The organism is Gordonia alkaliphila (genome assembly GCF_039542465.1).
Lineage (GTDB): Bacteria > Actinomycetota > Actinomycetes > Mycobacteriales > Mycobacteriaceae > Gordonia > Gordonia alkaliphila.
Genome location: NZ_BAABIE010000006.1, coordinates 113655 through 208683, shown reverse-complemented (window position 1 = coordinate 208683; position 95029 = coordinate 113655). Strand labels below are relative to the sequence as shown.

General features: G+C 69.8%; 88 protein-coding genes, 1 tRNA gene and 1 pseudogene (1 of these 90 running past the window's edge). 22 read left to right on the top strand and 68 right to left on the bottom strand.

The window, feature by feature from the left end; all coding sequences use genetic code 11:
- Positions 1-267: 267 nt before the first annotated feature.
- The 10 genes from tyrS to argC all read right to left on the bottom strand — a co-directional run bounded on the left by tyrS (position 268) and on the right by argC (position 12304).
- The gene (gene tyrS / locus ABD989_RS08745; RefSeq protein ID WP_345313188.1) at positions 268-1554 is read right to left on the bottom strand and encodes a tyrosine--tRNA ligase; all 1287 of its coding nucleotides are present in this window, start codon (positions 1552-1554) and stop codon (positions 268-270) included.
- On the bottom strand, positions 1551-1775 hold the full coding sequence (locus tag ABD989_RS08740; RefSeq protein WP_345313187.1) for a Trm112 family protein: 225 nt from the start codon (positions 1773-1775) through the stop codon (positions 1551-1553). Before ABD989_RS08740 ends, tyrS begins: the two co-directional genes overlap by 4 nt.
- Positions 1776-1802: 27 nt before the next feature.
- Entirely contained in the window at positions 1803-4877 is a 3075-nt protein-coding gene (locus tag ABD989_RS08735; protein WP_345313186.1) for an AMP-binding protein, read from the bottom strand.
- A 100-nt stretch (positions 4878-4977) separates the two neighbouring features.
- Positions 4978-6420, bottom strand: a complete 1443-nt coding sequence (argH, locus tag ABD989_RS08730; RefSeq protein WP_345313185.1) for an argininosuccinate lyase — start codon at positions 6418-6420, stop codon at positions 4978-4980.
- A gap of 69 nt (positions 6421-6489) precedes the next feature.
- Positions 6490-6993 (bottom strand): arginine repressor, encoded by a 504-nt coding sequence (locus tag ABD989_RS08725; RefSeq protein WP_345313184.1) that lies wholly within the window; start codon positions 6991-6993, stop codon positions 6490-6492.
- Entirely contained in the window at positions 6990-7913 is a 924-nt protein-coding gene (gene argF, locus ABD989_RS08720) for an ornithine carbamoyltransferase (protein WP_345313183.1), read from the bottom strand. The genes ABD989_RS08725 and argF overlap by 4 nt, the downstream gene beginning before the upstream one ends.
- Complete coding sequence (locus ABD989_RS08715) at positions 7910-9106, bottom strand: acetylornithine transaminase (protein ID WP_345313182.1); 1197 nt, start codon at positions 9104-9106, stop codon at positions 7910-7912. Before ABD989_RS08715 ends, argF begins: the two co-directional genes overlap by 4 nt.
- The gene (gene argB / locus ABD989_RS08710) at positions 9103-10041 is read right to left on the bottom strand and encodes an acetylglutamate kinase (RefSeq protein WP_345313181.1); all 939 of its coding nucleotides are present in this window, start codon (positions 10039-10041) and stop codon (positions 9103-9105) included. The genes ABD989_RS08715 and argB overlap by 4 nt, the downstream gene beginning before the upstream one ends.
- Positions 10038-11225, bottom strand: a complete 1188-nt coding sequence (gene argJ / locus ABD989_RS08705; RefSeq protein ID WP_345313199.1) for a bifunctional glutamate N-acetyltransferase/amino-acid acetyltransferase ArgJ — start codon at positions 11223-11225, stop codon at positions 10038-10040. Before argJ ends, argB begins: the two co-directional genes overlap by 4 nt.
- Before the next feature lie 41 nt (positions 11226-11266).
- Positions 11267-12304, bottom strand: coding sequence for an N-acetyl-gamma-glutamyl-phosphate reductase (gene argC, locus ABD989_RS08700; protein ID WP_345313180.1), 1038 nt, complete (start codon positions 12302-12304; stop codon positions 11267-11269).
- Between the two features lie 204 nt (positions 12305-12508).
- Between argC and ABD989_RS08695 the strand changes: the two genes are divergently transcribed.
- Positions 12509-14128, top strand: a complete 1620-nt coding sequence (locus tag ABD989_RS08695; protein WP_345313179.1) for a DUF222 domain-containing protein — start codon at positions 12509-12511, stop codon at positions 14126-14128.
- A gap of 21 nt (positions 14129-14149) precedes the next feature.
- Here the strand turns inward: ABD989_RS08695 and ABD989_RS08690 are convergent, their stop codons facing one another.
- The 3 genes from ABD989_RS08690 to pheS are packed head-to-tail and all read right to left on the bottom strand — an operon-like array spanning position 14150 to position 18935.
- The gene (locus ABD989_RS08690) at positions 14150-15298 is read right to left on the bottom strand and encodes a metallophosphoesterase (protein ID WP_345313178.1); all 1149 of its coding nucleotides are present in this window, start codon (positions 15296-15298) and stop codon (positions 14150-14152) included.
- 25 nt (positions 15299-15323) lie between these two features.
- Complete coding sequence (pheT, locus tag ABD989_RS08685; RefSeq protein ID WP_345313177.1) at positions 15324-17822, bottom strand: phenylalanine--tRNA ligase subunit beta; 2499 nt, start codon at positions 17820-17822, stop codon at positions 15324-15326.
- A 60-nt stretch (positions 17823-17882) separates the two neighbouring features.
- Positions 17883-18935 (bottom strand): phenylalanine--tRNA ligase subunit alpha, encoded by a 1053-nt coding sequence (gene pheS, locus ABD989_RS08680; RefSeq protein WP_345313176.1) that lies wholly within the window; start codon positions 18933-18935, stop codon positions 17883-17885.
- A gap of 379 nt (positions 18936-19314) precedes the next feature.
- On the opposite strand from pheS, the gene ABD989_RS08675 reads away from it, so the two are divergent.
- On the top strand, positions 19315-21672 hold the full coding sequence (locus tag ABD989_RS08675) for a protein kinase domain-containing protein (RefSeq protein ID WP_345313175.1): 2358 nt from the start codon (positions 19315-19317) through the stop codon (positions 21670-21672).
- Positions 21673-21816: 144 nt separating this feature from the next.
- Positions 21817-23049 (top strand): metal-dependent hydrolase family protein, encoded by a 1233-nt coding sequence (locus ABD989_RS08670; protein ID WP_345313174.1) that lies wholly within the window; start codon positions 21817-21819, stop codon positions 23047-23049.
- Positions 23050-23112: 63 nt separating this feature from the next.
- Here ABD989_RS08670 and ABD989_RS08665 read toward each other — a convergent pair whose 3' ends face one another.
- From ABD989_RS08665 to infC, 4 genes are all read right to left on the bottom strand, one after another.
- Positions 23113-23904 (bottom strand): TrmH family RNA methyltransferase, encoded by a 792-nt coding sequence (locus tag ABD989_RS08665; protein ID WP_345313173.1) that lies wholly within the window; start codon positions 23902-23904, stop codon positions 23113-23115.
- A 40-nt stretch (positions 23905-23944) separates the two neighbouring features.
- Positions 23945-24325, bottom strand: coding sequence for a 50S ribosomal protein L20 (gene rplT / locus ABD989_RS08660; RefSeq protein ID WP_345313172.1), 381 nt, complete (start codon positions 24323-24325; stop codon positions 23945-23947).
- Between the two features lie 33 nt (positions 24326-24358).
- The gene (gene rpmI / locus ABD989_RS08655) at positions 24359-24553 is read right to left on the bottom strand and encodes a 50S ribosomal protein L35 (protein ID WP_246996383.1); all 195 of its coding nucleotides are present in this window, start codon (positions 24551-24553) and stop codon (positions 24359-24361) included.
- Positions 24554-24644: 91 nt separating this feature from the next.
- Complete coding sequence (gene infC, locus ABD989_RS08650; protein WP_345313198.1) at positions 24645-25199, bottom strand: translation initiation factor IF-3; 555 nt, start codon at positions 25197-25199, stop codon at positions 24645-24647.
- 256 nt (positions 25200-25455) lie between these two features.
- Here infC and ABD989_RS08645 point away from each other — a divergent pair, with 256 nt between their 5' ends.
- Positions 25456-25833 (top strand): DUF1844 domain-containing protein, encoded by a 378-nt coding sequence (locus ABD989_RS08645; RefSeq protein WP_246996385.1) that lies wholly within the window; start codon positions 25456-25458, stop codon positions 25831-25833.
- Here ABD989_RS08645 and ABD989_RS08640 read toward each other — a convergent pair.
- The 3 genes from ABD989_RS08640 to uvrA all read right to left on the bottom strand — a co-directional run bounded on the left by ABD989_RS08640 (position 25830) and on the right by uvrA (position 29687).
- Positions 25830-26369, bottom strand: coding sequence for a hypothetical protein (locus ABD989_RS08640; RefSeq protein ID WP_345313171.1), 540 nt, complete (start codon positions 26367-26369; stop codon positions 25830-25832). The genes ABD989_RS08645 and ABD989_RS08640 overlap by 4 nt on opposite strands.
- Before the next feature lie 169 nt (positions 26370-26538).
- The gene (locus ABD989_RS08635; RefSeq protein ID WP_308221376.1) at positions 26539-26799 is read right to left on the bottom strand and encodes a hypothetical protein; all 261 of its coding nucleotides are present in this window, start codon (positions 26797-26799) and stop codon (positions 26539-26541) included.
- Positions 26800-26813: 14 nt separating this feature from the next.
- Complete coding sequence (gene uvrA, locus ABD989_RS08630) at positions 26814-29687, bottom strand: excinuclease ABC subunit UvrA (protein WP_246996391.1); 2874 nt, start codon at positions 29685-29687, stop codon at positions 26814-26816.
- A gap of 156 nt (positions 29688-29843) precedes the next feature.
- Here uvrA and ABD989_RS08625 point away from each other — a divergent pair, with 156 nt between their 5' ends.
- The 3 genes from ABD989_RS08625 (at position 29844) to ABD989_RS08615 (ending at position 33828) form a co-directional block, all read left to right on the top strand.
- On the top strand, positions 29844-30542 hold the full coding sequence (locus ABD989_RS08625) for an MBL fold metallo-hydrolase (protein WP_345313170.1): 699 nt from the start codon (positions 29844-29846) through the stop codon (positions 30540-30542).
- Positions 30543-30648: 106 nt separating this feature from the next.
- Positions 30649-31473 carry a DoxX family protein gene (locus tag ABD989_RS08620; RefSeq protein WP_345313169.1) on the top strand — a complete coding sequence of 275 codons (825 nt, stop codon included), beginning with the start codon at positions 30649-30651 and terminating at the stop codon, positions 31471-31473.
- A gap of 57 nt (positions 31474-31530) precedes the next feature.
- Positions 31531-33828, top strand: a complete 2298-nt coding sequence (locus tag ABD989_RS08615; protein WP_345313168.1) for a HelD family protein — start codon at positions 31531-31533, stop codon at positions 33826-33828.
- A 45-nt stretch (positions 33829-33873) separates the two neighbouring features.
- On the opposite strand, the gene ABD989_RS08610 is transcribed toward ABD989_RS08615, so the two are convergent.
- The 3 genes from ABD989_RS08610 to ABD989_RS08600 all read right to left on the bottom strand — a co-directional run bounded on the left by ABD989_RS08610 (position 33874) and on the right by ABD989_RS08600 (position 37819).
- On the bottom strand, positions 33874-34320 hold the full coding sequence (locus ABD989_RS08610; RefSeq protein ID WP_345313167.1) for a universal stress protein: 447 nt from the start codon (positions 34318-34320) through the stop codon (positions 33874-33876).
- Positions 34321-34409: 89 nt separating this feature from the next.
- Entirely contained in the window at positions 34410-36563 is a 2154-nt protein-coding gene (gene uvrB, locus ABD989_RS08605) for an excinuclease ABC subunit UvrB (RefSeq protein WP_246996401.1), read from the bottom strand.
- 38 nt (positions 36564-36601) lie between these two features.
- Positions 36602-37819, bottom strand: coding sequence for a hypothetical protein (locus ABD989_RS08600; RefSeq protein WP_345313166.1), 1218 nt, complete (start codon positions 37817-37819; stop codon positions 36602-36604).
- A gap of 133 nt (positions 37820-37952) precedes the next feature.
- On the opposite strand from ABD989_RS08600, the gene ABD989_RS08595 reads away from it, so the two are divergent.
- From ABD989_RS08595 to ABD989_RS08585, 3 genes are read left to right on the top strand one after another with little or no spacing between them, the layout of a single operon-like run.
- Entirely contained in the window at positions 37953-38426 is a 474-nt protein-coding gene (locus tag ABD989_RS08595; RefSeq protein WP_246996405.1) for a QcrA and Rieske domain-containing protein, read from the top strand.
- A 24-nt stretch (positions 38427-38450) separates the two neighbouring features.
- Complete coding sequence (locus ABD989_RS08590) at positions 38451-38891, top strand: VOC family protein (protein ID WP_345313165.1); 441 nt, start codon at positions 38451-38453, stop codon at positions 38889-38891.
- 40 nt (positions 38892-38931) lie between these two features.
- The gene (locus tag ABD989_RS08585; protein ID WP_246996409.1) at positions 38932-39405 is read left to right on the top strand and encodes a ribonuclease FAU-1 family protein; all 474 of its coding nucleotides are present in this window, start codon (positions 38932-38934) and stop codon (positions 39403-39405) included.
- A gap of 6 nt (positions 39406-39411) precedes the next feature.
- Here ABD989_RS08585 and ABD989_RS08580 read toward each other — a convergent pair whose 3' ends face one another.
- From ABD989_RS08580 to ABD989_RS08560, 5 genes are all read right to left on the bottom strand, one after another.
- On the bottom strand, positions 39412-40782 hold the full coding sequence (locus ABD989_RS08580; protein WP_345313164.1) for an MFS transporter: 1371 nt from the start codon (positions 40780-40782) through the stop codon (positions 39412-39414).
- A 167-nt stretch (positions 40783-40949) separates the two neighbouring features.
- The gene (locus tag ABD989_RS08575; RefSeq protein ID WP_246996413.1) at positions 40950-41783 is read right to left on the bottom strand and encodes a LuxR C-terminal-related transcriptional regulator; all 834 of its coding nucleotides are present in this window, start codon (positions 41781-41783) and stop codon (positions 40950-40952) included.
- Positions 41784-41918: 135 nt separating this feature from the next.
- A complete protein-coding gene (gene dmpG / locus ABD989_RS08570; RefSeq protein WP_345313163.1) occupies positions 41919-42998 on the bottom strand; it encodes a 4-hydroxy-2-oxovalerate aldolase in 1080 nt (359 codons plus the stop codon).
- Positions 42995-43957: an acetaldehyde dehydrogenase (acetylating) gene (locus ABD989_RS08565; RefSeq protein WP_246996417.1), complete on the bottom strand. Its 963-nt coding sequence runs from the start codon at positions 43955-43957 to the stop codon at positions 42995-42997. The genes dmpG and ABD989_RS08565 overlap by 4 nt, the downstream gene beginning before the upstream one ends.
- Positions 43950-44765 (bottom strand): 2-keto-4-pentenoate hydratase, encoded by an 816-nt coding sequence (locus ABD989_RS08560; RefSeq protein ID WP_345313162.1) that lies wholly within the window; start codon positions 44763-44765, stop codon positions 43950-43952. Before ABD989_RS08560 ends, ABD989_RS08565 begins: the two co-directional genes overlap by 8 nt.
- Before the next feature lie 68 nt (positions 44766-44833).
- On the opposite strand from ABD989_RS08560, the gene ABD989_RS08555 reads away from it, so the two are divergent.
- A complete protein-coding gene (locus ABD989_RS08555; protein ID WP_345313161.1) occupies positions 44834-45607 on the top strand; it encodes an IclR family transcriptional regulator in 774 nt (257 codons plus the stop codon).
- A gap of 42 nt (positions 45608-45649) precedes the next feature.
- Positions 45650-46588 carry a dephospho-CoA kinase gene (gene coaE, locus ABD989_RS08550; protein WP_345313160.1) on the top strand — a complete coding sequence of 313 codons (939 nt, stop codon included), beginning with the start codon at positions 45650-45652 and terminating at the stop codon, positions 46586-46588.
- A gap of 244 nt (positions 46589-46832) precedes the next feature.
- Here the strand turns inward: coaE and rpsA are convergent, their stop codons facing one another.
- Entirely contained in the window at positions 46833-48311 is a 1479-nt protein-coding gene (rpsA, locus tag ABD989_RS08545; protein WP_246996425.1) for a 30S ribosomal protein S1, read from the bottom strand.
- Between the two features lie 242 nt (positions 48312-48553).
- On the opposite strand from rpsA, the gene ABD989_RS08540 reads away from it, so the two are divergent.
- Together ABD989_RS08540 and ABD989_RS08535 are read left to right on the top strand one after the other, a co-directional pair.
- Positions 48554-49081, top strand: coding sequence for a 2'-5' RNA ligase family protein (locus ABD989_RS08540; RefSeq protein WP_345313159.1), 528 nt, complete (start codon positions 48554-48556; stop codon positions 49079-49081).
- Between the two features lie 39 nt (positions 49082-49120).
- Positions 49121-49945: a class I SAM-dependent methyltransferase gene (locus ABD989_RS08535; RefSeq protein ID WP_345313158.1), complete on the top strand. Its 825-nt coding sequence runs from the start codon at positions 49121-49123 to the stop codon at positions 49943-49945.
- 19 nt (positions 49946-49964) lie between these two features.
- On the opposite strand, the gene ABD989_RS08530 is transcribed toward ABD989_RS08535, so the two are convergent.
- The 9 genes from ABD989_RS08530 to ABD989_RS08490 all read right to left on the bottom strand — a co-directional run bounded on the left by ABD989_RS08530 (position 49965) and on the right by ABD989_RS08490 (position 59367).
- Positions 49965-50462, bottom strand: a complete 498-nt coding sequence (locus ABD989_RS08530) for a GNAT family N-acetyltransferase (protein ID WP_345313157.1) — start codon at positions 50460-50462, stop codon at positions 49965-49967.
- Positions 50459-51598, bottom strand: coding sequence for a helix-turn-helix domain-containing protein (locus tag ABD989_RS08525; RefSeq protein WP_345313156.1), 1140 nt, complete (start codon positions 51596-51598; stop codon positions 50459-50461). The genes ABD989_RS08530 and ABD989_RS08525 overlap by 4 nt, the downstream gene beginning before the upstream one ends.
- Positions 51599-51661: 63 nt before the next feature.
- Positions 51662-52414, bottom strand: coding sequence for an amino acid ABC transporter ATP-binding protein (locus ABD989_RS08520; protein ID WP_345313197.1), 753 nt, complete (start codon positions 52412-52414; stop codon positions 51662-51664).
- Positions 52415-52425: 11 nt separating this feature from the next.
- A complete protein-coding gene (locus ABD989_RS08515; RefSeq protein WP_345313155.1) occupies positions 52426-53379 on the bottom strand; it encodes an amino acid ABC transporter permease in 954 nt (317 codons plus the stop codon).
- Entirely contained in the window at positions 53376-54227 is an 852-nt protein-coding gene (locus tag ABD989_RS08510) for an ABC transporter substrate-binding protein (RefSeq protein ID WP_345313196.1), read from the bottom strand. Before ABD989_RS08510 ends, ABD989_RS08515 begins: the two co-directional genes overlap by 4 nt.
- Before the next feature lie 124 nt (positions 54228-54351).
- Complete coding sequence (locus ABD989_RS08505; protein WP_246996433.1) at positions 54352-55767, bottom strand: serine/threonine-protein kinase; 1416 nt, start codon at positions 55765-55767, stop codon at positions 54352-54354.
- 51 nt (positions 55768-55818) lie between these two features.
- The gene (gene polA / locus ABD989_RS08500; protein ID WP_246996435.1) at positions 55819-58545 is read right to left on the bottom strand and encodes a DNA polymerase I; all 2727 of its coding nucleotides are present in this window, start codon (positions 58543-58545) and stop codon (positions 55819-55821) included.
- 58 nt (positions 58546-58603) lie between these two features.
- The gene (locus ABD989_RS08495) at positions 58604-59224 is read right to left on the bottom strand and encodes an ANTAR domain-containing response regulator (RefSeq protein WP_246996437.1); all 621 of its coding nucleotides are present in this window, start codon (positions 59222-59224) and stop codon (positions 58604-58606) included.
- 61 nt (positions 59225-59285) lie between these two features.
- Positions 59286-59367: transfer RNA gene (locus tag ABD989_RS08490), tRNA-Leu, on the bottom strand.
- Between the two features lie 189 nt (positions 59368-59556).
- Here ABD989_RS08490 and ABD989_RS08485 point away from each other — a divergent pair.
- Positions 59557-61617 carry a CocE/NonD family hydrolase gene (locus ABD989_RS08485; RefSeq protein WP_246996439.1) on the top strand — a complete coding sequence of 687 codons (2061 nt, stop codon included), beginning with the start codon at positions 59557-59559 and terminating at the stop codon, positions 61615-61617.
- Here ABD989_RS08485 and ABD989_RS08480 read toward each other — a convergent pair.
- The 19 genes from ABD989_RS08480 to hisD all read right to left on the bottom strand — a co-directional run bounded on the left by ABD989_RS08480 (position 61586) and on the right by hisD (position 78094).
- Entirely contained in the window at positions 61586-61846 is a 261-nt protein-coding gene (locus ABD989_RS08480; RefSeq protein ID WP_345313154.1) for a hypothetical protein, read from the bottom strand. The genes ABD989_RS08485 and ABD989_RS08480 overlap by 32 nt on opposite strands.
- A complete protein-coding gene (locus tag ABD989_RS08475) occupies positions 61846-62760 on the bottom strand; it encodes an acyl-CoA thioesterase (protein ID WP_246996443.1) in 915 nt (304 codons plus the stop codon). The genes ABD989_RS08480 and ABD989_RS08475 overlap by 1 nt, the downstream gene beginning before the upstream one ends.
- 18 nt (positions 62761-62778) lie before the next feature.
- The gene (gene pyk, locus ABD989_RS08470) at positions 62779-64212 is read right to left on the bottom strand and encodes a pyruvate kinase (RefSeq protein ID WP_246996445.1); all 1434 of its coding nucleotides are present in this window, start codon (positions 64210-64212) and stop codon (positions 62779-62781) included.
- A 10-nt stretch (positions 64213-64222) separates the two neighbouring features.
- Positions 64223-65533, bottom strand: coding sequence for a prolipoprotein diacylglyceryl transferase (gene lgt / locus ABD989_RS08465; RefSeq protein ID WP_345313153.1), 1311 nt, complete (start codon positions 65531-65533; stop codon positions 64223-64225).
- A gap of 24 nt (positions 65534-65557) precedes the next feature.
- The gene (trpA, locus tag ABD989_RS08460) at positions 65558-66367 is read right to left on the bottom strand and encodes a tryptophan synthase subunit alpha (RefSeq protein ID WP_246996450.1); all 810 of its coding nucleotides are present in this window, start codon (positions 66365-66367) and stop codon (positions 65558-65560) included.
- Positions 66364-67710 carry a tryptophan synthase subunit beta gene (trpB, locus tag ABD989_RS08455; protein ID WP_345313152.1) on the bottom strand — a complete coding sequence of 449 codons (1347 nt, stop codon included), beginning with the start codon at positions 67708-67710 and terminating at the stop codon, positions 66364-66366. The genes trpA and trpB overlap by 4 nt, the downstream gene beginning before the upstream one ends.
- Before the next feature lie 78 nt (positions 67711-67788).
- Positions 67789-68607, bottom strand: coding sequence for an indole-3-glycerol phosphate synthase TrpC (trpC, locus tag ABD989_RS08450; RefSeq protein WP_345313151.1), 819 nt, complete (start codon positions 68605-68607; stop codon positions 67789-67791).
- Between the two features lie 84 nt (positions 68608-68691).
- Positions 68692-69456 carry a TIGR02234 family membrane protein gene (locus ABD989_RS08445; protein WP_345313150.1) on the bottom strand — a complete coding sequence of 255 codons (765 nt, stop codon included), beginning with the start codon at positions 69454-69456 and terminating at the stop codon, positions 68692-68694.
- Positions 69453-71009 (bottom strand): anthranilate synthase component I, encoded by a 1557-nt coding sequence (locus ABD989_RS08440; protein ID WP_345313149.1) that lies wholly within the window; start codon positions 71007-71009, stop codon positions 69453-69455. Before ABD989_RS08440 ends, ABD989_RS08445 begins: the two co-directional genes overlap by 4 nt.
- Entirely contained in the window at positions 71006-71185 is a 180-nt protein-coding gene (locus ABD989_RS08435; RefSeq protein WP_005935191.1) for a tautomerase family protein, read from the bottom strand. Before ABD989_RS08435 ends, ABD989_RS08440 begins: the two co-directional genes overlap by 4 nt.
- Before the next feature lie 10 nt (positions 71186-71195).
- Positions 71196-71579 carry a phosphoribosyl-AMP cyclohydrolase gene (gene hisI / locus ABD989_RS08430; RefSeq protein ID WP_246997125.1) on the bottom strand — a complete coding sequence of 128 codons (384 nt, stop codon included), beginning with the start codon at positions 71577-71579 and terminating at the stop codon, positions 71196-71198.
- Complete coding sequence (gene hisF / locus ABD989_RS08425) at positions 71579-72376, bottom strand: imidazole glycerol phosphate synthase subunit HisF (protein WP_246997127.1); 798 nt, start codon at positions 72374-72376, stop codon at positions 71579-71581. Before hisF ends, hisI begins: the two co-directional genes overlap by 1 nt.
- Before the next feature lie 22 nt (positions 72377-72398).
- Complete coding sequence (locus ABD989_RS08420) at positions 72399-73259, bottom strand: inositol monophosphatase family protein (protein WP_246996458.1); 861 nt, start codon at positions 73257-73259, stop codon at positions 72399-72401.
- Entirely contained in the window at positions 73256-74008 is a 753-nt protein-coding gene (gene priA / locus ABD989_RS08415; protein ID WP_345313148.1) for a bifunctional 1-(5-phosphoribosyl)-5-((5-phosphoribosylamino)methylideneamino)imidazole-4-carboxamide isomerase/phosphoribosylanthranilate isomerase PriA, read from the bottom strand. The genes ABD989_RS08420 and priA overlap by 4 nt, the downstream gene beginning before the upstream one ends.
- 103 nt (positions 74009-74111) lie before the next feature.
- Positions 74112-74375, bottom strand: a complete 264-nt coding sequence (locus ABD989_RS08410; protein ID WP_246996462.1) for a hypothetical protein — start codon at positions 74373-74375, stop codon at positions 74112-74114.
- Positions 74372-75016 carry an imidazole glycerol phosphate synthase subunit HisH gene (hisH, locus tag ABD989_RS08405; RefSeq protein WP_345313147.1) on the bottom strand — a complete coding sequence of 215 codons (645 nt, stop codon included), beginning with the start codon at positions 75014-75016 and terminating at the stop codon, positions 74372-74374. Before hisH ends, ABD989_RS08410 begins: the two co-directional genes overlap by 4 nt.
- Positions 75013-75642: an imidazoleglycerol-phosphate dehydratase HisB gene (gene hisB / locus ABD989_RS08400; protein ID WP_246996466.1), complete on the bottom strand. Its 630-nt coding sequence runs from the start codon at positions 75640-75642 to the stop codon at positions 75013-75015. The genes hisH and hisB overlap by 4 nt, the downstream gene beginning before the upstream one ends.
- Positions 75639-76775: a histidinol-phosphate transaminase gene (locus ABD989_RS08395; protein ID WP_345313146.1), complete on the bottom strand. Its 1137-nt coding sequence runs from the start codon at positions 76773-76775 to the stop codon at positions 75639-75641. Before ABD989_RS08395 ends, hisB begins: the two co-directional genes overlap by 4 nt.
- The gene (gene hisD, locus ABD989_RS08390; protein ID WP_345313145.1) at positions 76772-78094 is read right to left on the bottom strand and encodes a histidinol dehydrogenase; all 1323 of its coding nucleotides are present in this window, start codon (positions 78092-78094) and stop codon (positions 76772-76774) included. The genes ABD989_RS08395 and hisD overlap by 4 nt, the downstream gene beginning before the upstream one ends.
- Positions 78095-78203: 109 nt before the next feature.
- On the opposite strand from hisD, the gene ABD989_RS08385 reads away from it, so the two are divergent.
- Positions 78204-79649 carry a plasmid pRiA4b ORF-3 family protein gene (locus ABD989_RS08385; protein WP_345313144.1) on the top strand — a complete coding sequence of 482 codons (1446 nt, stop codon included), beginning with the start codon at positions 78204-78206 and terminating at the stop codon, positions 79647-79649.
- Between the two features lie 13 nt (positions 79650-79662).
- Here ABD989_RS08385 and ABD989_RS08380 read toward each other — a convergent pair.
- Positions 79663-79872 (bottom strand): annotated as a pseudogene (locus tag ABD989_RS08380) (GNAT family N-acetyltransferase); the annotation flags it as partial.
- 65 nt (positions 79873-79937) lie between these two features.
- Between ABD989_RS08380 and ABD989_RS08375 the strand changes: the two are divergent.
- Positions 79938-80339: a DUF1801 domain-containing protein gene (locus tag ABD989_RS08375; RefSeq protein WP_345313143.1), complete on the top strand. Its 402-nt coding sequence runs from the start codon at positions 79938-79940 to the stop codon at positions 80337-80339.
- A gap of 199 nt (positions 80340-80538) precedes the next feature.
- Positions 80539-81495, top strand: coding sequence for an alcohol dehydrogenase AdhP (gene adhP / locus ABD989_RS08370; protein ID WP_345313195.1), 957 nt, complete (start codon positions 80539-80541; stop codon positions 81493-81495).
- Positions 81496-81571: 76 nt separating this feature from the next.
- On the opposite strand, the gene ABD989_RS08365 is transcribed toward adhP, so the two are convergent.
- The 3 genes from ABD989_RS08365 to nadA are packed head-to-tail and all read right to left on the bottom strand — an operon-like array spanning position 81572 to position 84148.
- Complete coding sequence (locus ABD989_RS08365) at positions 81572-82186, bottom strand: type IV toxin-antitoxin system AbiEi family antitoxin domain-containing protein (RefSeq protein ID WP_345313142.1); 615 nt, start codon at positions 82184-82186, stop codon at positions 81572-81574.
- A 53-nt stretch (positions 82187-82239) separates the two neighbouring features.
- Positions 82240-83133 (bottom strand): carboxylating nicotinate-nucleotide diphosphorylase, encoded by an 894-nt coding sequence (gene nadC, locus ABD989_RS08360; RefSeq protein ID WP_345313194.1) that lies wholly within the window; start codon positions 83131-83133, stop codon positions 82240-82242.
- Between the two features lie 4 nt (positions 83134-83137).
- Positions 83138-84148 (bottom strand): quinolinate synthase NadA, encoded by a 1011-nt coding sequence (nadA, locus tag ABD989_RS08355; RefSeq protein WP_345313193.1) that lies wholly within the window; start codon positions 84146-84148, stop codon positions 83138-83140.
- 199 nt (positions 84149-84347) lie between these two features.
- On the opposite strand from nadA, the gene ABD989_RS08350 reads away from it, so the two are divergent.
- Positions 84348-85049, top strand: coding sequence for an NUDIX hydrolase (locus ABD989_RS08350; RefSeq protein ID WP_345313141.1), 702 nt, complete (start codon positions 84348-84350; stop codon positions 85047-85049).
- Between the two features lie 99 nt (positions 85050-85148).
- On the top strand, positions 85149-86669 hold the full coding sequence (locus ABD989_RS08345; RefSeq protein ID WP_345313140.1) for an HNH endonuclease signature motif containing protein: 1521 nt from the start codon (positions 85149-85151) through the stop codon (positions 86667-86669).
- A gap of 29 nt (positions 86670-86698) precedes the next feature.
- Here ABD989_RS08345 and ABD989_RS08340 read toward each other — a convergent pair whose 3' ends face one another.
- Genes ABD989_RS08340 through ABD989_RS08315 form a run of 6 tightly spaced genes read right to left on the bottom strand, consistent with a single transcriptional unit; the run spans position 86699 to position 91809 of the window.
- Positions 86699-87331, bottom strand: coding sequence for a DUF2567 domain-containing protein (locus ABD989_RS08340; RefSeq protein WP_345313139.1), 633 nt, complete (start codon positions 87329-87331; stop codon positions 86699-86701).
- Complete coding sequence (bsaP, locus tag ABD989_RS08335; RefSeq protein ID WP_345313138.1) at positions 87328-87564, bottom strand: biotin synthase auxiliary protein BsaP; 237 nt, start codon at positions 87562-87564, stop codon at positions 87328-87330. The genes ABD989_RS08340 and bsaP overlap by 4 nt, the downstream gene beginning before the upstream one ends.
- Positions 87565-87609: 45 nt before the next feature.
- Positions 87610-88650, bottom strand: coding sequence for a biotin synthase BioB (bioB, locus tag ABD989_RS08330; protein WP_345313137.1), 1041 nt, complete (start codon positions 88648-88650; stop codon positions 87610-87612).
- Entirely contained in the window at positions 88647-89363 is a 717-nt protein-coding gene (gene bioD, locus ABD989_RS08325) for a dethiobiotin synthase (RefSeq protein WP_345313136.1), read from the bottom strand. The genes bioB and bioD overlap by 4 nt, the downstream gene beginning before the upstream one ends.
- A complete protein-coding gene (locus ABD989_RS08320; protein WP_345313135.1) occupies positions 89360-90508 on the bottom strand; it encodes an 8-amino-7-oxononanoate synthase in 1149 nt (382 codons plus the stop codon). Before ABD989_RS08320 ends, bioD begins: the two co-directional genes overlap by 4 nt.
- Complete coding sequence (locus ABD989_RS08315; protein WP_345313134.1) at positions 90505-91809, bottom strand: adenosylmethionine--8-amino-7-oxononanoate transaminase; 1305 nt, start codon at positions 91807-91809, stop codon at positions 90505-90507. Before ABD989_RS08315 ends, ABD989_RS08320 begins: the two co-directional genes overlap by 4 nt.
- 113 nt (positions 91810-91922) lie before the next feature.
- On the opposite strand from ABD989_RS08315, the gene ABD989_RS08310 reads away from it, so the two are divergent.
- A complete protein-coding gene (locus tag ABD989_RS08310; RefSeq protein WP_345313133.1) occupies positions 91923-92498 on the top strand; it encodes a helix-turn-helix domain-containing protein in 576 nt (191 codons plus the stop codon).
- Positions 92495-94834, top strand: coding sequence for a malto-oligosyltrehalose synthase (treY, locus tag ABD989_RS08305; RefSeq protein WP_345313132.1), 2340 nt, complete (start codon positions 92495-92497; stop codon positions 94832-94834). Before ABD989_RS08310 ends, treY begins: the two co-directional genes overlap by 4 nt.
- A gap of 15 nt (positions 94835-94849) precedes the next feature.
- On the opposite strand, the gene ABD989_RS08300 is transcribed toward treY, so the two are convergent.
- Positions 94850-95029: the end of a hypothetical protein gene (locus ABD989_RS08300; RefSeq protein ID WP_345313131.1), read on the bottom strand. 549 nt of this gene lie beyond the right edge of the window; 180 of the gene's 729 nt are visible here — the last part of the coding sequence; the start codon falls outside the window, past its right edge; it ends in the stop codon at positions 94850-94852.

Below are 95029 nucleotides of genomic sequence, written 5' to 3'. Positions count from 1 at the left end.
GCATCAAAAAACAATCAAAAACAAAAACAAAATTCTTGTCCAAAAAATCCTCGACACCAGCCAAAACATAACTGGCACAAGAATATTTCTCTTACACACTATCGAGTTCTCAAAAAACACACACCCAACAACACCACACGACTAAATACATCGTGCGAACTTCATTGAGCAGAGTCTGTCACCCTGGCCGGCTCCCTCTCGGGCGCCCTGCTCGCTGGCAACTCCGATAAAGTTACACACCGTCGAACAGGAACACAACTCCGCTGGTCAGCGGCCGATCCGCGCGCCGGCGAAAGTCTTCTTGCCGCGGCGGAGCACCAACCAGTGCCCGTGCAGCAGATCGTCGGCCGACGGAATCCAATCGGCGTCGCTGATCTTGACGTTGTTGACGTACGCGCCACCCTCGTCGATCGCCCGACGAGCAGCCTTGCTGCCGGCGACGAGACCGGAGTCGACGAGCAGTTCCACGATGGTGGGCGCGGCACCCGCGTCGTACTCGGCGATCTGGGTCTCCCCCAGTGCCGCGGCCAGTGTTCCCTCGTCCAGTCCGGTCAGTTCACCGCGTCCGAACAGCGCCGAGCTGGCGAGTTCGACGGCCGCGGTCTGGTCGGCACCGTGGATGAGGGTGGTGAGCTCTGCGGCGAGGCGCTTCTGCGCGGCACGCAGGAACGGCTTCTCCGCGACCGCGGTCTCGAGCTCGGCGATCTCCTCGCGCGACAGGAAGGTGAACCACTTCAGGTACTTGATGACGTCAGCGTCGGCCGTGTTCACGAAGTACTGGTACCAGACGTACGGCGAGGTCAGCTCGGGGTCGAGCCACAGGCTGCCACCACCGGTCGACTTACCGAACTTGGTGCCGTCGGCCGCGGTGACCAGCGGGACCGTCAGTGCATGCGCGCTGCCGGCTTCCACCTTGCGGATCAGGTCGACGCCGCCGAGGATGTTGCCCCACTGATCGGAGCCGCCGATCTGGAGCACGCACCCGTACCGGCGGTACAGCTCGAGGTAGTCGTTGGACTGCAGGAGCAGGTAACTGAACTCGGTGTAGCTGATGCCATCCGATTCCAGACGACGCTTGACCGTCTCGCGCGCGAGCATCACGTTGACCGAGAAGTGCTTGCCGATGTCCCGCAGGAAGTCGATGGCGGAGAGCTTGCTGATCCAGTCGAGGTTGTTGACCAGCACCGCGGAGGTGACGGACTCGTCGATCGCGACGAAACGCTGCAGCTGGCCGACGATCTTGTCGGCCCAGCCGGCGACGGTGTCGGCGGAGTTCATGGTGCGTTCGCCGACGTCACGGGGATCGCCGATGAGGCCGGTCGCACCGCCGGAGAGTACGACGGGACGGTGCCCGGCCAGCTGGAAGCGGCGCAGCGTCAACAGCGGCACGAGGTGACCGGCGTGCAGGCTGGAGGCGGTGGGGTCGAAACCCGCGTACAGCGAGATCGGCCCTTCGGTGAGGACGGTGCGCAGTGCGTCGGGGTCGGTCGACTGTCCGATCAGGCCGCGCCAGGCCAGTTCGTCGAAAAAGTCGGGATCCACGGGAGTGCTCATTTGTCGCCCGCCTCACCGGTCAGCAGTCGGTGTTCGTCGTCGCCCACCTTGCGAGCGTCCGCGATCAACATGTTCGGGATGCCCAGGTCGTCGATCGCGTACGCCACGCGCAGCCGCGGGTTGTACAGCTCGTCGCCGGCATCGATCAGTTCGCCGAGGTCCTGCGGACAGACGAGCCGCGCCCGCACCACGGGGTCCAACTGCTCTGCACGTGAGGTCATGTGTGCTCCCTTTCGCCGCGCACCAGGCTACTCGGCGGACCGATCCCCGACCGCCGCGGGCTCGACGGCTGTCGTCTCGACCACAGGGGCCGCGACGGCCGACGGCCCGGCGGCGGACTGATCGCCGGACGGGCGCTGCGACACCGGCTGCGGCGTGGGACGCGACCAGTCGATGGTGTCGGCCGCCGACCGGGTGTAGCGCCGGTACCGGCCGTCCACGTCGCGGAACCAGATCCGCGAGCCCGGACGCGGCATGCTGCGATCGACGACGAGCGGACGGTACGACTCACTGACCGGAATGTCGCTGATCACGGTGATCAGGTGCGGACGCTGCGTCGCGGCGATCTCGCCGAGGGCGATCCGCAGCAGGGTGGGCGTGGTGGAGGCGACGCCGTCGCGCAGGGTGATGGCCGCGACCACCACCTCGGCACCGGGTTCACCGACGCTGTAGACCACCACCTGATCCACCGACGGCACCTTGGACAGCGCCTGGCGGATCGGTTCGGGGTAGACGACGCCGTCCGCGGTCCGCATGCTCGCCGCGGCCGAACCCATGTACCAGAGGTCGCCGTCGTAGTCGCGACGGAACAGCAGCCCGGAGACCTCCCACCGGTCCTGGCGGCGGAACACGTCCCGCAGCACCTGGCCGCTGACCTCGAAACGCTGCCCGGCGTGCGACATCAGCATGCCGACCTCGTTGGGTTCGGTCTGGCGGACGAAGCCGGTGTTCGCGTCGACTTCCAACTGTCCGTGCTCGGTGTCGTAGGCCGCCACCGCCACGTCGTTGGTCTCCGGGAGGGGTCGGCCCATCGCGCCGATCTTGCTGCCGTCGATGTTCGACAGAATGGCCGAACCGTCGGCGGTGGCGAAGAACTCGAGCACCTTGGCCCGCGGCAGGCGTTCGTCGATCTCCGTCCACAGCCCGGTCGGGAGACCCGAGCCCATGAACAGCCGCACGCTCGAGAGCTGCGCGGGATCGAAGTCGGACGCGTGCAACACCTCGCGCAGCATGGTCCAGGTGTAGGAGACGACGGTGACCCCGTACCGACGGACTTCCTGGCCGAAACGCCCGGGATCGACGCCGTTCGACAACGCGATCCGCGAGCGACCGGCGACGGTCGCACCCAGCGTGGTCAGCAGGCCGGAGGCGTGGTGCAGCGGCGGGAGGCAGTACACGGTGTCGTAGGTCGAGAGACCCGCGGCCGCGGCCGCACCGAACGCGGACATCGCGAACCGGTGGTTGGTCACCGACCACCGCGTCAGTCGCCCTTCGACGCGGGTGAACAGCACGAAGGCCAGGTCACCGGCATGCCCCGGATCGGGGCGGTACCAGGCCGGGATCCGGACCTGGTCCGGGTCGATCTGCTCCATGTCGACGATCTCGACGCCGTCGGCGCGATCGATGACGCGCTGGTCGCCGCCGCCGAGCACCAGCACGCGGTCACTGACGGCGGCCGCGGCCTCCAGGTGCACCGGATCGGTGACGATGGCCCGCGTCTGCGCGATGGTGAGCATCTCGTCGAGGTCGTCGGCGGTCGACAGCAGCACGGCGACGGCGCCGAGTCGCGACAACGCCGCGATGGCGACCAGTGCGCTCGGACGCGGATCCATCATCACGCCGAGGTGCTCGCCGGGCCGTACGCCGCACTCGATCAGACCCGCGACGACGTTGTCGATACGCGTGTTGACCTGTTCGTGCGTCAGGACGCGGTCCTCGAAGAGGAACAGTTCCGCGTCCGGGGTCCGACGATTGTTCTCGCTCATCAGCTTGCCGAGCGAGATCCGCGTGGACGACTGGATCTGCCCCAGGCGGAACAGGCGCGGCACGGTGCGGACCGATTCGGCGGCCACCGCGCGGGAGGTCCGCTGCACCGACTCCACCGCCTCGACGATCTCCTTGGTGAGCGCGGTGCCGGCGCCGGCCACCTGGCCCACCCCGTAGGTGAGGCGGTTGGACCAGCTGATGCCGGAGCCGCGTCCCTTGCGGTCGGGGTCCATCGGACCGATCTCGGCGGGCTCGTCGCCCTCACCGTCGTGCCACCGGATCCACTCGGCCGTCGTCGGCCACGACAGGCGGCCCGCGGTGGAGCCCACCACCAGGCCGAAGTGACCAGCGGGCACCAACGCCTCGTAGACGTCCGCGTCGGGCGAGGCGTCGACGATGCCGCGCACCGCGAGCGGCTGCCCGATGTCGTCGGTCTCGCCGACGAAAGCCAGGACGGGGCAACGGATCTCGGTCAACGAGACGATGTCGCCGTCGATCACGAAACCGCCGGACACCATCCGGTTGTGCGAGACGAACTGGCGCAGCAACTCGGCGACGGCCGGCCCGGACCAGGCGACCCAACCCTCCTGCTCGATGAAGCGGCGCTGGTCCTCACGCGGGAGGAGCGCGTCGCGATCGTGCAGTTTCCGCAGGAAGTCGATGCGGCTGCGGGCAGTCTTGACCGGGTCGGCGAGCTGAAAACCGGTGCGCGCCAACCAACTCGGGATCCAGAGCTTGTGGAACACGCGGTCGGCGAGGATCTCGGCGCCCGGAACGGCCAGGGCCGCAGGCAGACCCAGCGGTAGTGCGGCCAGCACGTCCACCGGGCTGCCGTAGGTCACGACGCTGGCGATGCCCTCCGAGCGTCGGTACGCGGCCGCCTGATAGGCGAACATGCCACCCTGCGAGTAACCGCCGAGGTGAATGTCCCGACCCACCACGCCCCGCACCAGGTCCACCACGCGACTGATCGCCAGCACGTGATCGGTGAGGGTGCGCTCCATGCCGCCCTCTTCGTGGTCGGGCGACCCGAAGTCGATCACCCAGGGGATGATCCCCTGCTTGTGCAGGATGGAGACGGCGCCGTTCTCTTCGGTCACGTCATAGACGTTGGCCGACACCATCATCGGCGGAATCAGGATCACATGCGAGTAGCCGTCGCCCGGATCGTCCGGGAAATACCGCCGCAGCCGGTACATCTGCTCGGTCTCGACGACGCGGTACGGCGCCGGCTCGGTCCCGGTGTCGAAGCCGCCCATGCGGATGACTTCGAGCCCGTTCTGCGCGGTCGCGACGATCCGACCGATCGTCCCCCCGACATTCGGCAGTCCTGCCACGGCATTACCTCTTTCACGAACGCGATCCCGCTCACTCTAGCGAACGGCGGTGGCCTGCCGAACACTTCCCTACTTGCGGGTCAGCTCGCGGGCGCCCCCGTCAGGCGAGTGCGTCGCGCAACTCGGCGATCTTCGCCGTGGCGACGTCGATCTGCCGCAGTACTTGCACCGACGCCGTGCCGCCGAGCGCGTTGCGGGACTCGATCGATCCGATCACGGTGAGGACCTCACGCACTCCCGGGGTCAGTTCGGGGTGGATCGCCCGGAAGTCGTCGTCGCTCAGATCGGCCAGACCGACGCCGCGGCTCTCCGCTTCGCGCACGCACGCGCCGGCGACCTCGTGCGCCACGCGGAAGGGAACCCCCTGGCGGACAAGCCATTCGGCGATGTCAGTGGCCAGCGTGAAGCCGGCCGGAGCCAGCTCGGCCATCCGCTCGGCGTGGAACTCGAGGGTAGCGATCAGGCCGGTCATCGCCGGAAGCAGTAGTTCGAGCTGTTCCACCGAGTCGAAGACCGGCTCCTTGTCTTCCTGCAGGTCCCGGTTGTAGGCCAGCGGCTGTGCCTTGAGGGTGGCCAGCAGTCCGGAGAGGTTGCCGATGAGTCGACCGGCCTTGCCGCGGGCCAGTTCGGCGACGTCCGGGTTCTTCTTCTGCGGCATGATCGAGCTGCCGGTGGACCAGGCGTCGGCCAGGGTCACGTAGCCGAATTCCGGTGTGCTCCACAGGATCACGTCCTCGCCCAGGCGGGACATGTCGACACCGATCATCGCCAGCACGAAGGCCGCCTCGGCGGCGAAGTCGCGCGAGCTGGTCGCGTCGATGGAGTTGTCGGCGGCGCTGTCGAAGCCCAGATCGGCGGCGATCGCGGCCGGATCCAGGCCGAGCGACGAGCCGGCGAGCGCGCCGGAACCGTACGGCGACACCGCGAGTCGACGATCGGCGTCGACGATGCGCGCCACGTCGCGCAGCAGCGGCTGCGCGTGCGCCATCAGGGTGTGGCCCAACAGCACCGGCTGCGCGGCCTGCAGGTGCGTCTTGCCCGGCATCACCACGCCGGGGTGCGCCTGCGCCTGGCCGACGAGGGCCTGCGCCAGGTCGAGCACATCGGCGCCGACGCGGCGGAGCGCCGCGCGCAGCCACATCCGGAACAGGGTCGCGACCTGGTCGTTGCGCGACCGGCCTGCGCGCAGGCGTCCGCCCAGTTCGGCGCCGACCCGCTCGATCAGGCCGCGCTCGAGTGCGCCGTGCACGTCTTCGTCGGACTCGGCGGCGACGAACTCGCCCGAAGCGATGTCGGCCGCCAGGTCGGCCAGGCCGTCGTGCATCGCCTCGAGGTCTTCATCGGTGAGCAGCCCGGCCCGATTCAGCACCCGTGCGTGCGCCTGCGACGCGGCGATGTCGAAGGGCGCCAGGGCCCAGTCGAAGTGCGTGGACTTGCTCAGCGCGGCCATCGCCGCGGCGGGCCCATCCGCGAAGCGGCCGCCCCACAGGGCACCCGTGTTGGTGGCGCCAGCCTCTGGCGTTGCGTTCGCGTCGTCGACCATGTGGTGCTCACTCCTGTGTGTTGGTGTTTCAAGTCTGGTGGTTCAAGTCTGGTGCAGTGCGGCGGTGGATCAGACGAGCCGTTCGAGGCTCTGTGCCACCTGCGCGCCGGTGCGCGGCTCCCGGGCGAGGACGAAGACGGTGTCGTCGCCGGCGATGGTGCCGACGATCTCCGGCAGGCTCGCGCGATCCAGCGCACTGGCCAGATACTGCGCGGCGCCCGGCGGGGTGCGCAGCACCGCCATGTCGCCGGACGAGTCCACCGATACCAGCAGCTCGCCGAGCAGGCGGGACAGGCGGGCGGTGCCGCCCGCGACGCCGCGGACCGGGCTCCCGTCCTCGGGCACCAGGTACACGCCGGTGCCGCCGTCGGCGCCGCGCAGCTTCACCGCGCCGAGCTCGTCCAGGTCCCGGGACAGCGTCGCCTGGGTGACGTCGATGCCTTCGTCGGCCAACAGCTGCCGCAGCTCCGCCTGGCTGCGCACCTGCATCCGCGTGAGCAGCTCGACGATCCGAGCCAGCCGCCCGGCCCGCGTCGCCGCCAGCCGGGGTGGGGTGGCCTCGGGCTCGGTCATGCCTGCTCCAGCAACCAGGCCAGCAGGGCCTTCTGCGCGTGCAGGCGGTTCTCGGCTTCGTCGAAGACGACGCTCGCCGGGCCGTCGATCACCTCGTCGGTGATCTCCTCGCCGCGGTGGGCGGGCAGGCAGTGCAGCACGATCGCGTCGTCCGCCGCGTGGCCGAGGAGTGCGGAGTTGATCTGGTACGGACGGAACGGTCCGACCCGATCGAGGCCGTCGCCCTCCTGCCCCATCGACACCCAGGTGTCGGTGACCAGCACGTCGGCACCGGTGGCGGCCGCGACCGGGTCGTCGATCACCGCGAGGCTGCCGCCGGTCGCCGCGGCCTGGCGCTGCACGTCGGCGAGGACCTGCGGGTCCGGGTCGAAGCCGTCCGGTCCGGACAGTCGCACGTGCATGCCGGCCATCACGCCGCCCAGTGCCAGCGAGTGCGCCATGTTGTTGGCGGTGTCGCCGAGGTAGGTCATGGTGAGCCCGGCCGGGGCGCCCTTGTGCTCGGTGATCGTCAGCAGGTCGGCGAGCACCTGGCACGGGTGGAAGCTGTCCGAGAGCGCGTTCACCACCGGGACGGTCGCGAACTCGGCGAGGTCGTCGAGCCGGTCCTGACCGAAGGTGCGCCACACGACGGCGTCGACGAACCGGGACAGCACGCGCCCGGTGTCGGCCAGCGTCTCGTCGCGGCCCATCTGCGTGGTGGCACCGTCGACGGCGACGGCGTGGCCGCCGAGCTGCGCGATGCCGACCTCGAACGAGAAGCGGGTGCGCGTGGAGTTCTTGTCGAAGATGAGGCCGATCGCCCGCGGACCGGCGAGCGGTTTGTGCCCGGTCGGGTCCTTCTTCAGCTCGGCCGCCAGGGCCAGCACCTGCGCCTGCTCGGCGGGGGTCACGTCGTCGTCCCGAAGGAAATGCCTGGTCATGCGTTCTCCTGCGCGGCCGCTGCGGCGGTCGCGGTGTCGAGGATGGCGGGCAGCGCGGCGACGAAACCGTCGGCCTGCGCCCGAGTGAGGATCAACGGCGGGGCCAAACGCAGCACGTCGGCCGCCGGAGCGTTGATCAGGAAGCCCTGCTCGCGAGCCGCGGCCTCCGCGCCGGCGGCGATCGGCGCGCGCAACACCACGCCCAGCAGCAGGCCGTCGCCCCGCACCCCGGCGATCTGCGGGTGCTCGAGCGCCTCGATGTCGGTGGCCAGCGCCTTACCGAGGGTGTCGACGTGGGTGAGCAGATCATGCTGCTCGATGTAGCCGAGGACGGCGAGCGCGGCCGCGGCCGCCGCGGGATTGCCGCCGAAGGTGGTGCCGTGCTGACCGGGCCCGAACAGGTCGGCCGCGGATCCGGTCGCGAGCACCGCGCCGATGGGCAGACCGCCACCGAGGCCCTTGGCCAGGGTCATCACGTCGGGCACGATGCCCGCGCGCTGGTGGGCGAACATGACGCCGGTGCGGCCGATGCCGGTCTGCACCTCGTCCAGGATCAGCAGCGCGCCGTGCTCGGCGGTGATCCGCCGAGCCGCGGCCAGGTAGTCCGGTCCGGGCACCACCACGCCGCGCTCCCCCTGGATCGGTTCCAGGATCACCGCGGCCGTCTGGTCGGAGACGGCGGCGGCGAGCGCGTCGATGTCGCCGTACGGCACGAAGTCGACGCCGGCCGGCATCGGCTCGAACGGCTCGCGCTTGCCGGGCTGGCCGGTCATCGCCAGCGCGCCCATGGTCCGGCCGTGGAAGCCGCCGTCGGCCGCGATGATCTGCGGGCGGCCGGTGAGCCGCGCGAGCTTGAACGCGGCCTCGTTGGCCTCGGTGCCGGAGTTGCAGAAGAACACCCGGCCGGGCTGGCCGAAGGCGTCGAGCAGCTTCTCGGCGAGTTCGACGACGGTCGGCGAGATGTACAGGTTGGAGACGTGGCCCAGCGTCTGCAGCTGCTCGGCCACCGCGCGCACCAGCTCGGGGTTGGCGTGCCCCAGCGCGTTGACGGCTATGCCGCCGAGCAGGTCGAGGTACTCCTTGCCGTCGGCGTCGACCACCACGGCGCCCTCGCCGCGCACCAACGCCACCGGCGGGGTGCCGTAGTTGTTCATGAACGAGGCGGACCAGCGTTCCTGCAGCGGGGCGGTCATGACGCGGGCCTTTCGACGGGAGTGGAGGGACGGGCGACGACGGTGGTGCCCGCGGTGGAGGCGGTGAGCAGGGCGGCCAGCACGGCGTGCGGGCGACGGCCGTCGATCACGTGGGCGGCGCGGACGCCGCCGCGCACGGCGCGCAGGCACGCCTCCATCTTCGGGATCATGCCCGCGTCCAGGCGCGGCAGGAGTTCGGCGACCGCATCGGCGTCGATCTCGTTGACCAGCGACGACCGGTCCGGCCAGTCGGTGTACAGGCCTTCGACGTCGGTCAGCATCACGAGATGCTCGGCGCCCAGCGCGTCGGCGACCGCGCCGGCGGCGGTGTCGGCGTTGATGTTGTGCACCACGCCGTCGACGTCGGGTGCGAGGGTGGAGATCACCGGGATCCGGCCGGCGGCGATCAGATCGTCGACGGCCGAGGTGTTGACCGCCGCGATGTCGCCGACGAGGCCGATGTCGAGCTGCTCGCCGTCGACCAGCACCGTGCGCCGGGCCGCGGTGAGCAGCTTGGCGTCCTCACCGGTCAGACCGACGGCGTACGGGCCGTAGCTGTTGATCAGGCCGACCAGTTCACGCCCGACCTGACCGAACAGCACCATGCGCGCCACTTCCATCACCTCGGGGGTGGTGACGCGGAAGCCGCCGCGGAACTCGCCGTCGAGGCCGAGGCGGGTCAGCATGGCGGAGATCTGCGGGCCACCGCCGTGCACCACGACGGGATGAATCCCGCAGGCGCGCAGCAGCACCATGTCGGCGGCGAAGGCCGCCTTCAGGTCGTCGTCGATCATGGCGTTGCCGCCGTACTTCACCACGACGCGGCGGCCGTGCAGCGCTTGCAGCGCGGGCAGCGACTCGGCGAGGATCGCCGCCTTATCGAGGGGCGGAGTGCCGTCGAGGGGTGGGATGCCGTCAGGGGTTGCAGTGCTCATGTGGTGTAGGCCGAGTTCTCTTCGACGTAGGCGTGGGACAGATCGGTGGTGCGAATGGTGGCCTCAGCGTCACCGAGGCCCAGGTCGGCCACCACGTCGATGCGGTCGCCGGACAGGTCGACCTCGCGGGCGCCGGCCACGCCGGTGCCGTCGACGCATACGGCCGATCCGTTGAACGAGACGGTGATGGTGTTCGGGTCGATCACCACCGGCGCGATGCCGATGGCGGCGAGGACGCGGCCCCAGTTCGGGTCGGAGCCGAACAGCGCGGTCTTGACGAGCGAGTCGCGACCGATGGTGCGGGCCACGGTGAGGGCCTCGTCTTCGGTGCGCGCGCCGGTCACGGTGATCGAGCAGCGCTTGGTGACGCCCTCCGCGTCACCCTGCAGCTGGGTGGCGAGGTCGTCGCAGACCGCGAAGACCGCGGCGTCGAGCGCCTCCTGGGTCACCTCGATCTGGCTGGCGCCGGAGGCCAGCAGCAGCACGGTGTCGTTGGTCGACGTCGATCCGTCGATGTCCAGACGGTCGAAGGTCAGCGCAGTGGCACGACGCAGCGCGGTGTCGAGCATGTCCGGGGCGACCTTGGCGTCGGTGGTCAGCACCACCAGCATGGTGGCCAGCGAGGGCGCCATCATGCCCGCGCCCTTGGCCATGCCGCCGACGTTCCATCCGCCCGGATGGTGCAGCGCGACCTGCTTGGGCACGGTGTCGGTGGTCATGATGGCCCACGCGGCGTCGGTGCCGCCCTCCAGACCGCCGGCCATCTCGTGGACGATCTCGGTGACGCCCGGCAGCAGCTTGTCCATCGGCAGCCGCTCGCCGATGATCCCGGTGGAGCACACCGCCACCTCGATGGCGCCGGTCTCGGTGCCCCAGTTCGACAAGGTCTGCGCGACCGCTTCGGCGGTGGCGTGGGCGTCCTGGAAGCCGCCCGGTCCGGTGCACGCGTTGGCGCCGCCCGAGTTGAGGATCACCGCGCGCACCCGCTGCGACTTGATGATTTCGGCGGTCCACAGCACCGGCGCGGCCTTCACCTGGTTCTTGGTGAAGACGGCCGCGGCACCCAGGTCGGGGCCCTCGTTGAAGACCAGCGCCAGATCGGACTTGCCCGACGGCTTGAGGCCCGCGGTCACGCCGGCGGCGCGGAAACCGAGCGGGGCGGTGACGCCCTGCCGACGCACCATCCGGGCGCCGATCAACTGCTCGAGATGTTCGTCCTGCACGCTCACGGCGCCACTCCCACTGTCGTCAGTCCTTCGGTTTCGCCCCAGCCCAGGGCCAGGTTCATCGACTGCACCGCGGCACCGCCGGTGCCCTTGGTCAGATTGTCGACCGCGCCGACGGCGATCAGTCGGCCGGCGCGCTCGTCGACTCCCAGTCCGATTTGGATCGCATTACTGCCGACCACCGAACCGGTCTCCGGGAACTGGCCCTCGCCGAGCACGTAGATGAACGGCTCGTCGTCGTAGGCCTTCGCGTACGCGGCCCGGATCTCGTCGATCGACGCCGTGGTCGGCGCACTGACGGTGGCCAGGATGCCGCGCGACATCGGCACCAGCACCGGGGTGAACGAGACGTCCACGTCGGTCTCGGCCACCGCGGAGAGCGCCTGGATGATCTCCGGGGTGTGCCGGTGGGTACCGCCGACGCCGTAGGCGCGGGCCGAACCCAGCACCTCGGAAGCGAGGAGGTTGGCCTTGGGCGCCCGTCCGGCACCGGAGGTGCCGGACAGCGCCACCACGTTCACACTCGGCGCCACCAGGCCCGCGGCGAGGGCCGGGGCGATCGACAGGATCGAGACGGTCGGATAGCAGCCGGGCACCGCGATGCGGTTCGCGCCGGTGAGTTCGGCCCGGTTGTCGAGCAGCTCGGGCATGCCGTACGGCCAGGTGCCCGCGTGGTCGCCGCCGTAGTAGCGGGTCCACTCCCCGGCATCGCGCAGCCGGAAGTCGGCGCCGCAGTCGATGATGAGAGTGGTGGGCGGCAGCGCGTTGGCGATCACCGCGGACTGCCCGTGCGGCAGGCCGAGGAACACGACGTCGTGCCCGGCGAGCACTTCCGGCGTAGTCTCAGCGAGGACACGGTCGGCCAACGGCAGCACATGCGGGTGATGTTCCCCCAGACGCGTGCCCGCGTTGCCGCCCGCCGTCAGCGCACCGATCTCGAGCTCACCTGCCGCCAGGCGCGGGTGCCCGCAGAGAAGGCGAAGGATCTCGCCTCCCGCGTAACCGCTGGCGCCGGCCACTGCAATCCGTAGTGTCATGTGAACATTATGCACTACGGTGCAAGTTCATTCATTGGCGGGTCAGCCCCCTTCGCCGAAGAGTGGCTTGCCGTCGCAGAAATCCGCTTTCACCAGCGATTTCATCGTTTCACAATTCTCTTGTTCGAACACTTGCGCACATCGAATTGTGCACGTACCCTGGACTATAGAACATACGATCGAAGATCGAGGGAGGCAGGTTTCATGGTTCACATCGACCGCACCTCCCCCTGGACCAAGGCCGACATGGCCGCCGTCGGCATGATCGAACCGGACGCCGACGACACCCCTCGGACCCAGTGCCGCGACTGGCTGGTGTACGCCTCCAACGCACGCCGCGGGCAGTCGTTCCTGCACTGGGAGCAGCTCCGCGGGATCGGCCAGTTCCTCGACATCGCGCTGGCCAACCTGCACGACGCCGTGATCGACGACGGCGCCGACTACGACCCGGTCGACGCCTACGCGGTGGCCGTCACGGAGATCCAGGTGATCTTCGGGGTGCGGCAGCGGCAGGCGCGGACCCTGGTCGACCAGTCGGTCGCGGTGTCCGAGTCGGTGCCGCGCGTGGGCGAACTGCTGCGCGACGCACTGATCACCCCGGAGATGTTCGCCGTCGCCGTCGCGCGGACCGCGATCGTCCTCGACGCCGGGACGCGGGCCGCGGTCGACGCCGAGCTGGCCGCGGCGCTGCGATCCGCCGGGCAGGTCTCCGAGAAGGTCGCCTCCGGCATCGCCGATCGGATCGTGGCCCGCCACGATCCGGACGCGGTGCGTCGCCGCCGGGAGAAGGCCAAGGCACGCAGGAACGTCACCGCACGCGACTACGAGGACGGCCTGGGCGGCCTCACCATCACCGCCGATGCCGAGGAGGCCCGGCTGTCGTGGGCGGCGGTCAACGCACTGGCCGAGAGCGTGTGCCCCGCCGATCCGCGGCCGCTGGGTGTCCGACGCTCGGCGGCGGCCACCGCGCGGCTTCGTCGTCTCCCGTTCGAATGCGGCTGCCCGGACAAGTCCACCTGCACCGCGCAGCTCGATGAGGACGCGCTCTCCGAGCGCCAGGCGCGCATCGTGATTCACGCCGTCTGCCAGAAGTCGACCCTCGACGGCACCGACGACGAGCCGGGCTACCTGGACGGGCACGGGGTGATCGGCGCCGACCACGTCCGCGAGATGGCTCGACGTTCCGATGCCCGCATCCGCGACCTCGACCTGGATCGGTTCGGCGCGCCCGAGGACCTCGCCGAGTCGCCGATCCTCATCGAGCGCACCGCGCAAGCGGCCGAGCCGTACCGACCGACGGCCACGCTGGACGCTGTGGTCCGCGGCCTCTTTCCCACCTGCACCCTTCCCGGGTGCGCGCGTCCGGCCTGGAGCTGCGAACTCGACCATGTCGAGGAGTACAACCAGGTCTGCCCGGCGTCCGGAGGCCCCACCTGCCTCTGCAATATCGCCCCCAAGTGCAAGCTCCACCATGTGCAGAAGACGAGCGTCGGGGCCGCCGATCCGGCGGCCGGCTTCGTCGACGATCTGTGGATCGACGACGACGGCTCGATCTGGACCGCGATCACCACACCGCACGGCATCACCGTGGAGGCACCCGCGCCCGGTCAGTGGCTGTTCCCGCAACTCGAGGGCGTGAAGTGCCTGCATCAGCCACATGCGCCGCCTGAGTCACAGGCTTCACCGGAGTCCGCTCCCACGCCGCCATCCGGCGGCGGCCTGCGCGCCGCCACCGCGTACAAGCACGCCTGGCGGCGCGCCGAGCGGGCCCGACTCCGTCGTCGTCGCGAACAAGCTGCGGCCGACGACCCGCCGCCGTTCTGACGCAGGGCCAGCGGCGCGAGTTCAGCGACGCAGGGTCAGGACCACGATCTGCGGCGGTGCGCCGACGCGGACCGGCGGCCCCCAGGCCCCGGCGCCGCGCGAGGTGAAGACGTTGACGTCGCCGACCCGCCCGAAACCGGAGACCACCGGCTGCTGCAGTGCCACCGCATAGCCGAGGGGCCAGAGCTGGCCGTCGTGCGTGTGTCCGGACAGCTGCAGATCGATGCCGCGATCGCGCACGTCCTCGGCCTGCAGCGGCTGGTGGGCGACATAGATCAGGACGCGGCTCTCATCGCGTCCGGCGAGCGCGGCGTCCGGGTCCGGCCGATACGGATCGGGTGCGGTGCGGTCATACACGCCGGCCAGGTCGATCACCGCGCCGTCCCGGCGCAGTTCGACGCGCTCGTTGCGGAGCGGGACCACGCCCAGGGTCTCCCAGAAGTCGAGCCAGTTCCCGCCGTCGTCCTCGCCGAGATACTCGTGGTTGCCGCTCACGCCGTATACGCCCATCGGAGCCTTCAGGTCGCGCAGCGGTTCCAGGTCCCGACCGACCTGAGCCACCCGGCCGTCGGCCAGGTCACCGCCGAGAATCACCACGTCGGGGTGTGCCGCGTTGACCTCGTCCACCACCCGGCGGGTGAAGCCCGCACCGCGCGCAGGCCCGACATGCAGGTCGGTGATGAGAGCGACCCGCAGACCGTCGAGCGGCTCCGGGAGTTTGGTGAGGGTGACGGTCTCCTCGGTGACCTGGACACGATCGGCCTCGATCAGTCCGTAGCCCACGGTCGCCAGTGCTGCGACCACCATCACGGCCGTCGCCACCTGCAGCCAGCGCTGCGGCCGGCCGGGGCGTTCCCAGCCCCGCACGCGCACGGTCAGACGCACCGCGAGCGCCACCACGCCGATGACCAGCACCCCGAGCATCAGGTAGAAGACCACAGCCCACCAGGTGTAGCCGGCGAACCCGAACACGCGCGCCCACGACGGATCGATCTGCCCGGCGCCGATCAGGAAGGCCACGACGCCGAGGATCATGCCCGCGATCAGCACGCCGTCGACCACGATGGCCGGGCCGCGACCGAGTCCGGTCGCCACCACCAGGCGACGGTGCAGGCAATAGGTAATCGCCGCCACCAGGAGCAGCGCGATGACAGCAGCGATCCAGACCACGGCTCTGAGCCCCCCCCCTACGTCGTCAGCGCAGTCGCGCGCCGACCACGGCGCCCGCATGCTCGACTGCCGCCAGCTTCGCGACGTTGGCGTCCTCTTCGGTGAGGGTGCGATCGCCTGCGCGGAAGGTCAGCGCGAAGGTCAGCGACTTGTGGCCCTCCCCGACCTGTTCACCGGCGAAGACGTCGAACAGCGCGATCGATTCCAGTAGTTCGCCGGCACCGGCCCGCAACGCATCCTGGACCTGCTGGGCGGGCACGTCGGCGGCCACCACCACGTTCACGTCCTGCAGCACCGCGGGGTAGTGCGAGACCTGCGGCGACGGCAGGACCTCGGTCAGCGGCACGGCGTCGAGGTCGATCTCCAGCGCGCACAAGCGAGCGGGCAGTCCGGCCCGCTCGAGGATCGCCGGGTGCAGTTCGCCGGCGTAGCCGACGGTCTGTCCGTCCACTTCCAGGCGTGCACAGCGGCCCGGATGCCACGGCAGTTCCTGATCGGCCACCAGGGTGAGTTCCACCCCGGAAGCAGCGGCGATGACGCGCGCTGCTTCGAAGGCGTCGTAGGCGTCGGCGACCCGACCCGGACCCCACGGTCCGGCGGGATCGCGCTGACCGGTCAGCACCCCGGCCACGTGGACCGGCTGCTTGGGCAGCGAGGCATCCAGCGCGGCCAGCTCGTCGTCGGACGGGCGACGGGTCACGTCGAGCGCAGGCACCACGGGCCCCTGTTCACCGCCGAGGACCACCTGGCCGACGGCGAACAGCGCCAGGTCGCGATTGCCGCGGGCGAGATTGCGCGCGGTCATCTCCAGCAGCCCCGGGAGCAGCGTGGTGTTCAGTTCCGGACGATCGGTCTCCAGCGGATTGAGCACCTTGACGGTGGCCCGACGGGGATCGTCGTCGGCCAGCCCCCACACGTCGAAGACGCCGGTGGGCAGGAACGGGTACGGCAGCACCTCGACGAAGCCGTGGGTGGCCAGCGCGATGCCGACGGCACGACGACGACGCTGGCGCGGGGTGAGACCGGTGCCGCCGGGCGCGCTCGGCAGAACCGCCGGAATGCCTTCGAGGCCTTCCAGTCGCAGGACTTCTTCCACCAGATCGGCGGGCTGGGTCAGGTCGGGCCGCCACGACGGCGGCACCACGGCGAGCGTCGGCACGACGCCGTCGGCGGCGGCCTCGTCGCCGGTCACCTGGCAGCCGACCTCGCGCAGTCGTGCGGCGGTGGTGCCCGCCGGGTAGGCCAGTCCGGCGACGGTGTCGGGCAGATCCGCGGCGATCACGATCGCGGCGGTGGGCGTCGGGTCGACACGCACGTCGGACAGCGCGCCGACGAGGCGTCCGCCGGCGATCTCGGTGATCAGGGCGGCCGCGCGATCGGAGGCCACCGGGGTGATCTCCGGATCCACGCGCCGCTCGAACCGCTTGGCGGCCTCCGAGCTGAGCTTGTGGCGCTTGCCGGTGCGGAAGACGCGGACCTGATCGAAGTCGGCCGACTCCAGCAGCACCCGGGTGGTGGTGGCGGTGACCTCGGTGGCCGCGCCACCCATCACGCCGGCCAGGGCGATCGGACCGGAATCGTCGGCGATCACCACGTCCTCGGGGTCGAGGGTCCGGACCACGCCGTCGAGCGTCTCCAGCTTCTCCCCCGCGCGCGCCGAGCGCACGCGGATGGTGCCGACCAGCTTGTCGGCGTCGAAGGCGTGCAGCGGCTGACCGAGTTCGGTCATCACGTAGTTGGTCACGTCGACGATGCCGGAGATCGGCCGGATGCCGGCGACCGTCAGGCGCTTGGCCATCCACCACGGCGAAATCGCGGTCGCGTCGACGCCCTCGATCACGCGGGCGGTGTACCGGCGGGCGGCACCGTCGTCGTCGAGGGCCACCGGCCACGACTCCCCGGCCTCGCCGACCAGCGGCGCGCCGGGCAGACCGGGATCGACGTAGGGCACCGCGAAGGCGCTGGCCAGTTCCCGGGCCAGGCCGCGCATGGAGAAGGCGTAACCGCGGTCCGGGGTGACGTTGACGTCGATCGCCACGTCGTCCAAGCCGAGCACCTCGTAGGCGCTGGCGCCGGGCGCAGCGGTGCCGGGCGCCAACACCAGGATGCCGGAGTGATCGGTGCCGATACCGAGCTCGGAGACCGAGCAGATCATGCCCGCGGACATCTTGCCGTAGGTCTTCCGCGCGCCGATCTCGAAGCCGCCGGGCAGCACAGCACCCGGAAGTGCGACCACGACGAGGTCGCCGACGCTGAAATTCCGTGCGCCGCAGACGATTTCCTGGGGTGCATCGTTCCCGACATCCACCAGACAGAAACGGATCGGCTTCTTGAACTCGGTGAGTTCCTCGATGTCGGCCACCCGGCCCACCACCAGCGGACCGGTGATCGTCGGGAAGGGCTCGACGTCCTCGATTTCGAAGCCGACGCGCACGAAGCCTGCGTCGATGTCATCGGTCGACGCCGACCAACCGGGGGCTCCGGCCTGCAGTGCTTCGGTCAGCCAGGACTGGGAGAGGCGCACGGGGAACTTCTTTCGCGTCGGTGCGGATTGCGTGAGGGAGAACGGGGGTGAGGCCGCAAATTACAGTGCGGCGCCGAACGGCAGGGTGAAGCGCACGTCGCCCTCCACCATGTCGCGCATGTCCGGGAGGTCGTTGCGGAACTGCAGCGTGCGTTCCAGGCCCATGCCGAAGGCGAAGCCGGTGTACACGTCGGGGTCGATACCGCTGGCGCGCAACACATTCGGGTTCACCATGCCGCAGCCGCCCCACTCCACCCAGCCCGCGCCGCCCTTGCGGCCCGGGAACCAGACGTCCACCTCGGCGGACGGCTCGGTGAACGGGAAGTAGCTCGCCCGCATGCGCGTGGTGGTCTCCGGACCGAACAGCGCCTTGGCAAAGGTCTCCAGGGTGCCGCGCAGATTGGCGAGCGTCAGGCCCTTGTCGACGGCCAGGCCCTCGATCTGGTGGAAGACCGGGGTGTGGGTGGCGTCGAGCTCGTCGGTCCGGAAGGTCCGGCCCGGGCAGGCGACGTAGATCGGGACTTCGCGGTCGAGCATGGATCGGACCTGCACCGGCGAGGTGTGGGTGCGCAGCACCTGCCGCGAACCCTCGGGCGCGATGTAGAAGGTGTCCTGCATCGAGCGGGCCGGATGATCCGGCAGGAAGTTGAGCGCGTCGAAGTTGTGGTGCTCGGTCTCCACCTCGGGGCCCTCGGCGATCTCCCAGCCCATGGCGACGAAGACGTCGGCCACCTGGTCGGCGATCACCGTGATCGGGTGCCGGGCGCCGGCCCGACGGCGGGGCGCAGCCAGCGTCACGTCGATCGATTCGGCGACGAGCACTGCCGCGTCCCGCTCCGCGGAGAGCACCGCGGTGCGGGCCTCAAGGGCGGCGGCGACGGCGGTGCGCACCTCGTTGACCAGCTTGCCGGCTGCCGAACGCTCCTGCTTGGGCAGCGCGCCCAGGGCACGACGGGCCAGGGCGACGGGCGAGCGGTCACCGGTGTGGGCGGTCTTCGCCGCGGCGAGTTCGGTCAGGTCGGCGGCCGCGGCGAACGCGGCCTCGGCGGCAGCGACCGCGGCACTGAGCGCCTCGGGGGTCGGGAACTCGAGCTGGTTGTTCTCGTCAGCCACGGATCGGACGCTCCTCGTAGGACTAGTCGATAGGAATCGAGAGCGGCCACGCTGGGCGTTCTCGCTGGCACCATCCTAGTGGACCCGTCGGCGCCGCTCATCTCCGAGGCGAGCGATGAGGCGTCATAACGGGAGCCACGACGGCCACCACGCCGGGGTGCCCCGTGGGATCATTATCGGTGAAGACATGGAGCCAAGACAGATGGTCTGGATCGGCGCGAGCTGGTCGGCGTCACGGGATGGCGACGAATCCGGCAACCCGCCGCCCCAACCCTCGAACTGATCCTAAGTGCAAGGTAAGTTGAGGAAATTCAGCTGCAAACCCCGTCACACGGGGCTCGACCGCAGCGCTCCTCGGAGCGCCATATAGGGAGGTATTGTGTCGGTCGCACCAGGACAACAGATTGCGGGATACCGCGTCGTCGCCCAACTCGGCTCGGGGGCCATGGGCGATGTGTACATCGTGGAGAATCCGCACCTCATGCGCCGCGAGGCCATGAAAGTGATTTCGGTCGGCGGGTCATCGAACCCCGACTTCCAGCAGCGCTTCACCAATGAGGCGCGCACGGCCGCTGCGCTGGACCATCCGAGCATCATCACGGTGTACGCCTACGGCGTCGAGAACGACGCCCCGTGGTTCACCATGAGCTACCTCGACGGCCCGGACCTCTCGTCCGAACGCCTCTCCGCCGCCGACGTGATCACCGTGGTGGGTCAGGTGGCCGACGCGCTGGATTACGCGCACGCCCGCCAGGTGGTCCACCGCGACATCAAACCGGCCAACATCGTGATCACTCGCGAGGACGACGGCACGCTCCGCCGCGCCGTGGTGCTCGACTTCGGTATCGCCCGTCTCTCCGACTCCCCGCAACTCACCGCGGCGAACTCGGTGGTCGGCACGATGGCCTACACCGCGCCGGAGATCATCTCCGGCCATGCCGCGGACGCACGGTCGGACCAGTACTCGCTGGCCTGCACCACCTACACCATGCTGGCCGGCACGTCACCGTTCCACGGCGACACCTCGGCGTCGATCATGATGGCGCACCTGCAGCAGCCGGTGCCGTCGATCGCCCAGGTCCGCCCGGACCTCGCGCCCCTCGCACCGGTCCTGCAGCGTGCGATGGACAAGAACCCGGCCAACCGATACCCCGACTGTCGGTCGTTCGCCGCCGACCTGCAGCGCGCGCTCGCCCACACGCAGGCAGGCACGTCGACCACCGTCGCCCCGGTCCCGCTGCCGGGCGGCCACACTTCGCATCCGTCGGTGCCCGGTTCCCAGCCCGGCTTCCGGTCCCAGCCGGGCCACGGGTCCCAGCCCGGCTTCGGAGCGCAGCCGGGCTACGGTTCCCAGCCGTCGGTCCCCGGCTACCCGCAACCCGGCACCCTGCCGGACGGCACCATGCCCATGTACCCGCCGAGCCAGCCCGGTCAGCCCGTCGGCGCGCACGGTTGGGCCCCGATGGCCGGTATGCCCGGCCAGCCCGGCGGCGTGCCGCCGAAGAAGAGCAAGAAGGGTCTGTTCGTCGGGCTCGGCGTGCTCGCGGTCGCGATCATCGCGGTGGCGGCCACGTCACCGCTGTGGTGGCCCAAGTCCGATCCGGCACCGGTGGTAGCGACCGCGTCGTCGCAGGCCACCCTCGCGTCGTATCTGGGTACCCTGTGCGCCATCGAAAAGTCGGCCCTCTACTGCTGGGGCGGCAACAGCGAAGGCCAGCTCGGCGACGGCTCGGAGAACGACCGGATCACCCCGGCCGCGATCGGCACGCTCAAGGACGTCACCGCGGTGGCCCTCGGCGGCTACAACGAGGGCGACGAGCCCGAGGTCACCACCTGCGCGGTGGCCGAGAACGACGCTTACTGCTGGGGCGCGGGACTGTTCGGCGTCCTCGGCAACAACTCGAGTAGCAGTTCCTCGGTCCCGCTCAAGGTCAACGGCCTCGGCAAGGTGACCGCGATCAGCACCGACAAGTACACCACCTGCGCGATCTCCGACGGCGACGTCTGGTGCTGGGGCTGGAACTCCCGCGGTGAGGGCGGCTCCAACTCCGACGCGGAGATCGAGATGCCGACCAAGGTCAACGGGATCGCCGACGTCACGTCCCTGTCGGTCCGCAGCGGCAACACCTGCGCGGTGACCAAGCAGCAGGAACTGTTCTGCTGGGGCGACAACTACAACGGCCAGCTCGGCAACGGCAACACCGACCGCAACCCCGTCCCCGCCAAGGTCGACGGACTCGGCAAGGTCACCTCGGTCTCGGTCGGTTCGGGTACCGCCGACAAGGTGCGCTTCAACCAGGTCTGCGCCGTGTCCGACGGTGATGTCTACTGCTGGGGCGCCACGTTCGCCGGCGACTCCAGCGACGTGACCCCGCAGCTCTCGCCGAAGAAGATCGACGGCCTGCCCGGCGGCGCGACGACGGTCAGCACCGACATCAACACGATGTGCGCCACGGCCGACGACAAGGCCTACTGCTGGGGCAACGACCGCCTCGCGCAGGCAGGCAACAACGCCGCCTCGGACGTGATCAGCACCCCGACCGAGGTCCGAGGCCTCGGCAAGGTGACCGCCGTGGTCACCGGCACCAGCACCTCGTGCGCGATGTCCGACGACCAGACCTACTGCTGGGGCTTCAACGGCGGCGGTCGCATCGGCGACGGCAGCCAGCCCGACCCGGGCCCGAACGACGAGTCGCCGAAGGTCCCGAACCCCGTGCGGGTCGCGATCCCGGAATGACCGACTAGCACGACGGCAACGAGAGGAGGGGCCCGCGGCGCTTTGCGCCGCGGGCCCCTCCTTTTGTGCCGCGTCCGGGACGGGCCGCGCAGCGCCGACGCGCGAATCCGGAACACCCCGCCGGCACCGTGTAGAACAACAAGTATGACGACCACTGTCCTGCACAATGCCCGCCTGATCGACGGCACCGGAGCCGAACCCGTCGCCGACGCCGTCGTCGTGATCGACGACAGCACCATCACCTACGCCGGTCCGGCGGCCGGCGCCCCGCAGGTCGACGACGCCGCGACCCGCGTCGACCTCGCCGGTAACACCGTCTGCCCCGGATTCTTCGACGTCCACGTGCACCTGTCGCTGCCCGGCACCAAGGGCTCGCCGATCATGGCCGCGATGGTCCCGCCGTCGTACCGCTACTTCCAGCTGATCGACCGCCTGAAGGTGACGCTGGAGGCCGGTGTCACCACCGTGCGCGACCTGATGGGCATCGACACCGGTGTGCGCGACGCCGTGGCGCACGGCCTCATCGAGGGCCCGCGCCTGCTGGTCGCCGACAAGATGATCAGCCAGACCGGCGGCCACGCCGACTTCCACATCCCGTCCGGCCTCAGCGGTACCGGGATCGCCGGCGGCGTCCTGGTGGACACCGTCGACGAGGCCCGCCTCGAGGCCCGCGAACTGTGCCGCGAGGGCGTCGACGTGATCAAGGTGGCCTCCAGCGGCGGCGTCACGTCGATCAACGACGAACCCGACTACCTCGGCGCGCGCGAAGAGATCGTCTCGGCGCTGGTCGAGGAGGGCGACGCCTACGGCGGCCGCCCCGTCGCCGCACACGCGATCGGCCTCAAGGGCATCACCGCGGCCATCCGCGGCGGCGCGCGCAGCATCGAGCACGGCTATGCGATCACCGACGAACTCCGCCAGGAAATGGTCGCCAACGGCCAGTTCCTGGTTCCGACGCTGCTCGAGACCATGCACCCGGACACCGCCACCCCGCAGGCCGTCGCCAAGAGCGAGAAGTGGCACGCGATGGCGCAGGAGTCGATCCGCAAGTCGGTCGACGCCGGCATCAAGATCGCGACCGGCACCGACGCCGGGCTGGTCCCCGACCACGGCACCAACCTCGGTGAGGTGGGCCTGCTGGTGAAGTTCGGCGGCATGACGCCGCTGCAGGCGATCAGCGCCGGCACCAAGGTCTCCGCGGAGCTGTGCGGGGTCGACGACAAGCTCGGCACCCTGGAGGCCGGGAAGCTGGCCGACGTGGTCGTCGTGAAGGGCGATCCCAGTGTCGACGCCGACCTGGTGGGCGACAGCGCCAACATCCTGCTGGTCCTCAAGGAGGGCAAGGCAAAGAGCAACCGCGGCGACTTCGCGGTCTAGGCCGCCGCACCGACGAAACGGGCCCGGCACACGTGCGTACGTGTGCCGGGCCCGCTCGTTTGTTCAGTGCTGCGCGGTAGCGCTGGCGTACAGGCAGATGGCCGACGCGGCAGCCAGGTTGAGGCTCTCGGCGCGGCCGTGAATGGGGATCGAGACGCGGTGGTCGGCAGCCGCCACCACCGCGTCGGGCAGGCCGTGCGCCTCGTTGCCGAACAGCCAGGCGTGCGGCGCCGCGAGCAGTTCCTCGGCCGCGGGCAGGTCCACTTCCCCGCTCATGGTGGTCGCCAGCGTCGCCAGGCCGGCGGCGCGCACGCGGTCCAGTGCGCCGTCGACGTCCTTGTCCACGGCGATCGGCACGTGGAAGACGCTGCCCGCGCTGGCGCGGACGCATTTGCCGTTGTGCGGGTCGACGGCGTCGCCGAGCAGCAGCACCGCGGCTGCGCCCATCGCGTCGGCGCAGCGGATCAAGGTGCCGACGTTGCCCGGCTCGCGCGGCTCCACCGCGACCACCACGAAGCCCGCGCCGGACAGATCGAGGTGATGCAGGCTCGTGGTGACGAGCGCGGAGACCGCGAAGATCCCGGGAGCGGTGGTGGTCTCGCTGAGCTTGTCCGCGGCGCGCGCCGTGAGGCGATGCACCGGCAGGCCGGCGGCCTCGGCACGCTCGGTCAGGTCGCGGTGACGGTCGGCGTCGTCGTCGCGCACCAGCAGCTGTCGGGCACGTTCGGTGGACAGCGCGGCGTCGACCGCGTTGGCCCCTTCGGCGAGGAAGATCCCTTCGGTGCGTCGGACCGACGCCCGGTGCAGTTTTGCCAACGAAACGACCCGCGACGAACGTTCGGTGAGAACATCCATCGCGGGTCGGTTCGGGTCTACGGTGTCGACAGCGGGCCGATCAGGCGGCCGGCGCGTTGACGTCTGCCGGCAGCGCCTTGCGGGCCACGTCGACCAGACCGGCGAACGCGGTCGGGTCGGTGACGGCCAGGTCGGCGAGGACCTTGCGGTCCACCTCGACGCCGGCCAGCTTCAGGCCCTGCATGAAGCGGTTGTAGGTCATGTCGTTCTGACGCGCCGCAGCGTTGATGCGCTGGATCCACAGCTTGCGGAACTCGCCCTTGCGCGCCTTGCGGTCGCGGTAGGCGTAGGTCATCGAGTGGAGCTGCTGCTCCTTGGCCTTGCGGTACAGGCGCGACCGCTGACCGCGGTAGCCCTTCGAGGCCTCGAGAATAGTGCGGCGCTTCTTATGAGCGTTGACCGCCCTTTTGACACGTGCCATGAGTTTTCAGTCCTAACTAACGATTCTTACAAGTCACTTGTTCAGCAGGCGCTTGATGCGCGGGGCGTCGGCCTCGCTCACCACGACGGTGCCGTCCAGGCGACGCTTGACCCGCGAGGACTTGTGCTCGAGGAGGTGGCGCTTGCCGGCCTTCTGGCGGACGATCTTGCCACTGCCGGTCACCTTGAATCGCTTCGCGGTGCCCTTGTGAGTCTTGCTCTTAGGCATGGTTTTCCTTCATTCGGGCGAAGACCATCGCCGTGCCGGTTGCCCGGCGCGGTGCTGGCTTCGCGTGAGTGGGGTGCGGGGGTTGGGCTGCTTAGCTGTCCGAGGCGGACTGCTGAGCCTGTGCCCGGGTCTTGGAGCCCTTGTGCGGGGCGAGGACCATGGTCATGTTGCGTCCGTCCTGCTTCGCCGAGGTCTCGACGTAGCCGAACTCGGCGACGTCGTTGCCCAGGCGCTGCAGGAGCCGGTAACCCAGCTCGGGACGGGACTGCTCACGACCGCGGAACATGATGGTGACCTTGACCTTGGAGCCCGCTTCGAGGAACCGGACGACGTGACCCTTCTTGGTCTCGTAGTCGTGGTCGTCGATCTTCGGGCGGAGCTTCTGCTCCTTGATCACGGTCATCTGCTGGTTACGGCGGGACTCGCGCTTCTTCTGCGCCGCCTCGTACTTGAACTTGCCGTAGTCCATGATCTTGCACACCGGCGGGCGCGCGTCGGGCGCAACCTCTACCAGGTCCAAGTCGGCTTCGTAAGCCAGGCGAAGCGCATCTTCAACACGCACGATGCCCACCTGCTCACCGCCGGGTCCGACAAGCCGGACCTCGGGGACGCGGATGCGCTCATTGATGCGGGTCTCAGTGCTGATGTGGCCTCCTCCATCGGGTTTTCACTGCCGACCGTTCGTGCGGAGCGAAGTAGCGAGAGGGGCGTTCGATTCGAAGACACCAACGCAGATGCGGGCGGCGGCATCCTGGACGGGCGCCGCGCCACCATCGTCGTGCGATGATGTGACCTTCGACCGTAAAACAGCAGCTCATCGAGTGCGTCGGACGGTGGGATACGAACATCCTCTTGCTACCCCGGCAACGCCAGGGCGGTCATGCTGTGAAAGTCTAACAGTCGTGAGCGCAGATTCCTATTCCACCGATCCGTCCGACACGCCGGAGGCCAGCGGCCCCGACCAGGTGCGCGAGCTCGCCACCATCCCGTCGATCGAGGTGATCTCCCGCGCGGCCGTCATGCTGATGAGCGCGGCCGCGGAGAAGATCGGCCCGGAAGCCGGCGGCGACGAACAGTACCGCGACCTCCCCGAGGCCCGCACCCTGATCACCGCCCTCGCCGGCCTGGTGGTCGCGGCCAGCCCCGACCTCGGAGTGCACCGCAAGCCGATCCGCGACGGCCTCAAGGCCCTCCAGCTCGCCTTCCGCGAGGCCAGCGCCTTCCCGGACGAGCCCGGCGAAGGCCCCGGCGAGAAGCTGACCGGCCCGCCCCGCGCCTAGTATCTGGGCCTGAATCGCGCGCCACTTCGGATGTGCGCACTCTGCAGGGTGCGCGGATCCGAAGTGACGCGCGATTCTGCGTTCGCGCGGTACTTGAGGCCGTCGAACTCGCCGATGAGCATGCGGTCCCAGTCGTAGTCGGGGAAGTACCGCTCACCGGACAGCCAGTACTCGCGCTGGAGCTGCGGCAGCGGGAGGTCGGCGTCGATCATCTGCGCTCGACTCCACGACTCCCCGACCGTCGCCGACAGTCCACTGCCGTGGGCGACGGCGCGCTGCGCGATCCGGATGCCCGTCGTCGTACGTTCCGCAGCCGCCGCGTGCAGCGACTCCTTACTCACCCCGCGGGCCAGGACGCCGTCGACGACGGTGAGCGCCTGCGCGAAGGTACCGGTCTGCGCCAGGTCCAGCGCCGTGCGCCGCAGGTCGGTGACCCGAATGCCGTCCACCTCGACGATCTCGCTGTCCGGCACGGCGCCCGCGTGGCGGTGACGGCCGGCCCGCACCGATCCGCCGCCGCGACCCCCGCGCACCACGCTGAGATCGGGGTGCAGGAGCGGCAGTCCGTGCAGGGCCGCCGCCGACTCGTGGCTCAGCGGGGCGGCGCTGCAGGGTCATGGACCCAGTGGATCGCAGGGACCACGATGCGACGCCGCCGCTGTCCACAGGACGACGCACGCGCCGGGCTGTCCACAGCCGCGGCGGTCAGCCCATGGACTTGCGGATCTCTTCCAGCTTGGCCTTGGCGGCCTTGTCGCGCTCGGCGAGGAGGTCGTCGAGCTCGCGGCTCTCCGGCATAGCCGACGCCAGTTCCTCGGCGCCGATCGCGACGGCGGCGCGCTTCTCGATCTTGTCCCGCACGAAGTCGAGGGTCGGCTCGCCGGCCTTGGTGTAGCCGGTGACCTCCTCGTACGACGGCGCCTGCACGCCGGGGCTGAGGGCGTCGTCGAACGAAGGTGTGCTCATGGGAGCCATGCTACTCAGCTGGCGGATTCGGTGGCCGGGAGCAGTTCGCGCAGGAAGCCGCCGGTGTGCGAGCCCGGGGTGGCCGCGATCTGCTCGGGCGTCCCCTGCGCCACCACGGTGCCGCCGCCACTGCCGCCCTCCGGGCCCATGTCGATCACCCAGTCGGCGGTCTTGATGACGTCGAGGTTGTGCTCGATGACGACCACCGTGTTGCCCTTCTCGACGAGTCCGTTGATCACCACCAGCAGCTTCGCAATGTCCTCGAAGTGCAGGCCGGTGGTCGGCTCGTCGAGCACGTAGATGGTGCGTCCGGTGGACCGCTTCTGCAGTTCGGCCGCCAGCTTCACGCGCTGCGCCTCACCGCCGGACAGGGTGGGCGCGGGTTGACCGAGCCGGACGTAGCCGAGGCCGACGTCGACGAGGGTCTTGAGGTACCGGTGAATGGAGGTGACCGGCTCGAAGAACTCGGTGGCCTCCTCGATCGGCATGTCGAGCACCTCGGCGATGGTCTTGCCCTTGTAGTGCACCTCGAGGGTCTCCCGGTTGTACCGGGCGCCGTGGCACACCTCGCACGGGACGTAGACGTCCGGCAGGAAGTTCATCTCGATCTTGATGGTGCCCTCGCCCATGCACGCCTCGCAGCGGCCGCCCTTGACGTTGAACGAGAACCGGCCCGGCTGGTAGCCGCGCACCTTGGCCTCGGTGGTCGCCGCGAAGAGTGTGCGGATCTTGTCGAAGACGCCGGTGTAGGTGGCCGGATTGGAGCGCGGGGTGCGGCCGATCGGCGACTGGTCCACCCGGACCAGCTTGTCCAGGTGGTCCAGGCCGGTGATGCGCGTGTGATGGCCGGGCACCTGTCGCGCACCGTTGAGCTTGTTCGCCAACACGGTGGCGAGGATGTCGTTGACCAGGGTCGACTTACCGGAGCCGGAGACGCCGGTGACCGCGGTCAGCACGCCCAGCGGGAACTTGACGTCGATCCCGCGCAGGTTGTTCTCGCGGGCGCCGACAACGGTCAGCTGCCGCTTGCGGTCGACGGGTCGACGCACCGCGGGCACCTCGAGCGTCTTGCGCCCCGACAGGTAGGCGCCGGTGATCGACTCCTTGTTCTTCAGCAGACCCGGGTAGTCGCCGCTGTGCACCACCTGGCCGCCGTGCTCGCCGGCGCGCGGCCCGATGTCGACGATCCAGTCCGCCGCGCGGATCGTGTCCTCGTCGTGCTCGACGACGATCAGCGTGTTGCCGAGGTCGCGCAGACGCACGAGGGTGTCGATGAGACGACGGTTGTCGCGCTGGTGCAGACCGATCGACGGCTCGTCGAGCACGTACAGCACGCCCGCCAGACCGGCGCCGATCTGCGTCGCCAGCCGGATGCGCTGTGCCTCGCCGCCGGAGAGGGTGCCCGCGGCGCGGGACAGCGACAGGTACTCGAGGCCGACGTCGAGCAGGAACGTGATGCGCGCCTGCACCTCTTTGAGGACGCGGCCGGCGATCGCGGCTTCCCGCTCGCCCAGGGCCAGGCCGTCGAGGTACTCGGCGCATTCGGCCACCGACAGCGCGGTGACCTGCGCGATCGAGTAGTCGCCGTGGACCGGGTTGTGCAGCGTCACCGCGAGGATCTCCGGACGCAGTCGGGTGCCGGCGCAGGCCGGGCACGGCACGTCGCGCATGTAGCCCTCGTACCGTTCCTTCATCTGCTCGGACTCGGTGGCGTCGGCGCGGCGCGTCAGGAAGGCCATGACGCCTTCGAACTCGGTATAGTAGCTGCGGGTGCGGCCGTACCGGTTGCGGAACTTGACGTGCACCTGGTGCTCGGAGCCGTCGAGCAGCGCCTTGCGCGCGTTGCGCGGCAGCTTGTTCCACGGCGTGTCCAGGTCGAAGCCCATCTGCTCGCCGAGACCGCCGATGAGGCGGCCGAAGTACTCGGCGTTGTGGCCCGACGACCACGGCGCGATGGCGCCCTCGGCGAGGGTCATCTCCGGGTCGGGCACCACCAGCGACTCGTCGACCTCCTTGCGGACGCCGAGGCCGTCGCACTCGGGGCACGCGCCGTACGGCGAGTTGAACGAGAAGCTGCGCGGCTCCAGATCGTCGATCGCGATCGGATGGTGGTTGGGGCAGGCCATCTTCTCGGAGAACCGGCGGGTGCGGTCGGCCGCGTCCTCGTCGCGGTCGACGAAGTCGAGCACCACCACGCCGTCGGCCAAGCGCAGCGCGGTCTCCACCGAGTCGGTGAGGCGCTGGCGGGCCGTCGCCTTGACCGCGAGCCGGTCCACGACGACGTCGATGTCGTGCTTCTCCTGTTTCTTCAGCTTCGGCGGATCGGACAGCTGGTGGACCTCGCCGTCGACCCGGGCCCGCGCGAAGCCCTGGGTCTGCAGCTCGGCGAACAGATCGACGAACTCGCCCTTGCGGGTGCGCACCACGGGCGCCAGGACCTGGAAGCGGGTGCCCTCCTCGAGCTCCAGCACCTGGTCGACGATCTGCTGCGGCGTCTGCCGCGAGATCTTCTCCCCGCAGGTCGGGCAGTGCGGCGTACCGGCGCGGGCGTACAGCAGACGCAGGTAGTCGTACACCTCAGTGATGGTGCCGACGGTGGACCGCGGGTTGCGGTTGGTGGACTTCTGGTCGATGGAGACCGCGGGCGAGAGGCCCTCGATGAAGTCGACGTCGGGCTTGTCCATCTGACCCAGGAACTGGCGCGCGTAGGCCGACAGCGATTCGACGTAGCGACGCTGCCCCTCGGCGAAGATGGTGTCGAAGGCGAGCGACGACTTGCCCGAGCCGGACAGTCCGGTGAAGACGATCAGCGAGTCGCGCGGCAGGTCGACGTCGATCCCGCGCAGATTGTGCTCCCGCGCACCCCGGACGATCAGCCGATCAACCACTTGACACTCCCATTCCTGCTCAGCACGGCGATTGGCGAAGCACGCTTCCCCAAAAGGACAGGGTACGCGGGGGTACCGACAAGACCGCCGTCGAGCGCTGCGCTGTGAGCGGACGCCGCCGCCCGTCATGTGACGGTCGACACTAGGGTGGGAGCCATGAGCATCCAGGTCAGCATCTCCGACGACTACACCGGCGACACCACCCCGTCAGCCGACCACCACGACGTGTGCGCGCAGCGCCGCACCCTCGACAACGCGACCATCGTCAAGATGTCGGTGGGCCCGATGGACAACAACGTCTACGTGGTGACCGACGCGGCGACCGGCGCGACCCTGCTGATCGACGCCGCGAACGACGCCGCGTCGATCCTCGCCCTGCTCTCGGCGCTGGACGCGGATCTGCGGCAGATCGTCACCACGCACGGACATTTCGACCACTGGCAGGCACTCGAGGAGGTCGACCGCGTGCGGCAGGTACCGACGGCGGCCGGCGAGTCGGACGCCCCGGAGCTGCCGGTCACCCCGGACCGCCTGCTGGTCGACGGCGACACCGTCACCGTCGGCGATCTGACTCTCGACGTGATCGGTCTGGTCGGGCACACGCCGGGCTCGGTGGCGCTGGCCCTGACCGAGGACAGCGGCCGCGTGCACCTGTTCACCGGCGACTCCCTCTTCCCCGGCGGGGTCGGCAAGACCTGGCAGCCCGGCGACTTCGAGGTCCTGCTGAACGACGTCGAGACCAAGCTGTTCGGCCGGTACGGCGACGACACGGTGGTCTATCCCGGCCACGGCTCAGACACCACGCTGGGTGTCGAACGCCCCGCCCTGCCCGAGTGGCGCGCACGCGGTTGGTAGTGACGTGCGCCGCACGGGAGGCGATTTTTCCCTACCCTGTGTAGATAGGCCCGGCACTCCGACGCCGCGCCGCCCGTAGACAAGCTCCCACCGGAAGGTCGATACCGTGATTCTCCGCAAGATCGCTCGTCCCCTGCTCGCCTCCGCCTTCGTCGCCTCCGGCATCGAGGCCCTGCGCGCACCGCGTCCGGTGGTGGACACCGCACAGCCGCTGGTCGACGCCGGCCGCGACGCACTGCCCGCCGACGTGGCCCAGGTGGTGCCCGCGGATGCCGCGACCGCCCTGCGCATCAACGGCGCCGTGCAGATCGGCGGCGGCCTCCTGCTCGCCACCGGACGCATTCCGCGCGTGGCGTCCGCGGTGCTGGCCACCACGCTGGTGCCGTCGACTGTGTACGACGGCGCGTTCTGGACCGAGACCGATCCGGTGCGCCGGGAGACCCGCAAGGTGTCCCTGGTCAAGAATCTCGGCCTGCTCGGCGGCGTGCTGCTGGCCAGCGCCGACACCGAGGGTAAGCCGTCGCTCGCGTGGCGCGGCCGGCGTCGGGCGCACGACGCCAAGGTCGCGATGGCCGCCGCCCTCCCGATCGGCGAGAAGGCGACCGAGTCCGCACTGTCGGCGTGGGCGGACCGCGCCGCCGTGGACGCGCAGGAGTTCGGCGAACGTGCCGCCGACGTCGCCGACCGGGGTCGGGCACGGGCCGAGATCGCCGCGGTCAAGGTGGCCGAGCGAGCGCCGCTGCTCGCCGACCAGGCGCGCCACCGCGCCGAGGAGCTGGCGCTGGTCGTCGCCGATCGCGCTCCCGGTCTGGCCCGCGAGGCCGCGGACAAGGCGGGCGAATTGGGTCACCAGGCGGCGGACAAGGCCGGCGAGCTGGGCCATCAGGCCGTCGTCGAGGCGCGCGGCCTGAAGCGCCGCTTCCGGAGCTGACCGCGTCGCAGTTCGCACCATGCCGCGCGCGCCGCGCGTCAGTACACTGGTGCGACTGTGACCCCCGATCCGCGCCTCGCCGAAGAACAGGTACATCTCGACGCCGTCTATGCGCGGCTGGATCGCATGCGCGCGACCGCCGATCGGCGCCTGTCGGAGACCCTCCTCGAGTCGGCGGGCACTCCGCAGGCGCTGTCCGAACGCGAGTCGTACGAGCGGCACTACACGCAGATGCTGACCCGCATCGACGCCGCCGAGCACAACCTGTACTTCGGTCGGCTCGACATGTCCGAACCGGACGCCGCCGGCAACGACATCGCCCGGATCGGCCGCATGGGCATCCTCGACGACGACCAGGTGACCACGCTGCTGCTGGATTGGCGGGCCCCGCTGTCGCGCCCGTTCTACCTGGCCACCCCGGCGTCGCCGGAGGGCGTACGCCGCCGCCGACACCTGCGGACGCGGACCCGGGCGGTGCGCAGCGTGTCCGACGAGTACCTGCTGTCCGGCGAGGTGGACGCCGGCGACGGCCACGACGCCAGCGTCGTGAACGAGACTGCGCTGGTCGCCGCCCTGAACGCCGCCCGCACCGGCGAGATGACCGACATCGTCGAGACCATCCAGCGCGAGCAGGACGAGATCATCCGCAACGCGCATCGCGGCGTGATGGTGGTCCAGGGCGGACCGGGCACCGGCAAGACCGCGGTGGCGCTGCACCGCGCCGCCTACCTGCTGTACACGCACCGCGACGTGCTGTCCCGCAGCGGCGTGCTGATCATCGGCCCCAACGACACCTTCCTGGACTACATCGCCCAGGTGCTCCCCTCGCTCGGCGAGACCGGCGTGCTGCTGTCGACGGTCGGCAACCTCTTCCCGGGGATCCGCGCCGCGGGCGTCGACTCCCGTCGGGCCGCCGAGCTGAAGGGCGACGCCGACCGCATCCTGCCGGTGCTGCGCGCCGCGGTCCGGGCCCGGCAGAGCCTGCCGCCGGCCGGGCTGTACGTGAACTTCGACGGCTACCGAGTGCCCGTCGACTCGGCCGTGATCAAGGCCGCCCGCGCCGCCGCCCGCTCCACGCGCCGCCCGCACAATCTGGCTCAGCGCGCCTTCCTGCGGACCGCGTTCGACGAACTGGCCGCGGTGCACGCCCGCAAGCTGGGGGCGTCGACCTTGGACGGATCCCAGCTGCTCACGGCCGCCGACCTCGACGACATCCGCGTCGAGCTGTCCACCGACGACGACGTGGTGCGCACCGTGCTGCAGTTCTGGCCGACCCTGCACCCGCAGGATCTGCTGCGAGACCTGTACGCGGACAGCCGTTTTCGGCGCGGCGCCACGCGCGGCTGGAGCGACGAGGACCGCGCCGAGCTGCAGCGCGACGCGGCGCCGCTGCCCGAGGCCGCCGACATGTCCCCCGCCGACGTCCCCCTCCTCGACGAACTCGCCGAGCTCATCGGCTACCGCACCGACGAAGCGCTGCGGGAGCAGAAGGCCCAGTGGCGCAGGCGGATCGCCGAGGCGCAGGACGCCCTCGACATCCTCACCGGATCGGCGCCGCAGGACATCGAGGACGACATGGATCCCGAGCTGCTGATGGCGTACGACCTGATCGACGCCGAGCAGCTCGCCGAACGCCAGGAAGTGACCGAGTACCGCACCACGGCCGAGCGGGCCTACGACGATCGCAGTTGGACGTTCGGGCACGTGATCGTCGACGAGGCTCAGGAACTGTCGACGATGGCGTGGCGAATGATCATGCGGCGCATACCGAATCGCTGGATGACGATCATCGGCGACACCGCCCAGACCGGCGATTCGGCGGGGACCACCTCGTGGGAGCGGATCTTCACGCCGTACGTCGCCAACCGGTGGCGGCTGCGCGAGTTGACGGTGAACTACCGGACGCCGAGCGAGATCACCCGGTACGCGAATCGTCTTCTCGCACTGATCGATCCGTCGCAGACGCCGCCGGAGTCGTTGCGCAGCAACGGAATCGAGCCGTACCGCGTCGAAGCACCTGCGGGTGAGGCGCTGGCGACGGCGCTGACCGTCGCCGAGGAGGCCGACTGGCCCGGACTGACCGCCGTCCTGGTGGCCGACACCGCGGCCGCCGCGGCGGCGACGGCGGATCGCCCTGACGGGATCCGCGTGCTGCCCCTGCACGACGCCAAGGGCCTCGAGTTCGACAACGTGATCGTGGTGGAGCCGCACGCGCTGGCGACCACTTCGCCGCGCGGCCTCAGCGACCTGTACGTGGCCCTCACCCGCGCGACGCAGCGCCTGGTCGTGGTGCACCACGACCCGCTGCCGGAGGCGCTCGCCGACCTGCCGCAAAAGCAGTCGGACCCCCGGTAAGCCGCAGCGGCCTGCCGGGGGGCCGAGCAGCGAGAAAAGCGGAGACTACGTGGTGTGCACGATCAACACGTCGCACGCGGCCTTGCGGGCGACGTCGGCGGGCACCGAGCCGAGCAGACGACCGGCGATCGAGTTGAGGCCCTTGTTGCCGACCACGAGCAGGTCCGCCTGCACATCGTTGACCAGCTGCAGCAGCGCCTCGACAGGGGCGCCCTTGACCGCGCGCGTGGTGACCGAGCGGGCACCGGCGGCGACCGCACGCTCCTTGGCGACGCGCAGGATCTCTTCGGTGGGCGAGGAACCCATCACCTGGTAGGCGTCGGCGCCGAGTGCGTCGCCGGCCGCGCTCGCCGAACGGCCGTCGTTCGGGAAGTACGCGCAGGCGATCACCAGGGTGGCGGATTCACCGGCGATGGCACCCGCGCGACCCACGGCGTGCAGCGAGGACTCGGAGCCATCGGTTCCGACGACGACGGTCTTGTAATCGGCCATACTTGCATCTACCTCCGACGTGTACCCGCCCGGTGTCTCCGAGCGGGACGATATTCAAGAAACATACCCTGCGGCCGCGTGTCGACGGCCTACTTGATCCCGGCCGCGTCCATTCCGCGCAGTTCCTTCTTCAAGTCGGCGATCTCGTCGCGGAGCCGCCCGGCCAATTCGAACTGCAGATCGCGCGCCGCGTTCATCATCTGCGCGGTCAGCTCCTGCACCAGGTCGGCGAGCTCGGCGCGCGGCATCGACGACGTATCGCGCTGTTCGAACACGCCCGCACTGACCGCCCGTCCGGCTTCGCCCTGGGCCCGTCGACCGCGGCTCGCGTTGCGGCCGGATCCGCCCACTTCCACCGTGTCGTCGGCCTCGGCGTACACCTGGTCCAGGATGTCGGCGATCTTCTTGCGCAGCGGCTGCGGATCGACGCCCATCTCCTCGTTGTAGGCGATCTGCTTGGCGCGACGTCGATCGGTCTCGTCGATGGCATTGCGCATCGAATCGGTGATCTTGTCGGCGTACATGTGCACTTCGCCGGAGACGTTACGGGCGGCACGACCGATGGTCTGGATCAACGAGGTGGTACTTCGCAGGAACCCCTCCTTGTCCGCGTCGAGGATCGCGACCAGCGACACCTCGGGCAGGTCCAGGCCCTCGCGCAGCAGGTTGATGCCGATCAGCACGTCGTATTCGCCCGACCGCAGCTGTCGCAGCAGTTCGACGCGCCGGAGCGTGTCGACCTCCGAATGCAGGTAGCGGACCCGGATCCCGAGTTCGAGCAGGTAGTCGGTGAGATCCTCGGACATCTTCTTGGTGAGCGTGGTGACCAGCACCCGCTCGTCGCGCTCGGTGCGCAGGCGGATCTCGTGGATCAGATCGTCGATCTGCCCCTTGGTGGGCTTCACCACGACCTTCGGATCCAGCAGACCCGTCGGCCGGATCACCTGCTCCACGAACTCGCCGCCGGACTGACCGAGCTCGTAGGCGCCCGGTGTGGCCGACAGGTACACCGTCTGGCCGGTGCGGTCGACGAACTCGTCCCAGGTGAGCGGGCGGTTGTCGACCGCCGACGGCAGCCGGAAGCCGAACTCGACGAGGTTGCGCTTGCGCGACATGTCGCCCTCGTACATGGCGCCGATCTGCGGCACCGTCACGTGTGACTCGTCGATCACGAGGAGGAAATCGTCCGGGAAGTAGTCGATGAGCGTCGCCGGGGCGCTGCCCGCGTCGCGGCCGTCGATGTGCCGCGAGTAGTTCTCGATGCCCGAGCAGAAGCCGACCTGCCGCATCATCTCGATGTCGTAGTTGGTGCGCATCCGGAGTCGTTGCGCCTCTAGGTGTTTGCCCTGCTCCTCGAAGACCGCGAGCCGCTGTTCGAGTTCGGCCTCGATCCCGTCGATCGCCTTCGCCATGCGTTCCGGGCCGGCCACGTAGTGGGTGGCCGGGAAGATCCGCAGACTCTCGACCTGCCGGATCACGTCGCCGGTGAGCGGATGCAGGTAGTACAGCGCCTCCACTTCGTCGCCGAAGAACTCGATGCGGATGGCCAGTTCCTCGTACGACGGAATGATCTCGACGGTGTCGCCGCGCACCCGGAAGCCGCCGCGCGTGAACGAGACGTCGTTGCGGTCGTACTGGATGTCCACGAGCAGCCGCAGCAGCGCGTCACGGTCGATCTGCTCGCCCACCGACAGCTCGACCGACCGGTCCAGGTACGACTGCGGGGTGCCGAGACCGTAGATGCACGACACCGACGCCACTACCACGACGTCCCGCCGCGAGAGCAGGTTCGACGTCGCGGAGTGGCGCAGCCGCTCGACGTCGTCGTTGATCGAGCTGTCCTTCTCGATGTAGGTGTCGGTCTGCGCGATGTACGCCTCGGGTTGGTAGTAGTCGTAGTACGAGACGAAGTACTCGACGGCGTTGTTCGGCAGCATCTCGCGCAACTCGTTGGCCAGCTGCGCGGCGAGCGTCTTGTTGGGCGCCATCACCAGGGTGGGGCGCTGCATCTTCTCGATCAGCCAGGCCGTGGTGGCCGACTTGCCGGTGCCGGTGGCACCCATCAGCACCACGTCCCGCTCGCCGGCGGTGAGGCGTCGTTCCAGGTCGGCGATGGCGGTCGGCTGATCGCCGGCGGGCACCAGGTCGCTGACCACCTCGAGCGTGTTGCGCGCGCGCTCCACGTCCCCGATCGGCCGATACTCCGAATGCGCGACGACCGGCTGTTCCGCTGCGAATGCCATACCTCCAGGGTATCCGCTGCCGCCGACACCGGGACGGCTCAGCCGGTGACGCCGGTCAGTTCGACGGTGGGCGCGTCGAGGGTCCGTTCGGCCAGGATAGTGCCGTCGTGCAGGCTCACCGCCCGGATCCGCCGGGCGGCCGGGTCGGTCACGTAGGCGGTGGAGCCGAGCACGAACAGGTCCGGCCCGGGCGCCTGCCAGTCCTCCGCCTCGGTCCAGGCGCCGATCACCGGGTACGCGGCCTTCTCCGCGCCGTCGACCGGGTCGATGACGTGCAGCGCACCGTCGGTGCCCAGGAGCAGCGCCTCACCCGCGGGACCCCGGCCCAGCGACCGGTAGCTGTAGCTGTAGTCGATGTCGACCACGGTGACGGCTCCGGCACCGGCGGTGTCCAGGAGCGCGAACCGCTGCGGTCGCTCGAGCTCGGCGTCCGCATCGGTCTTGTAGTCGGTGAGCACCACCGTGGAGTGCTCGCTGCCGGCCTGGTTGCCGAGCCGGGCGTACGGGTCGGCGGCCGGCACCTTGACGATGTGGTCGCCGCGCACCACCAGCGCCCCGTCGGTGCACCCGACGGTCAGGACGCCGTCGGCCGCGGCGGCCTCGCCGTGCAGACCCGGGCAATCGACGTTCGCGGCCACCTCGCGACCGTCGCCGTCGAGGATGCGCACGCCGCCCGCCTTCTCGCCGTTCGGCGCGGACACCACCGTCGTCCCGTCCGCCCGGGCCACCGCGACCCCGTGGTGCGCGGGCACGGTGAACTCCCGGATCACCGCGTCGGCCGAGCCGATCTTCGCGGTGTCCAGGATCCGGACGTCGCCGGTTCCGTCGGTGAACAGCGTGGTGCGGTCGTCGTGCACCACCACGTGGCCGGGCTTGGCACCGGGGTAGGTCAGGCCGGTCCGCGTCGGTGCGGCCGTGTAGTAGTGGGCGTGGCTGTCGTGCCGTTCACGCCACGTCCCGAGGTCGAGCAGCTCGAAACCGGCCCCGGTGGCGACGAAGACGTGTCGTCCGTCGCCCGCCGGGGAGGCCCGGATGAAGCCCTCGTATGCGAAGTCGGCGACCGTGGCCAGATCGCCGCCGTCGAGCACGGTGAGGCCCCCGGCGTGGGTCAGCACCAGCCGCGGCTGCGCGGCGGACTGTTCGATGGGACCCGCGCTGTGCGCTCCGGGATCGGAGCCGACGTCGTCGGATGAGCACGCGGTCAACCCGACCAGTGCGGCGGCGGACAGGAAGAGAAGTCTGGGAGCGGTTTTCATGACGCCAGTTCACACCTTAATGAAAATTATTGTCAATAATGCATACGTGCATGGGTTCGTCCGCGGCCCGACCGCCCCACCGGACGGCGATCCGGTGGCACAATGACACCGAGCCCGCCAGGTAAGGACGCCCATGAACGAGCCCCAGCACTCCACGCCCACCTGCACCAGTTGCTCCGCGCACGGAAAGCAGGCTCCGCACGTCGGTCGTCGGGCGGTTCTCGCGGGCGCCGGGGCCGCCGCGGTGACCCTCGCCGCCGCCGCCTGCAGCACCGCCCCACCGGCCGCACAACCGGAGCCCACCGTCGAACTGCCCGACGGCACGACGATCCTGGCCACGGTCGATCAGGTGCCGACCGGCAGCGGCCTGCTGGTCGGTGACACCGATCAGATCCTGGTGACCCAGCCGGTCGCAGGCACCTTCGAGGCGTTCTCCGCGGTCTGCCCGCACGCCGGCTGCACGGTGACCGTCAGCGGCGCCGAACTCGTCTGCCCCTGCCACGGCAGCCACTTCGCGCTCGACGGCGAGCGCACCGCGGGCCCCGCCCCCAGCGGCCTCGAGCCGGTCGAGATCGAAGTCCGCGGCAGCGATATCGTGCGTGTCTAGCGTCGTCGGCGCTACGGTCGAGGCATGACCGGCACCACCATCCCCCGGATCACCGCGATCACCCTCGGCGTGCGCGACGTGGACGTCGCCGCCCGCTTCTACACCGAAGGGCTGGGCTTCACTCCGGTCAGCCGGGTCGACGGCGAGATCGCCTTCGTGCAGGCCGGACCGGGACTGCTGCTCGCGCTGTGGAACGTCGCCTCCATGCCCGGCGAGTACGGCGACGTGGGCTTCGGGGCGCTGGCCCCGCCGATGTCGTTGGGGCACAACGTCTCCGAGGCGGGACAGGTGGACGCGTTGTACCGTCGTGCGCTGGCCGCGGGGGCGACGTCGATCAGCGCGCCGACCGAACGGGAGTGGGGCGGCGTGAGCGCCTGCGTGGCCGATCCGGACGGCTTCCGGTGGGATTTCGTGTTCAATCCGGCGTTCGCCGTGGACGCCGACGGCCGCGTGTCCGGCGTCTGACGTGCACCCGCCCAAACGGGAGGTGTTCGACGTCCCGGCCATGACGAACACCGACAACAAGGGGTTCGTCCGGCCCGTCGAGCTCTACCGCGCGACCCCGTACGGCCTGTACATGTCCCGCACCGCCGATCACCCGCGGTTCCACCACCTGGAGAGCTGGCTGCTGCCGGTACTCGGCTTGCGCGCCAACATCTTTCACTTCACCGACGGCCACCGCACCGGGCAACGTCTGTATCTGGACGTCGGCCGCTTCCATGGCCCCGACTCCCGCGGCCGCTGGCACGCCGTCGACTGGTACCTGGATCTGGTGGACGTCCCCGGGACCCCGCTGCAGTTGATCGACGTCGACGAGCTGTTCGACGCCCACGCCGCAGGTCTGCTCACCACCGCCGAAGCCACCGAGGCCACCGAGATCGCGGTGGCCGCACTGACCGGAGCGGCCGCCGACGGTGACGTCCAGACGTGGCTGGAGGTCACCGTCGGCGGCCGACTCGATTGGCGGAACGGTTCCTGAGACCGGTTACGCGGGCTGCAGTTCCGGGGCCTCGTCGCCGTGCGCCTGGACCGGCACCGGATGGACGGCGCTGACGTCGGCGTCCTTGGTCTCGGTGATCAGGTACGTGCACAGCACGCTGACCGAGGACAGGACCGCGAGCATGATGCCCACCCAGATGGCGCCGGGACCGGCGATCAGCGGCACCGCGATCAGCGGCGGGATGGCGCCGCCGAAGATACCGGCCAGGTTGTAGCCCATGCCCGCGCCGGTGTAGCGGTAGCGCGCCTGGAACATCTCCGGCAGCAGCGCACCGGCCGGGCCGTAGGCGATACCGAAGATCAGCAGGGTGCCGATCAGCCCGATGAGGAAGGCGAGCTCGCCACCGACGCTGAGGATCGGGAACAGCAGCAGCGACCACGGCACCGCCACGATCACCGAGACCATGATGACCCGACGGCGACCGAAACGATCGGAGTAGATGGCCGACGCCGCGGTGGACAGGCCGAAGAAGACTGCCGCGATCATGCCGGAGGTCAGCACGAAGTTGCGCGACAGACCCATCTGGTCGGGGTTGGTGGCAAAGCTGGTGAGGAACGCCGTACCCATGTAGAAGAGCGAGAACAGACTGGCCAGCGCACCGCCGGCGATCACGATCTCCTTCCACTGGAACTTCATGGCGTCGAGGAACGGGAGACGGTTGACAGCCTGCTTCGGCGCCTGGGCGCGCTGCGCCTGGGCCTGCTGGAACACCGGGGTCTCGGCGACGGCCAGGCGGACCCAGAGGCCCACCAGCACCAGCGCCATGGACAGGATGAACGGGATGCGCCAGCCGTAGCTGAGGAAGGCGTCGCTGGCGGTGCCGACGGTGAGGCTGGCGACCAGGAAGGTGAGGCTGGACAGGAAGAAGGCGAAAGCCGGTCCGAGCTGCGGGAACATCGCGTACAGGCCGCGCTTGCCCGCCGGGGCGTATTCGGAGGTCAGCAGCGTGGCGCCGGCCCATTCGCCGCCCACCGCGAAGCCCTGCAGGAAGCGCAGGGCCACCAGGATGGTGGGCGCCCAGATACCGATACCGCCGTCGAACATGCCAAAGGCGCCGGTCTCATAGCCGGGCAGCAGGCCGATACCCACGGTGGCCAGGCCCATGATCAGCAGCGTCCACACCAGGGTGCGCTTGCGGCCGATGACGTCGCCGAAGTGTCCGAACAGGATCGCGCCGACCGGTCGGGCGAAGAATGCGACGGCGAAGGTCGCGAACGACGCGAGCGTGCCCGCGGTGCCGTTGGCTTCCGGGAAGAACACCGTCGGGAAGACGAGTGCGGCAGCGGTGCCGTAGATGAAGAAGTCGTAGAACTCGATGGTCGTTCCGATGGAGCTGGCCGCAGCCACTCTCCCCATACTGGTGCGTGGTGCCGACGGGGCCGTTGTCACGGTGGATCCTCGTTCCTGTCATGTCGCTGACTTCACAGTCGGCGAATTACGTAAGCTCGCTCACACTAAGGCGGTGACCGAACGAGGCACCACCCCCCGAAGGGGGGTCGGTTAATCGGAAGTAACTAGAAGGGTCAGCCCGGCAGCAGCCCGGCGCGCCGGGCCAGCACCACGGCCTCCAGCCGCGTGCCGGCCTCGAGTTTGCCCATGGCGGCCTTCATGTAGCCCTTGACGGTCTCGGCCGAGACGCCCAGCTCTCCGCCGATTCGCGCGTTGGAATAGCCCAGCGCAGCCAGCGCGAGCACATCCTGCTCGCGCGGGGTCAGCGTCACCGCGACCGGCACCCGCAGGGCGGGCTCGTCGAGCAGAACGTCGGTGATGCGGGCGATCTCGTCGGCCAGCGCGGCGTCGTCGACGGTGCGCGCCAACAGCCGCAGTCGGGTGTACGCCTGCGACATGCGGTCGCGCAGCATGTCCACGTCCGGGCCCGCGCCCGCGTCCGCCTCGATCAGTGCGCGGGATACTGCGACCTGCTGTTCCAGGGTCCGCGCTTCGCCCACCAGGGTGTCGAAGAGACGGTTGCCGACGGGGTTCTCGCAGTGCAGACCGCCGTAGAGCACCGCGACCACCCGCCCGTCGACGATGGCCGGCACGGCGGCCACCGCGCGCAGCCCCTCCGCGGAGATGGCCGGGTTGTAGCGGTGGGTGATGTGCGGGGTCTTCAGGTAGTCGTCCACCGCGAGCGGGCGGTTGAGGCGCAGCACCTTGCCACCCAACCCGTGCCCGGCTTCGACGGACAGACCGTCGAGCACCCCGCTGGTGCGGCCGACGAAGTGCGCGAGGGTCACCGCCGACCCGTCGCGCACCACACCGGCGAACGCCAGCGAGACGCCACTGGTGCGACGCACCCGACGCAGCGCCTCGGTGATCGGACCCGCCAACGACTTCTCGACCACGACCCTCACCACCTGTTCACCGGATCGAAGAATGAAACACACCCCGAACCACCGGTTCGGGGTGTGTTTCATGCTACCGAGCGGGCGAGCTGATTGTGTGCGTCACAAACCTCGCTCGACCAACGGCTGTTCAGGCTCGACGGGCGGTCAGGCGTTCTCGAGCTCGCCGTCGCGCTCGGCCACCAGGTTCAGCGCGATGTCGACGATCATGTCCTCCTGGCCGCCGACCAGACGACGCTCACCGCAGACGGTGAGGATGTCGCGCACGTCGAGGTCGTAGCGCGCGGCGGCGGTCTCGGCGTGACGCAGGAACGACGAGTAGACACCGGCGTAGCCGAGAGTCAGGGTCTCGCGGTCCACCCGCACCGGGCGGTCCTGCAGCGGACGCACGATGTCGTCGGCCGCATCCTGCAGCTTGTTCAGGTCGCAGCGATGCTCGAAACCGAGCAGGTTGGCGACGGCGATGAACGGCTCGATCGGGCAGTTACCCGCACCCGCGCCGTGGCCGGCCAGCGAGGCGTCGACGCGGTACACGCCGTTCTCCACTGCCACCACCGAGTTGGCCACCGACAGCGACAGGTTCTCGTGCGCGTGAATGCCGATCTCGGTGTTCGGATCGAGCACGTCGCGGTAGGCCTTGACCCGCGCCTGCACGTCACCCATGGTCAGGCGGCCGCCCGAGTCGGTGATGTACACGCAGTCGGCGCCGTAGGACTCCATCATCTTGGCCTGCTTGGCCAGCGATGCGGGGTCGCTCATGTGCGAGAGCATGAGGAAGCCGGAGACGTCCATGCCGATCTCCTTGGCGGCACCGATGTGCTGCGCGGAGACGTCGGCCTCGGTGCAGTGGGTGGCCACGCGAACCGAGCGGACGCCCAGGTCGTAGGCGCGCTTGAGTTCAGTGACGGTGCCGACGCCGGGGAGCATGAGGGTGGTCAGCCGTGCGTTCTTCAGCACGTCGGCCGCAGCCTCGATCCACTCCCAGTCGGTATGCGAGCCGGGACCGTAGTTCACCGAACCGCCCGAGATGCCGTCGCCGTGGGCCACCTCGATGGCATCCACGCCGGCGTCGTCGAGCGCCGAGACGATGCGCTGCACGTCCTCGGTGGAGATCTGGTGCCGGATGGCATGCATGCCGTCGCGCAGGGTCACGTCCTGCACGAAGATCGACGGACCGGACTTGTCCTGTGCGGCGTCGTTCTGAGCGGCGTCCTGCTGGGCGGTCATGCGAGTTCCCCTTCATTGGCGGCACGCGCCGCGATCCGCTCGGCGACCTGCAGGCCGGCCGAGGTCATGATGTCCAGGTTGCCCGCGTAGGCGGGCAGGTAATGGGCGGCGCCTTCCACCTCGAGGAAGACCGACACCTGGTGGGTCGGGCGGATCTCCTCGTCGTCGGCGAGCAGCGTCTCGACGGGGCTCGACTCCGGGATCTCGGTGATCTGCACCTTCTGCTTCAGGCGGTAACCGGGGACGTAGGCCGAGACGTCGTCGACCATCTTCTCCACCGACAGGCGGATCTGCTCCTGGGTATCCTCGTCCGGAGCCTCGACCAGGGTGTAGACGGTGTCGCGCATCATCAGGGGCGGCTCGGCCGGGTTCAGGATGATGACGGCCTTGCCGCGACGCGCGCCGCCGACCTGCTCGATGGCGCCCGATGTGGTCTCGGTGAACTCGTCGATGTTGGCGCGGGTCCCCGGGCCGGCCGACTTGGAGGCGATGGAGGCGACGATCTCGGCGTAGGCCACCGGGGTGACGCGCGAGACGGCGGCGACCACCGGAATGGTGGCTTGGCCACCGCAGGTCACCATGTTCACGTTCGGGGCGTCGAGGTGGTCGTCGAGGTTCACCGACGGCACCACGAACGGGCCGATCGCGGCGGGCGTCAGGTCGATCATTCGCTTGCCGAGCGGCTGCAGGATCGACGCGTTGTGCTCGTGCGCCTTGGCCGAGGTCGCGTCGAAGACGATGTCGATCTCGTCGAAATTCGGGAGCTTCACCAGGCCGTCGACACCCTCGTGGGTGGTCGGGATGCCCAGGCGCTGGGCGCGGGCCAGGCCGTCGGAGTCGGGATCGATGCCGACCATGGCACCCATCTCCAGGTGCTTGGCGTTGCGGATCACCTTGAACATCAGGTCGGTGCCGATGTTGCCCGAGCCGATGATGGCGACCTTGGTCTTCTTACTCATGGGTGTTTCCTTCACTGAATCGGGCGTTGACGGTGCCGAGGCCGATGATCTCGACGGTGACGTCGTCACCGGCGGCGAGCGGCCGCATGGGGCCGAGTGCGCCGGACAGGATCACCTGGCCGGCACGCAGCGGCTCGCCGAAGTCGCGGGCGGCGCGAGCCAACCAGGCGACGGCGTTGAGGGGGTCGCCGAGGCAGGCGGCACCGTTGCCGGTGGACACCTCCTCGCCGTTGATGAGCATCCGCATGCCGACGTCGACGGGCGAGAACTCGTCGAGGGTCTTGCGGTCGGTGCCGAGGACGTAGACGCCCGACGACGCATTGTCGGCGACGGTGTCGGCGAAGGCGATGTCCCAGCCGGCGATCCGGCTGTCGCAGATCTCGATGGCGGCCACGCCGTAGTCGACGGCCGCGCGGATCTGCTCGGTGTCGAGCGGCCCGTCGGCCAGGTCGGTCTTGAGGACGAAGGCCACCTCGGCCTCGGCCTTGGGCTGCAGCAACCGGTCGATCGGCACTTCGTCGCCGTCGGAGTAGGCCATGTCGTCGAAGACGACGCCGAAGTCGGGCTGGTCGACACCCATCTGCTCCTGCACGGCGGCGCTGGTGAGGCCGATCTTGCGACCGACGATGGTGGCGCCGGCGGCCACGCGGCCGGCGGTGAGGCGTTCTTGCACGCGGTAGGCGGCGGCGAGGTCGGTGGGCCCGATGAACTCGCGCACCGGCGCGCAGGCGGTCCGCGTCTGCAGCGCGGTGAGCAGCCGCTCCGCCGCCTGCGCCTCGGCGGCTTCGTTCTCGACAGATGTGGTCATGACTCGATGATCACCCCGCCGCGCATCACCGGAAAGCCTTTCGTCTCACTGAGCGATACCCTGGTGCCATGAGCAGTTCGTCGACGCCGCCGACCGACACCGTCCTCGGGAAAGTGATGACGATCCTGCACGCCTTCGAGGTGGACGATCACGACCTGACTCTCGCCGAACTGGTGCGCCGCACCGGCCTGCACAAGGCCACCGCGCACCGACTCTGCGGCGAGATGGTCCAGGCCCATCTGCTGGACCGCACCCCCGGCGGCTACCGGCTGTCCGGCGGACTCTTCGAACTGGGCATGCGCGCGTCGGTGGAACGCGGCCTGCTGGAGATCGCCATGCCCTTCCTCCAGGACTTGTACGAGCGCACCCGCGAGACCGTGCACCTGGGCGTGCTCGACGGCGACGAAGTGATGTACGTGGCCAAGATCGGCGGCCACCGCCAGGCGAGCGCGCCCAGCCGCACCGGCGGCCGAATGCCGTTGCACTGCACCGGAATCGGGAAAGCGCTTCTGGCACATACCGATGCGCAGACGCAGCGACGAGTGCTGAGCGCTCCCCTGGTGCGCCGCACGCCGCGCACGATCGTCGCGCCCGGCCTCCTCAGCCACCAGCTCGACGCGGCGCGCGAGACCGGCGTGACCTTCGAGTACGAGGAGTCCGCTCTCGGCATCGCGTGCGTGGCCGCGCCGGTCCTCGACGTCGGCGACAACTCCCTCATCGCGGCGATCAGCGCGACCGGACCCGTGCATCGCTATCGGCCCGAGCAGCACGTGGCGGCGGTGCGCGCCGCAGCCGGCGGGATCGCGGCCACCCTGCACCGCCGGCGCGCATTGGCGCACTGACCCGCGCACCGAAACCCTTGTGCGCCTGTCACACTGGAGAGCGTGATTCGAGTGGGACTGACCGGCGGTATCGGCGCCGGCAAATCGACCGTGGCCAAGACCTTCATCGAGCGGGGCGCTTATCACGTCGACGCCGACCGCATCGCTCGCGAAGTGGTGGAGCCCGGCACCCCCGGTCTCGCCGCGCTGGTGGAGGCTTTCGGCCCGGAGATTCTCGCCGCCGACGGCAGCCTCGACCGCCCCGCGCTGGCCGCTCGCGCCTTCGTCGACGAGGAGAGCGTCAAGACCCTCAACGGCATCACGCACCCGCTGATCGGGGCGCGCACCCAGGAGCTGAACGACGCCGCGCCCGCCGACGCGGTGATCCTGCACGATGTCCCGCTCCTCGTCGAAGGCCACATGGCGCCGTTCTACGACGCGGTGATCGTGGTGCACACCGACGCCGACCTCCGCCTGGACCGGCTGGTGAATTTGCGCGGCATGGATGCCGACGACGCCCGCGCGCGGATCGACGCGCAGGCCACCGACGAGCAGCGCCGCGCCGTCGCCGACATCTGGCTGGACAACTCCGGGACCCCCGACGAGCTGGCGGCCCAAGCACTGCAGGTGTGGACCGAGCGTCTGATTCCGTTGCGCGACAACCACCTTGCGGGCGCCCCCGCACCGCTGCCCACCGACGCGGTGGACGCCGACGAGACGTGGGCGGCCGTCGGCGCGCGCGTCGTGAACCGCCTGTGGGCGATCCTGGGCGCGACCGCCACGAAGATCGACCACGTCGGCCCCACCGCCGACCCGAGCGCCGCGTCCGCGGTCCCGGTGATCGACGTCGAGGTGACGGTGGCCGATCAGGCGGCCGCCGCCCGCGCCGCCGAACTCCTCTCCGCTTCCGGCTTCCCCCGCCTGCCCGGCGCCGCGGAGGGCCTCCACGCGACCGTCGATCCCGGCCGCCCCGCGCGGGTGCGGATCACCGTCGCCGACTGACCGGTGCATCGGTAAAACAACGGCGTCCTGGCGGCCGCCACTGCATATACGTCGTCGGTGAGCGCCAGGACGCCGTTGTTTTACCAGGCGGCATCGTCAGGAAGGCGCGACGGCTTCGGGTTGACCAGCAACGGACCGGGCCGCCCGACGGTTCGCCAGCCGATTCGGCACCCCGAACCGAGATGCCAGAACCCCCGGCCGCCGAAGCGGACCGGGGGTTCTGTGCTAGCTGTCAGCTACCGGGTCAGTTGCCGCCGGTCAGCTTCTCGCGGAGAGCAGCGAGCTGCTCATCGCTGGCCAGCGAGCCGCCGGCCGGAGCCGAGCTGCTGCTGGACGAGCTCGACGAGGAGCTCGAGGACGAGCCACCGGTGGAGCTGGAGTAGTCGCCGGCGTTCTCCGCCTCGGCAGCAGCCGCTGCGAACTTCTCCATCTGAGCGGTGTGCATCTTGTGACGACGCTCCGCCTCGGCGTACCGGCCTTCCCACTCTTCACGCTGCGCGTCGAAGCCTTCGAGCCATTCGTTGGTCTCGGCGTCGAAGCCCTCGGGGAAGATGTAGTTGCCCTGATCGTCGTAGCTGTCGGCCATGCCGTACTTCGACGGATCGAACTCTTCGGTGTAGTCTTCGTTGGCCTGCTTCAGCGACAGCGAGATACGACGACGATCGAGGTCGATGTCGATGACCTTGACCATCGCGTCGTCGCCGACTGCGACGACCTGGTCCGGAACCTCGACGTGGCGCTCGGCCAGCTCCGAGATGTGCACCAGGCCCTCGATGCCCTCTTCGACGCGGACGAACGCACCGAACGGCACCAGCTTGGTGACCTTGCCCGGCACGATCTGACCGATCGCGTGGGTGCGGGCGAACTGACGCCACGGGTCTTCCTGCGTCGCCTTGAGCGACAGGGAGACGCGCTCGCGATCCATGTCGACGTCGAGGACCTCCACGGTGACCTCGTCGCCCACGGCCACGACCTCGGACGGGTGATCGATGTGCTTCCACGACAGCTCGGAGACGTGCACCAGGCCGTCGACGCCGCCGAGATCGACGAACGCGCCGAAGTTGACGATCGAGGACACGACGCCCTTGCGGACCTGCCCCTTGGCCAGCTTGTTCAGGAACTCGCTGCGGACCTCGGACTGGGTCTGCTCGAGCCATGCGCGACGCGACAGGACCACGTTGTTGCGGTTCTTGTCGAGCTCGATGATCTTGGCCTCGACCTCCTTGCCGATGTACGGCTGCAGGTCGCGGACGCGACGCATCTCCACCAGCGAAGCCGGGAGGAAGCCGCGCAGGCCGATGTCGAGGATCAGGCCGCCCTTGACGACCTCGATGACGGTGCCCTTGACGGCCTCGTCCTTCTCCTTGAGCTCCTCGATGGTGCCCCAGGCGCGCTCGTACTGTGCGCGCTTCTTGGACAGGATCAGGCGGCCTTCCTTGTCCTCCTTGGTGAGAACGAGGGCTTCGACCTCGTCACCGACGGTGACGACTTCGCTCGGGTCGACGTCGTGCTTGATCGACAGCTCGCGCGAGGGGATGACACCCTCGGTCTTGTAGCCGATGTCAAGCAGCACCTCGTCGCGATCGACCTTGACGATGGTGCCCTCGACGATGTCGCCATCGTTGAAGTACTTGATCGTGGAGTCGATGGCAGCGAGGAAGTCCTCAGCCGAGCCGATATCGTTGACGGCTACTTGCGGCGAGGTGATCGTGGGGGACGACATGTGGTGAGTTGCTCCGGACAGGTAAGTAGGTTGTGGCGGTTTCCACGGCCGCATTACTGCAGGTAGCGACCGTTTTACCGATTACTGGCCCAGCCCCGCGATCGTCACCGGTAAGAGTTACGGTCAACGGAGCCGGATGCGCGTATCGAAGACACGCACCAGCAAGGCTACTCCACCACCTCTGCGCTGCACAAACGGGGCCGAACGCACGCTCGGTGCACCGTCCTACCGAAAGGCGTCTCGTGGCCCATTCCCTCGAACTGCTCCCCGGCCCGGAGACCGACGCCGTGCTGCGCGCCGCCTGGGATCGGCTCGCCGCCGCCGGCCTGCGTGCGGTGCGACGGCCCGCCTCCCCGACCGATCGCCCGCATTGCACGCTGATCGCAGCGCCCCGAATCGCATCCGACGTCGACGCCCTGCTCCCCGAACTCGCGACGCATCTCCCCCTCGCCGCCCACCTGGGGCCGCCGGTGGCGCTGCCCGGGCGCGGTCGCTACACGCTGGCCGTCGCCGTGGTGCCGAACGCGGCACTGCTCGCCCTGCACGCGCAGGCCGCGGCAGCGCTCGACGCCTACGCCACACAGACCTTCGGCCACACCCGCCCCGGCCGATGGACCGCTCACATGACGCTGGCGCGCCGCCTCACCGGCGACCAGGTCGGCGCGGCCCTGGAGCTGCTGGACCGGACGGATCAGCCCGTCGCCTTCACCGCGATACGCCGCTGGGACGGCGACGCCGCGCGTGATGTCGTGGTCGAGGCGCCCTTCTAGTGCCGGTCACCCACACTCGGGCACCTACACTGGGGGGCCATGACCACTCCTGCACCGCGGCCGCCCAGGGTGCTCGGCGACCTCGATTCGGCGACCAGCGAAGCGGCCAGCCGTTCGTGGTGGGACGAGCAAGCCGACGACTACCAGGCCGAGCACGGCGTGTTCCTGGGCAACGAGGTGCCCGGCGGCGACTTCGTCTGGGGCCCGGAACGCCTCCGCGAAGAAGAGGTGCGACTCCTCGGCGACGTCGCCGGCCTGGACGTGCTGGAGGTCGGCTGCGGCTCCGCGCCGTGCGCGCGGTGGATGGCCGCCCAGGGCGCCCGAGTGGTCGGCTTGGACGTGTCCATCGGCATGCTCGCGCACGCCGTCGCCGCGATGGCCGACGATCCCGCCCCGGTGCCGCTGGTGCGGGCCGGCGCGGAACGACTTCCCTTCGCCGACAACAGCTTCGACCTGATGACGTCGGCGTTCGGCGCGATCCCGTTCGTCGCCGACTCGGCGCGGGCGATGGCGGAGGCGGCCCGCGTGCTGCGGCCGGGCGGCCGCTGGGTGTTCGCCACCAACCACCCGATGCGCTGGATGTTCCTCGACGATCCCGGCCCGGAGGGGCTCACGGTGACCCTGTCGTACTTCGACCGCACGCCGTACTCGGAGGTCGACGACGACGGGAACATCTCCTACGTGGAACACCACCGCACCATCGGCGATCGGGTGCGGGAGATCGTGGCCGCCGGCCTGGTGCTCGACGACATCGTCGAGCCGGAGTGGCCCGACGACCTGGACGCTGAATGGGGTCAGTGGTCCCCGCTGCGCGGCGCCCTGTTCCCGGGCACCGCGATCTTCGCCTGCCACAAGCCGGCCTGAGCGGGCCCGACCAGCCGGGTCACGCGTCGACTGCGACCGTACAGAACCAGTACTGATAGAAATCGTCGTATTCGGGGTCCGGCTCGAGACCGAATCGTTTCGCCAGGAACTGACTGGCGGCGTTCTGGACGCCGATCTTTCCTCGGATCGACATCGTCTCGCACCCCGCGTCACGTGCGCGGCGTCGACATTCGCGGACCACTTCGTCAATCAAACGATTCGCCGTCTCCCCTCCGCGCCAGCGATGATCAACACCCACCGCCGCACAGAAGACGAAGACTTCGAGGTCCTTCCCGCGTGCGACGGCCTCCAACATGCACGCGGCGACGTGCGTGCCGTGTTCTTCTCCCACCACAATGAAGCAAGCAGCAGGAAGATTCGCACCCGATCTCCGCAGCACTGCCTGGGCTTGATGTTCCCAGGGACGGCCCCCTCGAGTCGTGGGATCCATGCAGGTGAAGGACTGCAGACAACGCGCTTCCTTCTTCGTCGTCAGAAGCGACCAGTGAATCGTCATGAGGCAGGTTGCGTCGCCGCCCGCTCGACCGAAGCCTTCGACGGCGCACGGTGCGCCATGTCGCGGAAGTACTGATCGGCCAGTGCTTCGTCGTCGGGTTCGACGGTCTCCACCGGCACGCCCAGCGCCCACGCGAGCTGTTCCGGTGCGACGCGACCTTCGGCTACGCGTCTGGTCAACGTGTCGAGGAGTCCGAGCGGAAACCGCCGCGCAGCCGAATCCTGTTCTCGTCGGGCAAACGCGTGCGGATCCTCGGGGTCCGCAGGCAGATACGCCGTCAGAAGTTTCGGCGTCGACAGCTCGAGTGCTTCGAGGACGTCCGCCCGCACGGCAATCTTCAGGTAGGCGATCCGATTCTTCAGCGCTTTCGTCGACACGCCATGCCGCCAGAGGAACGTCGCCAACTCCGATCGACTCATCGCTGCCCAACCGACGCCATTCATCAGCTCGCGAGGCAGCAGCAGATTCTCCGCAAACTTGTTCGCCTCGGCCTCTTGCCGCTGAGCTTCCTCCTCGGACACATCCGCCGCCGAATGCCCCAAGGCGAGATGGCCGAGCTCATGAGCGAGCGACCAGTTGTTGCGGTACCAGTGCACTTCGGCGACCAACGCGACGAGGCCTCGTTCGCCCTCCAGCATCGTCGAGTATGCGGTGTTCAGCGATGGCAATCGAACGACGTCCACCTCGAACACCGCCTCAACCCGCTCGGCGAACTGTATGACAAAATCGGCACCCAGCCGTTCGCGAACGTCTGTAGCCTTGCTCGGCAGCTTCCTACTCGACGGCACTCCTGCCGGATACGCCTGGTGGTAGAGCTCGAGGACCGGAGTCAACAACTCAATGTCGATACTGTGTCCGCCGTTGACCCGTCGGCCGGACGCGGCATCCCAATCGTGTCGCGCGACCAACCTGGCCTGACGCGGATCGTGGCGACCGGTCGCAAGCCACTGAAGATCGACGTCGAGCAGATCGGCGATACCAATCAGCTCGACAGTCGCGAATCCACGGTGCCCGTTCAGCGCACGGGACAGAGCGTCCGGCGTCATCCCGGCCTGGTCTGCCAGGTCGCGCTGTGTCATGCCCGGGGTCATGGCACGCCGAATCCGCTCCCCGATTTCCCGCGTAGTCGTGTCCATGACTCCGATCGTACTGGGAGATTGGGACAATCCCAATGATCTGGTCGTACCGCGACCCGAGGCTCAGAGCAGTTTGGACAGGAAGGTCTTGGTCCGCTCGTGCTGCGGGTTCTCCAGCATCTCCCGCGGATCGCCGCGCTCCACCACCACGCCGTCGGCCATGAACACCAACTGATCGGCCACCTCGCGGGCGAAGCCCATCTCGTGGGTCACCACCAGCATGGTCATGCCGGCCTGCGCGAGGTCGCGCATCACCGCCAGCACGTCGCCGACGAGTTCCGGGTCGAGCGCCGAAGTGGGCTCGTCGAACAGCATCAGCTTCGGATCCATGGCGAGCGCCCGCGCGATCGCGACGCGCTGCTGCTGACCGCCGGACAGCTGCGCCGGATAGGCGTCGGCCTTGTTGGCCAGGCCCACCTTGTCGAGCAGGTCCACGGCCCGCGCGACGGCCTCGTCGCGCGACTGCCCCTTCACCAGGATCGGCGCCTCGATCACGTTCGCCAGCACCGTGCGGTGCGGGAACAGGTTGAAGTGCTGGAACACCATGCCGATGTCGCGACGCTGACGCGCCGCATCGCGCGGACTCATCTCGTAGAGCTTGCCGCCCCGCTCGCGGTAGCCGATGAGATCACCGTCGACCCGCAACCGTCCGGCGTTCACCTTCTCCAAGTGATTGACGCAGCGCAGGAACGTCGACTTGCCGGACCCCGACGGCCCGATCAGGCACGCGACCTCGCCGTGCTGGACTTCCAGCGAGATCCCGCGCAGCACCTGCAGGGCGCCGAAGTTCTTGCAGACGCTTTCGGCCTGCACCATGGGCGTCGCGCTCATCGGCCGCCCTCCGTCGCCTCGGCGCGGGCGAGCTCGGCGAGTTGATCGTCACTCAGCATGCGGCTGGCCCCCTTGGAGTAATGCTTCTCCAGGTAGTGCTGGCCGATCATCAGGATGCTGGTGACCGCCAGGTACCAGGTGGACGCCACCAGCAGCATCGGGATCGGCTGGAAGTTGAGGCTGGAGATGTCGCGCTGGCGTCCGTACAACTCCAGCGAGAAGGGTATGGCGGTGACCAGTGAGGTGGTTTTCAGCATGCTGATCAGTTCGTTGCCGGTCGGCGGAATGATCACCCGCATGGCCTGCGGCAGCACGACGCGGCGCATGGTCTGCGTCCACGTCATGCCCAACGCCACCGACGCCTCCATCTGCCCCTCGTTGACCGACGCGATACCGGCGCGCACGATCTCGGCCATGTACGCGGCCTCGTTGAGGCCGAGGCCGATCACCGCGAACAGGAACGCCGCGTTGATCGACTGCACGTCGATGTGGAAGAACTGCGGTCCGAACGGGATGCCGAGGTCGATCTGCTTGTAGATCGAGCCGAACAGACCCCACAGGACCAACTGGACGTACACCGGGGTGCCGCGGAAGACCCACAGGTACAGCCACGCCACCGAGCGCAGCACCGGGTTCGACGACAGGCGCATCACGGCGAAGATCACACCGAGCACCACGCCCAGGATCATCGCGAGCACGGTGAGCGCGAGCGTCCAACCGGCCGCCTCGATGATCCGCGTGTCGAACAGATAGTCGGCGTAGGTCGACCACCGGTAGGCCTCGTTGGTCGCCGCACCGTAGATGAACAGTCCGGCGAGGATCAGGATGATGACCGCGGCGATCCACTGCCCCGGATGACGCAGCGGCACCGCTTTGATCGGCGCGGGTCCCGGTTCCGCGGCCTCGAACTCAGCCGAATCCGGTGCGGATTCACTCGGTGTGGGGCTCATGATTGCGCTCCGTTGATCTGCGAGGTCTCGATCATTCCGGCTTCGACTCCCCAATGCTCGGCGATCTGCCGGTAGTAGCCGTTGTCGATCAGGTATTGCATGGCCTGCTGCACCGCGGGTCCGAGCGACGAGCCCTTCGGGAGCGGAATGCCGTACGGGGCCGCGTCGTAGATCGGGCCGACCAGTTCCAGGTCTTCACCGATCTTGGCGACCTTGGTCACCGCGTAGGCGCTCACCGGCGAGTCGGCGGAGAAGGCGTCGATCTTGCCCAGCAGCAGCGCGGTGACCGCCTGGTCCTGGGCGTCGAACTTCTCCTTCTCGATCGGCGGCTTGCCGGCGGCCACGCAGGCCGCGCTCTTGGCCGGCACCTCGTCGGTGTCCTCGACGGTGGTCGCCTGCACGCCCACCCGCAGCCCGCAGGCGTTATCCGGGTCGACGTTGTCACCGGCCCGCTGCACCCACTGCACACCGGCCCGGTAGTAGGTGACGAAGTCGACCTGCTTCTCCCGCTCGAGTGTGTCGGTGAACGACGAGATGCCGATGTCGAAGGTGCCGGCCTGGATGGCCGGGATGATCTTGTCGAAGTCGGACTCGAAGAACTTCGGCTGCACGCCCAGGACGGCGGCGATCGCCTCCATCACGTCGATGTCGAAACCGACGATCTTGCCCTGCGGGTTCTTGAACTCGTTGGGCTGGTACGGCGGGTTGGTACCCACCCGCAGTACGCCGCTGCTCGCGATCTTCGGCGGAACCAGCGCGGCGATGGCCGGCTGCTCGCCGACCTGCACGGTGATCGGCTGGACGTCGAGCGCCGATTCGTCGTTGGTGCACGACGTCGCCACCAGCATCACCAGGATCGCGAGCAGTGCGGCGAAGGGTCGCAATGATCCGCGCAGCACCGGCAGCTCCTCCCTCGGCCACCGGCCCAGGTACCGGTGAGTTCGAGAACTGAACCTACCCGACGGTTGCCTACTATCGGGCGCGCTCACGCGGATAGCACTGACCTTCCGCGAACTTGGCGCACACACGCTCCGCCTCATCCCACGAAGTGGTCGCGCGCACCACGACGTACCTGCTGCTGCTTCCCACCACATAGCCGTCGACCACCACGGCGCCGTAGTGCTCCGATGAGCTGGCGCGGGCTGCATCCAGAGTGTTGAACGCCCCGAACTGAGCGAAATATCGCGCAGAGTCGAGCGGAGGCGGCGGCGGGATGTACCCCGGGGCCGACGGATCGGCACTCGCGGTGATGTGCGGCGTGGGCGCCGGATACGTGCGCACCGTGGGCGACGTCGGCGGCGCGGCCGAAACGGGTGTGTTCGACAAGGGTGTCGGCACCTGCTGCACCGTCGCCGACGACGTCAGTGGCTGCCCCGCGTCCGCTGGGGCGGATGCCGCCTCGTCGGCGTCGCGCCCCGACAGCATCATCAGCGCCACCAGCGCCGCCGCCGCCAACACCACCACGGTGCCCACGACGGCGATCAGCGCCGGCACCACCGACTTCGACCGCGGAGGTGGCGGTGGCGGGCCCGGGTAGTCCACACCCGGAACGCCCCGATCGGGCGGCGGGGCCACCATCGTGTGGGCACGCGCGCTCTCCGGCGTGGACAGCGCCGCCCGCGCCGCGGCCGCCAACTCGCCGGCGCTGCCGAACCGCATCGACGGATCCCGCGCCAGCCCGCGCGCGAGCACCGCATCTACTGCCTGTGGCACGCCCGGCACCACCGCACTGGCGACGGGCGGCGGCGCCGGAAACGGCGCTCGCCCCGTCAGGGCCTCGCACAACACGCAGGTCAGCGCATACACGTCGCTGGCCGGGCTCGCGGGCGCGCCGTCGAACAATTCCGGTGCCATGTAGGCCACCGAACCGATCGCGGACCCCACCTGGGTGAGACGCGTATCCGCCTGCGCGGCAGCGATTCCAAAGTCCACGAGGTAGGCGAAGTCGCGATCGCCCACCAAGATGTTCTCCGGCTTGATGTCGCGGTGGACCAGTCCGCCCGCGTGCGCCGCGTCCAATGCCGAGGCGATCTGCTCGGTGATGGCCACGGCCCGCGCCGGGGCCAGGCGCTGCTCGGTCCGCAGGACTTTCCGTAGATCCGGCCCCTGCACCAGCCGCATGTCGATGTACAGGAGGCCGTCGATCTCGCCCCAGTCGTGGATGGGGATCACGTGCGGCTCGCCGAGACGAGCCGCGACCATCGATTCGCGCCGAAATCGCTCGCGATAGACGGGGTCACGCGCCAGGTCGGCGCGCAGCAGCTTCAGCGCCACCGTCCGCTGCTTGCCGGTGTCGTACGCGCGATACACCTCGCCCATGCCACCGCGGCCCAACAGCTGTTGCAGCTGGTACGGCCCGAAACGGGTGTTGACTCGATCCGCGAACATTCCCAGAGCTTAAACGGTCATCCGTTGTCAACCCGAGATAACCGGCATGGCCTAATGTGCCGCGTCGTCCCAGGACCGACCGAAGCCGACCGAGACGTCCAGCGGCACCGACAGTGCGATGGCGCCGCCCATCTCCTCGCGGACCAACTGCTCCACCGTGTCCCGCTCCCCCGCGGCGATCTCGACGACCAGTTCGTCGTGCACCTGCAGCAGCATCCGGGACGCCAAGCCCTCGGCATCGAGGCGGCGCGCCACGTTGATCATCGCCACCTTGATGATGTCGGCGGCGCTGCCCTGGATCGGTGCGTTGAGGGCCATCCGTTCGGCGGCCTGGCGGCGCTGGAAGTTGTCGGAGTTGAGGTCCGGCAGGTAGCGGCGTCGCCCGAACAGGGTCTCGGTGTACTCCTTGGTGCGGGCTTCGACCACCACCTCGTGCAGGTAGTCGCGGACCCCGCCGAACCGCGCGAAGTACTGGTCCATCTGATCGCGCGCCTCGTCCCGGCTGATGCCGAGCTGGGCGGCCAGACCGAACGCCGACAGCCCGTAAGCCAGGCCGTACGACATCGCCTTGACCCGGTGCCGCATCTGCGCGTCCACCTCGTCGATCGGCACGCCGAAGGCCCGCGAGCCGACGAAATTGTGCAGGTCCTCGCCGGTGTTGAAGGCTTCGATCAGGCCTTCGTCGCCGGACAGGTGCGCCATGATGCGCATCTCGATCTGCGAGTAGTCGGCGGTCATCAGGCACTCGTAGCCCTCGCCGACCACGAAGCCGCCGCGGATCTGCCGTCCGGCGTCGGTGCGGACCGGGATGTTCTGCAGGTTCGGCTCGGTGGAGCTGAGCCGCCCGGTCGCGGCGACCGTCTGGTTGAACGTGGTGTGGATCCGGCCGTCGTCGGCGACGGTCTTGAGCAGGCCGTCGACGGTCACCTTCAGGCGCGTCGCGTCCCGATGCTCCAGCAGATACTTGAGGAACGGGTGCTCGGTCTTCTCGTACAGCGAGGCGAGCGCATCGGCGTCGGTGGTGTAGCCGGTCTTGGTCTTCTTGGTCTTCGGCATGTCGAGCTTGTCGAAGAGCACCACCTGCAGCTGCTTGGGCGAGCCGAGGTTCACCTGCTCCCCGATCACCTCGTAGGCCGCCTCGGCCGCGTCGCGCACGCGCTGCGCGAAACCGCGCTCCAGCTCCTGCAGTTGTGCGACGTCGACCGCGATTCCGGTGGTCTCCAACTCGGCGAGCACGAAGGCGAGCGGCAGTTCCATGTCGCGCAGCAACGGCACCGACTCGATGCGTTCGAGTTCGGTGTCCAGGGTGTCGGCGAGTTCGGCGACGGCCTGCGCGGACAGCATCAACTGGTTCGACGCCGCGAGCTCGTCTTCGTCGCCGTCGAGCAGCGAGAGCTGGCCGTCGTCGCCGCCCGCATCGTCCTTCAGTTCCCGCCGCAGGTAGCGCAGCGCCAGATCGTCCAAATTGAAGGTGCGCTGACCGGGCCGCACCAGGTAGGCGGCCAACGCGGTGTCCGAGGTGACCCCGGCCAGCGTCCATCCGCGGCCGTGCAGCGCATGGATCGCCCACTTGACCTCGTGCACGGCCTTGAGCCGCTCCGGATCGGCCAGCCAGGCGCCGAGCGCCTGATCGTCCTCGGAGGTCAGCGCGATCGGGTCGAGGTAGGCGGCCTCGCCGTCGGCGGCGGCGATCGCGACGGCCGTCGCCTCCGAACCCACCACGCGGGCGGCGCCGGTCACCGCGAGCCCGCTGCGGCCGGTCTGCGCGTGCTCGGTCAGCCACGCGGCGACCTCCCCCGCGCCCAGCCGCGTGCCGGAGACCTCGAAACCGGCTTCGGCTTCGGGCTCGGACGAGGTGAGCGTGGAGAACAGACGGTCGCGCAGCACCTTGAACTCGAGGTCGTCGAACAGTCGGTGGATACGGTCGCGGTCCCACCCGTGCAGTGCCAGCTCGTCGGGCCCCTGCGGCAGGTCCATGTCACGGACCAGCTCGGTGAGACGACGGTTCATGATCACGCCGGCCAGGTTCTCCCGCAGGGAGTCGCCGACCTTGCCGCGCACCTCGTCGGCCCGGTTGACCAGTTCCTCGAACGAGCCGTACTCGCGGATCCACTTGGCGGCGGTCTTCTCGCCGACGCCGGGGATGCCGGGCAGGTTGTCGCTCGGGTCGCCGCGCAGCGCCGCGTAGTCCGGGTACTGCGCCGGGGTCAGTCCGTACTTCTTCTCCACCTCTTCCGGAGTGAAGCGGGTCAGTTCGGAGACGCCGCGTTTGGGGTAGAGCACGGTGATGTTGTCGTTGACCAGCTGCAGCGCATCGCGGTCGCCGGTCACCACCAGGACGCGGTAGCCCGCCGCGTCGGCCTGCGTGGCGAGCGTGGCGATCACGTCGTCGGCCTCGAAGCCGTCGATCGCCATCACGGGGATGCCCATCGCGTCGAGCACGTCCTTGGTGAGATCCACCTGGCCGCGGAACTCGTCGGGCGACGACGACCGCTGCGCCTTGTAGTCGGGGAACATCTCCGACCGGAAGGTCTTGCGCGAGACGTCGAAGGCCGCCGCGATGTGACTGGGCTCCTCGTCGCGCAGCAGGTTGATCAGCATCGACGTGAAGCCGTAGACCGCGTTGGTCGACTGCCCGGTATTGGTCTTGAAGTTCTCCGCGGGCAGCGCGAAGAAGGCGCGATAGGCCAGGGAATGGCCGTCGAGCAGCATCAGCGTCGGCCGCTTCTCCGACGTGCCGCGGGTACTGGGACTGGAGGACGTCTGCGCTGGGCTCACATCGTCCGAGTGTAGTGAGCCGGTACGACGGTTCGGGCGGGCGGGTGAGGCGGGCCGGTCAGACCGACGGCGCGTCGCCGCCGAGGGTCTCGACCACCACCTGCGCCACCGCCTTCATGGTGACGCGCCGGTCCATCGCATTGGTCTGAATCCACCGGAACGCCTCCGGCTCGGTCAGCGCCTGCTTCTCCATCAGCAGACCCTTCGCCCGCTCGATGAGCTTGCGCGTCTCGAAACGCTCGTTGATGCCGGCCACTTCCGCTTCCAGCGCCCGCAGCTCCCGGAAACGGCTGAGCGCCACCTCGATGGCGGGCACCAGGTCCGACTGGTTGAACGGCTTCACCAGGTAGGCCATGGCGCCGGCGTCGCGGGCCCGTTCGACGAAGTCCCGCTGCGAGAACGCAGTCAGCATCACCACGGGGGCGAGCCGACGACGGGCGATCTCGCTGGCCGCATCGATGCCGTCGCGCACCGGCATCTTGATGTCCATGATCACCAGATCGGGGAGCAGCGACTCGGTGAGATCGACGGCCACCTGACCGTTCGGGGCCTCACCGACGACGTCGTAGCCCTCGTCGCGCAGCATCTCGCACAGATCCATGCGGATCAGGGAGTCGTCTTCGGCGACGACCACGCGATGTGCGTGCGGCTGGTCCGGTGCGGACCCGGCTTGGCTCATCGCCCTGCACTCTCCCGGTTCAGCGGTGGTGAGCGCGGTCGTCGACCACGCCGGAAACGTGTGCCCCGGGCCGGACTCGAACCGGCACCCCTTTCGAGACCGCATTTTGAGTGCGGCGCGTCTGCCAATTTCGCCACCGGGGCTGGTGTGCGAACGCACGCGAGCGTGCGACGAGACAGAAGTGTACGGCCCGGCTCGGGTCCACCGGTAATCGGGCTCCGACACCCGCCCGATGAAGCACACCATCGACTTTTGTTTCACCGTCCGCTAAGTTACGTCACAGAAACTTGACAGGTTGCTTCACACAACGACTTTGGGGAGTTGTTCATCACATGGTTCGTACAGTTCGGCGAAGGCTCTTCCGATCCTTCGCGGTGTTCCTGATCCCGCTGCTCATCGCGGCCGGTGCCGGCCTGTGGCCGACGTCAGCGGCGACCGCCGACGCCGCGGTCTTCGGCGCACTCGGCGCCAAGTGGACGCGCACCGCCGAGGGCCCGCAGAAGTACCCCGGCTACGCGGTGACGCCGGACGTGCCGATCAAGATGAGCGACGGCACCGTGCTGCGCGGCAACCTGATCCGACCGGCGAATCAGGCGGGCAAGCCGATCGACAAGAAGCTGCCCACCATCGTCAACATGACGCCCTACACCAAGATGGTGAGCGCGCTGGCCGCCGAAGTGGTGAACTACCCGGTCCTCATGCCGCAGCTGATCGAACTGCTGAATGCGATCAACCTGCAGGGCACCGTGCTCTCCGGCTACAACGAACTCGTCGGCTCGCTGCGCAGCGGCTTCGCCACCAGCTTCTCCTACGATCCCAAGCTGATCCGCTCCGGCTACAACATGCTGGTGGTGGACGTGCGCGGCACCGGCTTCTCGCAGGGCACCTGGCAGGTCTTCGGCGAGCGGGAACGCAAGGACACCGTCGAGGTGATCGACTGGGTCGGCAAGCAGCGCTGGTCCACCGACAAGATCGGCATGGCCGGCGCGTCGTACTCGGCCATCAACCAGCTGCAGGCGGCTTCCGATCGCCCCGGCAAGCTCGGCGCCATCTTCCCGGTGGTGCCCGGCGCCGACATTCTGCGCGACGTGGTGGCCCCGGGCGGCGGCGTGGGCGCCGGCTTCCTGTCCATGTGGCTGGCGCTGGTCAACACCAGCAAGATGATCCCGAACGTGGCGTCCATGCTGAACGGCACCTTCGACTGGAAGTGGCTCGGCGACCGCGCCAAGGACCCGCTGACCTATTTCGACGTGATGCTGCAGGCGCTGACCGTGCAGCACCCGGGTCAGGTCACCGGTGAGACCCGCGCCCTGCTGAGCGCGGACTCGAATCGTCGTGCCTCGCTCCACACCGACCTGTCCACGGTCACCACGCCCACCTTCGCCATCGGCGGCTGGAACGACCTGTTCACCAACAGCGAGGCCCGCCTGCTCTCCGGGCTCTCGAAGCTGCCGGACAGCCAGAAGAAGCTGATCATGGACGACGGCTACCACGTCACCACCGGCGCGCAGCTGGGCACGCCCGGCAATCCGCCGAAGATGAACGTGCTCGCCCGCGCCTGGTACGACCGCTGGCTCAAGGGCATCGACAACGGCATCGACCGGTACTCGCCGGCGACGCTGGCCTCCATGCCGCGGGACAACTTCGTGCAGGGACCGTCGTTCCCGCTGCCCGGCTACACCCATCAGCGGCAGTACCTGACCGGCAAACCGTCGCGCTCGGTGTCGACCCCGGTGGCCGGGGACGGCTCGCTGTCGTCGTCGGCGCCCACCACCCGGGCCACCCGCGTGGTGACGCCCGGTCTGAGTAACGTGTGCGGCAAGGACGGCGCGCAGGGCGCCGCCGGCGTGACGGCGCTGCTGGACTTCTGCGGTCGGGACAACCGGTTCGCCGAACTGTCCGCGCAGACCTTCACCTCCGCGCCGGTCACCAAGACCACGCGCCTGTCCGGCTGGCCGGGTATCCATCTCAACCAGCGACTGCAGGCCACCGACGGCTACTGGCACGCCACGGTGAACATCGTGTCGCCGGACGGTCGGTCGCAGGTGGTCTCGATGGGCCAGCTGATGGTGTCACTGCGCGCGGTGGACCGTTCCCGCAGCCAGTTCGCCGCCAACGGCGACCTGGTGGATCCGTTCCTCTACCTGTCCATCGACAAGTATCAGCCGGTCCGCCCCGGTCAGGTGATCGCGCTCGACATCCCGATGACCCCGACGCAGGCCGCCCTGCGCCCGGGCGACCGACTGCGCATCGACATCTACTCCCTCAACGCACCCAAGGCTCTTCCGCTGGGTCCGGCGATGTGGAACTCGAAGTTCGGTCCGCAGTTCATCGAGATCGATCCGAAGAACCCGAGCTGGGTCAACGTCCCGGTGGACCGACCACTGAAGTGACCACGGACGGGTAGACGGTCGCGGCCCCGGATTCTCGATCCGGGGTCGCGGCGTCGTGGTTGCGCATGCCGACGATCAATGCGGTCACCGCCGCCGCGGCCAGCAGCACCCCCGCGAGGATGCTCACCACCCACACCCAGGTGTCCGAGCGCCGTCGCCAACTGTTGCGGGGCACATACGGTCCGGGCGGCTGGAAGTACTCGATCGCCGGCCCCCGCGACTCGTTCATCAGTTGCGCGGCGGGAAGTACTTGATCAGCGCTTCCTGCACCACCGACGTGGCGAGCGTGCCGTCGCGCATGAAGAAGCGACCCGAACCGATGCCGCGCGATCCGGCGGCCACCGGCGATTCGGTGGCGTACAGCAGCCAGTCGTCGAAGCGGAACTCGCGGTGGAACCACATCGAATGGTTGACCGTGGCCGCGAACAGCCGATCCATCCCCCACGACAGGCCGTGCGTGGTGATGATCGAGTCGAGCACCGTGGTGTCCGACGCGTAGGCCATCGCCGCGACGTGCAGCAGCGGATCGTCGGGCATGTCGCCGTCGGTCTTCATCCACACGCGGTTGTGCGTGAGGGTCTCGCCCGCATCCTTCATCTTCCACGTGGGGTCGTTGGCGAACCGGATGTCGATCGGGTGCAGCGCGTTGACGAACAGCGCGACCTGCTCCTCGTAGCCCTTGAAGTGCTCGCCGAGCGCCGGCAGCTCCTCCGGGTACGGCACCAGCGGAATCTCCACGGCGTGCTCGAGGCCTGCGTTGTTGTCCTGGAAGGCCACCAGCATGGTGAACACCTCCGCACCGTCCTGCATCGCGGTGACCTGACGGTTGGCGAACGCCTTACCGTCGCGGAACCGCTGCACACGGTATTCCATCGGCTTGTTCACGTCGCCGCCGCGAATGAAGTGCGCGTGCAGCGCGTGCACCGGCGGATGCCCGCGGGTGAGCGTGCGGCCTGCGGCCATCACGCCCTGTCCGAGCAACTGCCCGCCGAAGGTGCGCGCGGTCTTCTGCTCGGGGTGCTGACCGACGAACAGATCGTCCTCGAGCTGCTCCAGCTCGAGGAGCTCGAGGAGCTTGGCCAAGTCGCCGCCCTCGGCCTCGGAGGCGATCCGATGATTCGGGTCGTTCAGATTGCGGGTCATCCCACAAACCTATCCGAGTCAGTGATCCTGCTCGCCGATGCGGTGCAGGTGCAACAGGTTGGTGGAGCCGGGCACCTGCGGCGGTGCGCCCGCCACGACGACCACCACGGAGCCGCGCTTGACCATGCCATTGGACTCGCAGAACGCGTCGAGCTGATCGATCATCGCGTCGGTCGACGGTGACTTGGGCACCAGGAACGGCTCGACGCCCCAGCACAGGGTCAGCTGGTTGCGGGTGAGCTCCCGGGTGGTGAACGCCATCAGCTTGAGCCGCGAGTGCAGGCGCGCGATCCGTCGTGCCGTGTCACCGGTCTCGGTGAATACGGTGATGGCCGAGACGTTCAACCGCTCGCCGATGTCGCGCGCGGCGTAGCTCAGCACACCCCGCTGGGTGCGCGGCACGTGCTTGAGCGGCGGCACCTCGCGGCGGCTCTCCTCCGCCGCGACCACGATGGAGCTCATCGTCCGCACCGTCTCGAACGGGAACGCGCCCACCGAGGTCTCGCCGGACAGCATCACCGCGTCCGCGCCGTCGAGCACCGCGTTGGCCACGTCGGAGGCCTCCGCACGCGTCGGGCGCGAGTTCTCGATCATCGAGTCGAGCATCTGCGTCGCCACGATCACCGGCTTGGCGTTCTCGCGGGCGATCTGGATGGCGCGCTTCTGCACCAGCGGCACCTGCTCCAGCGGCATCTCGACGCCGAGGTCGCCGCGGGCCACCATGATCGCGTCGAAGGCCAGCACGATGGCCTCCAGGTTCTCGATGGCCTCCGGCTTCTCCAACTTCGCGACCACCATCACGCGACGACCCACGCGGTCCATCACCTCGTGGACCAGTTCGATGTCGCCGGGGCTGCGGACGAACGACAGCGCGACGATGTCCACGCCCAGTCCGAGCGCGAACTCCAGGTCGGCGATGTCCTTCTCGCTCAGCGGCGGCACCGAGATCTTCATGCCCGGCATGGACAGGCCCTTGTGGTTGCTGACCGTGCCGCCCTCGGTGACGCGGCACACCACGTCGTTGCCTTCGACGCCCTCCACCACCAGGCCCACCTTGCCGTCGTCGACGAGCAGACGGTCACCGGGCGCCGCATCCTGGGCGAGCTGCTTGTACGTGGTGGAGACCCGGTCGTGGTTGCCGACGATCTCGTCGACGGTGATACGGACCTGTTCGCCGGTCTTCCAGTCGACGGCGCCGTTGGGGCGACCGTTGTCCTCGAACCAGCCCAGGCGGATCTTGGGACCCTGCAGGTCGGCGAGGATGCCGACCGGCTGACCGGTGTTCGCCGAGGCCTGGCGCACCGCCTCGTACACGCTCTGGTGGTCTTCGTGGGTGCCGTGGCTGAAGTTCATCCGGGCGACGTTCATGCCGGCTTCAACGAGCTCGGTGATGCGCTCTGGAGTATTGGTGGCGGGTCCGAGGGTGCAGACGATCTTGGTTCGACGAGTCACCTGACCAAGGCTAGTCCTTCGCGTCGGAACCTTCCCGGTTGGATCCGTCCACCTCGGGTTCTGCGTCGTCGGCGACGTCGGGTTCGTCGGAATCGGTGTCGGCGGCGTCGGATTCGGCTGCGTCGGTCTCGGCCTGGGCAGCCGATTCCACCACGACCATCGAGGAATCCTCGTCCGAGGCGATCACCTCGCGGATCTCGATGCCGCCGACCTGCGCGGCCGGATCGGACTCGAAGGTGTAGACGGTCGACGCATCACGATCGTCGGCCTCGGGTTCGAGCTCGTCGGTCTCGGGTTCGAGCTCGTCTGTCTCGGGTTCGAGCTCGTCGGTCTCGGGTTCGAGTTCGTCGGCGTCCGTCTGGTCCTCGGCGGCGGTGTCGGCCTCGTCGTCTTCCAGGGCGGGCGGCACGTAACCCAGCTCGCCCTCGGCGGCCAGTTCCTCGGCCCGCTTCGGCCAGTACATCGACAGGCCGAGCTCGCGGCCGCGCGGAGCCATCACGAAGTACAGGGCCGCGCACAGGAAGACGATCGCGGACGTGAAGACGTTGATGCGCACCCCGAGGATCTCGGTGGCGTAGTCGGTGCGGAGCAACTCGATGCCGAAGCGGCCCGCGGAGTAGCCGGCGACGTACAGCGCGAACAGACGACCGTGTCCGATCCGGAAACGCCGATCGAGCAGCACCAGCGCGATCACCACGAGGATGTTCCACAGCATCTCGTACAGGAAGGTCGGATGGACCACGCTGTGCACCACGCCGGTGGAGACGCCGTCGGGCAGGGCGATCCCGGTGTTGCCCGCACCGTCCTGACGCACATACAGCTCCAAGCCCCACGGGAGGGTGGTGGGACCGCCGGTGAGCTCCTGGTTGAAGTAGTTGCCGAGACGGCCGATGGCCTGCGCCAGCAGGATCGCCGGGGCCAGTGCGTCGCCGAAGGACGGCAGCTTGATGCCCTTCCAGCGGCAGCCGATCCACGCGCCGACCGCACCGAACGCGACGGCGCCCCAGATGCCCAGGCCGCCGTCCCAGATGGCGACCGCGGCACCGAAGCCCCGGCCGTTCTCCCCGAAGTAGCGATGCCAGTCGGTGGCGACGTGGTAGAGCCGACCACCGATCAGGCCGAACGGCACCGCCCACAGCGCCACGTCGAGCACGTCACCGGGCTGGCCGCCGCGCGCCCGCCACCGACGATCGCCCCACCACACCGCGACGACGATGCCGACGATGATGCACAGCGCATACGCGCGCAGTGGGAACGGGCCCACCTCCCATACGCCCTGCGACGGGCTCGGAATGTACGCCAGAAGGGTCGTGTCGCTCACGCGTGCCACCCTAACGGACTTACGTCAGCGCACCTCGCCGCGCACGCCCTCGGCGAGTTCACTGACCAGCTTGGCCGCGCCGGCCTGTCCGCCGGCACGGAACGCCGAGATGATCGCCGAGCCGACGATCACGCCGTCGGCGTACTCGGCGATCTCCGCGGCCTGCGCGCCGTTGCGCACGCCCAGGCCCACGCCGATCGGAATGTCCGAGTGCTCCCGCACGCGGGCACACAGTTCCGGCGCCATCGACGACACCGAGTCCCGCGCACCCGTGACACCCATGGTCGAGGCCGCGTAGACGAATCCGCGGCAGTGCTCCACGGTCATCGCGAGCCGCTCGGGCGTCGACGACGGGGCCACCAGGTAGATCCTGTCCAGGCCGTGCGCGTCGGAGGCGGCCTCCCACGCGGCGGCCTCCTCCGGGATCAGGTCGGGCGTGATGATGCCGACGCCGCCCGCGGCGGCCAGATCCCGCGCGAAGGCGTCGACGCCGTATTTGAGCACCAGGTTCCAGTAGGTCATCACCACCGGCTGCGCGCCGGCGGCGGCCACCGTCTCGGCGGCGACGAAGAGGTCGCGCACCCGCACGCCGTTGTTCAGCGCCTCGAACGCGGCCTGCGCCACGGTGGGTCCGTCCATCACCGGATCGGAGTACGGGACGCCGATCTCGACCACGTCGCAGCCGCTGTCGACCATGGTGCGCATGGTGGTCAGCGATTCGTCGAGCGACGGGAAGCCGACGGGCAGATAGCCCATCAACGCGGCGCGACCCTCGTCGCGGCACTGCGCGAACAGTCCGCTCAACCGGGATGGCGCGGTGGTGTGACGGCTCATCGGCCGGTCTCCTTCTCAGACTCGTTCTGTGCTGCCTTCTTCTGGGCTGCGAGCGCAGCGGCGTACTCGACTTCCGACTGCGGCTTGTCGAACAGGCCGAACCACTTGGCGGCGGTGTCGACATCCTTGTCGCCGCGACCGGACAGGTTCACGATGATGATCGCGCCCTCCCCCAGCTCTCGACCCAACTGCAGTGCACCGGCCACGGCATGCGCCGATTCGATGGCCGGGATGATGCCCTCGCGCCGCGACAGCACCGACAGCGCGTCCATCGCCTCGGCGTCGGTGATCGGCCGGTACTCGGCCCGACCGAGGTCGCGCAGGTACGCGTGCTCGGGGCCCACGCCCGGGTAGTCCAGTCCGGCGGAGATCGAGTGCGACTCGATGGTCTGGCCGTCCTCGTCCTGCATCAGGTACGAGTAGGCGCCCTGGAAGGCGCCCGGTGTGCCGCCGGTGAAGGTGGCCGCGTGGCGACCGGTCTCCACGCCGTCGCCGCCGGCCTCGCAGCCCACCAGCCGCACCCCGGCGTCATCGATGAACGGATGGAACAGCCCGATCGCATTGGAGCCGCCGCCGACACAAGCCACCGCGGCATCCGGGAGTCGTCCGGCCCGATCGAGGATCTGCGCGCGAGCCTCCATCCCGATGATGCGCTGCAGGTCGCGCACCATCATCGGGAACGGATGCGGCCCCGCGGCGGTGCCGAAGCAGTAGTAGGTGTTGTAGGCGTTGGTCACCCAGTCGCGCAACGCCTCGTTGATGGCGTCCTTGAGGGTGGCCGAACCGGTCTCCACCGCGACCACCTCGGCGCCGAGCAGACGCATCCGCGCCACGTTCAGCGCCTGGCGCTCGGTGTCCACGCGGCCCATGTAGATGAGGCACTCCAGGCCGAGGAGCGCGCAGGCCGTCGCGGTCGCGACGCCGTGCTGGCCGGCGCCGGTCTCGGCGATCACGCGGGTCTTGCCCATCCGCTTGGCGAGCAGCGCCTGACCGAGGACGTTGTTGATCTTGTGCGAGCCGGTGTGGTTGAGGTCTTCCCGCTTGAGGAAGATCCGCGCGCCGCCGGCCAACTCGGCGAGCCGCGTGGCCTCGTAGAGGGGCGACGGGCGGCCGGTGTAGTCGCGGGCCAGGGCGTTGAGCTCGGCGAAGAAGTCTTTGTCGGTGCGCACCTTCTCGTAGGTGGCCGTCGTCTCCTCGATCACCGCCATCAGCGCCTCGGGGACATGCCGCCCGCCGAATACGCCCCAATGGCCCAACTCGTCCGGTCCGATCGGCGAGCGGTCGGAAATTCCGTCGCTGGCCAGCGGGAAGCGATTAGTCTGCACGTCGGGATTCTCGGTCACAGTTACCCAGTATCCTCGTCGCGGTCGCCACGGTGCGCACCGGGTGCGACGCCGACCCGGCGGCGCGGTGTCCGGGTGTCAGTGCGAGGGCTTGGGGCACGACGGATGCGCGCCGGCCGTCACCAGATCCGACACCGCCTGCCGCGGATCGCCGCTGGTCACCACACCCTCGCCGACCAGCACCGCGTCGGCGCCTGCGCCCGCGTAGGCCAGCAGATCGGCGGGACCGCGAACGCCGGACTCGGCGACCTTGATGATGTTCGACGGCAGGCCCGGGGCGATCCGGGCGAAGCTGTCGCGGTCCACGTCGAGCGTCTTGAGGTTGCGGGCGTTGACGCCGATCACCGTGGCACCCGCTTCGAGCGCGCGATCGGCCTCTTCCTCGGTGTGCACCTCGACGAGAGCGGTCATGCCCAGCGACTCGGTGCGGTCCAGCAGCGACGCCAGCACCGGCTGCTCCAGGGCGGCGACGATCAGCAGGATCACGTCGGCGCCGTGGGCGCGGGCCTCGTGGATCTGGTACGGCCCGACGATGAAGTCCTTGCGCAGCAGCGGCACGTCGACCGCGGCGCGCACGGCGTCGAAGTCGGCCAGGCTGCCGTGGAAACGGCGCTCCTCGGTGAGCACACTGATCACGCGAGCGCCGCCAGCCTCGTAGGCGCGGGCCAGGTCGGCCGGATCCGGGATGTTGGCGAGCGCCCCCTTGGAGGGGCTGGCCCGCTTCACCTCGGCGATGACGCCGATACCGGGCTGCAGGAGCGCCGCGGTGGCGTCCCGGGGGTCGGGGGCCCGCAGCGCGGCCTCTTTCACCGCCGCCAGGTCGAGCACCGCCTCGCGCGCGGCCACGTCGGCCATCACACCCTCGATGATCGAGTCGAGCACTGTGCCGCCAGTCACGGTCGGTCCCCTTTCACGCGTCTGCAATGCAGAATGTCGCTCCAGCCTAGAGTCCACACACCGCGCGCCCGCCCGCGGGTGGGGTTACCCGCGGGTTTCGTCGGGGCGGGGTGCATCGGGGTCGGCGCCGCCGTGGAGGTCGGTGGGATCCACGCCCTCGTCGAGGGCATCCCAGAACTCGCGTTCGGTGGGTGCGGCTGCCGCGTCGCCGTCGGCCTGCGCCTGCGCGTGCTCGGCGAAAACCCGTCGTTCCAGCTCCTCTCGGCGCGCTGCCGGCGAGGCGTAGCGCGAGGACATCGTCTTCGCGCCGGACGCCGCCGAGGCCATCGCGACCGCGCCGACCACCCCGAAGAACGCACCGAAGAGCGCCACGATGCCGGCATTGTTGTAGGCCGTCACCGCCACCACCTCGTAGCGGGCGCCGATGTCGGCGCGATCGATCGCGTACCCGCTGTCCTGACCGTTGGTGAGCAGGGTGATCGCCGGGACGGCCACCACCACCGCGCACACCGCGACCAGGGCTGCCACCACGCGCAAGAAGAAGCCGTGCAGCGCGAACTGGACCACCAGTCCGGCCAGGAACAGCAGCGCGATCGCCACCAGCCAGGGACTCCAGTCGCTACCCGCGATGGCGTAGATGCGCGGCTCGCCGAGGCCGTCCTCGGCGTACACCTCCGACCACGTCATCCGGGACGCGATCCACAGCAGTGCCGCGGCCACCACGAGGAAGCCCGCGGAGATCGCCTGGGGCCTGCGGTTGGGGCGCACCGTCTCCGGTTCCGCGGGCGTGACGATCGCGGTGGGGTCGGTGCTGCTGGGATCTGGGCTGCTGGTTTCTGGGGTGCTCACTGTTCACTCTCTCCGGTCACCGGCGTCATGGTGGCGGCCGCCGCCACCGCGTTGAGGACGGCGGTCGCCTTGTTGCGGGCCTCGTTGAACTCGTACTCGGCGTCGCTGTCGGCCACCACGCCGCCACCGGCCTGGACGTAGGCCCGGCCCTCGGTCATCAGCGCGGTGCGGATCGCGATCGCGGTGTCGGCGTCGCCGGCGAAGTCGAGGTAGCCGACGATGCCGCCGTACAGGCCGCGCCGGGTGAGTTCGTTCTCCTCGATCAGCTCCATCGCCCGCACCTTCGGCGCGCCGGTGAGGGTGCCGGCCGGGAAGCACGCGGTCACCGCGTCCAGCGCCTGCGCCTCCTCGCGCAGTCGGCCGGACACCGTCGAGACCAGGTGCATCACGTGGCTGTAGCGCTCCACTCGGCGGTAGTCGGTCACCCGGACGGTGCCGGGCTCGCAGACGCGACCCAGGTCGTTGCGGCCCAGGTCCACCAGCATCAGGTGCTCGGAGTTCTCCTTCTCGTCCTCCAGCAGCCCCTTGGCCAGCAGCTGATCCTCTTCCTCGGTGGCCCCGCGCCAGCGCGTGCCGGCGATCGGGTGCGTCGTCGCGGTGCCGTCGGCCACGGTGACCAACGCCTCCGGCGACGAGCCGACGATGCTGAACGGTCGACTGCCGACCCCGGAATCGCCGACACCGGGCAGGCGCAGCAGATACATGTACGGGCTCGGGTTGGAGGCCCGCAGCACCCGGTACACGTCCACCGGATCGGCCTCGGTGGCGATCTCGAATCGTTGCGACGGCACCACCTGGAAGGCTTCGCCGGACTCGATGGCCTCCACCAGGCCCTCGACGATGCCGCGGTAGTCGTCCAGCGTGCGCTGGCCGGTGTAGTCCGGCGCCGGGCGGGTGAACGTGGAGACGGTCGACGGCGCGGGCGCGGCCAGGGCCGCGGTCATGGTGTCCAGGCGCGCGACGGCGTCGGCGTAGGCCTCCTCGACCCGATCGGCGCTGCCGTCGAAGTTGATGGCGTTGGCGATCAGGGTGATGGTGCCCTCGTGGTGATCGAAGGCGGCCAGGTCGGACACCAGCAGCCAGCACATGTCGGGCAGGCCGAGGTCGTCGACGGTGGTCGACGGCAGGCGTTCGAGGCGGCGCACGAAGTCGTAGGCCATGAACCCGACGAACCCGCCGGTCAGCGGCGGCATACCGGGCAGACGGTCGGTCTGCAGCAGGCGCAGCGACGCGGCCAGCGACTCCAGCGGATCGCCGCCGGTGGGTGCTCCGGCCGGGACCGCGCCCCACCAGTGCGCCTGCCCGTCGGCCACGGTCAGCGCCGACGGCGAACCGGCGCCGATGAACGACCAGCGCGACCACGACTGCCCGTTCTGCGCCGATTCGAGGAGGAACGTGCCCTCCCGGTCCCCGGCGAGTTTGCGGTACGCCGACAGCGGCGTCTCGGAATCGGCCAGCAGCTTCCGGGTCACCGGCACCACGCGGTGGTCGGCGGCCAGATCCAGGAAGGTCTCCAGGCTGGTGGTGTGGGTGGAGTCCGCGGTGCTCGTCATCCCAGCGGAACCCCGCCGACGCCCCACTGGGTGCGCGGCACCTCGGTGATGGTGACCCACACCGAGTCCGGATTCTTGCCGGTCGCACGGGCGTAGGCCTCGGTCACCGCGGCGATGGTCTCGTTCTTGACCCGATCGGACAGGCCCGGGGTCTGGGAGATCTGGATGAGCGGCATGGCGTCCTTCCTAGTTGTCGGTGTGCGGGTCGTCGTGGTCGGTGTCCACGGGCACCCCGAACTCCAGCGGCGGCGTGTCGAAGCAGCTGTGGTTGCCGGTGTGGCACGCCGCGCCGGTCTGATCGACCGTCAACAGCAGCGTATCGCCGTCGCAGTCGAGACTGATCCGGTGGACGTACTGGACGTGGCCGCTGGTCTCGCCCTTGACCCAATACTGCTGCCGCGAGCGGGAGTAGTAGGTGGCTCGGCGGGTGGCGAGGGTGCGTTCGAGCGCTTCGTCGTCCATCCAGGCCATCATCAGCACCTGACCGGTGCTGCGTTCCTGGGCGATGGCGGCGACGAGGCCGTCGTCGGTGCGCTTGAGTCGGGCGGCGAGTTCGGCGGGCAGCGCCATCATCGGTCCTGTCGGTCGCGGTCGGTGCGGACGGTGATGCCTTCGGCGGCCATCGCCGACTTCACGTCGCCGATGGTCAGTTCGCCGAAGTGGAAGACCGAGGCGGCCAGGACCGCGTCGGCGCCGGCGGCGACGGCCGGCGGAAAGTGTTCGACCTTCCCCGCACCGCCGCTGGCGATCACCGGGACGGCGACCGCGGCGCGCACGGCTTCGATCATGCGCAGATCGAAGCCCTCCTTGGTGCCGTCGGCATCCATCGAGTTCAGCAGGATCTCCCCCACGCCCAGCTCCTCGCCGCGACGCGCCCACTCCACGGCGTCGATGCCGGTGCTCTTGCGGCCGCCGTGGGTGGTCACCTCCCAGCCGGACGGGGTGGGCGGGTTGCCGGCGGGCACGGTGCGCGCGTCCACCGACAGGACGATGCACTGGGAGCCGAACCGCCGGCTCATCTCCTCGAGCACCTCCGGTCGCGCGATGGCCGCGGTGTTCACGCTCACCTTGTCGGCGCCGGCGCGCAGCAGGACGTCCACGTCGTCGACGGTGCGGATGCCGCCGCCGACGGTGAGCGGAATGAAGATCTGGTCCGCGGCCGCGCGCACCACGTCGATCATGGTGGCCCGACCCGAACTGGACGCGGTCACGTCCAGGAAGGTCAGTTCGTCGGCGCCCTCGGCGTCGTAGCGGGCCGCCAATTCCACGGGGTCACCCGCATCGCGCAGGTTCTCGAAGTTGACGCCCTTCACCACCCGTCCGCCGTCGACGTCCAAGCACGGGATGACTCGTGTCGCCAAGGTCATTTCGGTGGTCACTTCCTTCTGGTCAGGCAGGGTTGTTCGGGGGTTGGTAGGTCAGGGTGTGCGGCGACGGCCACGGGCCGTCGGCCAGGATCTCGAGCAGTTCGGCGTGCGCGCCGGGGGCCGCGGCGACCAGCGACGGCGTGGTGACCGTCCACGGTCGGCCGAAGATGTCGGTGGCGCTGCCGCCCGCCGCGCGGACCAGCACCACGCCGGCCGCGTGATCCCACGGGTGACGGCCGTAGGACACCGCACCGGCGAGTCGTCCGCCGGCCACGTACGCCATGTCGAAGCCGGTGCACCCGTGCACGCGGATCCGCGCATGACGACCGGTGATCTCGCGCTGCACGCGGGCACGCTGCGCACCCGGGAACCGGCCCTCCTGGTCGGCGTTGTACGAGACGTATCCGACGGCCTGTCCGTGCAGGCCCTCGCATGCGGCGAGCGGGGCGGCAGGCTCCCCGTTGATCAGGAGCGGACCGCCGCGGTGTGCCGCGAATCTCTGGCCCAGCGCCGGAATCCAGGTCAGGCCGATCACCGGTTCGCCGTCGACCACCAGTGCCACCAGCATGGCGGCCGACGGGAGTCCGGTCGAATAGTTGAAGGTGCCGTCGATCGGGTCCACCAGCCAGACGGCACCGACGCTGGGGTCCGGGCCGCCGAACTCCTCGCCGTGCACCGGGATCGACGTGCGTTCCTGCAACTGCTCGACGAAGCGTCGTTCCAGCGACAGGTCCATCTCGGTGGCGAAGTCGGTGCCGCGTTTGACCACCGCGCGGGGTGCGCCCAGACCGGCGAGGAACTCGTCGGCCGCCTCGTCCAGGATCGCCGTGGCCGTCGCCTGCAGCGCGGGCAGATCCAGCTCGCCGACCGGCGCCGGGGTCATCGCGCCACGGCCGCGACCGCCCCCAGCGCCTGCGGCAGGGTGAAGCGTCCGGCGTAGAGGGCCTTGCCGATGATGGCGCCCTCCACCCCGAGCGGCGCGAGTTCGGCGATCGCGACCAGGTCGTCGAGCGCCGAGATGCCGCCGGAGGCGACGACGGGGGCGTCGGTGCGGCGGGCGACCTGCTCGAGCAGCTCCAGGTTCGGGCCGGTGAGGGTGCCGTCCTTGCTGACGTCGGTCACCACGTAGCGGGCGCAGCCGTCGCGGTCGAGACGCTCGAGCACCTCCCAGATCTCGCCGCCCTCGGTGACCCAGCCGCGGCCGCGCACCCGGTAGACGCCGTTCTCGTCGCGGAGCACGTCCAGGCCCACCGCGATCCGGTCACCGTGCTCGGCGATCGCCTGGGCGCACCACTCCGGATTCTCGATCGCCGCGGTGCCCAGGTTGACCCGCGTGCAGCCGGTGGCCAGGGCCGCGGCCAGCGACGCGTCGTCGCGGATGCCGCCGGACAGTTCCAGCTTCAGGTTCAGTTCGGCGGCCACCTCGCTGATCAGGGCACGGTTGTCGCCGCGCCCGAAGGCGGCGTCCAGATCCACCATGTGGATCCACTCGGCGCCGTCACGTTCCCACGCCAGGGCGGCGTCGCGGGGCGAACCGTACGAGGTCTCCGACCCCGCGGCGCCCTGCACCAGGCGGACGGCTTGGCCGTCGACGATGTCGACCGCGGGCAGGAGTTCCAGGATCTGAGCCATCTGGTTGGAGTCTTCTCTCGAAATGGGTGGTTGGGCGAAAGCGGTTGGGCGGGAAGGGTTGTCGGTCGATCAGGATTCGGGGTGGTTCAGGTGTCGGGGTCGGTCAGGATTCGGGGTGGCGGCGGGACTTCAAGTGGTCGATCTCGTGCTGGACGTGTCGCAGCTCGCGACGCACCACCACCGCCATGACGATCAGCATCACCACGATGGCGCCGATCGCCACGCCGAGCGCCACCATCTCCACGGTGCGCGCCAGCCACCACACCAACGGTACGGCCACCACCAACACCAGGGCCGCGGCGCCGAGTGCTCGCGCAACCATGCGGCCGAACGAGAAGTGCTCGGCGGCGCCGCCCGCATGGTTCACAGCGTCGCCACCCAGTTGCGCAGCAGCGCCGCGCCGACGTCCCCGGACTTCTCCGGGTGGAACTGCGTGGCCCACAGCGGACCGTTCTCCACCGCCGCGAGGAACGGGGCGCCGTAGTCGGTCCAGGCCAGCTTCGGCGCGGTCAGCGGCGAGCCGACATTGTCGAGCTCCCAGGTCTGCGCCGCATACGAGTGGACGAAGTAGAAACGGGCGTCCGGGTCGATTCCGGCGAACATCGCCGAGTCGTCGGGGCGTTCGACGGTGTTCCAGCCCATGTGCGGCAGCACCGGCGCGGGCAGGCGGGTCACCGCGCCCGGCCACTCGCCGCAGCCCTCGGTTTCCACGCCGAACTCGACGCCCTGCTCGAACAGCACCTGCATGCCGACGCAGATGCCGAGCACCGGGCGACCGCCGGCCAGTCGTCGGCCGATGATCCGATCGCCGCGCACCGCGCGCAGCCCGGCCATGCAGGCCGCGTAGGCACCGACGCCGGGGACCAGCAGACCGTCGGCCTCCACCGCCGTCGCGAAATCGGTGGTCACCTCCACCTCGGCCCCGGCGCGTTCCAGGGCGCGCTGGGCGGAGCGGATGTTGCCCGAGCCGTAGTCGAGCAGCACCACCGACGGCACGCGAGCGGTCACAGGGTGCCCTTGGTGGACGGGATACCGGTGACGCGCGGATCGGGTTCGACGGCTGCGCGGAGGGCCCGCGCGACGGCCTTGAACTCGGCCTCGGTGATGTGGTGCGGGTCGCGGCCGTACAGCACGCGCACGTGCAGCGCGATGCGGGCGTTGAGCGCCAACGACTCCCACACGTGCTGGTTGATCACGGTGGCGTACGAGGTGACCGGCCCGGCGTCGCCGCCCGAGTAGCCGCCGATCACGGTGGTCAGCATCTGATCGGGCTCGCCGGTGAAGACGCAGTACGGGCGGCCGGAGACGTCGACGATCGCCTGCGCGAGGGTCTCGTCCATCGGGATCCAGGCGTCGCCGAACCGGCGGATGCCGCGCTTGTCGCCGAGCGCCTCGGCGATGGCCTGGCCGAGCACGATCATGGTGTCCTCGACCGTGTGGTGCGCCTCGATCTCGATGTCGCCGACGGCCTGCACGGTGAGGTCGAAGCCGCCGTGCGCGCCGAACGCGGTGAGCATGTGGTCGAAGAACGGCACCCGGGTGGAGATGTCGGTGACGCCGGTGCCGTCGAGGTTGATCTCGACGGTGATCGACGATTCGCGGGTGGTTCGCTCGATGCGGGCGATACGGCTCATGAGACGGCCTTTCGGTCGGTGGCGGCGAGGGCGCGGCTGACGTCGAGGAAGACGTCGTTCTCGGCGGGCAACCCGATGGTCGCACGCAGGCGACCGGGGATCCCGACGTCGCGGATCAACACGCCGTGGTCGAGGTAATGCTGCCAACTCGCGGGCGCATCGGCGAATTCGCCGAACAGCACGAAGTTGGCGTCGGAGGCGATCACGTCGTAGCCCATCGCGGTGAGCGCCGCCGTGACCCGCTTGCGTTCGGCGACGATCGCCGCCACACCGGCCAGCGTTTCGGTGCTGTGGCGCAGCGCGACGCGCGCGGCGGCCTGAGTGAGCACCGACAGGTGGTACGGCAGGCGCACCAGCAGCAGGGCGTCGATCATCGCGGGCGCGGCGGCCAGGTAGCCGAGGCGGCCGCCGGCGAAGGCGAAGGCCTTGCTCATGGTGCGCGAGACGATCAGGCGGGCCGGGTACTCGTCGATCAGGGTGGTGGCGCTGGGCTGGTCGGAGAACTCGCCGTAGGCCTCGTCGACGATCACGATGCCGGGGGCGGCGTCCAGGATGCGGCGCAGGTCGGCGATCGGGACGCTGCCGCCGGTCGGGTTGTTGGGCGAGGTCACGAAGACCACGTCCGGGGCCTGCGCGGCGATCTCGCCGACCGCGTAGTCCACATCCAGGCCGAAGTCAGCGGCGCGTTTGCCGTCGAGCCAGGTGGTCTCGGTGCCGTCGGAGATGATCGGGTGCATCGAGTACGACGGCGTGAAGCCGAGCGCGGTGCGCCCGGGACCGCCGAAGGCCTGCAGGATCTGCTGCAGGATCTCGTTGGAACCGTTGGCGGCCCACACGTTCTCGTAGGTCAGCGCGACCCCGGTGGCGTCGGTCAGGTAGTCGGCGAGGTCGGTGCGCAGCGCGACGGCGTCGCGGTCCGGGTAGCGGTGCAGCGCCCGCGCGCAGTCGGCGACGGCGTCGGCGACGTCCTCCACCAGCGCCGGGCTCGGCGGGTGCGGGTTCTCGTTGGTGTTGAGCACCACCGACACCTGCAGCTGCGGCGCACCGTACGGGCTCTTGCCGCGCAGGTTGGCGCGCAGCGGCAGGTCGTCGAGCGTCACCCGCGCGCCGGGCGTCGTCGGCTGAGCGGTCACGCGGTGCCCCCGAACCGCGCGGTCACCGCTTCGCCGTGGGCGGGCAGGTCCTCGGCGTTCGCGAGGGTGACCACGGCGTCGGCGACGTCGGCGAGGGCGTCCCGGTCGTAGTCGATGATGTGCACGCCGCGCAGGAAGGTCTGCACCGACAGGCCCGACGAGTAGCGCGCCGAACCGGACGTCGGCAGGACGTGGTTGGACCCGGCGCAGTAGTCGCCGAGGCTCACCGGCGAGTAGGCGCCGACGAAGATCGCCCCGGCGCTGGTCACCCGGTCGGCCACCGCCTGCGCGTCGCGCGTCTGGATCTCGAGGTGCTCGGCGGCGTAGGCGTCGACCACGCGCAGCCCGGCCGCGAGGTCGTCGACCAGGACGACGCCCGATTGCGGACCGCCGAGAGCGGTGAGCACGCGTTCGCTGTGCTTGGTGGTGGCGGCGCGTTCGGCGACGGCCTCGTCGACGGCATCGGCCAGTGCCGCGCTGTCGGTGACCAGCACGGAGGCGGCGAGCACGTCGTGCTCGGCCTGGCTGATCAGGTCGGCGGCGATCATCGCGGGGTCCGCGGAGTCGTCGGCGAGGATGGCGATCTCGGTGGGGCCGGCCTCCGAGTCGATGCCGACCACGCTGCGGACCAGGCGCTTGGCGGCGGTCACGTAGATGTTGCCCGGGCCGGTGATGAGGTCGACCGGATCCAGCTCAGCGCCGTCGGTGTCGGTGCCGCCGTAGGCCAGCAGGGCCACGCCCTGCGCGCCGCCGACCGCCCACACCTCGTCGACGCCGAGCAGCGAGCAGGCCGCCAGGATCGTCGGGTGCGGCCAGCCGCCGAAGTCGGCCTGCGCGGGCGAGGCGACCACCAGCGAGCCGACGCCGGCCTCCTGCGCGGGCACCACGTTCATCACCACGCTCGACGGGTACACGGCGTTGCCGCCGGGCACGTACAGGCCCACGCGACGCACCGGGATCCACTTCTCGGCGACGGTGCCGCCGGGCGCCACCTGCGTGACGGTGGTCCGGCGACGCTGATCGGCGTGCACCTTCCGGGCCCGCCGGATGGCTTCCTCCAGGGCCGCGACCACGGCCGGGTCGAGGTCGGCGCGCGCCTGCGCGATCACCGCGGCCGGGACCCGCACGGAGGCGGGACGGACCTTGTCGAACTGCTCGGTGTAGTCCAGCGCCGCGCTCGCCCCGTGCTCGGCGATCGCCTCCACCACCGGCGTCACGACCGGCAGTACGGAGTTGATGTCGGTGCCTCCGCGCGGCAGGGCACGACGCAGCTGGCTCAGCGTGACGTCGGTACCGCGCAGATCGGTTCTGGCGAGCATGAAGTGGTTGTCCCTTGTCTCGGCGTGGAGTGTCCTTCTAGGATATGCGCCGCTCGCAAACTCTTTCCAACCAGGGAGCTCTGCGCTCGGCCCCACGTACGCTCCTCGCATGGCGTCGATGATCACGTTGCACATCCAGCTCGAGGAGATCGAGCCGCCCATCGTCCGAGAACTCCAGGTGAACGGCGACCTCTCGCTGGCCGACCTGCACACCGCGATACAGCTCGCCTTCGGGTGGCGCGAGCAGCACCTGCACCTCTTCGTCGACGCGCAGGACCCGCGCCGCGCGACCCGGCACTGGGGCGACCCGTACCAACTCGACGAGCTCGACCCGACGGGCTTCCGCCCGGAGGCCGAGGTGTCGATCGCCGCGGCCGTCGACGGCGGTCCGATCTGGTACGAGTACGACTTCGGCGACGGCTGGACCCACCGGATCACCGCCTCGGCACAGGCCACCGCGATCGGCGAGCTGCGACCGGTCACTCTCGTCGGCGGTCAGCGGCGCGGTCCCATCGAGGATTCCGGCGGTGCGTGGGGCTACACCGAGAAGCTCGCGATCCTCGCCGACCCCGACCATCCCGAGCACGCCGAGATCGCCGAATGGGTCGCCGAAGTGACCGGACCGTGGTTCCCGCCGACGCCGGAGACGTTCGACGTCGCGGCGATCCAGGCCGAACTCGACGACTACTTCGGCTATCGCGCCGACGAACGCGATCCACTGGACCTGTCCGGCCTCCTCGTCGCCGACGATCTGCACGGACCCGACGACCTGGCACCGGATGCCCTGCTCGCCGACTTCGCCTCCGGCCTCCCCGCCGGTATCCGGTCGGAATTCCGCCAGTACGTCCGGCGCACCGGCCTGCTCGATCCGGTCGACGTGTCGCCGGAGGTCCGCGCACAGCTGGTGGCACCGTTCGCGTGGCTGCTCGACGCGGTCGGCCCGGACGGCCTGACGCTGACCCAGGCCGGCTGGCTGCCGCCCGCCGTGGTGCGGGGCGGTATGACGACGCTCGGCTGGCACGAACCCCGGATCGGCTCGAGTACCCGCGAGCAATCCACCCCGCCGATCCGTAATCTGCGCGACGCGGCGACCCGGCTCGGGCTCGTCCGAAAACTGCGCGGCCGGCTGGTCCGCACCGGCCACGGCCACCGGGCGGCGGCCGGCACCGACGCACTGTGGGACGCGCTGACCTCGCGCATCCTGCACGCCCTCTCGCCGGGCGCTCAGGTCGCCGGGGCCGCGCTGCTGACGACCTACGCCGATGGGCGCGCGGCGCCGAATGCCTGGGCAGACGAACGCTGGCGGGATGTCGCGTACGCGCTCGACGTGTGCGGCTGGGAGCCCCGAGGAGAGGGCGACGACCGATTCGACCGTGGCTCGATCGGCGGGATCACGCTGCCCGTCAAGTTCGTCTTGAATTCGCTCGGCTCCACCGTGGGCGCGACCGGCTGGCCGCCCCCGCACGCCCTGGATCCGCACCTCGCCGACTTCGCCCGCGCCGTCCTGCACGGACCGGCCGGTATCCGCTCCGGCAGCACGACGCGCTACCGCTGAGGTCCGGCTCCCCCTATCGAGGCTCCGGGGTCCGGCGCATCGGGGTGTGCGGAATTCCGTCTTCGACGAACTCCGGGCCGTCGGGCCGGTAGCCGAACCGCGCGTACATGCCGACCAGGTGCGACTGCGCGTCGAGCACGCTCGTCCGGTCCCCGATCTCCTCGACGGCGGCCCGCATGAGGCGGCCGGTCAGGCCCCGCCCGCGCGCGGGCGGCGCGGTGCACGGAGGGATTCACCGGTCCATAGTGCAACAGCGGTTCGCATCGCCGCCGCCGTACGATCGGCACCATGCCGATGACACAGCCGACCGACGCCTCCGTCGACGAGTTCCTCGCCGCGGTGAGCGACGAGCGTCGTCGTACCGACAGTCAGGCGGTGTGCGCGCTGATGGGCGAGGTGACCGGGGAGCAGCCGCGGATGTGGGGCCCGTCGATGGTCGGGTTCGGGCATGCGCCGTACACCACCGCCGACGGCAAGAGCCACGACTGGTTCGCGATCGGCCTGGCGCCCCGCAAGGCGGCGTTGACCCTGTACGGCCTGACCTTCTACGGCTCCAACACCGACCTCCTCGACCACCTCGGACCGCATACCACCGGCAAAGGCTGCTTGTACATCAAGCGCCTCGACGCCGTGGATCACGATGTGCTCCGCGCGCTGATCACCCGCTCCTGGGAAGCCGCGCACCACTAACGCGACACGGGCCGTTGGTCGGTGATTGCCGCTAATCACCTGCCCTGTCTCGATAGAGAGGGCAGGGTGGTGGTCATCCCCGGCCGCGCTGCCCGGGCCTGTCGCAGCGTTGTTCCCACCAGGAGTTCCGGTGCCCGAGAAGATCACTGCCGCCGTCGTCACTGCGCTCGGCGCGCCTTTGGAGATCAGCGAGATCGACATGCCGACCCCCGGTCCCGGTCAGGCGCTGGTGAAGCTGGAGACCTCCGGCGTGTGCCACACCGACCTGCACGCCCGGAACGGCGACTGGCCGGTGAAGCCGTCGCCCCCGTTCGTGCCCGGTCACGAAGGCGTGGGTCGGGTGGCGGCCGTCGGCGACGGCGTGACCGAACTCGCGGTCGGCGACCTGGTCGGCAACGCGTGGCTGTGGTCGGCGTGCGGGGTGTGCGAATACTGCCGCACCGGCTGGGAGACGCTCTGCGAGAGCCAGCAGAACGGCGGCTACTCGGTGAACGGCTCGTTCGGCGAGTACATGCTGGTGGACGCCCGCTTCGCCGCCCGTGTCCCGGAAGGCCTGGATCCGGTGGAGGTGGCCCCGATCCTCTGCGCCGGCGTCACCGTCTACAAGGGCCTCAAGGTGGCCGACGTGCGGCCCGGCCAGTGGATGGTGATCTCCGGTATCGGCGGCCTCGGCCACGTCGCGGTGCAGTACGCCCGCGCGATGGGCATGCGGGTGGCGGCCGTCGACATCGCCGACGATAAGTTGGCACTCGCCCGCGAACACGGCGCCGAGGTGACGGTGAACGCCGCCGTCGAAGATCCCGTCGCCGCGATCACCGCGCAGACCGGCGGCGCGCACGGCGTGCTGGTCACGGCGGTGCACCCGCAGGCCTTCGGTCAGGCGATCGGCATGGCCCGCCGCGGCGGCACGATCGTCTTCGTCGGCCTCCCGCCCGGCGACTTCCCCGCCCCGATCTTCGACGTGGTCCTCAAGGGCCTCACCATCCGCGGCTCGATCGTCGGCACCCGGCAGGACATGGTGGAGGCGATCGACTTCTACGCCCGCGGCTTGATCAAGCCCACCGTCACGACCGCGACGCTCGCCGAGGTCAACGATGTGTTCGATCGAATGGAAGAGGGCGAGATCGAGGGTCGCATGGTCATCGACTACCGCTGACCTACCCGAGCCAGCCGCCCGCAGAGTGTGAGGTTGTGGTGCTCTGAGCGTCACAACCTCACACTCTGGCGAGCGCTCAGCCCAACTCGGCCCGGCGACTCGCCACAACCTCGACGAGTTGGCGCATGCACGACTCCAGTTCGTACGTCAGCTGGTGCCAGGTGAAGGAGAGGACGATCCAGCCGGCCGCGGCCAGCGCATTGCGTTTGGCCCGATCCCGGTCGAACTCCTTAACACTGCGGTGGAAGGCCCAGCCATCGATTTCTACGGCGATGCGTTCGGTCGGCCACGCGACGTCGATCCGCCACCGCCCGAACCGATGCTGCAGCACCCACCCGGTCAGCCGCTCAGCCTGCACAGCGCCGACGAATACCCGCTCGGCCGCCGATTCGGTGTCCCCGCCCGCGACAGACAGCGGAGTGGCCAACTCATCGACCAGACCGTGCCACCATGCCGCCGTGGTGCGGTCGGCGACTCCGCCGTGCGCGGCGGCCGCAACCCGGACCAGCGCGGCTTCGGAGTACTCGTGCGCAGCCGACCGAAAGACGCCTCGGGCCACGCGCAACCAGGCGCCCGAACGGATCCGCTTCTGAATCTGCGCTCGGCTCAACCCGCACGCGATCGCCCGCTGCGCGGTGATAACGCCGTCGTGCGATGCCAGTTCTGTCGCGACGGCGCCGATGTCTCCCATGCCCGGTTAGACGCGGTCACCCGCGCCTCCGGTTCCGCGACACGCGGGGACAGTTACCAGTCGAGGCCGAGGTCGAGGACGGTGACCGAGTGGGTGAGGGCGCCGACAGCGAGGTAGTCGACGCCGGTGCGGGCGTAGTCCATGGCCACGTCCAGGGTGAGGCCGCCGGACGATTCCAGCCTGGTGTCCGGGGACCGCTTGTCGCGGCGCTGGACGGCCATCTGCGTTTCCCACGGCTCGAAATTGTCCAGCAGCACCAGCTGCGGGTTCAGCGCGAGCACCTCATCGAACTGGGCGAGCGAATCGACCTCCACCTCCACCGGGAGGTCGGGGGCGGCCGCACGCACCGCTTCCAACGCGGCGGCCACGCCGCCCGCGGCGACGACGTGGTTGTCCTTGATCAGGGCGGCATCGCCGAGCCCCATGCGGTGGTTGACGCCGCCGCCGGCGCGCACCGCGTACTTCTGCAGGAAACGCAGACCGGGCAACGTCTTGCGGGAGTCGCGGATCTGCGCGGACGTACCCTCCACGGCGGCCACCCACTGCGCGGTCGCCGTGGCGATGCCCGACAGGTGGCACAGCAGGTTCAGCGCCGTGCGTTCCGCGGTCAGCAACGTGGTCGCCGGAGCGCGGAGCGCGAGCACCGTCTGCCCGGGCGCCACGACGCTGCCGTCGGCGAGTTCGGAGGTCACCGCGTAGTTGTCGGAGCCGATCACCAGGTCGAAGACGGCACGCACCACCGGCAGCCCGGCGATCACGCCGTGCTGCCGGCTGACGATGCGCGCGTCGGCGACCGTGTCGGCGGGGACGGTGGCCAGGGTGGTCACGTCCGCGCCGAAGCGCAGATCCTCGTCGAGCGCGGTGGCGATCAGCGCCAACAGCTCCTCGGTGACGGCGAAGTCCAGCTCCGCCGCCGGCCCCGCCTGTCCGATGAACGACTCGCCCACCGGGCTATTCACCGCCGCCGGGGTTGCCGATCTCGATCATCCGCTGCACACTCAACCGCGCCTTGGCGGCGATCTCCGGGTCGACGTGCACCTCGTCGCGCCCCTCGGTGAGGCACCGCAGCAGCGCGGCCGGGGTGATCATCTTCATGTACGGGCACGCCGCACGCGAGTTCACCGGCTGGAAGTCGACCTCCGGCGCGGCCTTGCGCAGCTGGTGCAGCATGCCGACCTCGGTGGCCACCAGGACCTGCTTGGCGGTCGACTCGCGGGCCGCGTCGATCATGCCGCCGGTGGAGAGGATCTTCACCTTCTCGTCGGGCACGGTGCCCTCGCCGGCGAGGTACAGCGCCGACGTGGCGCAGCCGCACTCGGGGTGGATGTACAGCTCGGCGTCCGGGTGGCTGTCGACCTGGTCGGTGAGCTCGTCACCGTTGATGCCGGCGTGCACGTGGCACTCCCCGGCCCAGATGTGGATGTTGTCGCGACCGGTCTCCCGCTTCACGTGGGCGCCGAGGAACTGATCCGGCAGGAACAGGATCTCGCGGTCCGGGTCGATCGACGCGACGACGTCGACGGCGTTCGACGACGTGCAGCAGATGTCGGTCAGCGCCTTCACCTCGGCGGTGGTGTTGACGTACGAGACGACCATCGCGTCCGGGTAGTCAGCCTTCCACTCGCGCAGCTGCTCGGCGGTGATCGAGTCGGCGAGCGAGCAGCCGGCCCGCTCGTCCGGGATCAGCACGCGCTTCTCCGGGCTTAGGATCTTGGCGGACTCGGCCATGAAGTGCACGCCGCAGAAGATGATCTCGTCGGCCTCCACCTCCGCGGCCACCCGCGACAGGCCCAGGGAGTCGCCCACGTAGTCGGCGATGTCCTGGATGGCCGGCAGCTGGTAGTTGTGCGCCAGGATCACCGCGTTGCGGGCCTTGGCGAGCCGCTTGATCTCGGCGGCCCACTCCGGCGTGGCCTCCACGCCGCCGTAGGCGGCCGGGATGGTGACGCCCGGGTCGGGCATGCCCAGATCGGTCTCGGTCCGGGTGATGATCGTTGAAGTCATGGCGACTGCTCCCTTCGCAGCGTCCCGCCCAGGCGGGCTGGCCTGAACAGGGTTTTCGACCATCGGTCGAAAACTACTGCTCGCCATGGTAACACCGGCCCGCACCGGCCTTGTTCCCGCCGCCGGGCGGTCGGCGGCGGCCGTTAGACTCAGCGCCATGGCGACGCCGACACCCGTCGAGGTGCTCAGTGCGGTCTTCCAGGTCCGTGAACCGACCGAGGGCCGCCCCACCCTGCACGTCCTGCTGTATCGCAGCGCCGTGGACGCACCGTGGTCCCTCCCCGGCGGCGACGTCGGCGCCCGCGAAACCCTCGCGGCCGCCGCGCGCCGACACCTCGGCGCACAGTGCGGCCTCACGCGGGTCGCCCACCTGGAGCAGCTGTCCATGCTGTCCGACCCCGACCGCATTCCGGACGTCCGCACCATCGCCGCGACCTATCTCGGACTGGTCCCCCGGGACGTCCCCGTCGAGCCGGCGACCGTCGATGCCGAGAACCCGGGCGCCGCGCGGTGGTTCGACGTCGACGAACTCCCCGACCTCGCCTACGACCACGCCGAGGTGGTCGACCTGGCCCGCGGCCGGATCGCCGGGAAACTGTCGTACACGAACCTCGCCTTCGCCCTGGCGCCCGCGCGGTTCGCGATGTCCGAGCTCTCCGAGATCTACGGCGCCGCGCTCGGCTATCACGTCGACGCCACCAACCTGCTGCGCGTCCTGTCCCGACGCGGCGTGGTGATCGCCACCGGCACGGTGGGACGCACCGGCCGCAGCGGCGGCCGCCCGCCCGCCCTGTACTCGTTCGCCGACGATTCGCTGGTGGTCACCGACGAGTTCGCGGCCCTGAAACCGCCCCCGTAAAACTCATCGAAAATTCGTTCGAAAAAGTGTTGCATCCACACCGGAGTGGGCGTAACTTGGAGCTAGAAGTCGAACGTACGTTCCCGCAGGGGGGTGATGATGCAGGCAGTGCTGCCGGAAACCGCCGCCGAACTCGCCGACCTGATCGACGCCGCCACCGAACGACTCGCCGTGGTCGGCCTCAGCCGCGAGACCGACCACGAGATGCTCGACGTGCTCAACCGCTGGGAGACCAGCCGCCGCAAGGCCGATAGTGTCTCCGCGCGCCTGCTCATCGAAGCGAGTGACCGCAACCTCGATCAGCTCGCCGGCTACCTGACCGTGCCGCAGTTGCTCGCGACCGGCCTGCGACTCGGCCGCGCCGAGGCCGCGCGCCGACGCACCGTCGCCCACGAGATCGGCCGCTACCGCAACCTGCAGGGCGAACTCCTCCCGCCGCGCCTACCGCTGTGCGCCCAGGCCGTGGCCGAGGGCGCCATCGACGCCCGGCACGTCGACGCGATCGTGCACATCATGGCCCAGATCCCCGCGGCCGTCGGGCAGACCGATCGCGATCGCGCCGAGCAGATACTGACCGACGCCGCCCGCAACGTGGCGCCCGACGATCTGCCCATGCTCGGCAACCGGATCCTGGCCCACCTCGACCCCGACGGTCACCTCACCGACGGCGCCGATCGGCGCCGTCAGCGCGGATTCACCCTGCGCCCGCAGGACCGCCGACTGATGAGCAAGGTCCGCGCCCTGCTGACCCCGGAGCTGCGGGCCAAACTCGAAGTGATCCTCACCGTGTGGGCCGCACCGGGCATGAACAATCCCGCCGACCCGGACTCCCCGCACGGTGCCGCCGACCGGCCCGACCTCGATCCGGCAGACCTGGAAGCGGCCGCCGGGCGCGACGACCGACTGCCCGCCCAGCGCAATCACGACGCGCTGCTGGCGATGTGCGACTACCTCCTCGGCCACGGCGCCCTGGGCCGCCCCGGTCGGATTCCCGCCCAGTTGGTGATCACCACCACCGAGGCCGAACTCGCCGCCCGCGCGGGCACCGCGGTCACCGCCACCGGATCGCGAGTGCCGGTCGCCGACCTGGTCGACCTCGCTGCCGACGCCACCCCGTGGCTGGAGGTGTTCGCCGACCATTCCGCGGCGATCCTCTACCTGGGACGCGGCCGACGGCTGGCCACCCTGGCACAGCGGCTGGCGCTGTTCGGCCGCGACCGCGGCTGCACCATGCCCGGCTGCCGCCGACCGTTCGCACAGACCGAGGCGCATCACCTGCCCGCGTGGCAGCACGGCGGCCCCACCGACGTCGACCATCTCGGCGCGGCCTGCGGTCCGCACAATCGGCGGGAGGGCCACTCCCCGGGTCAGTGGGAGTCGACGATCCTGGCCGACGGGCCCGATGCGGGCCGCGTCGCCTGGCGACCGGCCGGCCGCGACGCGCCGTGGCGGGTCAATCCACTCCATCACCCGGAGCTGCTGATCCGGCCCGCACTCCTGCCCGATCCCCCGCCCCTACGCCGACGCCGTGACCACGGCTCCGTGGTGGAGCGTCTCCTGTCCTGCGACGTGCGGATTCATCGGCCGCCGATCGTCGTCGACTTTCACCGGCGGGAGTGAGCCGCACGGCGATACCCACCAGTGCGGTACTAGGCGCGCGCCCCCGGATAGCTCCAACCGGCGGGCGGCTGCGGCATGTCCGGGGCCGGTTCGGGAAAGCCGCCGGCCCCGTCGATCCCGTCGGACGACTGCCCCGTGGGCAGCCAGGCGTTGTCGCTGGAACCGGCAGCGCAGACGAAGTACATCAGCGCGGCGACGCCCGGCGCGCAGATCAGCAGCAGCCACGGCGCCGACAGCGCGTTCCAGCCCGCGCCGGTCAGCCACAGGCTGTCGACCAGCTGGTAGGTGCCCGGCGTGTGCGGGTCGATATCACCCGCGCGCGCACCGGCGACGGCCCCGCCCACCTCCATCGCGATGCCCGACGCCACCAACGCCAGACCGACCGCGAACAGCAGTCCACTCACGCCGCGCGCCGGGCGCAGCACGAACCACACCGCGAGCCCGCACACCGCACCGAACGCGAAGGTCATGAGCGCGAAGATCGCCGGACCGCTGAACAGCAGTGCCGATTCCGACGGCGGCATCCCGGCGGTCGTGTCGGTCACCGTGAGCTCGGCGTACGGGATCACGAAGGCCCACAGGACACCGAGCAGCGCACCGAGCACCAGCAGCACCACGGCCACCAGCAGCGGCCGCACCCGCGGCGACGCCAGGGCCGTCATCGCTGTTCCAGTTCCGCCGAGTCCAAGGTCCCGTGCCGGGAGCAGCGCGCCGTCCAGCCGTCCGGGACCACCTGCACCACCATCCGCCGACCGCACTGGCCGCAGTAGCGGGGCGGCTCCAAGCCCATCCGTGCCGCCGTCGGCACCGCGTCCGGGGACTGGAGTTCGAGTTCCAGTCCGGTGTAGACGCCGTAGCGCAGGGGCTGGGCCAGCGGTCCGGGCACCGTGATCATCGGTTCTCCTTCGATTCGCGTCCTCGACGCTACAGGGGGCCCTGATCAGAGGGTGTCGTTGAGGGCCTTGATGGGCATGCTCAGATCGTCGAGCAGATCCAGATCGGCCTCGGCCGGCCGGCCGAGCGTGGTCAGGTAGTTGCCGACGATCACCGCGTTGATACCGCCCAGCATGCCCTGCTTGGCGCCCAGGTCGCCGAGCGTGATCTCGCGGCCGCCGGCGAAGCGCAGGATGGTGCGCGGCAGCGCGAGGCGGAAGGCGGCGACGGCCTTGAGCGCTTCGGCGGCGGGCAGCACGTCGAGGTCGCCGAACGGGGTGCCCGGGCGGGGGTTGAGGAAGTTCAGCGGCACCTCGTCGGGGTCGAGCACGGCCAGTTCGGCGGCGAACTCCGCGCGCTGCTCCACCGTCTCCCCCATGCCGAGGATGCCGCCGCAGCACACCTCCATGCCGGCCTCGCGGACCATGCGCAGGGTGCTCCACCGCTCGTCATAGGTGTGCGTGGTGACCACGTTCGGGAAGTGGCTGCGCGCGGTCTCGAGGTTGTGGTTGTAGCGGTGCACACCCATCGCGGCGAGCTCGTCGACCTGCTCCTGGGTCAGCATGCCGAGGCTGCAGGCGATCTGGATGTCCACCTCGTTGCGGATGGCTTCGATACCGGCGGCCACCTGCGTCATCAGGCGCTTGTCCGGTCCGCGGACGGCGGCCACGATGCAGAACTCGGTGGCACCACTCTTGGCGGTCTGCTTGGCGGCTTCGACCAGCGACGGAATGTCGATCCACGCGCTGCGCACCGGCGAGGCGAACAGGCCGGACTGGCTGCAGAAGTGGCAGTCCTCCGGGCAGCCGCCGGTCTTCAGCGAGATGATGCCCTCCACCTCCACCTCCGGACCGCAGTGGCGCAGCCGGACGTCGTGGGCCAGTTGCAGCAGCTCGGGTAGCCGCTCCTCGTCCAGATTCAGCACCTGCAGGAGCTGGTCGTAGTTCAGTCCGACGCCGTCGTCGAGCACCTGCGTGCGCGCGAGGTCCAGGATGTCCCGATCGGCGGCGGTGTCGTCGAGCGACGGGGATGCGGTGGTGATGGTCATGCGTTCTCCTTGGTGAAGTCGGGACGGGCGGGGGCCGCCCAGAGCGGCGGGCCGGTGAACCAGGTCGGCGCTGCCGCCTGGAAGTGCTGGGGTGCGGCCGCGCCCATCCCTGCCGGGACGGCGGCGACCACGGGCACCCCGGTGAGCCGGGGCAGATCGTCGCGGTTGCAGGTCATCGCCAGGTCCGGAGCCTCCGGCCAGGCGCCGAGGATCAGACCGGCCACCCCGACACCGGCCGCGCGCAGCGCGTCGACGGTGAGTTCGGTGTGGTTCAGCGTGCCCAGTCCGGGGTCGGTCACCACCACCGCCGGCGCATCGAGTGCGACGGCGATGTCGAGCAGGGTCAGGTCCGGGGCGAACCGCACCAGGACCCCGCCGGCCCCCTCGACGAGGACCAGGTCGGAGTCGACGGCCAGCCGCCGCACGGCCGCACAGATCGCGTCGAGCGTCAGCAACGGTGCGCCGGCCCGGCGCGCCGCCGTCTCCGGGGCGAGCGGCTGCCGGTACCGCGCCACCTCCGCGGTCGGCAGGTCCCCGACCAGGTCGGTGACCACCGCCAGATCGCCCGACTCGTGCGGTCGCACGCCGGTCTGCGCGGGCTTGCAGACCGCCACGCGCAGCCCGTCGGCCCGCGCCGCCGCGGCCAGGGCGGCCACCGCGATCGTCTTGCCCACATCGGTGGAGGTGCCGGTCACCACCAGGATCTGCGTCATCGCGCACCCACCGATTCCAGCGCGCGGTCCACCACGGCGGCCACCGACAGCAGCGTCGCGGGGGCCAGGTCGGCGCGAATCGTGACGCGTAGCCGGGAGGTGCCCGCGGGCACCGACGGCGGCCGGAAGCAGCCGACGAGAATTCCCTCGGCACGACAGTGCTCGGCGGCCGTCACGGCGGCGACCGGATCGCCGACGATCAACGAGACCACCGCCGACTGCGGCGCCAGCGCCCCGACCGCGTCGGCGAACGACTGCACGGAGCCGCGCAGGGTCTGCGGCAGCTGCGGATCAGCGCGGAGCACACCGAGGGCGGCGTGCGCCCCGGCGACGGCCGCCGGATTGAGTCCGGTGTCGAAGATGAAGCTGCGGGCGCGGTCGATCAGGTGCGCGCGCAGCGCGGTACTGCCGGCGACGAACCCGCCTTGCGCGCCAAGGGATTTGGAGGCGACGCCGGTCACCACCAGGCCCGGCGCTCCGGACAGTCCACACTCGGCCACCACACCGCGGCCGCCCGGACCGCGGACGCCCACCGCGTGGGCCTCGTCGACCAGCAGCGTGGCGCCGAGATCGTTTGCGGCGCTGTACAACTCGGCGATCGGCGCGACTTCGCCGTCGATGCTGTAGATGGAGTCGGTCACCACCAGCGCGCGCTGCTCGGCGCGACCGGCGAGAGCACGACGGACCGCGTCGACGTCGCCGCGCTCGACCACCACGACGCGGGCCCGCGACAAGCGGCACCCGTCGATCAGCGAGGCGTGCGCGCCGGTGTCGCTGACGATCAGATCGCCGCGACCGGCCAGCGCGGTGACCGCACCGAGGTTGGCCAGGTAGCCCGACGAGAACACCAGTGCCGCAGGGGTTCCGAGGAAGTCGGCGAGGTCGTCCTCGAAATCCAGGTGCGCTTGGGTGGTGCCGACGACCAGACGTGACGAGGTGGACCCGGCGCCCCACGTCGCCACCGCATCCTGCGCGGCGGCGATCACCGCGGGATGGCGGGACAGCCCCAGGTAGTCGTTGGAGGCCAGGTTGATCTCGGTGCCGGTCGCCGTGCGGGCCACCGGCTGCCGGTGCAGCCCGGCGGCGGCGATGGCGGCGGCCTCGTCGGTGAGCCAGCTCAGCGGATCGGCGTGCACGACGGTCATGCGCTCACCGCCAGCACGTCCGTGCGGGCGGCGATGCTCGCCCGGGCCGCGGCGATCATGCCGTCGACGATCGCGTCGATCTCGTCGGCCGTGCAGAGGTAGGGCGGCATCGCGTAGATCAGATTCCGGAACGGCCGCAGCCACACGCCGCGCGCCACGGCGGCGTCGGTCGCGGCGACCATGTCGACGTCGTCGTCGAGTTCGATCACGCCGATCGCGCCGAGGGTCCGCACCTGCGCAATACCGGGCGCACCGGCGATGTGCGCCAGTCCGGCGGCCAGTCGTTCCCCGATCATCGCCACCTGCGAACGCCACGCGCCGTCGGCCAGCAGGCACAGCGACGCGCAGGCCACCGCGCAGGCCAGCGGGTTCGCCATGAAGGTGGGCCCGTGCGCCAGGCCGCCGGCCTCCCCCGCGCTGATCGTCTCGGCGATCTCGGCAGTGGTCAGCGTCGCGGCCAGCGTGAGATACCCGCCGGTGAGCGCCTTGCCGACGCACAGGATGTCCGGGCTGATCCCGGCGTGATCGACGGCGAAGAGCTCGCCGGTCCGGCCGAAGCCGGTGGCGATCTCGTCGCAGATCAGGAGTACGTCGTGGGCGTCGCACGCCCGACGCAGCTCGGCGATCAGCCGGGGCGAGTGGAACCGCATGCCGCCCGCGCCCTGCACCACCGGTTCGACGATGACGGCGGCGAGCTCGTCCGCATGGCGCGCCAACACGCGATCCAGCATGGCGGCGTAGCCGGCGTCGTACTCGCTCGGCGGCGCGTCTACGAACAGCTGCTCGGCCAGCACCCCGCGCCACATCGCGTGCATGCCGCCGTCCGGGTCGCACACGCTCATCGGGGCGAAGGTGTCACCGTGATAGCCGCCGCGCCAGGTGAGCAAGCGCTTCTTGCCCGGCAGTCCCCGACTGCGCTGGTACTGGATCGCCATCTTGATCGCGACCTCCACCGACACCGAGCCGGAATCGGCGAAGAAGACCTTGGTCAGCGGCGCGGGCGTGAGCTCGACGAGCGCGGTCGCCAGGGCCGCGGCCGGTTCGTGCGTCAGCCCGCCGAACATCACGTGCGACATCGACCCGAGCTGCCGCTGCACCGCGGCGTCGAGCACCGGGTGCGCGTATCCGTGCACCGCGGCCCACCACGAACTCATGCCGTCGATCAGCTCGACGCCGTCGCTCAGCCGCAGACGGACACCGGCGCACGAGGACACGACGCGCGGCACGGTGGTCGCGGGGAAGCCGCCGTACGGGTGCCACACGTGCGCCGCATCGGCGGCGACGATCTCGTGGGTCTGCACGTTCGGGCCTCCTCTGACCGCGGGCCGACCGGGGCGGTCGGCAGAATTACTGGACACCGTACAGGAGGCCCTGAACGCTGTACAGGAGGTGCCGCACCGATAAGGTGAGCCATGTGAGCACCACGCGAGGCGACATCCTCGATGCCGCACGCGGCATCCTCGCCCAGCACAGCCTGGCGGACCTGACCATGCGGCGACTGGCCACCGAGGTGGGCGTCCGACCCAACGCGCTGTACTGGCATTTCGCCGACAAGCAGACGATGTTGGCGGCACTGTCCGACGATCTGCTCGCCGACGTGCACGACGACGACACTCTGGACTGGGACGACGCCCTGGCCGCCGCGGCGCAGAACCTGCGCACCGCCCTGCTCGCCGTACCCGACAGCGCCGAAGTGGTCTCCTCCGCGTGGGCCTCGGGCCTGGCCACCGACGACCTCGCCGGTCGCCTCGCCGACCGCGCCGCCGGCGGCGGTCTGCCGGAGACGGCGGCCCGCGGCGTCGCGACCGCCCTCTGTCAGCTGATCGTCGGCCTGACCATCGAGGAGCAGACCCGCGCGCAGATGGAGCGCCTCGGCGCCACCGGTCCGTCGCAGCGCGACTTCGACGACGAGTTCGCCCAGGCCCTCGCCGTGATCCTCGCCGGCGCGCGCGCCGTCCGGCCCGTCGACACGCCCGCGGCCACCCCGTGAGCGCGCCGGACGGCGACCTGTACGAGCCGATCGCCACCTACCGGGTGCAGCTCACGCCGGACTTCGCGTTCGCCGAAGTGGTCGGGATCCTCGATCAGCTCGTGGAGCTGGGCATCTCCCACCTGTACCTGTCGCCGATCCTGCGTGCGATGCCCGGCTCCACCCACGGCTACGACTGGACGCCGCCCACGCAGATCTCCCCCGAGCTCGGCGGACTGGACGGGTTCCGCCTGCTGCGCGCGCACGCCCGCGCCGTCGGCATCGGCCTCCTCGTCGACATCGTGCCGAACCACGTCGGAATCCGTCTCCCCACCCAGAACGCCTGGTGGGCCGACGTGCTGCGGCACGGCATCGGCTCACCGTTCCTCGACTACTTCGACATCGTGCCGGTGACCCACGAGGGCCGGGACGACGTGATTCTACTGCCCTACCTCGGGAGTGAGAGCGACCTCGCGGACCTCACCGTCGACGAGGACGCCAACCTGCGCCTCCACGAGTGGGTACTCCCCACCACGCCCGGTTCCGCCGAACCCGACGACGACCCGCTCGAGGTCCTCGCGCGCCAGCACTACCGGCTGGTGCCGTCCACCTACAGCCTCCTGAGTTACCGCCGCTTCCTCGACATCGGCGAGCTCGCCGCCCTGCGCCCCGAGGTGCCCGAAGTCTTCGAAGCCACCCACGGCTGGCTGCGCTACCTGGCGAACGAGGACCTGATCGACGGGCTGCGCGTGGACCACCTCGACGGGCTCCGCGATCCGCGCGGCTATCTCCGCCGACTCCGCGACCTGATCGGCCCCGACCGTCTGCTGTACGTGGAGAAGGGCCTCGCGATCGGCGAGGACCTCGACCCGGAGCTGCCGGTCGACGGCACCACCGGCTACGACCAGCTGCAACGGATCGAAGCCGTGTTCACCGCGCCGCAGGGCATCATCGAGCTCGACGAGATCTACCTCTGGTTCACCGGCCAGCACGGCGACGGCGATCATCTCCGCGCGGAGGCCCGGCAACTGCGCGACGAGACCATGCGCAGCCGCTTTCCCACGCGCCTGCGCATGGCCAGCGCGGCGGTGGCCCTCGCCGCACCGTCGGTGCCGGCCTACGTGGTGGAGCAGGCGGTGGCCGCCTTCGCCGTCATGATCGACGTCAGTCGCGCCGACTACCCGCACCTGCGGCCCCGTGTGCTCGCCGCCATCGAGGAGGCACGCGCCGGGCTGCCGTCGGCCGACGCCGGGTTCGACGCGTTGGCCACCGCGTTCACACACCCCGAGGACTTTCCCGAGGCCGTCTTCCGGGTCAGCGAGCTCAGTGCGGTGGTCGCGGCCACCGCGATCGAGAACGTCGGCTTCCACCGCACCGCACGCCTGGTGTCCACGCAGGAACTCGGCTCCAATCCGCGGCATCCGACGATCAGCCGCTCCGCCTTCCACGAACAGAATCAGCGGCGGGCCCGCACCTGGCCGCGCGCGCTGACCGCCACCACCACCCACGACACCAAGCGCAGCGGCGACGTCCGCGCCCGCATCGCGGTGCTCGCGCAGGTGCCGCAGCGCTGGAACATGCTGGTCCGGCGGATCTGGGCCGACTACCCGCCGCCGCACCCGCGCACCGCGTACCTGCTGCTGCAGAACCTCGTCGGCATATGGCCGGAAGCGGGGCTGCCCGATGCCGACCTGCACGGGCGGTTGACCGCCTACGCGGCCAAAGCGATGCGGGAGGCGGCCGTCATCTCCTCGTGGACCGACCCGAATCCGGAGGCCGAGCAGCAGACGCAGGACTGGCTGACCGGGCTGCTGACCGGGCCGGCGGCCGCGGTGATCGGCGATTTCGTGGCGTTGATCGCCGCCACCGGCCGCGCCGAGTCGCTCTCCCGCACCGCCATCGCCCTGCTGGGGCCCGGCGTCGGCGATCTCTACCAGGGCGCCCAGTGGTGGGACGATGCGCTGACCGACCCGGACAATCGTCGACCGGTGGACCACTCCCGCGACCTCGAGCACCCCAAGGCCCGTCTGATCATCGACGCGCTCGCGGTACGACGTCGCCACCGCGCGGCGTTCGGGGTCGACGGCGACTACCGCGACGTGGTGGTCCGGGGTCGACGTGCCCGGCACGTGCTCGCCTTCAGCCGCAGCGCAGGCGACGCCGATCCCTCCGTGGTGGTGGTGGCCACGCGGTTGCTGCAGACCTTCGCGCCCGGCGCCGACCGCACCCATGCCGTCGTCGATCTGCCCGACGGGACCTGGTGCGACGTGCGCAGCGGGTGCGAACATTCCGGTGCGGTCCGCGCCGACGTGCTCCTGGAGGACCGGCCGGTGGCCATCCTCGAGCGCGTCCGCTGAGACGGCCCGACCCGATCAGCCCGCGGGCTGACCTTCCGCAGGTGCGGGTGCGGGCGCCGGCTGACCCGAGGACTCGCTGATGCCGGGCTGCACGATCATCCGGGCGACCAGCCACTTGCCGTCCTGCTTGGTCAGATCCAGCTGCAACAGCACCACCTGCTGCCCTCCGGCCGGCAGCGTCGGGCTGGTCCCGGT

Excerpts from the sequence above, each read along its gene's own strand:
- tyrS (WP_345313188.1), bottom strand. The coding sequence starts at position 1,554 with ATGAGCACTCCCGTGGATCCCGACTTTTTCGACGAACTGGCCTGGCGC.
- ABD989_RS08740 (WP_345313187.1), bottom strand. The coding sequence starts at position 1,775 with ATGACCTCACGTGCAGAGCAGTTGGACCCCGTGGTGCGGGCGCGGCTC.
- argH (WP_345313185.1), bottom strand. The coding sequence starts at position 6,420 with ATGGTCGACGACGCGAACGCAACGCCAGAGGCTGGCGCCACCAACACG.
- ABD989_RS08725 (WP_345313184.1), bottom strand. The coding sequence starts at position 6,993 with ATGACCGAGCCCGAGGCCACCCCACCCCGGCTGGCGGCGACGCGGGCC.
- argF (WP_345313183.1), bottom strand. The coding sequence starts at position 7,913 with ATGACCAGGCATTTCCTTCGGGACGACGACGTGACCCCCGCCGAGCAG.
- ABD989_RS08715 (WP_345313182.1), bottom strand. The coding sequence starts at position 9,106 with ATGACCGCCCCGCTGCAGGAACGCTGGTCCGCCTCGTTCATGAACAAC.
- argB (WP_345313181.1), bottom strand. The coding sequence starts at position 10,041 with ATGAGCACTGCAACCCCTGACGGCATCCCACCCCTCGACGGCACTCCG.
- argJ (WP_345313199.1), bottom strand. The coding sequence starts at position 11,225 with ATGGTGCGTCGGCAGGGCGTCACCGCCCCGCTCGGTTTCCGCGCCGCC.
- argC (WP_345313180.1), bottom strand. The coding sequence starts at position 12,304 with ATGACACTACGGATTGCAGTGGCCGGCGCCAGCGGTTACGCGGGAGGC.
- ABD989_RS08695 (WP_345313179.1), top strand. The coding sequence starts at position 12,509 with ATGGTTCACATCGACCGCACCTCCCCCTGGACCAAGGCCGACATGGCC.
- ABD989_RS08670 (WP_345313174.1), top strand. The coding sequence starts at position 21,817 with ATGACGACCACTGTCCTGCACAATGCCCGCCTGATCGACGGCACCGGA.
- ABD989_RS08665 (WP_345313173.1), bottom strand. The coding sequence starts at position 23,904 with ATGGATGTTCTCACCGAACGTTCGTCGCGGGTCGTTTCGTTGGCAAAA.
- rplT (WP_345313172.1), bottom strand. The coding sequence starts at position 24,325 with ATGGCACGTGTCAAAAGGGCGGTCAACGCTCATAAGAAGCGCCGCACT.
- rpmI (WP_246996383.1), bottom strand. The coding sequence starts at position 24,553 with ATGCCTAAGAGCAAGACTCACAAGGGCACCGCGAAGCGATTCAAGGTG.
- ABD989_RS08635 (WP_308221376.1), bottom strand. The coding sequence starts at position 26,799 with ATGAGCACACCTTCGTTCGACGACGCCCTCAGCCCCGGCGTGCAGGCG.
- ABD989_RS08625 (WP_345313170.1), top strand. The coding sequence starts at position 29,844 with ATGAGCATCCAGGTCAGCATCTCCGACGACTACACCGGCGACACCACC.
- ABD989_RS08610 (WP_345313167.1), bottom strand. The coding sequence starts at position 34,320 with ATGGCCGATTACAAGACCGTCGTCGTCGGAACCGATGGCTCCGAGTCC.
- uvrB (WP_246996401.1), bottom strand. The coding sequence starts at position 36,563 with ATGGCATTCGCAGCGGAACAGCCGGTCGTCGCGCATTCGGAGTATCGG.
- ABD989_RS08600 (WP_345313166.1), bottom strand. The coding sequence starts at position 37,819 with ATGAAAACCGCTCCCAGACTTCTCTTCCTGTCCGCCGCCGCACTGGTC.
- ABD989_RS08595 (WP_246996405.1), top strand. The coding sequence starts at position 37,953 with ATGAACGAGCCCCAGCACTCCACGCCCACCTGCACCAGTTGCTCCGCG.
- ABD989_RS08590 (WP_345313165.1), top strand. The coding sequence starts at position 38,451 with ATGACCGGCACCACCATCCCCCGGATCACCGCGATCACCCTCGGCGTG.
- ABD989_RS08585 (WP_246996409.1), top strand. The coding sequence starts at position 38,932 with ATGACGAACACCGACAACAAGGGGTTCGTCCGGCCCGTCGAGCTCTAC.
- ABD989_RS08580 (WP_345313164.1), bottom strand. The coding sequence starts at position 40,782 with ATGGGGAGAGTGGCTGCGGCCAGCTCCATCGGAACGACCATCGAGTTC.
- dmpG (WP_345313163.1), bottom strand. The coding sequence starts at position 42,998 with ATGACCGCCCAGCAGGACGCCGCTCAGAACGACGCCGCACAGGACAAG.
- ABD989_RS08565 (WP_246996417.1), bottom strand. The coding sequence starts at position 43,957 with ATGAGTAAGAAGACCAAGGTCGCCATCATCGGCTCGGGCAACATCGGC.
- ABD989_RS08560 (WP_345313162.1), bottom strand. The coding sequence starts at position 44,765 with ATGACCACATCTGTCGAGAACGAAGCCGCCGAGGCGCAGGCGGCGGAG.
- ABD989_RS08555 (WP_345313161.1), top strand. The coding sequence starts at position 44,834 with ATGAGCAGTTCGTCGACGCCGCCGACCGACACCGTCCTCGGGAAAGTG.
- rpsA (WP_246996425.1), bottom strand. The coding sequence starts at position 48,311 with ATGTCGTCCCCCACGATCACCTCGCCGCAAGTAGCCGTCAACGATATC.
- ABD989_RS08535 (WP_345313158.1), top strand. The coding sequence starts at position 49,121 with ATGACCACTCCTGCACCGCGGCCGCCCAGGGTGCTCGGCGACCTCGAT.
- ABD989_RS08530 (WP_345313157.1), bottom strand. The coding sequence starts at position 50,462 with ATGACGATTCACTGGTCGCTTCTGACGACGAAGAAGGAAGCGCGTTGT.
- ABD989_RS08525 (WP_345313156.1), bottom strand. The coding sequence starts at position 51,598 with ATGGACACGACTACGCGGGAAATCGGGGAGCGGATTCGGCGTGCCATG.
- ABD989_RS08520 (WP_345313197.1), bottom strand. The coding sequence starts at position 52,414 with ATGGTGCAGGCCGAAAGCGTCTGCAAGAACTTCGGCGCCCTGCAGGTG.
- ABD989_RS08515 (WP_345313155.1), bottom strand. The coding sequence starts at position 53,379 with ATGAGCCCCACACCGAGTGAATCCGCACCGGATTCGGCTGAGTTCGAG.
- ABD989_RS08510 (WP_345313196.1), bottom strand. The coding sequence starts at position 54,227 with ATGCTGGTGGCGACGTCGTGCACCAACGACGAATCGGCGCTCGACGTC.
- ABD989_RS08505 (WP_246996433.1), bottom strand. The coding sequence starts at position 55,767 with ATGTTCGCGGATCGAGTCAACACCCGTTTCGGGCCGTACCAGCTGCAA.
- ABD989_RS08495 (WP_246996437.1), bottom strand. The coding sequence starts at position 59,224 with ATGAGCCAAGCCGGGTCCGCACCGGACCAGCCGCACGCACATCGCGTG.
- ABD989_RS08485 (WP_246996439.1), top strand. The coding sequence starts at position 59,557 with ATGGTTCGTACAGTTCGGCGAAGGCTCTTCCGATCCTTCGCGGTGTTC.
- ABD989_RS08480 (WP_345313154.1), bottom strand. The coding sequence starts at position 61,846 with ATGAACGAGTCGCGGGGGCCGGCGATCGAGTACTTCCAGCCGCCCGGA.
- ABD989_RS08475 (WP_246996443.1), bottom strand. The coding sequence starts at position 62,760 with ATGACCCGCAATCTGAACGACCCGAATCATCGGATCGCCTCCGAGGCC.
- trpA (WP_246996450.1), bottom strand. The coding sequence starts at position 66,367 with ATGAGCCGTCACACCACCGCGCCATCCCGGTTGAGCGGACTGTTCGCG.
- ABD989_RS08440 (WP_345313149.1), bottom strand. The coding sequence starts at position 71,009 with ATGACGAGCACCGCGGACTCCACCCACACCACCAGCCTGGAGACCTTC.
- ABD989_RS08435 (WP_005935191.1), bottom strand. The coding sequence starts at position 71,185 with ATGCCGCTCATCCAGATCTCCCAGACCCCGGGCCTGTCCGATCGGGTC.
- hisI (WP_246997125.1), bottom strand. The coding sequence starts at position 71,579 with ATGGCGCTGCCCGCCGAACTCGCCGCCCGACTCAAGCGCACCGACGAC.
- hisF (WP_246997127.1), bottom strand. The coding sequence starts at position 72,376 with ATGACCTTGGCGACACGAGTCATCCCGTGCTTGGACGTCGACGGCGGA.
- ABD989_RS08420 (WP_246996458.1), bottom strand. The coding sequence starts at position 73,259 with ATGACCCCGGCGCCGGTCGGCGAGCTGGATCTGCCCGCGCTGCAGGCG.
- priA (WP_345313148.1), bottom strand. The coding sequence starts at position 74,008 with ATGGCTCAGATCCTGGAACTCCTGCCCGCGGTCGACATCGTCGACGGC.
- hisB (WP_246996466.1), bottom strand. The coding sequence starts at position 75,642 with ATGAGCCGTATCGCCCGCATCGAGCGAACCACCCGCGAATCGTCGATC.
- hisD (WP_345313145.1), bottom strand. The coding sequence starts at position 78,094 with ATGCTCGCCAGAACCGATCTGCGCGGTACCGACGTCACGCTGAGCCAG.
- ABD989_RS08385 (WP_345313144.1), top strand. The coding sequence starts at position 78,204 with ATGGCGTCGATGATCACGTTGCACATCCAGCTCGAGGAGATCGAGCCG.
- ABD989_RS08375 (WP_345313143.1), top strand. The coding sequence starts at position 79,938 with ATGCCGATGACACAGCCGACCGACGCCTCCGTCGACGAGTTCCTCGCC.
- adhP (WP_345313195.1), top strand. The coding sequence starts at position 80,539 with ATGCCGACCCCCGGTCCCGGTCAGGCGCTGGTGAAGCTGGAGACCTCC.
- ABD989_RS08365 (WP_345313142.1), bottom strand. The coding sequence starts at position 82,186 with ATGGGAGACATCGGCGCCGTCGCGACAGAACTGGCATCGCACGACGGC.
- nadA (WP_345313193.1), bottom strand. The coding sequence starts at position 84,148 with ATGCCCGACCCGGGCGTCACCATCCCGGCCGCCTACGGCGGCGTGGAG.
- ABD989_RS08350 (WP_345313141.1), top strand. The coding sequence starts at position 84,348 with ATGGCGACGCCGACACCCGTCGAGGTGCTCAGTGCGGTCTTCCAGGTC.
- ABD989_RS08345 (WP_345313140.1), top strand. The coding sequence starts at position 85,149 with ATGCAGGCAGTGCTGCCGGAAACCGCCGCCGAACTCGCCGACCTGATC.
- ABD989_RS08340 (WP_345313139.1), bottom strand. The coding sequence starts at position 87,331 with ATGACGGCCCTGGCGTCGCCGCGGGTGCGGCCGCTGCTGGTGGCCGTG.
- bsaP (WP_345313138.1), bottom strand. The coding sequence starts at position 87,564 with ATGATCACGGTGCCCGGACCGCTGGCCCAGCCCCTGCGCTACGGCGTC.
- bioB (WP_345313137.1), bottom strand. The coding sequence starts at position 88,650 with ATGACCATCACCACCGCATCCCCGTCGCTCGACGACACCGCCGCCGAT.
- bioD (WP_345313136.1), bottom strand. The coding sequence starts at position 89,363 with ATGACGCAGATCCTGGTGGTGACCGGCACCTCCACCGATGTGGGCAAG.
- ABD989_RS08320 (WP_345313135.1), bottom strand. The coding sequence starts at position 90,508 with ATGACCGTCGTGCACGCCGATCCGCTGAGCTGGCTCACCGACGAGGCC.